The sequence below is a fragment of the Glaciimonas soli genome (assembly GCF_009497155.1).
Taxonomy (GTDB): Bacteria; Pseudomonadota; Gammaproteobacteria; order Burkholderiales; family Burkholderiaceae_D; genus Glaciimonas; species Glaciimonas soli.
This window is the reverse complement of the sequence record NZ_WINI01000009.1, coordinates 57,672-173,014: the sequence shown is the minus strand read 5'-3', so window position 1 is coordinate 173,014 and position 115,343 is coordinate 57,672. Positions and strand designations below refer to the sequence as shown.

The window sequence follows — 115,343 nt, the reverse complement described above, 5'->3', positions numbered from 1 at the left end:
CGCATGACGCCGGATATGATAGTGATTAATGGGAGGATTTTGAAAATGCAGAGTGATCATCCGACGATTACCGATTCGCAGGGAAGCAGTGTGAATGTACAAGGTTTTACCGCAGCTGGCGTATTCGACGAAACGTTCAGTGTGCGCAGTGTCAGTGGCGAGCCGATGGCAAACATGCCCTATGTGTTGCAACATAAAGATGATGGGCACAATGGTGAAACAGAGCATTTCGGTAGAAGCCCATCGGTGACGACACCAGAGGAGCAGTCACTGAAATTTGGAGTTCATTACGAAGAGCTGGAAGCGTATCGAGACGATGAACAAAACAACAAAGGAACATCCGCATGAGTAGCCAAGTCATTAGCAGAACCAGAACTTCCGTCACCGCCATGACTAATGCTACACCTGGTACTTGTGTGAGTTTGCAGTGTGACTGCGGCATGCACTGGTCAAGTGCTACCGAATTTTCTTATACGCGACTGAGCGACAAAAACCGGGAAACCGGAAAATATCGGCTATTAAAAGATTACAGTCCGCGCGCCCGTCGCATTGCTGCAACCTATGCGCGATTTTATCTGGAGATGGAAAAATTCAGTGATCCAAAGAAAAAGGGGCGTTTTTATTGGATGGCTCTAGGTGCTCTAGCTAGTAAAACAGTGGCTTGTGCACTGGAATCGTGGCAGATGGGAATGGCACCGGAGTCAGTGATCAATAGTTTTGGGAAAGGTAATTTTTGGTTATTTATGGACATAGCCGCCACCCACTGGTATTGGGCAAACGACCCAAAGAGTTTTAAAGAGTGCGCACCAGCACGCCCGAAAATGAACGAGTATGTGGATGAGGTAAAAAGAAGCCTACCGCACTTGCAATGGTATGACGAAGCGATGGGGAAACTCCATCATCTGAAAGTGACGCAAGAGATGTTTGATGCGTTTGACATGATTGGAGAGTTCGAAAGGGCGGAGAAAAAGAAAAAGCCAGATAGGCAATTTGATCACCTGATGCTGGTCGCCCAACATGAGCAGCACAATATCCTGCAACCACTAATCTACGACAATAATCCTGATTTAGCGTCAGCACTTAAAAAGCAGCGGTACGGACGAGCAGTGAGCCACCAGCCTGATCCTATGCAAGATGGGACAATGCCATACGATGATAGTGCAATGGGAGCTTCTGCCACGATCAATTTGGCGAAAGCCGTGGTGCCAGAACTGGAACTGGTGTTTACCAGTACTTGTACTGTTGATGATCCTCATTTGAAGTCGGTGGCACCACTGGATACGGTGGTGAATGATTTTAAAAGTCGGATGAAGTGGATTGGGGATGTAGCCAAACAATTCCATAGACTAATGCAAACACAAACTGCCTTCATGGAGGATGAATTAAGCACGATAGCTGCCTGGTATCAGGATACGGGAATGGAAGCACTCAAAAATCGGATGGCACAAAAATGATCAGGATGCTATTCAAGCACATTATTGCCGTCATCGTCATCGCCAGTCTGGTAGTGCTATCGTTTTTTATATGGTCGGCTAAGTCCGTTTCATCGGTAGGGCAATCACCGATGACCGCTACAACAAAATCAAATGAAAGTGATAATTTTATGAACCCTAAAGAAGTGACCATCCGTGTCGGTCAGCAAGGAAAAGAGTGGGTAGACATGTATCCGAACGCGGTACATGTCAATGATAAAAATGCGAATGGTGAAATCGTATTTTATAAGGTTGATTGGCCTGACCAAGGGCCTTTTGGAACCGTAAGTATTGATCATGGAGCTAACAGTTTTACCGTGCCGTATGTGATGGGGGTGATGGGTTCTGCATTACCATCTGATCATCCTGATGAAGGAATTGATGAATTTGATCTCAGTGTTTCTTTAACTCCCAGCCCGACTGAATCTCACCCAGAAGCCTTACACCAATTTTATGCCTTACTCAAAACTATCCAAAATGCGGGATGGAAAAGAGAGATAGGCGTTGAGCAACCACGTATCAGTGGGCGTGATGCACTAGTTTATTCTCAGGCATCCGGGAATAGTGGTTATTCAATTGATGCTAGTTATGTGCCGACACTAGATGAATGGATGAAAATAAAAGATATAGGTAGTCATTGGAATTTTTATGCCAATGATGTGTATTTGGATGTTAATTTTATGCGTGACTCAGACAAAATGAATCCCAATTTACCAGGTGCGTATCTGGTGTCACTCAATTTTAAAAGCGCCAATGTTGTAGAACGTACTTACTTTGATGAAAAAGACCGCCCGCGCTATAAAGAACTGTACCCCGCCGAGCGCAAGCGACTGGCAAAAAAGCGCGGGGAAGCTGAGCGAAAAATCGCCTCCCAATACCATATTGATGAAACGTATATTGATCCTGATGGTGAGACGTTAGCACCGGGATGGATTAGGCAGGGCGAGATAAATTAAGTAATCGTGACGCCAGTCTTTCGATTACCCATATCTTTCTGATGCGAGATTGAAACCAACCTGCATATCTACCAAGTGACGCATATCTGTCCGATCGACAACGATGCGTACATCGTGCAAGGTGTACTGGATGAGAAATTTACCGAAACCTGGCCCCCCTCTGCATCCAGAAGGGGGGCCGCGGGTGCACAACAATTAGAAAGCGTCAATAACTGAAATAGCATATCAGCGCCCAGTAGCAATACGCCACCGTGCAAAATTTTGGATCATCGACACAAACAATAAACGTGGGCGAAATTTGGGCGAAAATGGAGACCTTTCCAGACCACACCAGACCGAGTAGCTTTTGCAACATCTAGCATTTACGCGGTCTGGCGAGGTTTGGAGTAGTGTGTAATGGTGGAGGCGGCGGGAATCGAACCCGCGTCCTCACCTACGGTTGAGGCTAGCGAGCAAGCCTCCAATTTAGCAGCGGAAAACTATAACTTCCCAAGCTCATCTAGTTTTCTCTACCTCTTCTCAGAGAGGGCGTCCATTCCATTTGGTTCAATATTAGTTGCACCAAGGAAAACATCATATTCGGATTGCCGCTAAATTTATTTTTTTGGCATACGGGAAAATACTTTCTCATGCACCAAAGGATAGTCAGGATGCTGTTTAAACGCTGCACATTCTGGAGCGTTGAGTGAATAAGGCAAGCCGCCAAATCCGGTTTCGGCAGCAGCTTTCACTTTTATCATTGCCTCGTCAAGCATTCCCATTGCAGTTAAAGCCGCCAGATGTATCCCATGGATACTGCTATGCTTTTCAATGACTTCCAGCGCTCCTGCATGATCACCGCAACGTGCAAGTATGTAAGCAACACCCCTGGAAGTGAGGGTGTGCGCATAGCGGTTCTTTTCCACGAAATGACGTGCGGCGTGGGCGAGTTCCGGTTGCGGGTCCACCCAGGCTAAGGTAAAGAGCAGGATCACATAAGTCCAGGGACTGTTCGGATGCGCTGCATATGCGCTTCGTGCTTGCGCCAATACTTCGGCCGGATCCATGTTTGCGCAAGCGCAGGCGCGTACCAGCATGGTGGCGATGTTCGCGGAGAACGGATTGAGTTGAGCCGCGAAACGGAAAGCGTTAACTGCCTCTGATCCGGCATTAGTGTAGATCAGATGATAACCATAACGATAATAGGCGACGTCATCGTCCGGAGACATTTGCAAGGCCTGTTCGTGCGCGACTCTGGCCTCATCGAAATGCCACTTGCAATCAAGAAGGTAGCCTGTCACTGATTGCAGGCCTTGCAAATAGGGTTCGGCATCTTGAACTGATCTTAATTCGCCAAGAGCATCGTCGATTTGTGAACGCTGTATATTCCCATCGAAAAATGCCCGCTCGGCTATGTATTGTGCGAACAACAGTTTGGCCATCATATAGTTGGGGGCCTTGGAGATGACATTTTTGAGTATAGCTTCAGCTTGGGAAAAGGCATCCGGCGAACGACGTTCAAGTAATTGCCGAGCGTGAATGCAAGCCTCGACTAGTGCAGCATGCGGCTTTGCCACATCGGATTTCTGGGGGGAATGAACCATCGCCGGCACAGCGGACAATCGCCGCACTTTATCCGCTAAAATCGCCAAACGATAGCCTTGTCCATAAAAGGCATCAATCGCCACCACGCCAAGATTGGAGAGAGTTCGACGTAGTTGCGTAATACAGCGCGCCAGACTTTCATCTGACATGCGCCCAGCCCAGACATTTTTTGAAAAATCTTCTTTTGAAACGACTTTCGGCCAAGCATTTAGCAACAGACGGAAGGCCCCGCGTTCCTTGGGAGGCAAAAAAAGAAGTGAGTCTTTGTAAGAAACAAAACCATCCCGGTCTATAGTGAATCCGGCTGATACCGGATCTATATCGGCAAGTGCACCTGATGAGTTATGCATTTCAGTGGTCCAAAATATTCCATGCAATCTTTGCAATCATCGACAACAAATTTACATTATTTATATTCTATCGGCTATTCAATGCCGATTGTTACGTTGCCCTACGGAATTTGCATAATATCCATCAAGAGAGTTTCTTTGTGCGTGGTTAAAATAGTAGGTTTTATGGAGTAATTGACAATAAAGCAGGAATGACAGGGCGGGGGTGTAGCCCGTAGATCATAGCCTGGACTTGGCACCTCCCGAAACTGCGCCAATAGGGCGATATGCTACTTCAATCGGATTGGTATATAACGTACAAATCCTGTCCCTGCAACCACTGCAGGAAATCCAAAAGACCTACGGAAATGTTGGTCTTTTTATTTGCGTCGAGCTATCGTTTAGCTTCGGATTTTTCTACCGAAAAACTGCTCCGCAAAAATATTTAGAGTCGCATATTTATTGGGATGCAAGGCAGTAAAAATAGAGTATTTGCGGAGCGGAAATAGGCTGTAATACCGCGCCAGATATAGGAAACTAGATAAGCTTGGGAAGCTTTCATTCTGCCACTGAACTACACCCGCGATACCCGCATTTTACGCGGGTTTGAGCGGGGTTTGCAAATTTGAAAGGTGGTTGAGGGGATAGGGAATGTGATGGCTGATTTATCCGAAGTGTGATCGCATCGGATCACCGTCCGGTAAAAACCTGCATAAGACATCCCTCGATTCCGGATTGCGATCATCGCAATTCACGCAATTTTTGACTGTGATTCCCCTGCGAGAAATGCTGAAACCATCTGACCGCCGATATGGGGAATATCGGGTAACTTTCCGATCAGATGGTTTGCAGGCATCAAGTGTGTCTGGTATTGGTCAGATCTACGGCTTTGCGACTGGCATCGTTCGGTGCAAGGTGAGCATAGCGCGGTGTCATTTTGGGATCAGAATGCCCAAGCAGTACTGAAACCTCAAACAGACTGATGCCATTCTTGACCAGCTTGCTGGCATATGAGTGACGAAGTGTATGCATCGTAACCTTGCGCATTTTTTTGATGACATCAGGGGCATTGAGTGCGGCTCTATCTATCGCCTTTTGGATTGCCTGTGTCACATAGCCGCGTTCTTGCCCCGCGTTGTTCTCGAACACGTAACGCCCTTCTGGTCTATGTTCAGACTTGCGTCGTTGCATTACCTGTTTTCGATTTGAGATGCATTTCAAGCTGGCGCGCACCAATTTCATATGTAATTTTTTTGCAGCCACAACCGGTGATTTGTTAAAGATATCTACCAATTTCGGATGTCGATAAGGCCGTCACGTAGTATATTTTTTTGGAAAAAAGTATGTGCAGGCAATCAAATCAATGCTCCGATCTGTCACCTTTTATCCTCGCCAAAAATTACGAAAATCGCGCGAAATAAATTTACCTTAAAACCAGTTAGTTGGTTTATTATTACCGCGCAGCACTATTTGCATTTTGATCAAATGTGAATTTTTTTGCGATGCGTTAGCATTTGAAAAGTGCATTTATAAGTTGATGTTGTTGTCGCAGCCCATCACTGGGCTACCTATATCGTGAAAGCAAACTGCACTAAATAAGTCGGTACATTTGTAAGCTTCGAACAAGAATTTCTGATGCAAAAATATCCTGGATCGGCAGCCAACAGCCGGTTCATTTATGAAATGTCATTCTGAATCCGTTTGCAGGGAAAACAAATGCTCAGTTGCGACAATACATCAGGATTGGTGTCATCAGGCGACACTCTTCCGACGCGTGAACCCGCATTCATTTGCACGAGCTATCTGGCCCCAAAAGAATTGCTGCGATACGTAGTCATGATGCAGGTCGCCAGAAAACAAACGATATTTGACTGGACTTCGTCCGATCAGAAGGTTGCTACCGTAGCCCTTCTGGAGCCAATGACTTTTCATGATCGGAAGATACTTCCTGCCGGTTGTATCTGTATATGGATTTCTCGACCCGACACCTGCCCAGAGTGCGAAGAAGACCTGACTTTGCCGGACAATTTCCGGGTGGGGGAATTGGTCAACGTACTAGATCAGGCCGCCTTGCGATTACTTGAGCTTAAGGCCGTAAAAACCGACTCTGCCAGCGCCCATCAAATAGCAAATAAAAACTACCGCATCTCGAGGTGGATTAATTTACAGCAAAGTTTCTTCTCTATTCGTTTCCAAAAAATACTGGTAGTCATGACCAAAAAAGCTATCGGTTTTGACTGGCTTCTTTCTGATGGTGGTTTAAGCGAGCAAGAGGCATTTTCGTTTCTCGATGAGTTAAGAAAATATGGTGTCCTTGTCGAACAAATCGTGAAGGTCGATGATGGAAATGCGTCTTCTAAAGAAATTGTTGTTGAGCCACACGTGATCGGCGTGAACTCGCTTGTAAAGAAAATGAAACAATGGTTGAGCCGGGCTCGATCAGATGAATTGGAGAGATCACGATAATGAGTGGGCTTCGTATTGTATTGCTGGGACCGATGGGGATCGGGAAAACTACAGCTATCCGGTCCTTGTGCGGAAATGTGATGGTTGATTGCGATGTCCCCAATATGGATCCTTCGTCTTCCGCAAAGGCAAGCACCACGGTTGGTGCCGACTTCGGTGTGGTAGACCTGGGTAATGGTGAGCAGCTGCATATTTACGGTAGCCCCGGGCAGGATCGCTTCGATTTCATGCGCAACTGGCTGATATCCATCGCTATCGGGGTCATCGTGATGGTTGACGCAAACGAGCCAGATGCCGTCGACATGGCCGAACAATATGTTAGAACCGTCCTTTCTTTTTCCGAGGCGATGCCTTGCATGTTGCTACTGGCGCGGCCGGTCAGTGCCGAAATATCTAATCGATTTTCATCATTATTAGCGGACAAGCTAGGTGTCGCAGTACCTGTAATTACCGCAGATGTACGCGAAAAATTACAAATGCTTGATGCGTTGGATATATTTTCGCCGTTAATGCTCACTACCTAAAATTATTAAAAAATGAAAACCAATTTATCGTCGGCATCAATCGCAGCGAATCAAGTATTTGATCAAATAGAACTTCCGCTAAACGGCATAACCACAGCTGTCATAACGACTTTAGATGGCCAAGACGTCGCTATCTATGATCCGAAACGGCAATTCAGCGCAGTTCGTCTCTCGGCGATGACAAGTTCGCTCATCGCGATTGCGCGATCCGTTGGCAAGGAGGTCGGTTTCCATGGCTGTGATCGCCTGATGCTTGAAACGCCAACAGGAAGAATCATTTTCCGATCTCTAGACAAGAAATATCCCTATCTACTTTGCGTCGTTGCCAACCAAGATGCCAATCTCGGGCGCACGGCATGGATGGTGGACAAAATTGCCAAAAATTTTGAACACCAATTAGATATCAGTCACTAAATATCAGCCCCTAATACTGCTCCAGGCATCTCCGACGTTGGTTGGCCGGCGGTGATGTTTTCTATTAAACGCCACTAATTATTAAGCGAGGAAAGTATGAGTAATATTGATGTCGTCGTTGAAAATTTGTTGAGTATCGATGGTGGATTGGCTGCGGCTATTGTAGACAGCAGCAGCGGAATGATTTTGGGTTCCGGTGGAACAGGTGTGGACTTGGAACTGGCCGCTGCCGGCAACACTGAGGTAGTTCGCGCCAAGATGAAAACCATGAAAAGTCTCGGGCTCAAGGACAATATCGAAGATATTTTAATTACTCTTGGCAAGCAGTACCATATCCTGCGCCCGATAGAAAAAAATGAAGGTCTTTTTATCTATATGGTTCTGGATAAGACCAAATCCAATCTTGCTCTGGCACGCCGCAGAGTGCTGGAGTGCGAGCAATCGTTAGCGCTGTAAGCAGACCGGGCACTCGTTGATGTGATGAGTGACTCGTGCATAATTTGCTTAGCTTTATAGCTTGATGTATTCCAATAGATCGCTTGTCACCATCCTTGGTGAGAAAAACCAAGGATGGATCTGACTTGTCGACCGTTTTTTCTACTGATGGGCAAGGTGGAGTTTTTGTGAATGAAGAGTGGGGAAAATTCAAAGCAGCGATTCCCCGGCTAAAATACCGATGCCATCTTCACTGGTACTGAGCGATTAGATAAGACACGTAGTTCCAGACCTTCTCGAACGGAGGTGCGATGCGAAACATGCTCAGTCCTATCGTTGGCTAATATAAAAGTGCCGACTGTCGCTGCGACTAACGGCCAAGCTTGAATACCGTCAATGCCTGTACCAGCTTCATTGTCTGATCCTGCAAGCTACCCGCAGCCGCCGCTGCCTGTTCCACCAGCGCAGCATTTTTGTGGGTCACTTCATCCATCTGCGCCACTGCAACATTAACCTGCGCAATGCCAGAATTTTGTTCCCGCGAAGCGGTCGCGATATCGCCCATGATGTTGCTCACTCTTTGCACTGAATGAATGATTTCGCGCATAGTGACGCCGGCGTGCTCGGCCAATACAGTACCTGCTTCGACTTTTTCTACCGAGACGTCAATCAGATGCTTGATTTCCTTCGCTGCTGTCGCGCTACGCTGGGCCAGGTTCCTGACTTCGGCGGCTACCACGGCAAATCCGCGTCCTTGCTCACCAGCGCGCGCTGCCTCAACAGCTGCATTTAGCGCCAGGATGTTGGTCTGGAAAGCTATGCTTTCAATGATGCTGATGATACTGACTATCTCTTTTGATGAACTGCGGATATCGCCCATCGTGGTCACCACTTGCGACACGATGTCACCGCCTTTGCCTGCGACTTGTGAAGCACCATCGGCCATTTCATTGGCTTGTGTGGCGTTGTTGCTGTTTTGCGCTACCGTGGATGCCAGTTGTTCCATGCTGGAAGCGGTTTCTTCCAGCGCTGTGGCCTGTGATTCCGTACGTCTGGACAGATCAGCGTTGCCGACTGCGATTTCTTCGGTGGCGATGCCGATTTGTTCGAAATTGCTGCGTACATCACCGACTATCGAATTCAGGTTAACCCGGAGTTGTCGCAACGATCGCAGCAATTGGCCGATATCATCTTTGCGAACCGTGTTTATATCGCACGTCAAATCGCCTCCCGCCATTACCTGGCTGACTCTGACAGCTTGTTTCAACGGCACTATGACGGCACTGTAAAGCGAATACCAAAAATAGGAGGCGCTGACAATGGCAATCGCCGCCAACGCCGTTAGCCAGCCGCGTGCCGTTTGCTGCATGGACTCCGGCCAGAGAAAATTATTCGTCGCGAAAACGACCAGCACGCAGATCAGGAAGCCCAGGTTCCATGCTACGCGCTTACCAAGCGAGATATTTCTGAGCGAGACTAGCCTGGCCAATATACCGCTCTTGTTAGCAGTACCCTGGTCAATGACGATCTTGTCGCGATTGCCGTCCTTCATCTTTTTATATAGCGCTGCGGCTTTCTCCACCTGTTTGCGGCCAGGCTTGGTGCGTACCGACATGTAGCCGACTGGGCGGCCGTTTTCTATTACCGGCGTGACATTGGCTTGTACCCAATAAAAATCGCCATTCTTGCAGCGGTTCTTGACGATACCGGTCCATGACTGACCATTCTTGATGGTCCGCCACATGTCGGCAAACGCTTCCGCCGGCATATCTGGATGACGCAGAATATTTTGCGGTGCGCCTAGTAATTCCTGTTCAGTAAATCCGCTTACGTGGATGAAGTACGGATTGGCGTAAGTGATGTTTCCCTGTGTGTCGGTTGTCGATACGATGGTTTGCGTATCATTGAGTTCATACTCGACATTGCTGACAGGCATATTAAGACGCATGATTTTCTTTCACCATAAATGGGGCATTCGACAGGTCCGTGAAAAGCGTCAGTTACGAACAACGAATGAAAGCAGTTGCTTTTCACAGCATGGGAAAATCTTGTGTCGTGTTTTTGATAAAGACTTCCTTTTATGCGTAACGACAGAAGTCATGAAATCTTTAGCGCGTCGGGTATTTTCCGCTGGCAGGCAGCATGCAGGCCGCTATTTCTGAGTTAATTAGCAATGATTGCTATGCGTCATGTATTGCCATGAAGCATGTCCGAAGTCGACAAGGTTTTGTCGTAAATGCCAAGGCTATTAATTCTATTATCTAGTTATCTGTTAGCGAAACCGCTGAACGATGTGACGCACTTTTTTCAAATATTTTTTGCTGACCGCCTGAAACTGCGCCAAAGAAAGAGGAGTTGTTATACAACAAACAAGCTAGCTACGGTTTTGATCAAGATGTTGTGGCTTAGGTCATTTGTATCTTTGCCGCGATCGGTATGGCGTTACTTGGACAAGTAAATATCCGAGTATGGAATCGAATTCTGCCAGTACTGAAGGGGAAAACATCCTATAACGATGCGCTTATCACCTAGCCTTTCTTTTAGGGGATGTTTATGTTTTCCATCCAAGAAGCGATCTTGCTGTGTATTTATTCGATCATATTGTTGCTCGTGGCGTATCAGCTTTTCCGTTTCCGTCTGGTGCTGATGGGATTGCCGGCCCCCGCCAGAAGAGCGATAAGTGCCTTGCCTCTTCTCGCCGTGCTGATGCCAGCCAACGGTGCATTTGAATTCGCCAGCGCGATACATCCGGCTCTATCAATTTTTTATGCGCTGCAACTGGCCAGCTTCATTGTTTTGGCATTTATCATTTTCAATCTGATCTGGCTGATTAGATTCATGTCAAAACCGCAAAAAAAATTGGTCGTGCTGGCTGTAGGCGCGCATCCGGATGATATCGAACTTGGCTGCGGAGCTGCATTGCTTCGCTACAAGGTAGAGGGCCATGAAACTCACGGCATTATATTTTCTGCTGGCGAAGTCGGTGTTATCAATCCCTTGGGAATAAAGGACAATCCGCGTAAAAAGGAGGCGGAGAAAGGCGGCCGGGTGATGAAACTCGACAGCCTGACGGTTCATGCGTTTCCCGATACCAAGCTCGGTAGTCGGCAAGACGATATCAAACATGTCATTGAAGAGGTCACGCGGCAACTGCACCCAGATGTCGTTTTTACACATAATCGCCATGATTTCCATTGCGATCATCACGCGGTATTCCTGGCAACAATGGAGGCAGCTCGCGGAGTGCCGACCATACTTTGCTATGAAAACCCAAATACTCCACCAGACTTTCAGCCCAATTGCTACATCGATGTTTCGCTATATCTGGAATACAAAATCAAAGCATTGAAATGTCATGTCAGTCAAACGGCGTACCGATCCTATCTGGAAGAGGACGTGATACACAGTCTGGCAAGAGTGCGTGGAGGGCAAGCGCGCATCCATGCTGCCGAGGCGTTCGAAGCCGTAAGATTTACTGTGTAACGACTTGAGCGGTTCAGGGAGACAGCAATGACGAAGTCCAAAAATGTTTTGGTGACTGGGGCCGGCGGGCCCTCTGGCAAGGCTGCGATGCAAGCGCTCAAGAATAAGGGTTTCCGCGTGATCGCAGTCGATATGGTTCCTGTCGATCATTGCGCAGATGTTTTTGTCCGAGTGCTGCCGGCACTCGATCCGGCATTCGCAGAGCAGTTAGATGAATTGTTCTGCACTTACGAAATAGCCTGGTTTTTCCCCACTGTACAAGAAGAGCTGGTCTTAGTTGCCGAGCGTGCGGCCATGTATCGCAGTCGTGGCATCGCCGTCTATATGGCTAGTCCGGCAGCAGTGGCAATTTGTAACGACAAATGGCTCACTGCGCAAAGTCTGATGGCGGCAGGTGTCGCCGTTCCCAACAGTGCTATCGGTGATCCTGGTTCGGCAGAAGTCATGCCCTTGGGTTTCCCTTGTATTTCCAAACCCAGGATAGGCCGCGGCGGGCGTCAGGTAGTCGTGCATGACGGGCCTCATACCGAATGTGTCGGCAACAATCTGGTGTGGCAAGAATTCATGCCGGGTACGGAATATGATGTATTACTGATGATTCAGCCGAATCAACCGATGAGGACTATGGTGGCCACCGTTTTCGAAAAAACATCGTTGCGCGAGGGGCGTACCGGCAACGCGCTGGAGGTGGTACGGGTAAGCGTTCCTGATGTGTGCGAGCTCGCGTTGTCTGCGGTCAAAGCGCTGAATCTTGTTGGCCCGCTGGATATGGATATCCGGCGCGATAGCAATGGTGTCGCCCATATCCTTGAGATTAACGCGCGCATAGGCGCCAATACGCAGAAGGCACCGGAAATTTTCGACGCTTTGGTAGAACTTTACGAAAAGGGAGATCTCGGCGGATGACGGACTTATTCCTTTCTCCTTTATTGCTGTTCGGTGCCGTCACTTTTTATTTCGGTTTGGTATCACTCGTTTATTTTCCTCTGGCATTTTCATATCCGCTCTGGGAGCGGCGGCTCATGAGCCGCGCCAACGCTGTTAAGTACGCACCGCGTGTAAGCGTATTGGTACCTGCTTATAACGAAGAGCGGACGATAGTTCTCAGTGTGCAGTCAATACTGGATTCCGATTACCCCGATTTTGAGGTAATCGTTGTCAACGATGGATCGACCGATGCAACGGCTAGTGAACTTCGCCCCTTCATTAGCGACGGAAAAATTCGCTATTGCGCCAAAAAAAATGGCGGTAAAGCTTCGGCGCTCAATGTAGGGATTGGGCTTGCCACCGGTGACATCATCCTGTTTTCGGATGCCGATTCCCTGTTTGAAAAAAACACGATCCGAAATGGTGTGGCGTACTTTGCCGACCCGAGGATAGGTGCACTCAGCGGCAATGACACACCACTGAATCCTAAGGGGTTGCTGCAAAAAATGCTGGTTGTGACTTCTCATATAGGAACTGGTTTCGTGCGCAGGGCGCTTTCCATGGCGCAGATATTGCCCATCATTCCTGGCAATCTAGGCATGGTACGAACCAAAATCCTGCGCGCAATCGGCGGCTTCCGTGAAGTATGGGGGGAAGACCTGGAAATCACTTTTCGGCTGCATCGTTACGGCGTTCGCATCGTGTATGGGGCTAGTACCAAGGTGCTGGCAGAATGCCCGCACACCCTGCGCGGTCTGTGGAAACAAAGAGTACGTTGGATCAGAAGCTATCTCGGCATCATGCGCATGCACCATGACATGATCGGGCGCCGGAAATTCGGTAGATTCGGCTGTTACCTGTTGTTTAACTTATTTAGCATGGTGGTTATTCCGTTACTGTTAGCGGTCAATCTGCCACTGTTGCCGATCGCATTGCACGCCGGCTTGATTCATGCGCAGAACATGGAATGGATCGCTTACCTTGGATTCGGGTCTTTGCTCACTGCAGCCGTGACCGCGATCTTGTTAGACAAGTCACCGCATGACTTGATTTATTTGCCGTATACCCTGGTTTTGCTCCCTTTGAGTTATTTTTACACCGCCGTGGTGATTTATTCGATTTGGGCAGAAACGCGCGCGCACTCACAAAACTGGAACAAACTGGAGCGAAGAAACCTGAACGCGCCCGATGCGCTGGACGATCCTTGGAGGCGCAGGTTGTTGTTGGGTAGCGCTACGGTAGCAGGCATCACGGTAGCGAGCGCCGTAATGCAAGTTGATGCAGGCGACTTTAGTGAGATCGGGGAATTGTTTGAGTCCGGAAAACCCGTCGGCGGCAACCTTACCGTTTCTATCCACTTTTCCGATTGGACCAGTTGGGACCAAGCGCTTCAGTCATTCCTCCAGCCGATCGAATCCAGGCACGTCAATCGGGTTGCCGTCTCCGCAGGGCGGCCCGATTGGACATTCTACAAATGGAAGGGACGGGAACAATGGTGGAGTCCCGATCAGCAAGAGGCCGACGCCGACATACTGGGAGAGACGATTGCGACGCTGACAGAGCGGGGGTACGAGACGATTGCGACGCTGGACGTGCTGGCACCCCGATACTTGCAATTAAACCCACATTTTGCAGCGCTTGATATCAACGGCAAACAGAGCAAAGAGGTGGTGTGCTCCACTTGTCTCGCAAACGGAGAATATGGCGAATTGCTCGACGCTGCATTCTACGCACTTGCCACTAAAATTGAGGTAGACTCGATTTGCATTACGGAAATGTTTTACGATGTTCAGTGCTATGACGATCGTTGCCTTGATTCGTTCAAAGAGGCGTCCGGGCGCAAAGATTGGCCGCGCCATTTCAACGGACGGATAGATCGTTGGCACCCCGCTATCGGCAATTGGCGCTCGGAACAAGTAGCCAGAACAATCGCCAGACTTTCCGGAATGGCACGAACCTATGGCAAGCATCTATTGATGGATGTCAGAGTGAGCCGTGATGAGATGGCGCGTAACAGTAGTGAAAATGGCCAGGATTATCGTTTGTTGCTACCGTTGGTAGATCAGCTCGTGGTGTGGGATTACTTTGCCGTTGACCGATTGTCGCCCAGGGTCGCAGGCAAGGTCGCCAAATACCTGAGCAACAATTTTGGCGCGAACCGCTATTGGCACTCAATCGGGTTGTGGAACGATAAGGGAGGATCTATCGACGCTGAGCAGATGACGCATGCCATACGTGCAGCCCGTAGAGGCGGCAGCGATAATATTTGGATTACACCGGGCATGTATCTTACCGCTTCGCACTGGCAGGCTTTGGCGAAGCTTAAGCTAGGAAAAGATTATTCAGATTCAATTTGACGTCGCTTCGAGTCGGTATTGTCAATGAGCGCCGTAGATGTCCATTCAGAATTCTTGTGGAATGTAAAGTTACCTTGACACAGTAGTTTCTTTGATAAAGGACGCATAAATGAGTCTCAAAGCAAAGGGGAATATGTTGTCTTGTGGCGCAATTCTGGCCTGCCTGGCAATATCCGCGTCAGCGTCGGAAATCGACGCTGCCTCACCGCCCAAGGAAATGACTTATGCAGAAAGGGCCGACCACGAAATTCAACTTTTCCACTGGAATAAGGCTCTGCAAATTTACCGCGACGAACTGACCAAGAACGAGAAAAATGCGGATGCATGGCGTGGTATTGGCCGGATACTTCGCTGGGAAGGACATCTCGAAGAATCGCGGCAAGCTTATGAAAAAGCGGCAGCATTGGAACCGGACGATCCTGATGCGGCCTTGGGAATCGTCAATACCTACCGCTTGAACCACGATTTCAAACAAGCTGCAGCCGGCTATGCCGATGCCCAGCAACGCTGGCCCAAAGATGGGGATGTGCAGCAGGCCGCCGATGAGTTTGCTGCCGAGAGCAGTCCGCGGGTTTTTGCCCAATATGAAAGAGATCTTGCCTTTCGCACCGAGACTTTCGGTGCTGGCACTCCGCTGTTATCGAATAATGACATTCAGGTGGTACACGTCAATGACGAAAGCCTGGGAGTGTATGTTCGAAAAGATGATGATGCCATCTTCACGCATTTTTTCGGTCTGAATAATTTTCTGGAGTTCAGGTATAGAAGATCCAACTACACCTATTCTGCTCCGGCGACGGATTTTTCGGACATCGACTGGTTCAACGAGTACCGTTTGCGGTACACGTTTCCCATCACTCCCGAGCAAGTGGGGACTGTGACCTACACCTACCGCCCGACCACTCTGCTGACGACCCAGCAAACCTATAACTCGACCAAACTGGAGCTAGAACTTCATTCACAGTGGACGCCGCGTTTTGCAACGTTGGTGGGCGCAGGGGAATTGCGGGATCTGAATGACAATCCCACGACGGTCAATGATCTTCGCACCACAAGCCTGGTGAAAGCAGGGGTAGAGTATATGGTGACGCAACGACTCCAGACAACTGCCACCTACATCACCAACCCCGATCTGGATAACTCCATCCACAGCAAAACCCTGTTTTTGTTGAGCTATCAATGGCGAGATGACTTGTCTTCTCTGTTCCGTTATCGTTACGACGACTACAAGGATGGCGTTAATCAACGGATTGCTTCTTTGGCGTTGCGTTATACGCCGACTCCGCACATTTGGGCCGAAGTGGGCATCCTGACCGCCAGTCGTGCGGGCCGCAGCGGAGTCTATCCGGAAGGCACGCTCATCTATAAGTTTTGATTGGGATGGCCAGACAGGGCACACTTTTCAATAATGTGCCCTGTCTGGCAGGACCGATTAAGGTGTCGACCTGCGTCGATAGAAAATTGCTTGGTCGTCGTAATGTCTAACGACGAATTTGATTTTATCGTTGGAAAAAATGGAGCATAGCCGCTGTAAACCAGCGTAGTCATCACGCCTTAGTCGGGATCTGCAGGCGAGATACCGATTTTTGACAACGCATCCAAACTGGGCACAAAATAGATCGCCGAGGAAAGCGCAGTCGCAAAGTCGAGCAGCTTGTCCGTTTTGGAAACGCCATCGGCACCTACGCCGTACATCTGTTTAAGCATTCCCATGGTGACTGTAATATCGTTGCAAAAACCGACAAACATGATGCCCGCTTCTTTTGCGTTGCCGTAATTGGCGTTTCTGCGCACGATATCTATTTCTTCGCCGTTACGTCTGAACTGATTTCTGCCAACGTGAGAATCTTCCGGCAACGGTGATAGTTGGTGGCTTCCGGCTTTGGTCCTGCCCCAAACGTTTTCGGCCTGATGAACCGACAAACTCCTTAATTTTTCAACATCCATGCGCCATTTCTGAATCATCACGGTCGATCCGCCCGCACCTTTTTCGCCGTCAGGAATAATAGCGACGCTGTTGGCACGAAACGGGTTTGGATTCGCAACGCCATCTGCAAAACCGTCAAATGTCACATTATTATGATAAGGAAAACAAATCTGTTCACTGACAAGATCAGCAAAAGGAAGCAGCAACGACACCACTTTGCTCATGCTGTCATAAAGTGTCGCCGCGTTTGACTGTGTGATCCAGACCCAAATATCCTGTTGGGTCGCCGGGGCGATCATACCGTTGGTGCCGACCACATCTTTATCGAAAGAGCACAGATTGTCCGGGGCGTTCGCAGGATAAACCTGCCGCCATAGCTCAGGCTTAAATCCCAGAACAATATTGGCAGAACCTCCTGTCAATTGGTGATGTTGGTTGAGTGCTGGATCTGCAATGCCGGTTATTTCCGACTCCCACAGTTTGCCTAACGTTTTGAAAAATTCCTTACTGTCGGCATGCTCTTTCAACGTAAACTGCAAATGCACTTCATCGCGCGCTACGACTGAAAGCATGGTCTGCGGGGTTGCCATATTCATTTGCTCCTGTCTCTATTTATTGTTAAGTAAATTGATACGGACGCACAGGCGTGATTTCTGCGGGAATTTCTCGGCCGCAAATTTCTAGAATCGAACGTTCAATTGTTCGGGTAAGTACGTCGAGTGCCAGGGCGTTTGGCGCCAGACTGAACGGTTCCGCAACTTCGTTCGCAATCGCCTCCAGCGCAATGAGCGTATAGGCGATGAAAACACAAACAAGCGGTGTAAAAATTTCTGTCGAGTCAACCAGGCCAAACGGAAGCAACATGCAATAGGCGTATACCGTACGATGCAGCAACACACTGTACGAAAAAGGAATAGGTGTTGAAGCAATCCGCTCACAGCCGCCAACACTTCTTTCCAGATCGTTGATTTGCGTATCCAGCATCCAGCGTGTCATATCGGACTTTAGCGGCACGCCATTAGGGGCTGCCAGGTAACTACGCATGTCATTAAGAATCGCGATGGGTTTATAGACTTTGTGAGCGAGTTCCTTCGCCCGTTGTTCCCCGAGAAGGCGTACCAGATCCTCGGTTGCATCGGTTTCGCGCAATTGATGCTTGAGTGCATAGATGGACGCAATCAGCGTATTGGCGACATGAGCACGCCCCATCTCATCGACACTTTCGGGCAAGTAGCTCAGTACTTGCGACATTAGCGTACGCGAAGAAACCAGCATATTTCCCCACAGAAGTCGTCCCTCTGTGAACCGAGCATAGCTGGCATTGTTTCGAAATACGAGGAAAATGGCCAGAGTCAGGCCGAATAACGTGAAAGGCGCCGCGCTTAGCGGAATTTTTTCTCCAAAAACACGGCCATGCGTCAGCACCGCCAAACTGCTCAACACTCCCATGAAAATCAGTTGGGGGATGATAGATTGCAGCACTGAACCATTCCATACAAAAAGCATACGGAACCAGCTTTGCATTGGTCTTACAATCATAATGTTCAAATACCTAAAGTTGTCTCTCTTCGAGAACGTGAAATTTTACCTTGGAATATGCGGTATTGCATGGCGAAGTAGGGAAATCTGACTAGCTATCACACAAATTAATCAGTTGCTTCCACCGGGAAAAGTGGGCTAGAACGGAAGATGGAAATCGAATGGAACCCGTAACAGTCAGGCGCATTGCGGGATAATTTCATTTAGGTTGCGCTGTATGCAGCATGAAGTTATGCATACTCCTCCGAATATCTTTCCTTCAAATTGGCAGCCAGAATTTGGCGCAATTGGCGCTCTATTGCCGGATATTTATTGGGGAGCCAAACGTGAAATTTTCCGTCGCTGCTCTGAATCGTCAGCGAGTAAGCTTTGCGCCAAATATTCAGCATCGGCGATAGCGTAACCTTTGCAATATTTGGGAACAGAAATTCCCTTTTCTGCCATGGAAAATAACCATAACAAGTCCAGATATCGCCTTCAATTTTCATGAGCGGTGTTCTCTTTTGGTAGAGCACAAGAAAAATCAATGCCATGTAAAAAATGCCGATGATGATCCAAATCCAAACGGTGCCATCTTTGTCGTGCAGCGAAACAAATTGCATTAAAAAAATTGATATTATGAGTAGCGGCGAGAGCGGGGTTTTCGTTCTTCTTGGGATATCTATTTTCAGCAAATCAGTGTTTTTCTTGATGTTCAATAGCTGATCCGATATGACATCTGCCTGTTCTCTGGAAATCAACTCTCACTCCTGTTTGCGATAGGTGAGTGCAAGTTTATCAAATATTTTATTGCAATTGCGCAATTAATCATTCGATCAGATAGCCTCGATGCCGTGGCAATAAGTGCATGTGCAAGGACGCCCCGGATACTTTCCGGGGCAACAGCAAAGTAACATTTATCGCCGTATCCTGATTTGGCTATGCAAGAATTTTTCAATGATCGTTGCAAAATACGGTGGGCATTCCTGCATCGGATAGTGGCCGCAATTTGGAATCGTCAGTAATTCAGCGTTCGGATACCAGGCGAGGAATGTGTTCTTCATCGCATCCTCGTCGAGTCCAGGATCTCTCTCCGCGATAACGATAAGATAAGGCATTTCCAATCCCCGAACATCATTCACAAAGTTGGTCTTTGTGAGCATATTCAGATACCCCAAACGGCATGCGGGAGCCACGGTTTCCCGATTCTGACGCAACTTCGCGTTGGCCCACTGATCAGAAAGTCCACCGCTAACATACTTGATCAGCCGACGAAAGTTATCGTCGCTTTCGCCTGTGCTGGCAAAAAAGTTCAACGCTTCGTCGTTCATTTGATTTCCTGCGGCCGAAATCGGGCAAACCGCGACGACACTCTTGATGCGAGAGGGCGCATCTGCCGCGATGCGTTGCACCGCCATGCCAGTCATCGAGTGACCCATCAAGTGAAAGTGTTGCCATCCCAGACTGTCAGCCAGCTTCAGGCAATCGGCGGCAATTTCCTGAACGGTGTAATTGCCGGTGATATGAAAGGATTTTCCATATCCACGAAGATCTGCAAACACATAGGTAAACATCGCGCCGTCGAGATAGGGGATCACGGAGTCATAGCTAGTATGGTCGCCGAGCCAGTCGTGCAAGACCAGTACGCATTCAGGCCCAGTTCCGTGTTGGGTATAACCGAGCCCTTCAATTACAGGCTGGATGGAAGCATTGTTTGGGTTCATTTTAAGAGTTCCTTTTTGAAGTGGGAAAACCAAAAAGAAACGCCCTTGCGGCGAACCGCAAGGGCGTTTTAAGAACGTTTTGATAGTATCGGGGCAGATGCCGATTGTCAACGCAAAGCTGATTGTGATTGTTCTATGGTGATAGGCTACTACAGCTACTTTGGCTAACGATAGCCCTTTACTAATTCCAGGGGACGGGACCGATTCCGTTATTTCGGCCATTTAACGTAGCCTTGTTTAGCCTGGATTTCGGTTAAATCGCCATCCTCTGGCATCAGAACCACCAGTGATGTACGCTATAACCGTTGCCATGTATTGCCTATGGCTATTCACAGGTAAGCAATATGGAAAAGACAGCTTTTGTATTCGCCGGTGGTGGCAGTCTTGGTGCAATTGAAGCCGGCATGTTGCGTGAGTTGATTATTTCCGGCGTGCGCGCGGATTTTCTGGTTGGCGCATCTGCCGGAGCGATTAATAGCGTGTTTTTCGCCTATCAGCCGGATGCGACCGGGTCGTTACGTCTGGAGTCCTTGTGGCGCGGCATTCGTCGTCCGCAAATATTGCCCTGGTCGATAATGTCGCTCTTTGGTGCATTTCGAGGCAATGGTAATCACCTGGTCAGTTCCGTAAAATTGCGCGCACTTCTTTTCGAACACTTTGGCAGCCGCACTCTGGAAGAAGTCGATCTCCCTGTATATGTGGTGGCGACTGAAATGAAAACCGGCAACGAGATTGTCATTTCTTCCGGTTCAGCGGTCGAGGCAGTATTGGCCAGCACGGCCATCCCTGGTGTTTTCCCACCTGTCTCTTTGGACGGAAATATGTTGATTGATGGCGGTGTTGCCAATAACACGCCTATCTCTACCGCGATACGACTTGGTGCAACACGCGTCATCGTGCTTGCCACCGGTTATACCTGTGCTGAACGACGTCAACCCAAAGGGGCGCTTGAGCACGCCATGAGCGCACTCAACTTGCTGGTTGCGCGTCAATTGATATCCGATCTGGAGCGCTGGTCAGCGCATGCTGCGATAGCTGTGGTCACACCGTTATGTCCGCTGGATGTGTCGCCCTATGACTATAGTCAGTGCGGTATGCTGATAGATCGTGCTGCGGCAGAAACGCGCCGTTGGCTGGATGCCGGCTGTCTGAATGATCGTCATATCCCAACTGCACTGAGACCACATTCACACCGAGGTGGGTATTCGATTGGGTCGACGGACGGCGATATGATGTAGAGTCAGCGTGATCGGACGCTGACCAAAGTTGTAGACATTCATTCAATAAAAGCCGAGCCGAACCGCGGCACTAACCATACTGATTTTGCTGAGCAATACACCAGTGCAATTGACTGGCGGTTGTAGCAATATTTCCGCCCATCCAGGCATCTGATCCTGGCGTTTTGAAGGCACTTAAATTCACAATCATCATTAATAGTAATGATGGCGAACATACTCTTCATAGATTTCATCGGCGATCCAGACTGCGATGATTGAGAACGGAATCAGTAGAAGAAGTATTGTTACTATTTCCATAAAATTAAAACACCCTTCGATGAGTCCTCATTTCAATGAACCCACGTTCAGTCTAGGAAGTTCTACCGGGATTACAAGCAAATATTTGTATCTTTTATTCGTATGCGCGAGATGATTTTTTCATAATGATTATTTGCGTCACAACACATGCCCAAGGAACAGTAACGCATAACCTAACGCTGCTGCGATACCAAGAGACGGGATTGCATAAAGATGAAAACTTAACCAGGCTTTACGGTCGCCAGTCATGCGTAATGCAATCAAGTTTGCCAGCGAGCCGATCATGAACCCGAATCCACCGACGTTCACGCCGTAGGCAATTACGCGCCAATTGTCTGAGTATTCGGCCAGCGCAATCGCTGCTGGCACATTGCTGATGATCTGTGATGCGGCGATTCCGGTCAGATATAAATGGCTGGCTTGTTCGAGCCCCAAACTATGCATGCATTCACGCACAAAGTTCAGGCTTGCGAACAGCCGCAAGTCAATGAACATCAATATGAAGATCAACAGCAGACCCCAGTCGAGTTGCAGTAACACGGGCGGTCGCAGGACAAGAAGAATAGCTAGCACCACAATTACTGCCCAGTCTGCATGATGCATGTTGGTAGCAAGTAAAAACGGCAGGTAGAGGGCGAGTGACACGAAGAGCAGGGTGCGATCCAGCGGGGCTTGCTGTTCCTGGTCGCTGACCTGAATCGGTTGTTTGCGGAACACGCATACCGTCAGTACTAACAGAGCGATCATCAGCATCGCCACGAGTGGCAGCATGTGTACAACAAACTCGCCAAACGACACCTTAGCGAGCTGCCATAGAAACAGATTTTGTGGATTGCCAATTGGCGTTAACGCAGATCCTGCATTCACGGCCAGAGCCTCGAATACGATCAAGCGCGTGGCGGGCATGTTCGCGATACGACACACGCCCAGAGTAAGCGGCACCACGACGAATAATGCAACGTCGTTAGTCAGCACCGTGGATAGCAGTGCGGCAGTCATCACCAGGCACAGCGCGGTAGAGCGCTCGGTTGCCATGAAACCGATCAACTGGTGACCAAGCCGGTGCATGATACCGCTGACTTCAAGTCCTTTAGTCAGTGCCAGCAGGCCAGTCAATGCCGCAATCGTCGGCCAGTCGACTAATGTTGGATAGCTGCCGATTTTTCCCGGCGCGATGAAACTAAGCAGCACTAGAGCGGCGAGCAATATCAAGAAAAAGCTATCCTTGCGCAAGCCATGTAGTAACGTAATCAGTGGATGCGGGGTACGATGTGCTGATGAAGTAATGTTGTCGATTGTATTTGCGCCGGTAAATTTAAGTTCGTCGTATTGCAGCATTAATTTTATCTTCACCGGCGCTTTAAGTTCAATGTTTTATTTCTTCCGCAGCGGAATATCTTCATACATCCAAGCCAGTGCAAACGCCAATGCGATCATGCACCCGGCGACCAGATACACGGCATGAAGCGCTCCGCCGAACGCCTGCAGATAGTCATCTCGCAACACGTCAGGTAATTGATGCACTATCGCGGGGCTGAATCCGTGTGGCAGTTCTGTGCCCGGTTGTATCAGTGCTTCCAGTCGGGCGTGGAATCCTTGCGTGAACATTGCGCCAAATGCAGCGACGCCGACTGAGCCACCAATTGAACGGAACATCGTCGCGCCCGATGTGGCGACGCCCATGTGTTTGAACTCCACACTGTTTTGCACCGCGAGTATCAACACTTGCATCACCATCCCGAGCCCGGCGCCGAGCAGTCCCATATACAAATACATCACGTGAATTGGTGAGGAATTCTGCAAAGTGGAAAGCAAGAACATCGCGATACAGGCGAGCAAAGTACCCAAAATCGGGAAGAAGCGATATTTTCCAATTTTGCTGATGATGCGGCCGCTGATGATAGATGTGACTAACAAACCACCCATCATCGGCAGCAATTGCATACCGGCTTCTGATGGCGTCGAATTTTTGACGACCTGAAGATAGAGCGGTAGGAACGTCATTGATCCGAACAGCGACACGCCGATGATGAAACCAATCAGGCAACTCAGCAAAAAGGTACGTTGTTTAAACAGATGGAGCGGGATGATAGGTTCGGCTGCCTGACGTTCTTCATAAATAAAGCCGCAGATCGACACCAGGCCGATCGCCAGCGTGAACCAAAGCTGTGGCGACGACCACGGCAGAACAGTGCCGCCCTGGCTGGTAAACAGAATGATGCAGGTCAGCGCCGATGCGAGAAAAGCCGCGCCCATATAATCGATTTCATGTTTCACGCGCACGACGTGCGGTTTGAACACTGCGCCGATCACCAATAATGCAGCGATGCCAAGCGGCAGGTTGATGTAGAAAATCCAGCGCCAGGACAAATGTTCAACCATAAAGCCGCCGATCAGTGGGCCGACCACCGTTGCCAGGCCGAACACGCCGCCAAACATACCTTGATAGCGACCACGCTCAGCAGGCGGAATAATATCGCCGATAGCCGCCATTGTGACTACCAGCAGACCGCCGCCGCCGAGTCCCTGTAGCGCGCGCAATGCAACGAGTTGCGTCATATTCTGTGCCATGCCGCACAAAGCCGATCCCAGCAAAAACAGCACGATTGCCGTTTGCAGCACAATCTTGCGACCGAACAGATCGCCGAATTTTCCATACAATGGCACCACGATGGTCGATGCCAGCAGATAGGCTGTTACCACCCATGACAAACTTTCCAGACCGCCGAGGTCGCTGACGATGGTTGGCAAGGCGGTTGAAACGATGGTCTGGTCAAGTGCGGCCAGTAACATCACGAGCAGCAGCGCCGAGAATATCAGGCGAATCGGCGGGCGAGTTTGCGCCTGATCATGCGATTCATGCGAATGTGCATGCGCGGTGTCGGCATCTGCAATGCGTGCAGAAATACCTGGGGAAGTGTCAGCGGTCATAAGATGTAATGGGCGAACTTAAGAAAATAGGTGGTTGTTCTCCGTTTGCCCTCAGACAAGTTTAGCGCGAGCGGAGTTGTGTTTTGTGTAATTTCGGCGGGTTGAAATTAATTAAACGATCGTTTAATATATGTGAAATCCCTTGAGTAGTCAAATGGTCAAACCAAAGATGGCAAAGAGTAAATCTGTTGTACCCACGGCGTTAGTTTTGAAGAAGACAACGGCGGCGTCACGTTCGACCGCTAAGCGGCCAGGACGTCCGACGGGCAGCGCACGCGGTCCCGAACAGCGCAACCTGCTTCTCGATACGGCCTTAGTTTTGTTCGCGCGGCAAGGAATCGCAGACACCACGATGGCCGCTATTGCGCGCGAAGCGAAGGTAACGCCGGCAATGGTTAACTATTACTTTAAGAGCCGTGATCAGTTGATCGACGATCTGATCGAGGAACGTTTTCTGCCGGTGCGGGCAGCGATGGGCGGCGTGTTCGAAGCGCATGCAGATGATCCGATGGCAGCCATCACCGAATTGGCGCAACGCTTCGTCGATGTAGCGACAGCCTATCCGTGGTTTGCACCGCTATGGGTGCGTGGAGTTATTACGCATGACAACATACTCAAACAGCGGATGCATGAACGCGTCGGCGATAAGCATCATAAGGCCGTGTTGATATGCATCAGGCAATGGCAACGAAAAGGGCTGATGAATGCTGAGTTGGAGCCGTCGCTATTATTTATGTCGTTGCTTGGACTGACAATATTACCGCTCGCTACCATCATGACGCGACAAATTGGCTCAAAGGATCATCCAGTGGATGCCAAAGTAATTGCACGGCATGCGATTGCTTTACTAGTGCATGGGGTGGGGCCGCAAAAATAAAATGGAATTACTCAATGATGACGGCGTGCTCCATCTGTTCCCATTCTTGCCAGTTGATCGTTCGTCCGGGGAATGCCGTCGCTTTGAATGGCCATGCTTTTTGTAGCCAATCCTGAATATTTACCAAAATTAGTTGATCGAGATTTCCAGTATTCTCTATTGAGCTCACCCAGAAAAACACCTGCGCATCGTATAAAGATTTACGCAGATCATTTTCTATTCTCGACTTTATGGGCTTTATGTAGACGCATCCTAAATAGCGCTCTCCATCCAAGCTACGGATTGCATACGCAAAGGCTTTGCGATCCACAAATTCTTTTTCATGTCGTGTTACGTCAGCCAGATTCTCAGTGAGCGTCATTTGCGGGCTCGGCCATGCATTGTTTGGTCCAAATACATAGCGAATGTCGTTTGGGCTTGCTACTACTGCAGCGAAGTCTTGATCGGTGAATTTTGGCGATAAAACTTCTAAGACGAATTGGTCGAAGTGTTGTACTGACGGCGCTGCAAAGTCATCGGGAATAAAGGGCATTTGATGATCACAATAAAAAATAATGGAACGCTAAAAATATGTCGTGCAACTCTGCTTGTTATGGTTTCGTCTTCTTTCTGAGAGAGCCAAAATTTAGGTAAATTGCTCGCTGCGGACATCACTTGGCTATTGTCTTTTCTCATCCATGCATCTTACGGTCGGAATCAGCAATTGCAAAAGATTTCGAATAGTTTTTAAAAAATACTGGCATGTTGATTTGCTTAATGTGTCCATGCGCCGGCAATACGGTGTGGCGCAGAGTTTGATCATTAGATAGTTTGAGTTGCGTAACAAGCTGTGTTTTGTGGAAAATTAATCGTCGCAATAGTTGATTTTTGTAACTAGTCACCTATACTCGCTCTTGTTGGCGAGTAGTATTAAACGGAGCAACAATGGGGCGAGGCGCAATGCATGCCGGACGTACATTGACTCTGATTGAATCGGATAGCTCGCTTTGTTTTCTCTCTCCCGTAGGAGTGCAGCATTATTCTGTAGTCTTTGAAATGGTTATTTAGGTCTTGAACCTATCAGCAATGCACAACCCTGCCTTGAACACTGAACCTCTGACAACATGAATGATTTAACGCCGCTAAAGCCAATTCCTTCCTTGATATCAGTCGCTATTGGGCTGATCATTTGGTTTGTCATTCCTGTTCCTGAAGGCGTCACGCCGTATGCATGGCATCTGTTGGCGCTGTTTGTGGCGACCATTGCTGCGATTATCGGTAAAGCTATGCCGATTGGTGCAGTGTCCATTATTGCTATTGCTCTGGTGGCGATAACTCAGGTAACCAATCCGGGCAACCCTGCCGCTGCGCTGGATGATGCGCTCAGTGGATTTTCCAACCAGCTCATTTGGCTGATAGGGATTTCCATTATGATTTCGCTGAGCCTGACGAAGACCGGGCTGGGCGCGCGTATTGGCTATTATTTCATTTCCGTGTTTGGCAAGAAGACGCTGGGTATTGCCTACGCGCTGGCGCTGGCTGAAGTTACGCTGGCGCCCGTCACGCCAAGTAACACCGCACGTGGGGGCGGGATTATTCATCCCATTATGAAATCGATCGCCAACAGTTTTGACTCCAAGCCGGAGCCGGGATCAACGGAGAAAATTGGTCGATATTTAGCATTGGTGACGTATAACGTTAATCCGATAACGTCGGCGATGTTTATTACCGCTACAGCCCCTAATCCGCTGATTGTTAATCTGCTGCTTCAAGGTACCAACTCTACCTTTCGATTGACGTGGGCGATGTGGGCGACTGCAGCATTGGTGCCGGGTATTGTTTCGCTGTTAGTGATGCCGCTTGTCATCTTCAAGCTTTATCCTCCTACTATCAAAAATACGCCGGATGCGCCTCAGTTTGCCAAAAACAAACTGCAGGAACTGGGCGCTATATCGCTGGCAGAGAAAATCACGTTGGCAGTATTTGTCTTGCTACTTTTTCTGTGGGCAGGCATTCCTGCTTTCATTTTTGGCAGTGCATGGGAAGTTAATCCAACCACGGCCGCTTTCATTGGGCTGGCCATTTTGCTAGCAAGTGGCGTGCTCAGTTGGGATGATATTCTCAAACATAAAGGTGCATGGGACACGGTGGTATGGTTTGCCGCATTGGTGATGATGGCAGCCTATTTGGGGAAACTCGGGTTGGTTAGCTGGCTGTCACAGACCGTTGGTAATTCTATTGATCATCTTGGTATAGGCTGGGTCGGCGGAATGATCCTGCTGACGTTGGTGTATGTCTATTCGCACTATTTATTTGCCAGCACTACCGCACATATCACCGCAATGTTTGCTGCTTTCTACTCGGCGGGTCTGGTTTTAGGCGCACCTCCGGATCTGTTTGGCCTGGTGTTGGCATTTGCCTCGTCATTGATGATGTCGTTGACGCACTATGCGACTGGCACCGCACCAATTGTTTTTGGCTCTGGCTACACCACGCTGGGCGAATGGTGGAAAACCGGTTTGATCATTAGCATGGTGAACCTGCTGATCTGGAGTCTGGTCGGAGGCTTGTGGTGGAAGTACCTCGGATATTGGTGATTAACCTAAAAAAATGGAGCGCTCAAAGAACGCTCCGTACCGCAAAAATATCTGAATATTCTTAATATTTAATTTATTAAATCAGTTGTGAGTTCAACTCTTATTACCTCAACACGCGACACTGCCCATTATCACAACGCATGGCAATCGCATCACCGTTATCGCAAGAAACCGTATAAGACTCCAATCCCGGGCCTTTATTGGTGAGAATGGCTTGCGGTGTGCTTGCACAGGATTTGGCTTCAGGCAGGTGCTCGGCTTGATAAGAGTATTGGCCGATTTGTTCAGGTGGTAGCTTAGCGATGATCGCAGCTGGAATTTGTATCGTCGGTGGGGGCGCAGTAGCCGCCGCTACAGTAGTTGGAGTAGCGGTTACAGGCATTGCAGCAATCGGCGCTTGAGGAGCAAGCGCTGGCGCATGCTGGACATCGTCAAGCTGACCGTTGTAGACAATGGAGTCATCAACTAAATACAAAGTGCAATCAAGATTGGTATGTTTTTTGCAGTTGGCAATGGCCACTTCTTTGAGGTCGGTAGCGCCTCTGGCCGTAGCAAGAGATACGTATCCGCAATGTCCATCCTTTGATATGGCAAAGGCACGGGGTTTAGGCTGAGATCGTATGAACTCATACGATGATTGGCATGAGTTCGAGGAAAATGGGACTCTATCTGCCAGGTTTTGACCATTAGATAGTTGCGAAGCGATGTTTCCATTCATTAAAACCACAATATGGTCTGGATAGTCGTAAGCGGCGCCAGAACCCGTATCAACAGCGACGCCAACTAGGCCGCCGATCAAAATATTTCCGAACGCCATTGCTTTAGTGGTTGATTTCACCACTGCCGAGCCCGGTTTTACATTTGGCTTTTCACATGACACCGACAGATCGCCATAGGCTCTGTGAACCGTCACAGTTCCTGGCGTCGTTACATAAAAAACACCTTTGTCATTTTGTAGCTTGCAGCTGGCACCAATTACTTTTGCACCGCTATCACTGGCTTCAACCGACACAATCTGACTGGTGCCATTGACGATAGATGCACATCCCGAAAGAAGTGAAGAAACAATAATTACCGCAGCGATGAATGTTCTCTTTAAAAAAAGCTGACTCATTTACTTCTTTCATGGTGTAAGGGCGTTATCGGGGGAAAGCATGGACTTCGATCTGTTGCGCTAATGCAAACAATCGACGCAATTGGATAGGTCATTCTGCATGCGCAAACTCACAAAAATTGCCGAGGAAACAATGCAGTTTTCAAAACAGCAAGCAGTTTGCATTAGGCAACTTTTAAATGTAAAAAAAGTTTCAGGATGTTACTGATAGTTACAAATGTCGTTGCTATTAAGCATCGAAATTTGTTTAAAACAAATATTGATTTGTTTTTTTGAGGTATTTTGGCGAGCACAAATAACGACGGTAGGCCGCCGCTTGGTCGTGATTTGTATTGTGTTGAGTAATTAGTCTGCTGATCGCAGTTCAAGTCTGGCTTGAATCGCTTTTGACACTGAGCAGAAGGTAGGACGGCAACTGCTGACGTTGAATTGCCGCTTTCTTAAAGCCGCGCTTTTGTTGCCGAGTTATTGATCCCGCAATGCATGCAGATCAAGTTCACCCAGATTTTTAACTTGAATCGGTTGCGAAGGGCTGGCGATATTTTGTAATACCCAATTGTGGTGCGCAATAATCTGCTCAGCTTGCAAAAACGGCCTGTCTTTTGTCGTATGTGCATCTGCTACCAATATCGTCTCAAAGCCAAGAGACGCTGCGCGACGGACGGTAGTGTCAACACAGAACTCGGTGGCGTAACCTGTGATCAGCAAGCGCTTGATCTGCAGCTTTTCAAGAGACGACAGGAGCGGTGTTTCGTGAAATGCATCACTGGCAGTTTTCCGAATAATCTGATCACTATCGCAACGATGCACATCAGGATGCAATTGCCATCCCTCTGAGAACGGTTCAACGATAGTCCCGATTGCACTGTCGTGCTGGATAAAAATCACAGGAAAACCGTGATCCCGTGCGCTGCCCAATAACGCATTGATATTCTGTCTAACCTCTTGCCACCGATATGCTTCCGGCGGTGTGCTAATAAGTCCGAATTGAACGTCGATGACCAGAACAGCGGTGTTATTCATATTGATTCCAGTGTTGGTGTGCTTGACTGTGGATGTCATGATCCTACTCTACAAGCAGTATAAAAATCTAAATAGCAGAAGGATAAGGAAGCGAAAAGTCGACAGCATCCACCGATTTAATTGCGCTATTATTCTGCAACGCAAGCATCAAGACAGTCAGTTTTGAGATTTCATTTTATCTAATTAGTAAAAAAGCAGGAGACCGCATGTCGTACCCACCCAAAGTCGCCACCGCACTGGCCTTATTGGAAACCACAGGCATTTGGCGCAGCAACTACGCACCACTTTTGCATCGCCTGTTCTGGCGCGCCGGGATCACGATTCCACCACCGCATTTTGCCAGTTTCAAATTCAACTTTATATTTTTGGGGATCTGGTTTGGTGTTGTGTGCGGTCTGATGATGTGGTTTATGTTTTGGTCGAATCACGACAAATCCAGCTCCGAGTCCGCAGCCATTATTGGGACATCGCTGGCAGGTGTTTTATATGGCATGTTTATGGCGTTGTATTACCGTATCGGTGCACGTAAGCATGGTTTGCCATCGTGGTCTTCCATCAAAGCCGCATCATGAATCCGAACAAGGTTGATCGCAATCATCTTAACAAGCTGACCGATCTTCCAAATGTCGGTAAAGCCGGTGCTGAAGATTTACGGCTGATTGGTATTCATGAACCAAGCGACCTCGTAGGAAAAAATTCTTATGAGATGTATGAGAAGTTGTGCGAAAAAACAGGGATGCGTCACGATCCCTGTGTGCTGGATGTTTTTATATCGGTGACACGCTTCATGGCCGGAGAAGATGCGCGGCCCTGGTGGGCGTATACGGAAGAGCGACAACAAGTACTCAAACAGAAAGCAACGGGAAAATGAAAAACGAAATGAAATTCGGATACACCATTGTTTATGTCTCGTCAGTGCCAGCTACGCTCGCGTTTTATAAAGAAGCGTTTGGATTTGAAACACGTTTTCTGCACGACTCAAACGACTATGGAGAGCTTGAAACCGGTGCCACCGTGCTGGCTTTTGGTTCTCATACCATGGGTGACATGAATCTCAACGGACAGTATCAGAAAGTTAATCCCAACGCGGCACCGTTGGGTGTTGAGTTGGCATTCGTCACTGATGACGTCGCATCAGCTTATGCCAAAGCAGTCGCCGCCGGCGCGGAGCCTATCAATGAACCCGCTGACAAACCTTGGGGGCAAGTTGTGGCTTATGTCCGAGATAAGGATGGTTCGCTCATTGAGTTGTGTTCTCCTATGGGCGCATAACATGGTGACGTTACTTTTGATGTCTATTTATCGTTAGAACAACCACGCATATGGCATCATTTGTCGGTCAAAGAATATTGCTGCGTCCGCTACTCGCATCAGATGCAATTGCTCTGGTCGAAGCGGCTTCCGATGGTGAACTGTGGAATTTGCCTTTCACGGTAGTTCCGTCATCTGAAACTATTGATCGATACATCGGCACTGCGTTGGACGGTCAATCCGCCGGCACTGTGATGCCGTTTGTAATCGTAATTAGAGAGACCAGTCAGGTCGTCGGCTCTACTCGCTTTTGGAAAATCGACCGTCAAAACAGGAAACTGGAAATTGGCGGAACCTGGCTATCTGCTGCGTGGCAGGGCACTTATGTCAATACCGGGGCCAAGCTCCTCATGCTGCGCTACGCGTTTGAAGCACTCAATTGTGTGCGCGTACAACTCACAACCGACGAGACCAACCAGAAATCCCGCAACGCCATACTTCGTCTGGGAGCCAAGCAGGAGGGTATTGTGCGTAATGAACGCATTATGCCGGATGGTCGAAAGAGGAACTCTGTGCGCTTCAGTATCATTGATGATGAATGGCCTGATGTTCGCAGAAACCTTGAAGAGAAGCTTGTTAAATACGTGTGACGTACTTGCGCTGCATGACAATCAGCTTCACTTTACTCAAAAGGAATAGATGTGTCGAATGGCGATTTCGTCAGAAATGACAGGATAGATTTTCTGCGTGGAGGCGCTATTTCCTGCGTACTGATTTTGCACGCTATTGCATCTATCTTTGTTGAATGAGATAGTTTTTACGAAAGGGAACTGACACACGGATTCTATTGGTGAAACTACGAAATGCGAAATAATTTATATTAAAATTTTTCACGATTTTTTAGCTTTAATTCTCGTAATACCTCTTGCAAGCTTAATAGTCCGTCCGGATTCGAATTGTTTTTTTACGCGTTGCGTTTTATTAATCAATCTCCACAATCAGGAACCTCCATGAGCACACCATTAGTTGTACTAGCTCATCACTGCAAAACCGAAACACACACATCAAGTGTCTGAAGCCATCAACGCAGCGATAGCGCCTACACGTGCGGAGAGCGGATGCGATCGTTATGATCTTCTGTTGGATAACAACAATGACCATAGGTTTGTGCTGCACGCAGAATGGCAGAACAAAGCAGCGCTTGATGCGCATTTCACTACCGATCATTTCAATACATTGATTAAGCACCTTACGTGAGCTGGTTGAATTAAATAAAGTGGCTTGATGTTAGCCCGCAATTTTGCACGTTGCCAGTCATCGTGCATGGGAATTGAATCAGTGAGTAATCTCTTTTTATGATGAGTTGCGTTATGCAACTCGCTCACGATTGATGTTTAAGCCACTAAGGGGGTATGCAGTGCGTATGCCTGTTAACGAAAGCGACATCATCACAAGCCCAGAATAATCATAATGCCGACATTGCGTATGGGCTGGCGCACTGGGAATCGACGTAGAATTTGAAACTTATTTCCTGGATTTTGTTCATCCTCTTGAATAAGTAACAGATTGACGCCTCAGATCGTGCGACTCATCGCAATCGATCCGAGGAATCACCTTTACCGTATCAACACGACATCAAAAACTGACCGCCGATTTAATCGACTGAAGTGCTGCGCTATTTAAGGAAATATAGAAATTCTGTGGGGTTGTAGTACCCAAGGCATATATTTGGAGCGGTGTTCCATCTTTCGTTAATACCCCGCTATAAATTGCACCATTATTCTGATAGTAAACACGGTACTCGGTTGTAGCCGTATTCAAAACAGCGGTAGCGACCCATGCGCGAACGCCAGCCAATGTCACGATCTGGCCATCAGTTTGCTGATATGTTTTGCCGTCAGTGGCACTGGTGTGGGGAAAGAATCCTTCAAGCGTTCCAATGGCGCTCGAACAAGGCGTAATACTTGGTCCCGTTGTTGCTGGCGCAATGCAATCACCAACTTCAAGTGTGTCGCCAACGACTTGTCTTACCGCTTTTATATAGGCAGCCCCGGTTTGCCAATTCGCCTGGCGGTTGTATAGGGAATTACCGTTGATGGTGTTGGTTATAACGCCAAGGCCGCTATTGTCAAAAAGCTCAGGTGGCGAACTTGCAATTAATCCGGATAAGTTGCTCACTGTGTAGCTGGTGCCGAGTGTGGAATGGATGATGGTGACGCCATCCGTTGCAAAGTAATCTTCCTGAACATTATTGCCTTTGTAACTAATTTGCGCCTGTGCAGGCATTCCTAAAGAATAGATAGTTCCATTGACCATATATCTTGCAGCGGCCAATACTGGCAAAGGCAGTGTCTGTGCTGCCGTGGAGTTTGTCATTGTGAGTGGCTGTGTGCCATTGAGTGCAGATTGCGCGATGCTTGAATTTTGTGTGAAGAAAAAACTACTTGGAGTGATCGTAATCGCCCCGGTTGATGAAGAAGTAAAACTTAAACTATCGTCCAAATAGTGCAAGCCGCCATTTGCTGACAACGCCATACCTTCGTAATTTTTTTGCGCGGTACTCAAATTCGAAGCACTTGCATTTGCACCGGCAGCTGGAGTGCTACTGCTGCCACTACTGCCACCACCACAACCTGATAAAGCAAGGGCCAAAAAAGTAACTGCCAACGGATATTTTTTCACAAACAATCTTTCTTTTAATTATTAATATTGATGTAGGGGTTTTAAACAATAAAACAGCAAAGCATTGTATTTCTGTGTGGAAATTAGAGAGTGGGATTTTTGTTTCCGCCCTGATACATAACAAGCGATGTAGTGTTAAATCTAATGTATGTCTCAAATTGGAATTTTTCGAGCGAAAAAATGGCCGCGTGTACGGTAATCTTTCTTGAAAATTTTCAGGAAAGATTAATGCGGTGCATGCGTATTTGAGTGTATCGATGATGGATAACCAAGCGCACTTGTCGCTCGATTATCCCAAGTGCAGTTCCGGTTAGATCATTGCTCGGCCAGCTTGAACGACTCCAGCTCTGACGTATAACGTTCATTGCGAACGCCGCCATTTCCATAATATTCTTCGACCGACTTGACCCATCGTTTGATCTCCGGGACATACCAGAATGCTTTATAAGTACGGCCAGTTATTGGCGTGGCGCCAGTTTTTTGTATTTGTGTGACCATTGCGGTACTGCCTTGCATTACTTGTGCTCCCTGAACAACGTTTTGTGCAGGTTCCAATTCGGCATTCCATTTTCCTTCGGATTCGACTTTGAGCGCCTTAAATTTCCCTGCCGGCACTTCAATGGTTTCGTAGCCGACAACGGTGAATTTGTTGTCCCATTGTTCAAACCGATGCGCTTTATTGGGATGTTGCTCGGTAAATTGAAGATCCCAGGTTTTCCCTACGTTTAATGGAAATGCTAATGGTTTGTTGACCACTGTTTCCTTGCCATTGACATCGCGACGTCGGCTCCAGTCAGCGCCGACCACCACTTCAGATGGGGTTTGGGTTGAGCCGCTTTGTTTTACTGTGTAGTAAATGCTGGTGGGAGATGCATGCGAAACGGTGATTTCAGCATGGTTTTCTACCCATCCCGTTGGTCCTTTTTCAGTTGTGTTTTTATATACCCAACTATCGCCGGATTTCACTGACGGAGCGTCAACCGATTGCGCAAAGCTAGATAAGGAAAAGACTGCGCCAACTAGGGCAAAAGCGATATTTTTCACGGGGAAACATTTCTTTATGGTAATTTTTCATTTTATCCATTTTTATCAGATGCGTCACCTGGATGATTTACGAGTGTATGTTTTTGGATATGTGGCAATTTGGTTTATGCCTGGTGTGTTGGACGCGATAGCCTGTAGCGTTAAAGTATTGAAATAAAACGTTAAGAGCGAACTAAGAGCGAACTAAGAGCGAAGCTGAGAACGTGAAATGAAAACAATAGAAATGATGCCAATAAATTGGCAACACTTGAGACAGTATTTAATTTTCGTATGCATCTTCACGCTTTCACTTTTTGCGCGCGCAAACATCATTGAAGTGCAAAACCATGATGCGATGGAGATGCCTCATGCGCCTATGCATGAAAAGGTGCTCAATATTACCGGCGACCCTGATCGTCCAGTGACGCTGCAAGTGACTGAATTTACACCGCCCGGGCCCGGCCCTTTTCCGTTAGCTGTGTTGAATCATGGCGCTATCGGTGACACCAGCCCAGAATCGCAACCACGTTTTCGGATTACGTACGCAGCTGACTATTTCTTGTCTCGCGGTTATGCGGTAATTCTCCCCATGATGCGTGGTTATGCCGGTTCCGATGGTGCAGTAACTGCGCATGGATGTAATGCCGAAGCGATGGGCCTCAGTGACGCTAAAGATATTCGCGCGGTGATTTCCTATTTTGTAAAGCAACCGAATATCGATGCACAACGCATCGTCGTAGCTGGTCAAAGTTTTGGCGGTTGGAACACTTTGGCGTTCGGTACGCTGGACTATCCGAATGTCAAAGGCTTGATTAATTTTGCAGGCGGTGTTATCGCATCGAGTTGCTGGTCATCGAAATCATCGTTGGAAAACGGTGCAGAAGATTTTGGTGCGCAAACGCATATTCCATCGATTTGGTTCTACGGCGATAACGACAAACTTTTTTCGGTTGCTACCTGGCGCGCCATGCATGATCGCTATAACGCTGCAGGTGGCGATGCGGAATTGGTTGCCTACGGCAGCTTTATGGAAAATTCACACGTCATGCTTAATTACCCGGAAGCGCATAGCATTTGGGTACCAAAGCTTGATGCATTTTTGGAGAAAGTTGGATTGCCAAACAGGCCGATTTATCCTGAGTACATGCCAACCGTATTTCCTGCGCCTATACCGCAGTCCGCACAGTACGCGGCGATTGATGATGTCAACGCGGTGCCGTATCTGAATGATCAGGGACGCGCACTTTATCAGCATTTTCTGACGACTAAGCAATTCCCACGTGTTTTTGCCATTGGAAAAAACGGTGCGGCCAGTGCACAAAGCGGCGGCTTCGATCCTATCGCACAGGCACTAACAAATTGCCAGAAATCGGGGAGACAATGTCAGATCTATGCCATCGATAATGATGTGGTCTGGAACCAACCGGCTGCGCGTCCATTAGCTCCAGTCCCAGCGGCTACGCATTTTGCTGCGCTCGAAGATCCGACTGCGATACCGTATATCAATGACGCAGGACGACAAGGCTATTCGAAATTTTTGACTTTCAAGAAACCCCGCGCTTTCGTCATCTCACCAAGCGGCCATTTTAGTGGTGCATCGCGAGGTGACGATCCGGTTGCGCAAGCTTTAGCATTGTGTAAAAAAACCAGCCAGGGATGTCAGCTTTATGCCGTTGATGATGCAGTGGTTTGGCCGGAAGAAGCGCAGAAATAAATCTGAAAAATTGAAAAGAATATTGTTCTGTGATGCCAGTTGTACCGAAGTGAAAAATAAGAGAGAAGTTATTTTTAAAAACAATTCGAGGAACACCATGAAAAAAATATTGGGTTTAATTGCATTGTCATTGGTACTAACGCAATCTGCCTACGCAGATTTTGAGACTGCCAATGCGGCATTACAAAAACAAGATTTTGCAATCGCCTATCCATTGATGAAAGAAGCAGCTGAAGCCGGTGATCATCAGGCGTGGCTGGCAGTCGGAAAAATGTTGTTGGTCGGTACAGGGACAGAAAAAAATCCGACAGCAGCATTGCCGTGGTTAGAAAAGGCAGCCAATGCCGGCGACGCCGATGCGATGAACATGTTGGCGCAACTTTATTTTTCTGGGGACCAGGTGCCGAAAAATACTGATGCTGCTACATCATGGGCACATCGTTCTGCTGCGACAGGGGATATGGTTGGTCAGTATTTAGTAGCGCAAGTGGATTTGTATGATCCCTCCTTAAGTTTTCTGGATGCCAGCGGTAAGCCCAGTATGGAAAAATACGATGCGTTGGCTAAGCGACCAGCGACGGAAAGGGCTTTGGATCAAGAAGAATTTACGATGCTGTCAAAATCAGCGGAGCAAGGCTATGGACCGGCAAAAAATATGGCGATCGCTGCTTTAATGGATAAAGTTGGCCCAACCAATCGCGCACGATTACTGGAGCTGGCAGCGGCTACGACTAACATTCCTGATCCATTACGCCACAGAGTCGCCATCGTCACGGTATTGCAAAAACTGGGTGAAAGCCATGCCAGCTTCACCTTGTTTATGGATACTGAACAAACCGCAGCGCAGAGTGCCGAATTGCGCGCAAAATCGGACGGCATTACTGAATCAGAGCAATGCAAGATAGCGCAAATGAAACTCGCCAAAACCGAAATCTCACGCCCGTTAGAAAATGCTATCTATCTGCCGACGGAGGCGAAATTGCTCGACAATTTTTATTTGATTAGCGGCCAATGGCAAGAGACCTGGACTTACAACGTTTGCGGCAAAATGGTTGCTGTTCCGATTGAGTTTCAGGCCGATGGATTGGGTGGGGCGTATTTTCAGACTAAGTTGAACTGACAGCCTTAATACAACGAAATTTTATTCAACCGAAATTGCCAGTATATTTTTACGCAATACGGCACAAGAATTATGGGCCGCGGTTTTTGGAGTGTGTTTAAAAAATCCAGGTTTCACCATCTGCGATACGAAATTTTCTGGTCATGAGATGGATGATATTGGTTCATCTCGACTAGACAGATCGCTTACTGCACCGATCGATCGTGCGCCGCGCTTGCGCAAGACATGCCGGAGACGGATGACAGGGCGCTCCACCAGCTGGTAAGAGATGCCAGCCAGGGCAATCGAGCTGGCAATGAGGGCATATACATACCACCATGAATCGCCACTGATGCCAATGCTTTGGAATAGCCAGATGAGTAAGAAATGATTCAGGAAGACGCCATAGCTGAGATTGCCCGCCAGCTCTTCCAGCCGCCCAAAGCTCAGCTTGGATAATCCCCATACTACCGGCACACCAAATACCAGGCCTGCCAGTACCTCAAAAGTGAATGGCAGTTGCCAGGCAGGATGAATGACGAGCCCGATTAGCATTGCGCAAATGACCAGATAGATGGCATACAAAGCGGCCCGGCTGGGAGTGCGATAAATATAGCTGCCCAGAATGAACATGAACAGGGTTCCCGGCAACATACGATAGCCCCAGGTATCCGCATTCAGGATACCAAGATAAGCCAACAGGAAAAAGGCCAGCGATGCCACCAACACCGGGCCACGAGCCTTGCAGATGATCACTAGCGGAATGACTAGATAGAACTGAGATTCCAGGCCGAGCGACCATGCCTGAGGAATGATCTGGCAGTTAATAAAATACTGAAAGAAGTTCAGCGGCAGCATGGTCACGTTCAGCAAGATTTTCGGCAGCGTAACATCACCGATAAAAAACGACGACGGATGGGCGAGTCCGATCAATAGCAATGTCAGGAAAAAATAGAACAGGAATTGCGGAAACAGCCGCATCGCGCGATCCTGGTAAAACCTGCCGACACGAGAAAATTCCATATAGTGACGGTCCACCAAAGCAGTCATGACATACCCGCTCAGGATGAAGAACGAGATTACTGCGAACACACCGATATTGTGGCCATAAATTGTAATGCCAAGGTGCGAAAGCAAGACGGCGATGGCAAGCAGCAACCGGTAGATTCCCATGTCAGATTCCTAAAATGATGGTGGCTAGTTCAGTGTATGGTCATTGATACGATGCCCAGCCCTAAAGTCCGCATATCCTTGCTTTCCCTTGCCTGCAAAGGTGAGATTGGCGTAGCAACGGTAAATACGAGCAGCAATTCATCGTGATTCTTTGCGATCAATGCGGCCGGAATTCGCAAGCTCTGCACGCTTTGATTGGCAGTGTGCGTGTAACGCAATTCGCCTATGGATTGTCCGTTGGCAGACACTTGCACGGTCTGCTGTGGGTATTGGGCGGTAACGTAAGAATGACCGTTTATTTCAAGTGTCAGATCCGCGGAGATTTGCGCAGGAATGCTGAGTTGTATGCCTGCCAGATTGGTAATGGACCAGCGCCCCCAGTCTTCTTGGTCGTACCAGCCGCCTGCGAGATAAGGGGCGCCATTGCCGCCGCTACGAAAATCGATTGTCGTGCCGAGCACATATTCTGGCGGCGGTACATGTGGTGCCGGGGCAGCTTTGATATTGAGGTGCTGACATTCATTGCAATTTTTCCATCCCGGTACCAGCACTCTGTAATCATCGAATACAGCGAAAAAATCCCCCGCACCAGCAGTAAGCTTTGCCTGCTCCCACAATGCAACCGACAATGGATCTTTATAGAACACATACAGTGTGTGCGGGTCGTAATTGCCAGTAAATATGGTTGCACTGGTTTGACGCTGCAGTAACTGCAGTTTGTTCGTATCCATGCGAGCGAAATAACCATGGTTGATCGACATTCCATGTTCCGACGCAAACAGCGCGACCGGAAAATAATCGTATGAGTAAGAAGACGGCATCACGACGGCAATCCGTCGGTAGGTCGCAGGAAGCTGCTTCCAGAAAGCCGATTGCAGTGGGGATTGCCATTGATAGTCACGCAAGCTTTTCCGAAGATACTGGGTGGCGTTATTACCATCGATCAGTTGGAACAGTAGCAGCGCAGCCAGCAGGCAAGCCAGCCATTTTCTGCCTACCAGTTTGAATGCGAGGCAAAATATGCCGACATAAATCAGGTAAAACACTGGCCAGAACATGCGACCGGCAACCCTGAACACTCCGAAGTAGCGTTGCACAACTGGTGGTACGCTGTACACGAATATGTTGTGCTCACCCCAGCCGATATAAGTGGTGAGGGCTTGCAAAGTCAGGATCACGGCGATTGCAAGCAAAGGCAGCAATGTCCACCAGCGCCACGTCAGGGTTGCCCGTCGCTTGCTGGAGAAAAACAGGATTGGCACGAGGATGATCAGCAACGCTAATATGCCGCTGCCCAGATAGCTCTGACCTTCATACTCGCCGCCGCTTTTTTGCTGATCAGGCAGAATCGTCGACCACCACGACGCCGGATCAAACAGTCCTAGCAAGCTCATGCGAAAATAGCTGCCGACCGGAGTGCTCAGGCCATCGTGCAGCATGAAATAACCAGTAGCCCACATGACCAGGGCCAGCATCACTGCTGCGACTAACCCGTGGATCGCAATCGTCAAGAATGACAGCTGCTTTTTCAGGGCACGTTGCAATAGATTGGCAGCCCAGATTGCGAGCACCATGGCGAGCAGATAAGCATGTGTCAACGACGCAACGCAAAGCAACACCAACCAGCCGCGCTGGCGAAATTGTTCGTTGAAGTACAGATACAGAGCGGCCAGGATTAGCCAATGTGCTGACAAGGCATCCGATTCGAGATAAATTCGCCACCAAAATGGCGGAGCAATGACGAAAAATGCTGTCGCCAGCAGTACAGTCAGACGATCCGTTGAGAACAGGGATAGCAGCTTGTAAGCAAAAACTCCTTGCAACATGACGGTCAGTGCCAGCCAGATGCCGATATATTGGAATGGCTCCGGCAACAACGCTGCGATAGGTTTGAAAATGAATGCAAACAACGGCGTCGAATCGGTGAAGACAATCGAGCTGCCCAAGGTCTCGCCATATTGCCCATTAGCGCCAAGCGGAAATTGCAGCATCGGCGTGTGGCGGAAAAAATTCCAGCCGAGGAAGTGCTGGCCGAAATCGCCCCGCATTAGCCATTCGGTATAGGTCGGCCGGAGGATAGTGCCACCGCCGGTGTAGAACAGAAAGGCAGCGATACCTATTAAAGCCGCCCATATGACAGGAGGGATTTTTTTAATCGTCATGCTGTGTAGGTTTGAATGGAGGGTCTACATGCGGATGTTTAGCTGCGAACGTCCACAATGCGTTGGTGGAATAGGTTAGCGCCAGTACTGCGGCCGACGACAGTATCTGTGCTGCGATGTAATTGAGTGCCAGCGGCACTGTCAGCAGATGCATCAGCCCGGTATTCAGAGCGATGCCGGCAACGGCGATCACGGCGAAGCGGCTGGCGGTTCGCAGATGACCGGCCTGGCTTTGGAAAGTGATCCAATAGTTGAGGCTGTAGTTGACGATGGCACCGACCAAGGCACCGATTGCCGAGGCTGGCACCGGATTGGCCAGAGCGTTCTGCACCAGCAGGATCAGGATGATGTACTGACATGCAGTGCCCGTCGCACCGACCGCAGCATAGATCAGAAACCGCTTGTAGTGATGCATAGTCATCAAACTGTTAATCTTCGGCTTGCTGGTAACGGCGGCGAATCAGGTAGATAGGGCGCCCTTTTGACTCCAGGTAAGTTCGACCCAGATATTCGCCCAGAACGCCAATTCCGATCAGCTGTATTCCGCCGAGGAACAGTACTACCGTCAAGATTGATGCATAGCCTGGCATGTCGATGCCGTAAATCAGCGTTTTGAAAATGATTATCAAGCCGTAAATAAAGGCGAATAATGAAATTGCCAAACCGCAGTAAGTCCACCAGCGCAAAGGCACGGTGCTGAAGCTGGTGATACCCTCCAATGCAAAGTTCCACAGGCGCCAGCCGGAAAATTTTGACTCACCTGCGCTGCGTGCTTCGCGCGCATATTCTACAGTGGCGGTCTTGAAGCCTACCCAGGCAAACAGACCTTTCATGAAACGGCGGTTTTCCGGCAACTGCTTAAGTGACTCCAGCACTTGGCGGTCGATCAGGCGGAAATCGCCGACGTTTTCCGGTAACTTGATGTCCGACACTGCATTGTAGAGCCGGTAAAACAAGGCGGCGGTCTTACGCTTCATATAGGAGTCGCTGTCGCGGTTGACACGCTTGGCCAATACGACTTCGTAACCGCTCTGCCATTCTGCGATCAGGCGCGGAATCAGTTCAGGCGGGTCCTGCAGATCAGCATCAATGGGAATGACTGCATCGCCTTGCGCTTCGTTGAGGCCAGCGGTCAGTGCTGCTTCCTTGCCGAAATTACGTGACAAATCAATCACCCTGACACGGCTGTCCTGGCTGGAGATGGCTACCAGTTGCGCCAAAGTATCGTCGGCACTGCCGTCGTTGACGCACACGATTTCGCAATCGAAGCGCTCCAGAGCCGCTAAGATCGGATTGATGCGATGGAAGAAATGTGCAACGGCCTGACTCTCGTTGTAGAAAGGAACTACTAGCGATAATAGTGGCTTTCCGGGCGTATGGTCGAATGAATTCACAGGGATTGCATAAGTGTATGTGTATAAGTTTACCGCTGGTGCGTCTTTCATCTTAGCATGATTCTAAATAGAAACATTTAGAGACTGTTGTTGCTGCTATAAGAAAATGATGTTCTCCGAATGACGCAAAGACCTCTGAAATTCCAGCGCCCAAACTTTGTCACTCAACTTGGCCAATTACCGGCCAGCGCAAGAATTAGTTGCATTTGGAATACATATTAGTTGCAATATAGAAATTAATGTGCCAATGTTGTCTCCCACACAAATGTGTGTAATTTAACTTGGAGATGACATGACAATTAGCATTGAATCGCTACAACTTAGTATTCAAGAAAAACACAAGTTATTAACAAATCATGCAGTGTTTTCAGCTATTCGTACAAAAAGCGAATTGCGCGTGTTTATGGAGTGGCACGTTTTTGCGGTGTGGGATTTTATGTCGTTAGTCAAACGGCTGCAAATTGATTTGACCACGGTAACGCTACCGTGGACTCCCCCAGCAAATCCTAATGCTGCGCGTTTGATCAATGAAATTGTCCTGGGTGAAGAGTCAGATATGACTTCGCATGGCCCTATGACACATTTTGATCTTTACTTATTGGCGATGGAAGAGATCGGTGCATCGACACGACAGATCAAACAATTTTTGAAGCATATCAAGAGCGGAGAGTCTCTTTCAACAGCACTCAATCGGGCAGAAGTCCCGCCCGCGGTTCAACGCTTTACGATGGCAACGATAGACACCTGTAAAAACGGTCGGACACATCAAGTGATGGGCAGTTTTTTTTATGGTCGCGAAAATGTCATTCCTGCGATGTTCCAAACGTTACTGGATACATGGCAGATCGATCCTGCAACCGTACCGGAGCTCAATTTCTATCTGGAAAGACATATCGAAGTCGATTCCGGTGAGCATGGCCCGGCAGCCGAACGCATGATCAGTGAGATTACGGATAACGATCCGGCACAGCTGAAGGAAGTGTTGGAAGCGGGGATTAGTGCCATCAACGAGCGTCATCAATTATGGGATAGTCTTTTGGCCGCTATGCGTTGATGATCATTGTTAAGGAAGCACCGGGTCGCTGAACCCAGGTCTATTGCATCGTTAATAGGCCGTCCGTTGCCTCAGTAGTCAGCTCAACCGAACCGACTACTTGGGCCTGTTGACATATGGTTTGCGTGGAGTCCGATGCATTTCACCGTTCATCCTGTCACGACATGGAATGCCTATGTTTTCATTCGCAAATCATATGTCAGCAGACCCTAAAACAGACGATAAGTTGTTTTGTTTTAAATACTGATTTTATAGGAGGTAAGGGGGTAAAAATATTTGCCTGGTAACATCCAGAAACATATTACTCGCAAGAAATTAATGTATTATCATTACCAAAATGGTGTATCTGCAAACGTATCATGCAAGAAATGCGAATCCAATTGGCTAACTGATAAGGTGAAATATGTGGCTGAAGTCTATTTTCGGTAAAAAAGCAATTAGCGACCAAGATGAAGAAGAAATCGAGGTTGTTAAAAGACCGGTTAATCCGCAACCGCCGGCTCCACGTCCTCAAGTAGCACCTGTAGTGGAACGGGCACAAGCGCCGGCCGCAAAAGTGAGCACTGCCAGCGGTGGTAATCAGATTCACTTCGACGACAAACTGATTTCACAATTAAAAGCTGATCATGCAACCTTGCTGACCATGTACACAACGGTTGCTAATAGAATCGCTACCGACAAATGGGACACCATTCCAGGGGCATTGCGGGAAATGCGCACGACGATGTACGGTCATTTGTTGACCGAAGGCGTCAAGCTGTATTCGTATATGCGACACAATCTGGAAGATGAGCCAACCTTAATGGAAGTTTACCGCTCCTATAAAAAGGAAATGGATGGAATCGGACGTGTAGCGTTTACTTTCCTTGATAAATACCAAAGCAATGAGTGGATTTTTTCGGCGGAGTTGCGGGGTATTTTCAAAAGCGAATTTGACAACCTCGGTAAGGTTTTGGTCGATCGTATTACCCGTGAAGAGAATATTCTTTATCCGCTCTATATGCCTTAAAGCATTGCTTGTAGATAAAAAATGCAGGCTTTGAGCCTGCTTTTTTTTTGTTAAATTTCACTAATCGTGTCGATATTTGCAATAGCGATACGTGGAAACGAGCAAGCAATGGGAGCCGCAGATATACGGCGAGGTGTAAAGCTGAGCAAATCAAATTATTGCCATCAATTAATACAAGTGCAGTTCATCGTAATGCTGTGTCGGATGGTTTGTGTCCAACTACGTCAATATTTTGTCGTGCTGAGACATACGGTCAAGCCCATCAAAAAATCGCATATACACTCGCACAAAATTACAAAAGCAATACTCGTTTGATAATAAAAAATCAGGGGTAAATTTGCCATGTAAAGCTAATTTCTACGATGAATCGCTTCCATTTGTTGCGACGCAATTGATTAGTAATCCTATTTGTAACATTTTCTATGCAACAACATTTAACAATGCAGCAATAATTATTGCTGTCATTGACTGTTACAATATTTATGCTGTAATACACTTGCTTCTTGCTGAACTTTACGGATTGTTCCAACGGCTTGTATCAATTTACCTAATTTTTTTACAAAAAATGTACTTAAGCATCAAATTTAGGGAGCTGGTGGTTTTTTAGTTTTCTTTAGGAATCTTCCTCTCAGCAAGCTGGTGGGGAAATATCTGCTCTCCGAGCAAATATTTTTGCCGAGACCAAGGCTCGTAAAGAAGTCCGCTATCAAGATATGACAAGCAATTGAACCGGGAGAACACTGGTGGCCATATTCGAATGTACTTTCACACATAAAAAAATATATTTGCGTTCACCGCATATTTTTGGCCGAAGCGCCAATTCGGATACGCATTTAGAAGGAAAAGATATATCCCAACTTCATGCATCAGTGAAATGGAATGGCGTTGTTTGGGAAATTTTTGATCACAGTCGCAACGGAACCATGATTGACGGGGCGTTGTTGTTGTGTGAAAAAAAAGCATTACTTAATGTTGGCACCAGTATTTGTTTTGGTCGATCAAAACAATCAAATTGGACGGTGGAAAAGTTGACGCCGCCGTGCAGCATGTTGCTCTCTTTAAGTGGTGATGAAAAGTATATTGAACTGCAAAATTTCAACTTGATTCCGAACGAAATCGCGCCTGAATTTTCCATCTATCGCTCTGAAACAGGGCAGTGGGTGTGGGAATGCAACGAGGAAGTACGTCTGCTCAGAGATGGCGATCAGGTCAGTATCGCTGGGACACAATGGAAGTTTTTTAACGCGGGTGAGATAGAAGCGACGAGCAGCAATACGCTTGCTCCGACTTTCACCGGACCGAATATTTTTTTGCATTTTCATGACAGTTGGAATGGAGAACGTGTCTCCTTAAAGATGACCGTGATGGATCAGATCATTGATTTGGGGGAGCGCGTTCATCACTATTGTTTGATCAAGCTAGCCAGGAAGCGCTTGGAAGACGCTAAATTAGGGGTTGATTCAGGCAGTCAGGGATGGATGGATCTGCAATTGTTTGCGGCAATGCTCGGACTAGACGTCTCGTACGTCAATACACACATATTTCGGATACGTAATCAGCTGGCGCAGGCTTTGCCGGATGGTATTACGTTACCAAATATTATTGAACGACGACGTGATGAAGTGCGTCTCGGTTCTGTTGGATTTGAAATCATCAATGGTTCCGTCAAGGAGGGGATAGCGAGCCCAACTGAAAATGTCAGTACGCGGACTCAAGCTATTCTCGCTAATGAAAAATGAGAACGCCAAAACAAAAAAGCGGCACCCTTGGGTGCCGCTAAAATCGACTATTTTTGGAGACAGTCGAGGACGTCCGAAAACTAGCTAGTTCTTAAATCGCCCAACCGCCAGCATAGAAAGCTACCAGTGCCGCTGCAATAGCGACTGTACCCACGTTCAGCTTGCGGAAATCACCAGAAACAATGCGGCCGATTACCAGAGTGCTGAAACCGAGCATGATGCCGGTAACAATGTTGCAAGTCAGGACAATGAATACTGCACAAACCAGACCGGCCATCGCATCAACAGTGTCATCCATATGCATGCGGCTGATGCTGCTTAGCATGAGCAAACCAACATACATCAACGCCGGAGCCGTCGCGTAAGAAGGTACCAGGCCAGCCAATGGTGAGAAGAACATAACGACTAAAAACAACAAGCCAACGACAACAGCAGTCAAACCGGTTTTAGCGCCGGCAGCAGTACCAACTGATGATTCGATGTAAGCAGCAGCAGGTGCACCGCCAACCAGACCAGCAAAAATTGAGCTCAGTGAATCAGCTGTCAACGCTTTGCCGCCATTGTTAATAGTACCCTTGTCATCAACCAATCCGGCTTGACCAGCAACGGCACGGATCGTACCGGTAGCGTCGAACACCGCAGTCATTACCAGCGCCAACACGCTTGGAATTACAGCCATACTCAATGCGCCTTTAATATCCATCGCACCGATTAGCGAAGCATGACCAGGTTTGCTTAATGCAGGCAAAGCAAAGATGCCTGTGAATTTAACGGCTGGATCAAAGATCAAACCAATAATAGAAATAGCGATGACGACCAGCAGAATGCCGCCCGGTACTTTGCGACGCTCAAGACCAAAAATAGCGGCCAGACCGATGACGCTCATGACTACCGGGAACGCCGTGATGTGACCCAGCGCTACTGGCAGACCAGGACCTGCATTTTTCACTACCAGACCGACATCGTTCGATGCGATCAACAGCAGGAACAGGCCGATACCAACGCCAGTGCCATGCGCAACGCCGGCTGGCAGGTTACGTAAGATCCATGAGCGTACGCCAGTCACTGAAATACCAGTGAAAATAAGACCCATCAGGAATACCGCGCCTAACGCTACGGATGGGGATAAACCTTTGCCTAATACTAGTCCGAAGGCAGTGAAGGCGGTCAGCGAAATTGCGCAACCTATCGCGATTGGCAAACGTGCCCAAAAACCCATTATCAACGAACCAAAAGCAGTGGTTAAACATACTGCAACAAATACCGCACTGACATCAAAGCCAGCTTGACCCAACATACCGGGCACTACGAAAACGGAATACACCATCGCCAGGAAGGTAGTGATACCAGCGATAATTTCACGTCGTTGTGTACTGCCACGTTCGGTGATCTGGAAGTATTGGTCGATTTTACTTTCGCTGACGGCGATAGTATCTCCCAGACCCGAAGTGGGCTGGATTTGCTGATCAATCATGATTGCGCTGCTCCTATGTATATCCACTGAAACGGACGTCAATGCTTTGCGGCCGGCTGTCAGGGTGTCTCGTGTGTATTTTTTGTTTGAATAATCAGTTACCAAAATGGGGATATTTGGTCGCTGAACTGTCGCCTATTTATATAAATTAAATATCGATATATGAACCCAGCGATCACAGCTTATGACATTGGAAGTAGAGAGCCCATCACGAGTAAACAATAGGCGACATTTCTCTTTCCATATAGAAATAAAGTTAAGTAAAGCGGTTTGTTGCAGGGCGCAGAGTGTAGCGTATTGAGCTGTATATGGTAAGTGGGGCTTACGCATAACCTGTGGACTGGGCATATTTTTGCCAGTGCGACATGCGCTCAACGTTGTTTATAGCAGTGTTATGTTCAATTTTATAAGGTGATTATTTTCATTTTGATGTTTTCAGTACAACAAAGAATGCGCAAATTAACTCCGAGACTTTGATTTTCGTATCTGATATTCGGAGGGACACGTGATTTCACAACGCATCGCGCCCTTACCGGCTGTGATTGCATAACATCCATACAAAAATAGACTCAACGCGTTGCACGCACCAACAAAAACCATGGCCGATGGCGTTCTTTCGCCCACTCAGGTCGCGCGTTGACCTGTTCCTTACTTGGACTCCATTCTTCCACATGGTTAATACTGAATCCTGCAGCAATCAGCAGATTGAAATAACTGGCGATGGTGCGATGTTGTTTGATGACGCCATCGGCTAGCCAATTGGTTGAGCGCGATCCCTCTTCCAGATAATTATCCAGCGGCCAGACGACACGGCCATCCGCTTGCGTAATCCAATTCTGATTGCCGGGGGCGGTCATCACAGGATGTTCTGCCGAAAATACAAAACTGCCACCGGGAGTGAGCGTGTTATAAATTTGCACCAGCAGCTTGTCCAGATTGGCGAGATAATGCAGCGTCAAAGAGCAATAGACAAAGTCGTATGCTGCGACCGGCAACGTGATGTTATCCAGATCTGCTCTGTCGTAAGTGATGGCTGGATTGAGCGTACTGGTTTTGGCACGTGCCAGCATTTTTTCTGAGACATCCAGGCCAAGGACCGAAGCTGCACCATTCTCGCTTGCCCAGCGACAGAACCAGCCGTAACCACATCCCAGATCAAGTACTTTGCGTCCGCGCAGATCAGGAATCATGGCGCGTATTACCGGCCATTCCGGCGCACCATCCAAGCCAGAGATGGAGCGTTCCAGCTGGCTATAACCATTAAAAAAAGCATCGTTGTCGTATATGTTTTGTGTCATGGTTATCTTTTAAATTAATCTGTGTAAAAAAGTTTTTTGTTTGTGCGTTATAGTCCGTTTTGCTTGTTCTTCGGCCATACAATATTGAGGGAATTTTTAAATGCAAAAAGATAGTGTTGTCATAAAAGGTTATCACGCGCATGTCTACTTCGACAGCCGTGAATTGCCAGCTGCGTTGCAGCTTCGCGAGGAGATCGCTAACGTTTTTTCAGTGGATTTAGGTCGCGTGCGCGATCAAGCATACGGCCCTCATCCCAAAGGTGCTTATCAAATAGCTTTTTCAAATGAACAATTTAGCGATGTGGTTCAGTGGCTGATGTTGCATCGCCAACGATTGGATATTTTGGTGCATCCTCTTACCGACGATGATTTGAGAGACCATAAAGAATTTCCGCTTTGGCTTGGGAATAGTTTGCCGTTGAATCTGGAAATTTTTAAAAAAGCACACTGAAGTGTCTATATCAAGCTCATTGAGCCGGCATGGTCACACCTAGTTTCGCCGCAATCAGCAGCGCAGTACAGAGTACGACCGTTTCAAGCAGCAAGACGATTCTGAACATGCGCACGTCGTGAATAACTTGATCATTGCTTGTATGTTCTAAGTCCAGACGTGGTAACCAGTACCAGCGATTCCATGCGCCCAATCCTGCGGCGATGATTATCACCGCAAGTTTTGCGAGCAAGATCCAGGTGTAAGCATAGTCCCATGGATGCTGCGCGTTGCCGAGTGTCCGAACGATATTTAACAAGCCGCTACTGACGACGATTACAAATGCAAGCGTGGCGATTTCTGATACGCGGTGTGCAAACAGCCGTCGTTGCGATGCCGGCCAGTGCTGCCAACGCGATGTCAGCAGCACACCAACGCCAACTGAGCCAACCCAGGTCGCAGCGGCTAGCAAATGTACGGTGTGAACCAACATTGCCAGACTGACCCAGCCATGATCTGCTGCATGCCCGGTTGCTGCTCGTGAATAGGCAAATCCGCATACGCTCACTAGCAATAAACCGCGCTGCGACGAGATTGATACAGGAAGCGTCAACGCCGCGATTAACAGTAAGCTGGCAACCAATCCACACCAGATCATTGCACCAAAATGCGACTGTGTGACTACTAGCCATAACGACGCAGGAAGATCAATGAGGCCAGTATCGGTCATCGCTACCGTACCAGCGCAACTGTAAGCCAACAACGCGATGGCTAGCAGTGTGCATGCATAACGATAGATGCGGGTAATTTGACATGGTAATGCTGTAGTCGCTGTTTCTTGCAGTATCGGCTGTAGCAATGCCGCGCCGATGATAGCGGCCAAAGCCACACTCATCAACACCGCACAAAGTGGCTGCAACCAATCGCCTATCATCAGTACTACTTCACCGTGAATTTGTAACTGCCTTGTGTACGATGCCCGTCGTCAGCGACGGCAACCCATTTAACCAGATAGATCCCGGCAACTAATTTCGATAAAGCTACGCGCAGTGTTTTGTGCGTCGTTGTATCTACTTCGGCTTTGTTAATGGTGATGGCCTTGCCTTGTGCATCAGTGACAGCCAACTTGCTGAACGCAGGTTCCAATGCTTCATCGTAAGTAATGCTTACTTCGGAAGGCGCGTTACCGATGCTGTAAGCGGAATCGGCAGCAGGAGTTTGCGTGACAGGATGTGCATGCGCGTGCGCAAAATTTGCGATGAACAGGCTGATGACCAGACTGAGCAAGAGGACGAATGCGCGCGGAAATGTCATAGTAAACATGTGATCTTTCTTTATTGAGGCGGATATATATACAACGTAGGATGGGTATCTACTTTTAATGCAAACTGCATTATTTACCTAGCCTGTTATCGTAACAAAGGCGTAACAATTCTTTCTAAACGTTCGGAGGTCCAAACCGGTTCCTTATCGTCCCAGCCGTTGTCGACCAGAATGCCATTACGGTCGATGGTGAAATTCACCGGAATATGCCAGATGCGTCCATAGTCGCCAGCCCAGGGACTGCCAAGCAGTCCCACCGGAAAGCTCAAGCTGGCAGCGACTTTGCGCACCTCCGGTAAATCACCCGGGCTATCCAAACTGAAGCCCAATACTTCGAGACCTTGTTTTGCATGCTTCGCCGCATAGGCCGACAACAGCGGCAGCTCTTCTCGGCAAGGTCCGCACCAGCTAGCCCAGAAAGTCAGGATAACCACTTTGCCGCGCAAATCGCTGCTGGAGATATTGCGTCCGTCTAAAGTGTGCAGCACTAACGGTGGAGCCGGTTTGCCGACAGTTAACGTAGTCGCATTTGCACTGCTTGACCAGCTGAAAATGCTGATCAACAAAGAGCATATCAGCGCTGCACGTAACCAAAATGATGGTTTTAGCGGATTAGAATGCATAGCTCACTCCGGCGGAAGCGGTCCAGCGCGGGAACACCTGATAGCCTTCAAGGTGACTATAGATAGAGCGCTGTACGAAGCCATAAACATTCACGTTTTTCATCACATTAACACTGATGCCTGGACTCAAATAAGCAACCGTGCCAGCCGTATCTGTAGTATCGGCCAGCGCTCCCTGATCAGCACTCTTGCGGGAAATATTGATCTGGATTTGCGGTACCACCGTTGGATTAGCTTCATAACGCAAACCAAAACTCATGGTGCTGATGTTGCCTGGACGGTAATCGGCGCCGGTTTGATCTAGCTTCTCCATAAAGGCCGCCTGAAATTGGCCGTTAATGAAGGCGTCAAAATTCTGGCTGATCGGTTGATAGTAATACGCGCCGATGATGAGGTCAGTACTGCCGGTGCCCGGTTGCAGACTGGTATCTAACGCTTGGCCAGAGCTGGCATTGGGGCCAGACGAAAAGAACGTCGGATTGCGGCCGACGGTGGCACCGGTGAGCACGTTTTGTCCGCCGTAATTTCCGGTCGGGAGTTTGATGCCGAACTGCACACCCAAATTATGGGTTGGTAAAAATCCCTGATAGTTTCCTATTAATTTGATATCGCCCAAACCGGTACTGCTCACACCGCTGATGTTGTCGGCTGTGAGCTGGTCAGTGGTGGCATTGCCGTAAGTGGTATGACTGCGATCGATATAAGGGATGATCGCGCTGAAATTCCAGTTAGCGTTCGGCGCGTAGTTAATGCCAAGGTTGAAATAGCGATTGATGGTTTGTTTTTCCACCTCTTGGCTGCCGCCGGCATCATTGATGCTGGCGGGCTGTGAGCCCGGTACGGCGCTTGAGCCGGAGCGCAATTGGTTTTGATTAATGAAGCTGTAACCCAAATTGATACTCCAGCCAGGCTCGGCGGAATAACCCATCGCCGCATCAGTGCTCAAAGAGCAGCCGCAAGTGGCACATGCGTATGCGGCGACAGGTAAAAACATACTTGCTGCAAATGGAAGCGCAAATCGATATAAAGGATGCAAGGTTTTTTTATTGAAATTCATGGTGCGCTATCTGTGAAATTGGGGTGATTTACTGATGTTACGCAAACACCTCTGTCATTCCTCGTACGCGGGAATCCATGTAACTTAGCTTAATCAATACCAGAGGGACGGCGGTATATACCGTGCCTCGCGTGTTGTTCAACATAATGTCAACGCAGCTTTGTATTTGGCAGCATGGATTCCCGCGTTAGCGGGAATGACGACGGTTAGATTGTGGTTATGCGTAACACCGCTTGTTTATTTCAAGCGATAGCTGGTGGTGGTTGCGCACGGTTGGCGTGGGCAACGGTGTACGGTTGGAAGGCAGCGGAAAGGGCGGCTACATAGCTGCCGTTGATGGTGGTAGCGGCATCGAGTTGCGCGAATGCCGTGGTGAGAAATGGTTGATGCGCCAGCAAGCTGCAGTAACCGCAGGCTTCCATGCCGTCATGATCTGTGCTGTGGTCTGCGTCGTGGTTTGAGCTGTAGTTTGAGCTCAGATTCGGATCGTGATCAGCGTGGGATTGTTGCGCACGTTGAGATGCATCATGCGTGGTGCAAAACGTTGCATCGGCAATCATCGTCATCAATGCTGCCTGATGCGCGTTCTCGTTATTTTTTTGAGCGAGTGTATGCGAAATCAACGGCGCGAACACATTCATCAGGATGGCGAATGTCGCTATCCATATGACGTTTTTCATCTTTCGCATTGTGTGGAACCGTCGCACGCGCTGGGTCTTCCTGTGGCTTATTTCTAGTGGGGCAGCTCAAAATTATCTCATAGGATTTATTAATTGGGCCGCTTTCTTTCTGTTATGCAGATGTTTATCAGCACTGTCGTTATTCTATCCATAAAACATTGCATTTGAGATATAAGTTGCTATCCAGAAAATTAAAATTTAGAATTCCTTTCAATGTAGCTGAATTGTTACAAAAAGTAAGTTGTAAAAATCAATACAGCTTTCTGCAATATGACGAAATTTTGGCATCTAAAAATGCAACTGCAGAATGTAACTATGGCAAAAAACCATGGCCTTGAGAAGGGGTGATGAAATATGGAGTATGCGTTTGCAAGGCGAGTAATTCCTTTACCCCAGCTTTTTTTAGGTATAAAAAAATTAGCAAAAAAAAATCTGCAGCACAACGATAATTTCAAAAAGCCAAAACCTCCGTTTTATTCTGCATTTCAAATACTACATAAACCCAGTGTTTCCGTTGCAACCGTTGTTGCAAAATCCATTGCAATATTCTTCAGTGTCAGTTGCGTGTTATTTAGTAACGCAGCTTTGGCGCAATCGGTCGATGTCAATAAATCATTCGATCCGGTACAAATACAAGACAGTGCGCCGTTCAATAAAAGCCGCCTGACTATTTCAATTAGCAATACCGACCCACTGACGTCGTTGTCGCAACTGAATCTGACCGATAATTTGCCGACCGGCGTCATCATCGCTACGCCGCCTAACACCAGTACTTCTTGTGGCGCGACGGTCAATGCGACGGCTGGTGCAAGCTCTCTACGCATTAGTGAGGGGACGATTATCACTGGTAACTTTTGTAGTTTTCAGGTTGATGTCGTCAGTACCAGCGCCAGTGTGTACACCAATACGATCCCGGCGGGAGCGCCGTTAGCTATAGGTCAGGTCGTCAGGGAAAATGCCAGTGCTTCATTGACGGTGATTCGTCGCAACGCGACGCCCCCGCAAGTAAGTGGCAAAGCCTTTAGCCCAAATACGATCGTCTCGGGTCAGACTTCGCAGATGACGATTACACTGAACAACGCCAATCTTCTGCCGCTGACCAATACCAATATGACCGACAACCTGCCTGCAGGTATGGTGTTGGCAAATCCTCCAAATGCATCTACCACATGTACCGGCACGATAGCCGCGACGGCAGGTGGATCTTCCTTGGGAATGACGGGCGCCACCATTCCCGGCGGTGCCAACTGTACGGTGACGGCAACCGTCGTGGGCACGGCGACGGTGAATCTAATAAATTCCATGGGCCCGGGGAGCGTTACTTCACTAAACGGACAAGTTACCCCGCCGTTGGCAAGCACCGGCACCACGAATGGCACTTTGTCAGTGACACCCGTGCCGAGCAATGTATTGACCAAAGCGTTTTCAACCGGATCACCCTATGTCGGTCAATCGTTCAGCATGACATGGACGATTTATAACAATACAGGGGGGCCATGGAATGGCATGGCAGTAACCGACAACCTGCCTGCCGGTTTAAATGTCTACACCACGGCACCTAATGCATCTACTACTTGCGGTGGTTCGGTTACTGCGCCGAATAGCAGCACCGTCAAACTATCCGGGGCAACTTTGGCAGCGGGGCGTTCTTGTACGGTGACGATCAATGTCGTGGCACCGACTGGAACCACAGGCCAAGTGTTGGTCAATACCATTCCTGCAAATAGCTTAACCGCTACTAATACGGCGATTACACAGGCTACGGCTAGTGCTCAGGTGTCGTTGATCGCGCCGGGGCCAGGTACCGGACCGACCTTGAGTAGCATGACGAAAACCTATATTCAACTGGTCACTGAAGCATCATTGTCGCTGCCAACTGGTCATGCGCCTGCCACGGTGACGGGTGGTGCGATTGATATGTCCATACAGTTGAATAAATCCGTCCCTACCGGCGGTGTCAATATGGATTTGACGCCTATCCATATGGTCGATAGCTGGGCGGCGACTGCACCAAATTTTCACTATTCCGCTTTGGTGAGTAACACGTGCGGGGGAACCGTAACAGCCCCGGCTAATGGTCAGACATTGACCATAGATAACGGGTTAATCCCACAGGCTTCCACCAGTTGTACCATCAGAGTTCGTCTGATCGCGGACTCTATTATTACTCCGGCACCACCAGCGAACGGCACGCCAGAGAATAATCAGGCCGCTGCTTGTGTCAGTGCTGTTACCGGTAATACGGCTTGTTCGGGTGGCGTCATCAGTAACGTCGCAGCGGCTTTGGTGGTAGGCAATCAACCGCTATATCCTGCCAAATCATTTAATCCGACATCGATCCCGCTGAACGGTACCAGCGCGGCGACTATCACGATCATTAATCCAGCTTCGGTGCCGCGCTATAACGTTTCTGCAGCCGATACGTTGCCAGCGCAACTGGTTTTTGCTGCGCCATTAAATCCGGTTTTTGCCTGTTCTAATTCTGCCGGAGCCGTGACTACCTATCAGGTCAGTGGCCAAACCATCACTTTCCAGATTTCCAGGCTCAACGCCTTCACCACCAGCGCAACACCGCCGCAATGTACGATGACATTCAATGTGGCTGCCGCTCCTGGCGTACCGGCCAATAGCGTTGCCACCAATTCAATTTTAGCCAATGCGGTAACAGCCACTGATGTGAATAGCAATCCTGATCCATCGGCTACCAATATCAAACCGGCAGATGCCAATCTCACCATCAGCAATCCGTTGACGGCGCCTCAGGTATCCAAAAGTTTTAACCCGGTGACAGTGTTTCAATATCCGGGAAGCGGTCCGGTTAGCAGCAATTTCCAAGGCACCGGTGTCGGTCAGATGAGCACCTTGACCATCCAGGTCATTAACAGTAATACGCTCGCCAATAGTAATTTTACCGGCACCAACCTGACCGATAATTTGCCAAATGGTGTTGTCATTGCACCGACCCCGAATATCACTAAAAGCAATTGCGGTTCACCAACCGTCACTGCAGCAGCAGGTGCTACTTCGGTCGTCATCACCAATGCCACCGTTACCAGTGGCAGCAGTTGCGTAGTGACAGTCAATGTCGTCGGCACCGTCAAAGGTAATCAGACCAATATAATTCCGGCTGGCGCAGTGCAGACTGCACAAACCGTGACCAACTCTTTACCGGCCAACTCCACGTTGACAGTACTGACTACCACCCCGATTCATGCTTTGTTTAAAGATGTGATGTTAACCGGCACCACGACATCGCTGGTAGGTCAGGCGATTCCACCGGGCGCTAACCTGACGTATTTATTGAGGCTAACTAATCCCGGTTATTTACCGGTGAGTCTGGCCAATGATGTGCAGTTTGTGAAAGATGCATTACCTGCTGGTGTCACTTTTGTTTCGGCAGCTAATGGCGGGGTGTTGAACGGTAATACTGTGCAATGGAGTTTCGCCGGTTCGACTCAGACGTTGACTGCGGGGCAAGACTTAAGCCTGACTTTTAGTGTGAAAGTGAATAATCCTGTCACAGCGCCGGTCATCAATATTGCCAATACGGCGACGGTTTCTGATTGCTCACCCCAAAACGGTCTTAACTGTGCATTAAATCCGCCGGTTGCTAATTGTACGATGCCCGCCGATCCACTCAATGAATCTGCTGCAGAATTGGCCAATCCGGCAATTTGTAATCCGGTTGCCTTGCCGATCGTGCCGAACTTGAAGCTGGTGAAAAGCCACACGGGTACTTTCACTGTAGGGCAACCTGCAAGCTATAACCTCGCCATTACCAATAACGGTGGTAGTGCTACGCGCGGCACGTTGCAGTTATCCGATTTGCTGCCAACCGGCTTAATTTTGGCAACCACCAATCCGTTTACCAGCCCCAACGGTACTGTGACTAACGTCGTCACTAGCACGACCGCCAACGGTGTGTTGGTGACATTTGATTTCACGCCAGCGCCGGCGATTGCTGTCGGTACTACTGTCAACATCACGGTCAACGGTAGTTTCAGTGCGGCGGCAGTGCCTTCTGGCACCTCCGCGACGCTCACCAACTATGCCAGTGTCAGCGGCGGTAATGATCCATTTCCACCGACACCGCCGGGAACCAATTGCGTTGACGTCTCCCATTGCAGCAACGATCCTGCGCTGATAAAAACCACTGCTGATGTGACGATTGCAAAAGCACTGACTAGTGTTAATGGTGCGGCCGTGGTGCAGGGGCAAACCTTGAAAGCAGGGGATGTCCTTCTGTACACCATCACGATGAGTAATGCCGGTGGCACCGATGCCACCGCTTACGCTTTGACGGATGCGACGCCAACGGCCACCAGTTATGTCAGCAGTAGTGATAGTGGTGTGTCGACCGGCGTTGCCGTTAACTGGACCGGCCTTACTGTACCGGCAGGTAGTACCAAAGCGGTCACCGTCACTTTTAAGGCTGCGACACCGCTGCCGCCAGGTACGCTGAGTATTGCCAACGTCGCTTACCAGACAGGCTCGCCACCGCCAGCTTGTCCTTCGCTCAATCCCGCCTGCGTGGTCTATCCGCCGCGGGCGTCGAACTTGAAAATCGTCAAGAGTCACACCGGTTATTTCGTCGTTGGTCAGCCAGCAAGCTACACGTTGACGGTGACGAATAACGGTGCGGGTTTCACAGAAGGCGTGGTGAGAATATCTGATCTGCTACCAAACGGAATGACTCTGGCAGCAACCAGTCCGATCACTAGCGCAAACGGCGTCGCTGACAACATCATCACCAACGGACAATTAGTGACCTTTGACTTTACGCCCGCACCAGCGATTGCTGCCGGAGGCGGCATTGCCACGCTGACGCTCAACGTTACTGTAGCGGCATCAGCAGTAGGGACAGCAACTAATTACGCCAGCGTCAGCGATGGCGGTGATCCGTTCACACCGATGGTACCGGGAACCGGTTGTAGCGATGCCAATCATTGCACCAGCGACCCGACGCTGATAAAACCGCCGGGCGTGGTGACCATTGCCAAGGCATTGACTAGCGTGAATGGCGTTGCGCCGGTTGCAGGCCAAACGCTGAAGGCGAGCGATACGCTGCTGTACACCATCACCTTAAGCAATGCTACCGGTACCACAGTGACCGGTTATGCATTGACCGATGCCACACCCACTGCCACCAGCTATATCAGTAGCAGTGATGCGGGTAGTCTGACCGGCAGTGCGGTTAATTGGATTGGCCTCACGGTGCCTGCGGGTAGCAGCAAAGCAGTTACCGTCAGCTTTCAAGCAGCATCACCATTACCACCTAACGTTGTCAGCATCAGCAATGTCGCTTTCCCTACAGGAGCGACGCCGCCAACTTGTCCTTCTGTTGATCCAGCCTGTGTGACATATCCGCCAACAACGATTCTGAAAGTCGTTAAAACCCATACCGGCAATTTCAACGTAGGTGCCGTCGGCGTTTACAACCTGGCAATTAGCGATGTTAGTGGGCAACCAAGCACCAATTTAATAAATATCACCGATGTTCTGCCGACCGGCATGAGTTTGATCGGCACCAATCCAATTACTAGCAATGATGGCAGTATTAGTAACCTGGTTATTACTGGCCAGCAGGTGACATTCGGATTTACACCGACCACAGCGCTCACGGCAAGCCACGGCGCGAACATTACGATCAGCGTCAATCAGAGCGCCGCAGCCAAGGGCACTGCCGTCAACTATGTCAGCATCAGCGGTGGTGGCGATCCGTTCGCACGCGTTCCGCCAGGAGTTGCTTGCAGTGATGTTAATCATTGCAGTAAAGATTCGGTGGTGGTCGCAGGAGAACCAACGCTGTCATTGATCAAAACCGGCCCAGCCACATTGGTCGTAGGCGGGACTGGCGTATATCAGCTGACGATTAACAATACAGGAACCGGTACGACCAACGGTGCGTTGACACTGGTCGACAATTTGCCAGTGGGCTTTAGCTTAAATGGCACGATGACCAGTGGTCAGGGAACCATCAGCAATGTGGTGACGACGGGTACGGCCGCGACCGGTTTTGTACTCAATTTTAACTTTACGCCAACCACACCACTGGCAGCAACCAACGGTACCGCCAGTATTGCTGTACCAGTGACAGTCGGTGTTCCCGCCGCAGCCGGAAGTATCACAAACTATGCGTCCGTTGGCGGCGGTGGAGATCTCAGCAACGGTGGCAATCCGCCAGCGCCGGGGACAAATTGTTCGGATGTGCATTGTGGCAAAGCAGTGACCATGCTTACAGCGAATAATGCTTTGCTGTCGATAGTGAAAACCGTCAACAAATCAGAAGCGGAGCTCGGCGACAGTCTGGTCTACACCCTCAACATCACCAATATTGGCGCCAACGTCGTTACCGGGCCGCAGATTGTTGACACCTTGCCGCGCGGTTTCCGTCTGGTTGATAACAGCAGTTATGTGACTGGTGCAAAAATTACGGCAACCACTGGCGCGCCGGGTCCGGCGGTGACTTATACGCTCGACACCATCGCCCCCGGTGTTTCTGTTGTGCTCAGTTACCGCGTCAGAGTTGGGGTAGGTGCGGCACAAAGTGATGGTATTAACCGCGCCATTGCGCATTGCCCACACAACAATAATCAAAATTGCTCGAATCAGGCACAGGCGAAAGTGAAGATTGGCGGCGGCGTCTTCAGCACCGCTGCTTGCGTGGCCGGTATGATTTACGTTGATTGCAACGGCAATCAAATCAAAGATCCAGAAGAACTCGGTATTCCTGGCGTACGTATGTATCTGGAAGACGGTACATTCTTGATCAGCGACATTGAAGGTAAATACAGCTATTGTGGTTTAACTCCTCAAACCCATGTCTTGAAAGTCGATCAAACCACGTTGCCGCGCGGTAGTCGCTTGGTCAGCAGCAGTAACCGCAATGTCGGTGATGCTAATAGTATTTTCCTTGACCTGAAAAATGGTGAGCTGGAACGGGCTGATTTCATCGAAGGTTCTTGCTCGAATACGGTGATGGAACAAGTCAAAGCACGTCGCACGCAAGGTGAACTTCCCGGCCCGGACACCGAGAAAAAACACGGCGTGCCGCTGAAATTTGAAGGCAAAGCGCCAGACTATCCGCAAGAAGGCACCGACAGCGCCAATCAAATCATTGTCAAACCGCGGATAAATTCACCGGACGACGTGTCGCGAGCGCAGCAAGCGCCAATCAACAATAGTGAGCGCGATACGCCGTTGCAGCAGTTGGAGCTGAATCAGCAAAACAGTCAGCAAAACAGTCAGCAGAATAATCAAGCGCCGAATCAAGTGGTGCCTGCACAGGGAGATAGCCATGCGCAATAATCTATCTCGCTACACGACGTTGACGCTGGCACTAGCTGCTAGTTTTTCTGCATGGGGACAAGGCACCGTCAATGGCCCCGTTGGCGATCTGAGTCTGCCCGTCAGCACCTTTAATGGCGCTAACGATCAGTCCTATAAAGACGGTATCGTCTTACCGCCGCTCGATACCGGCAATAGCAATCTGCCGCCGGTTTCACCTCACGTTTTCGCTGATAAGATTCAGGGCGCGGATTACCGTTTGAATGCGATCGTCGGCAAAATTTCAGTTAGTGTCGATAGCGATAGCATTCCGGCCGATGGCCAGACGCCGGCACATTTGAGCATCTCAGTATTCGACTATAAAGGTCAGCCCGTCAAGGATGCAGTGGTGACGGTAGAAACCTCCGGTGGGCGTTTACAAATCCCCGGTGCGCCGACGCCTGAATTCGGACCCGGTAGCAAAGACCTGGATCACATCACGCCCGGGATGCAAGTCAAAGTGGTCGATGGCAAAGCCGAGATATTGTTGTTGGCGCCGTATCAGCCGCAGGACGTTACCGTGCGCGTGACAGCCGGTAAGGCGCAAGCCAAAGGCGTCATCAGTTTTATCCCTGAATTGCGCGAAATGCTGGCGGTGGGTTTGGTCGAAGGGATTATCCACTTTGACGGCAAGTCACCCGTGAGCTTGAGCACAGCCTCAACCGGCGACGGTTTTGATCAGGAAATTCAAAGCTTTTCCCGCAGTGGCGATAACGGCAAACTGTATGGCGGTATGCGTACTGCGTTCTTCCTGAAAGGGAAAATCAAAGGCGATGCTTTGCTGACCATGGCTTACGACTCTGATAAAGACCTGCAAGGACGTTTGTTCCGTGATGTCAATCCCGACGATTATTACGCGGTGTACGGGGATTCCTCAATCAAAGGTTTTGATGCGCAGTCGAAGTCGAAACTATATGTACGTATCGATAAAGATAAATCCTACATTCTGTACGGTGACTTCCAGACCGGCGACGGTTTTAGTCAAGTGACTGGGGGCGGTAGTGTCGCCAGCATCAAAAAACGTGATCTGGGAAATTACAGCCGCTCTATGAACGGTGCGCGTGGTCATTACGATGCTAACGGTGTGTTGGTAAACGCTTTTGCCACTAAAGATAGTCTGGTGCAGCTGATCCAGGAATTTCCGGGGCAAGGTTTGTCTGGACCGTTTGCAGTATCTGCACAAGATGCGCAAGCCGGTAGCGAAACGGTGGAAATCCTTACGCGCGATCGTAATCAACCGGCGGTGATTTTATCGACCGTGCCTTTGCAACGTTATGTTGACTATAGTTTTGAGCCATTTTCCGGCCACATTTTATTAACTCGGCCATTGCCTTCGGTGGATGCCAATGGCAATCCGGAATCGTTGCGCGTAACGTATGAAGTCGATTCTGGCGGCCCCAGCTTTTGGGTGACTGGTGTCGATGCGCAAGTCAAGCTCGGCCAGCATCTGGAAGTTGGTGGAAGTTTTGTCAAAGATAAAAATCCGTATGCGCCTTACACGCTCAGTAGTGGCAACGCCAGCATACAACTTGGTCCGCATACCACCATCGTGGCCGAATATGCACGCAGCCAAAGTATGCTGGGCGATGGTACGGGTTTGGGAGCAAGCACCAACGGCAGTCCTTACAGTTTGCAGCCGACCGTAGATCAGCCATCGCCAGTGGGCGGCGTGTTTCAGGAAGTGACTGGTGCGGCCTACCGCGTGGAAATGCTGCATCAGGATGACGATCTTCAGGCACGCGCATATTACGGTCACAGCGATCCTTACTTCAACAATCCGGCGGCGTCGTTGTCGCAAGGTCGAGATGAGGGGGCGCTCAAAGTCACTAAAAAACTCGATGAAAAGTGGAGCGTCTACGCCGAAGGCACGCACAGCGAAGATGAAGTAGCGCAGGCCAAGCGGGACGCAGAATCGGCTGGCGTTGCCTATAAAATCAATCCACTGTGGGATGTGGATGTAGGGGTAACGCATACCAATGAAGTCGCCGGTGACTATGGGACGTCAACCATTAGTCTGGGATCGGGTTTGCTGGTCAATCCGCAATCCAATGGCTTTGGCGCGAATACTGGATTTGGCGTTGGTTCGAGTTTGTTGAATCCGCAGACTGGTTACGGCCTCAATGGCAGCAGCTATGGCTTGGCCGGTATCACTTACCACAGCACTGGTTTGCGTGTGCGCACCACGTATAAGCTGACGGAAAAAGTCGATTTGACCGGGGAGTATGAACATGGTGTGGGTGACGATGATTACCATCGCGCATCCATCGGTGCGGCTTATCACTTTGCCGAAATGGCGAGGCTCTATGCCAAATACGAATGGGTAAGCGGTTTATCTTCTCCCGATGCAACCAATGGTTTGTATGACAGCAGTGCTTTCGTTTTAGGTATCGACAACGAATACATGAAGGATCAACGCGTGTTCTCTGAATACGCTATGCGTGACGCGATTGATGGCGATCAGCTGACCTGGGCCAGTGGTTTGCGCAATATGTGGAATGTCAGCGATACCGTCAAGGTCACCACTTCAGAAGAATATTTGCGCGCGTATCACGGCAATACTCAGGGTGCTTATGCAGTGACCGGCGGAATCGAATGGCGACCTAGTCCTCTATGGTTGTTGAGTAGTCGTCTGGAGTGGCGACATACTAAGGATATCGAGGCCGAAGAATACAATGCCAGCGAACCAACAGCACCGCCGACGCCGACCTTTATGCCGGGTAATGATACTTACTTGTCAACCATTTCAGCGGCGCGCAAGATCAATCGTGACTGGACTTTCCTCGGTAAAAATTATTTGCTGTACACCGACAATCGCGGTTATGTCGGCAATCTGTGGGAGGACAAAGTCCAGGCCGGTATCGCCTATCGTGATACCGATACCAATCGCTTGAACGTATTGGCTCGCTATGAGTATTGGGTGCAGCGCGATCAGAGCGGATTGAATACGTTGCCGCCGCCAGAAACCACCGATGATTTGAATGGCGATCCGAATATCAGTCAAGGATTTGAAAAGCACATCATTTCAATCAATGCCGATTACCACCCAAGTCGGCCATGGTGGTTGGATGGCAGGGCTGCGGCGAAATGGGAAAACGATCTTTACAGCGGTGGCCACGATAAATACAGCGCCTATCTGCTTAGCGGTCGCGTCACTTACGACATCAGCAAACGTTGGGATATCGGGGTCTTGGGTTCAGTCATGTACAGTCCGCAAGGCGCCAGTAAGCAATACGCTTTTGGGCCGGAAGTCGGTTATCAATTACAGGACAATCTGTGGTTGTCTGCCGGCTGGAACGTACGCGGCTTCAACGACAGGGATTTGACCGGTTCTGATTACACCAATCAAGGCGTGTATCTACGCATACGATTTAAATTTGATGAAGATTTGTTTGGTAAACGTAATCCTGATGTGAATCCGGCATTAACAAGATAAGCGATAAGTGGTTTGCTTCCGCCTCCCACTTGCGGGAGAGGGACGATACGATGACGAAAAATTCTGAAGTGGCGCTAAGAGAAAGAGACCCAACATGAAACAACCGCAACTGACCACACTATTTTTAGCGATGACCCTGGCCTCAACATTAACATTGAGCGCTTGCACCACTGCCAATCCGAATCCGCCAGCAGATCAACTGGCGCAGCAACAGGACAGGATTGCCGATAACGTCATCCATCGCGATTATGGTGTTTATCGCGATACGCAAGAGCGCATCAAAGTCTTGAATGATGGTGGCCGCCGCGTTGCCGATTATCAGCTCTCGAAAGCGCAATGCTGGTTAGATGTTTCGTTCCACGAATATAGCCGCAATGACCGCGGTGGTTTCCCACAAGCGGCATTGGGCGAAAGTCAGCGAATTTTGACTGCTCTGGAAAACAAACAAGATCCGGGTTGGGAAACACCATTGGTCAACGGGGCAGAAAAATTACGTCCCGATTTATGGGCCAGATATGACGCTTTGAAGCACCATTCCGGTTTCCGCTGCGCTGCGCAGCAAACGGCTTGCGGTGAAGTTGAACTGGTACATGCAGGGAATGAAATTCACGATGCTGGCTGGCGTCATGCCAAACCGTATATTCAGATTGCAGAAGACTTGGCCGGCCGCGCTGAACAGTCTGCCGAAAGTTGTAATCCGCCACCGGTACCCGTGCCGACGACAGAGAAAATCACGCTGTCTGCTGATGCGCTATTCCATTTCGATAAATCTGGAAGTGGTGATTTATTGCCGAAGGGGCGTCAAGAGCTTGATGAAATGGCGCAAAAAATCAGCAGCGGTTATGTCAGTGTCACCGGCTTGACCGTGACCGGTTACACCGACCGCCTGGGCAGCGTCGCCTACAACCAGCGTCTCAGTCTGGCACGTGCCAACACGGTCAAAACCTATCTGCAAGCGCATGGTGTAACTGCACCGATTACCACTGAAGGGCGCGGTAAACAAGATCAGGTTGAAGCCTGTACCGGTGTCAAGCCATCGGCGGCGCTGATCGCTTGTTTGCAACCGAATCGCCGGGTGGAAATCGTAGTGCAGGGGATGAAATAATTTAAATAGAAACGGTAGTATTGTGTGGCGCCGTAGAAGCCCTTTCCCCACTCGTTGGAGAAGGGCTTTTCACTTTCGACTCAGAAATGGAATAGTTTTCATGAGCAATATGGAGGCAGCTTGGGAAAAGCAAATCGCCGACCTATGGTTAACGATCGATGATGTCAATTCAGAGGAGTTCATCAATCGGATTAATAATTTAGCTTCTGAATTACCAGCTGGGAGCGCAATCGGCCTATTCGAACGCGCTGCCGCACAAGACTCCACCGGTCATTCCGATAAAGCGGTCCCGCTGTACCGTGCGGCGCTTGAAGCCGGTTTGACCGGTCTGCGCCGCCGCCGCGCTACTATTCAAATGGCCAGCTCGCTCCGCAATCTTGGCAATGCGGCCGAGGCCGTTTCACTGTTAACGGCTGAGCTGCATGCTGCCGATGATGAACTGAATGGCGCAGTGCGTGCTTTCTTGGCACTGGCTTTGGTGGATGTAGGACGCGAACGTGAAGCTGTCGACATCAGTCTTATCGCACTTACACAATATTTACCTCGTTACAATCGATCGCTTGTGCGCTATGCACAGTTACTCACCATTTGAGTTACTAATCCCTGGCTTTTACTGTTATCTTACCGCTCAGCTTTTCACAGGGAGTGGAATGCTTAGTAACTTGTCTTTTCTGTCGTTAAAAATAAAATTAAAGGAAGAGTATTGTGAACACGGTAGATCCTGCAGCACCATCATTGAACACAGCACCAGATGTGTCGTGGCCGCAATTAGAGCGGTTCACTTTCACAGGGCGAGGTAGTGAATATTTTCGTATCTGGATAGTCAATCTGTTATTGAGCATTGTTACACTCGGTATTTATTCCGCCTGGGCCAAGGTGCGTCGCACTCGCTATTTCTATGACAATACACACGTTGCAGGTGCCAGTTTTGAATATCACGGAAACCCAAAAGCGATTTTAAAAGGACGCGTGATTGCTCTGGTTGGCATCATTGCCTATAAAGTGGCGTTCAGAGTTTCACCGACGGTGGGATTCATCACATTCGCAGTGCTAGCGGCGCTTTTTCCTTGGTTAATCTGGAAAAGCTATCAGTTCAAATTGTATAACTCAAGCTATCGCGGCATTCGTTTTGGCTTTCGCGGAAATCTGGGACAGGTTTATAAAACGTATTTATTGTGGCCGGTACTTTGCCTCTTTACATTTTATACATTGGTGCCATTCGCGTATCAGCGCATCAAAAAATTTCTGCACAGTGAAAGCCGATATGGCACTACCCATTTTTCTTTTGATGCAACGGTAGGCGCTTATTATCGGACTTACTTGATTGGTTTTGTGGTTACCGCAATTGTTTATGTGGTGATGTTCAAGCTATTTGGCGGTCCTTTCTTTGCCTCAATGAAGCATGCCAAAACTGCAGCTCCCCGTTTTGCAGACATCCTCCCATTTATACTTATCTTGTACGTGGGGATATTCCTAGTGGCGCCACTATTTCTGACCATGCTGCAAAATCTTGAATGGAATGGCACCAGACTTGGTGAACATGAATTTCAGAGTGAATTGAAATTGCCAAATATGTACTTCATTTTGATCACCAATTTGCTGGGGATCATCGTTACGTGTGGCTTGTTCATTCCTTTCGCCCAAATACGTTTGATGAAGTATCGGATTGAAGCCATGGCACTCAATACCTATTCTTCAATGGATGAATTCTGCGCCGACAATGAGCCAACCGGATCCGCTGTTGGTGAAGGTGTATCGGACTTGCTGGATTTTGATTTGTCGCTCTGATGCTACGCAGAGCCACAACCTAATCACCGTCATTCCCGCGAACGCGGGAATCCATTTTGCGAAAAGCAAAGCGACGTTTACATGAGTTGCGCTAATTAACATGGATTCTCGCGTTCGCGGGAATGACGGTGAGGTGCGCGTAATATAAATTCTCACTATTAAATTTTTTGATTAAACGCCATGGCCATTTCTGCTTTTTATTTCGACGGCAAAACATCACGGAAGCATGTGGTAACTTTGCGTGTCGAAGACGATGTGGCCATTGTTGACGGCATTAGTAGCGTTGCCGGAGTAGTTGAAAGGAAATGTCCGCTCAATGACTTGCGTGTCTCCGAACGTGTTGCTTCAACCTCTCGCAAAGTTACTTTTCCGGATGGAGCATTTCTGGAAATTACGGATAATGACGCATTTAATACTTTGCTTGCCAATACCGGTCATCAGGATTCAATGGTGGTACGAATGCAGCAAAGCTGGAGCGCCACAGTCAAAGTGACCATCGCATTAATTCTGATATTAGTGCTGGGCTATGTTTATGTTTTGCCAGCGGCATCTCGTATCATTGCCAACGCATTGCCTGAGTCGATAGAACACAGCATAGGCAGCGGCGCATTGGCTTTTATGGATAAACAGGTTCTATTACCTAGCCAATTGCCGCAACAACGACGCGATGCCATCGTTACGCGGTTTAAGTCGCTGACCACGATTCAGAATGCGGATGGCGAGGCTGTGCCCGATTACCAGATTGTTTTCCGTAAAAGTCGTATCGGCCCCAATGCTTTTGCCTTACCTTCGGGACAAATTGTCGTGACCGATGAGATCGTCACTTTGCTTAATGATGACGATGCGCTGATGGGCGTACTGGCGCATGAACTTGGTCATCTGCATCAACATCATCTGATGCGGCGTCTGGTGCAAACCTCAACCATCGCTGCGGTCAGTACGGTCTTGTTTGGCGACGTATCGGCTTTGGTGGCGAATATCCCAACTGTCATGCTGGATTTAAAGTATTCCCGCGATACTGAAGAGGAAGCGGATGACTATGCAGTGAAGATGTTTAAAGCGAATGGGCTGAGCATGCAGTCATTGGCATCCGTGTTTGAGAAGCTTGGTAATGCGTCGAAAGAGTTTTCAAGCTACTTATCGACGCATCCGGCTAGTCATGATCGGATAGTCAGAATTTTGAAAGCGGAGTGAAATTCGGCGTGGAGCTGAAGGTCACGTCATTTGGATAATTTAAGAGCCACTCCAGCCCCATTTTTTGAATATCTGGGCAGCTTTTGGCGTATGTAAAAATTCCACGAACGCCTTGGCGACTGGCTTGCCTGTGCCTTGCACAGTCAGGCCGACACCGGTATCGCGATAGATGGCGTAGTCGGGTTCAATTGGTATTACATCGGCCAGAGTAGGGTTGGCTACTTGCCAGATATTCCAGATTAACCAAACATCAATCTCCGGGTGGTCTATCCACGTCTGTTTAGCGATGGCACTATTGCCTGCATAACTGACAATGTGACTGCGCATGTTACGAACGGTGTTGATATCACCTTTGCGGCCAGCCATATCTTCCCAGACGCCGTTTTGACCGGCACCGTTGACCACCAGAATTTTTACGCCCGGCTTGAGCAAATCGTTGACACCGGAAATGTGTTTGGGATTGTTTTTGCGTACCAAGATGGCTAAAGGTCTGAGATACAGTGGTTCTATCGTTTGTTCGACTATGCGGCCGTCCATTGCGACTGTGAAATCAGTCATCATGGTTTCTGATCCGCTGTAAATGACATCTGCGTTTTGCTTGGCTTTAGCTATCCATGTCGGGGTAGGCCCGGCGACGACTTCGACTTTAGTGTCGTGTAGTTTTTCAAAAACGGCTGCGGCTTCTTTCATTGCCGGCGCAGGACCGCCCGGGCCATATACATATAAAATTTCTTGCGCGACGGCGGCGTTGCTTAGTAATAAACCCAATACGCTGATAGCCGTTATTGTTAGCGCACGTGCATGGCTATTCAGGCGACGCTTAGGTTGATCGGCGCAGTAATTTTTTTTGTTAATTTTCATTTTTTCTTTCCAGTTTTTCTATGAGCCTTTATTGTTCAGCGCTATGCAAGAGCATTACGCGCCAATCCAGGGCAACCCCGCTTTACACCAGCCACTGACATTTTTTCGATGACCTTGCGCGTCTTTGTCTCCTTCAAATCCTTCCAGAATATCGAAGCAATTCGCATAACCATTTTCGGTGGCGAGCTTGGCCGCATGGCGTGAGCGGACGCCTGAACGGCAGAGAAATAACAAGATGCTGTCTTTGAGTGCACCTTGTGCCAGCTGCTGCAGAAAGTCGGAATTAGGCACGCCACCGGGATAGAGATTCCATTGCACTGTTTGATGCTGCGCTTCATTGATGGCGACTTTGCCGACCCAGTCGCGCTCTGCATTGGTGCGTACGTCAACCAGAATGGCGTTGGGATGTGCTTGCAGGATGTTCAGCGCTTCCGTGGGGGTGCATGCACCTGCGTAGGGCAGTTTTTCATCAAGTCCGCGTTGGCGGAGAGTGGATAATAAATCAGTCTCATTGTTCATGGCATTGCCTCCAAAAGGGTCTTGAAAATCGTCAATTAATTATTTTAGCGCGTATAGCAATGTGCTAATGTTCTACTCCTAAAAATTCATTTGGGAGTTGTAATGCGAATGCGTGTTTTGTTGGTAGCGCTGTTGGTACCAGCCATGAGTATGGCAGCTGAAGGAATGTGGACATTAGATAATTTGCCGAAGGCGAAAATGCAAGCCGAATACGGCTTTACGCCAAGCGAAGCCTGGATTAAGCGCGCCATGCTGGGATCGGTGCGTATTGCCGGTGGTTGCTCGGCATCGTTTGTATCGAAAGACGGATTGGTCATGACCAATCATCATTGTGCTTCTGAATGTCTGGAACAATTATCGACCGCTAAGAAGAATTTGATTAAAGACGGCTTTCTGGCCAAGCGGCGTGAAGAAGAGTTGAGCTGCCCGGAGATTGAGTTGAATCGGTTGGAGCAAATCACCGATGTCACCGCACAGGTAAAGAGTGCGACTACTGGTCTCGACGGTGAGGCTTTCAAAAAAGCACAGAATGCGATCAAGGCTAAACTGTCGTCGGCCTGTGTTGGCAACGACAAAGAAACCGTGCGTTGCGACGTCGTCGATTTGTATCACGGCGGCCAATACGAAGTTTATAAATACCACCGTTTCCAGGATACCCGTCTGGTATGGGCACCGGAAAAAGCGGCGGCATTCTTCGGCGGCGATCCGGATAACTTCAACTTCCCACGCTATGACCTCGACATTGCCGTGTTGCGCGCCTACGAAGGTGGCAAGCCAGCTAAGATCGAAAGCTATTTCCCATTTAGTAAAAACGGCGCGGCAGCAGGTGAAATGGTGTTCGTGACCGGTCAACCTGGTTCTACCCAACGCCAGTTGACAGTCGCGCAATTGACGACTTTGCGCGATGTTACGCTGGTCAATTCGGTCATTAGTTTGTCCGAATTGCGCGGCGTACTGGAGCAGTACAGCAAGACTAGCCCGGAGGCAGCGCGTACCGCGGAACATATGTTGTTCGGAGTGGAAAATGGTTTCAAGGTACGCAGGGGACAACTTACTGCCTTGCTGGATCCTGCGCTGATGAAGCAAAAACAGGATGATGAAACCGCTTTGCGCCATTACGTTGCACAAAATCCGGCATTGCAAGCCAAGGTCGGCGGTGCCTGGGATGCGATTGCTGCGGCACAGCAAACGTATCGTCAAATTGAAGCGCCATTCGGCATGATTGAATGGGGTCGCGGTTTCAATAGCAAATATGCCAGTTACGCACGAACTTTAGTACGTGGAGCAGAAGAGCGCGCCAAGCCGAACGGTGAACGTTTGCCGGAATATGCCGACGCCAAACTACCCGAAGTGGAGCAAGATTTGTTTTCTACTGCGCCGGTTTATCCTGAGTTTGAAAAAGTGACACTGGGACTTTCTCTCACCAAGATGCGTGAAATGTTGGGCACGGATGATGCCTTCGTCAAGCAGGTGCTTGGCAAGCAATCGCCGGATCAATTAAGTGCAGCGTTAGTCGATCACACCACGTTAGGCGATCCGGCAGTGCGCAAGGCATTGTGGCAGGGCGGTAAAGAGGCGATCTTGAAATCGAATGATCCGTTTATCAAATTGGAATTAGCGATTGATCCGGCGGCGCGTGCGATTCGTACACGTTATGAAAAAGAAGTCGAATCGGTACAGCAAAAAAATTCTGAATTGATCGCGCAAGCACGCTTCAGCCAGCAAGGCACCAGCGCCTATCCCGATGCTACTTTCACGTTGCGTATGTCATACGGTGAAGTGAAAGGGTGGAAGGAAGGCGATCGTCAGATTCCACCGTTCACCACCATCGGTGGTGCATTTGCACGCGATACCGGTGCCGATCCGTTTGCTTTACCAGCGTCGTGGCATGCCGCCAGAAACAAACTCAATGTAGAGCAGCACTACGATTTGGTCAGCACTAACGACATCATCGGCGGCAATTCCGGTAGCCCGATGATCAATCGCAATGGCGAAATCGTCGGTTTGATTTTCGATGGCAATATCCATTCGTTAGGCGGTGCATTCTGGTACGACCCAGTCTTGAACCGTGCGGTTGCGGTTGATAGCGGTGCGATTCTGGAAACGCTGGACAAGGTATATGGCGGCAGCGAGTTGAAGAAAGAGATGCTGGGGCAGTAAATTTGTTGATGCCCCTTCTCCAGTCTGCGGGAGAAGGGGGTAAAGCTAATGAAGGGGAAACTGTCACTACTTGGTAGTCCAGCGTATACTGCACGACCACAACAAATGAATACCAACCAGGATAGCAATAATGAAAAAGACCGGAATGGCAAAGAGCGACGCCAAGAAGCTGATGGGTAAAATGCCCGCCCCTGGCGGCGCCAATTTTGGCAACAGTGCCGTACCAGTAATCGATAAACGTGAGCAGCGCAGGCTTGATCAGGCTGCAGGGCTGGTGCCGTTTGCAGTCAAACTCAACGGCGCCTTGGTGCAGCAGCTACAAACATTGGCGAAAGAGCGCGAATTAGACCTCAACCAGTTGGTTGCTGATTTGCTGAATAAAGGCCTGGAAGCTTGATAGAAAATTATTGTTAATATTGCATTTTTCATTAATGCACCAAAAACGAGCAAAGCATCATTTTAGGAAATGCACCTAAATGATGCTTTATTTTTTTATGCACTTTATCGGTGCATAAATGGCGATTGAAATAGGGTCGAGTTGGCATTGATATTGATCGGTTCCGCTCTCCGTTCAGTTAATAATGCGGGAAATCATTGCGAAAACAGGCTCAGCTCAGGCTTGAGATGCTGCTGGCGGATGGTGGCATGGATTCTGCTATCATCCAAGGTTGAGCATAAGCAGTATGATTTTTCGGTACAGATTTTTAATGCGGTATTGGGCAGTATACTTATCTGCAATTTTTTGAACACTTAGGAGATCCACATGGCAATGACGGCCGTAGAAGTTTTGAAGATGGTGAAAGACAATGAAGTGAAGTTTGTCGATTTTCGTTTTGCCGATACCAAGGGTAAAGAACAGCACGTGACTGTCCCTGTTTCGCATTTCGATATCGATAAATTTGAATCCGGTCATGCTTTTGATGGTTCTTCTATCGCTGGTTGGAAGGGTATTGAAGCGTCGGACATGATCTTGATGCCAGATCCAAACACTGCCAATATCGATCCGTTCATGGAAGAAACCACATTGTTCATGCAATGTGATGTAATCGAGCCATCAGACGGTAAAGGTTACGACCGTGACCCACGTTCTATCGCTAAACGCGCTGAAGCGTATCTGAAAGCATCCGGTTTGGGCGATACTGCTTACTTCGGTCCAGAGCCAGAATTCTTTATTTTCGACGATGTACGCTGGGGCGAAGATATGGCCGGCTGCTTCGTCAAGATCGGTTCACAAGAAGGTCCTTGGAGCAGCGCTGCCAAGATTGAAGGCGGCAATTCTGGGCATCGTCCACGCGTCAAAGGCGGCTATTTCCCAGTACCACCAGTGGATAGCTTCCAGGACATGCGTTCGGAAATGTGCTTGATCCTGGAATCGCTAGGCATTCCAGTTGAAGTGCATCATCATGAAGTTGCTGGCGCCGGTCAAAATGAAATCGGCACGAAATTCTCGACGTTGGTTGAGCGTGCTGACTGGACGCAAAACATGAAGTATGTGATCTGGAACGTTGCGCACACATACGGCAAGACAGCTACTTTCATGCCTAAGCCAATTTTCGGCGATAACGGTTCGGGTATGCACGTGCATCAATCAGTATGGAAAGACGGTAAAAACTTGTTCGCTGGCGACGGCTATGCAGGCTTGTCTGATTTCGCTCTGTACTACATCGGCGGTATCATCAAGCACGCTAAAGCATTGAACGCGATTACCAACCCAGGTACTAACTCGTACAAGCGTCTGGTTCCAGGCTATGAAGCACCAGTTAAACTGGCGTATTCAGCACGTAACCGTTCGGCATCTATCCGTATTCCGCACGTGCCGAATCCAAAAGGTCGTCGTATCGAAACGCGTTTCCCAGATCCACTGGCAAATCCGTACCTGTGTTTCGCTGCGTTGTTGATGGCAGGTCTGGACGGCGTACAAAACAAGATTCATCCGGGCGAAGCAGCATCGAAAGATCTGTACCACTTGCCACCAGAAGAAGACAAGTTGATCCCAACTGTGTGTTCATCGCTGGAAGAAGCGTTGGATGCATTGAACAAAGATCGCGAATTCTTGACACGCGGCGGCGTTTTCAGCGACAGCATGATTGATGCTTATCTGGAATTGAAGCAACAAGAAGTACAACGTATGCGCATGGTTCCGCATCCTATCGAATTTGATATGTACTATTCGGTATAAGCAGAAAAGCGACTACATGATGATTTTTTCGTAAGTGAAAATCATCTATTTGAAAGGGCAGAAAATTGTTTTTCTGCCCTTTTTTTATGGTTATTTAGGCGTCTGTTGATAGCAATATTAAATTTCCACAAAGAAACTATCATTTTTGCAGTATGGGTTTGTCAATGCCATAGGATTTGGCATAAACTGCTGTTTTGATTTACCCCTATGAATAAGAAGAGAGTCTATGAAAGAGCTTATGAAGCGTTTGCTCCCGATTTTAATCGCATTAAATGCATGTTTTTTGGTTAATAGTGCGGCGCATGCTCAAAGTACAGTTTATGTGTGCGAGAGTAACGGCGTTAAAGAATACAAAAACACCGGCGACACCAAAGGCTGTAAAAAAGCGGATTTGCCGGCACTGACAATCACGCATGATAAAGCACCATCTTCTGGCGATAATACCGCGCGCAGAGCAGCATCGGCCACGCCGGCGACACCGAGTGACTTCCCTAAAGTTGATGGCGGGACGCAAAAGAAACGTGATGATGACCGTCGTCAGATTTTGCAGGATGAATTAGCTGCAAAACAGAAAAAAATGGCAGATTTGCAAAGTGTGTACAACAACGGCGCGCCTGAGCGTCAAGGCAACGAACATAATTACGCTAAATATCAAGAACGCGTGGCAACCATGAAAGATGACATCAATCGCACGCAGCAAGATATTGATGCTTTGAATCGCGAGTTAGCGAAATAGAAATGGAAATAGCATTTCCGCAAAATCGTAAGTAAATAATGTTCAAGCATGGTATCAACCTTGCTTAGTATAAAAGGCCGCTGATGCGGCCTTTGTTTTTTGGCTACACTAGAAGCTGCGCTATATTCGTATCTTCCCCAGCCTGTGGATACGGGCTTAATTCCTCTCAAAGATTCCATGCCTACAAAACCCGCCGGCTTGTCCTCAACATTAATGGCAACAGATGGCCTTGAATTATTAGCCTCGGCGGTGCTGTTGTTAGATCCGCAAGGACGTATCGTCTATGTCAATCCGGCGGCAGAGAATTTACTGGAGAGCTCCTGCAAAATTCTGATCGGCCAAAAGCTGGAGGAATTGTTTTCGAACGGGGAATTATTAGCCGCATTATTCCAACAAGCATTGGCGCACCAGTTTGATGATGTGCGTCAGGATTTGATACTTGAGCGCTTCGGACGCGAATCCCTGTGGGTCGATAGCATCACTACCGCACTCGATCATGCCGCAACGCCGGTGTTGATAGAGCTGCGTGAAAATGTGCAGCAGTTGAAGCTGGAGCGTGAAGAACGCTTGATGGATCAGAGTCAGGTCAATAAAGAGTTGATACGCAATCTTGCGCATGAAATCAAAAACCCATTGGGTGGTATCCGTGGCGCGGCACAATTGCTGGAGTTGGAATTGCCGGAGCGGCATCTCAAAGAATTACGCGAATATACGCAAGTGATTATCAAAGAGGCTGATCGACTGCAAACCTTGGTGGATCGCTTGCTGGCGCCGCACCGTCTGGCGCACATTGTTGGTGATGTGAATATTCATGAAGTGTGCGAGCGTGTGCGCAGTTTGATCGTGGCAGAGTTCCCGGTTGGGTTGACCATCAAGCGTGATTACGATTTGTCGATCCCGCAATTTCGGGGCGATAAAGAACAACTGATACAAGCTGTGCTCAACATCGCGCACAACGCAGCGCAAGCCTTATCTGAGCGGATACAAGCTGGCGATGCAGAGCTCATTTTTCAAACCAGAGTGCTGCGCCAAGTCACGCTCAGCAAGGTGCGCTACCGGCTGGCACTAGACTTGCATATCATTGACAATGGACCGGGCATCCCTGTCGATATTCAGGAGAGAATCTTTTATCCCCTGGTATCGGGGCGTGAAGGTGGCAGCGGTTTGGGGCTGACTTTGGCGCAGACGTTTGTGCAGCAGCATATGGGTGTGATCGAATGCGAAAGCCAACCGGGTTGTACCGATTTTCGGGTGTTGATACCGTTGCCGTAAATATTTGTTTAGTCCCCTCTCTCGCAGACGGGAGAGGGCTAGGGTGAGGGGCGTTGCTGACCGCGGTTTTACCAAAACTGCGGATCGCATGAACCTCCATCCCAACCCTTCTCCGGCTTGCGGGAGAAGGACTTAAAAGCATGAAATTTGCAGGGAAAATATGAAACCAATCTGGATCGTGGACGACGATGAATCAATCCGCTGGGTGTTGGAAAAAGCCTTGGCACGCGAGAATCTGGTCACTAAAAGCTTTTCTAATGCACGCGATGCAATGGAAGCTTTGCAAGTCAGCACACCACAAGTATTGGTATCCGATATTCGCATGCCGGGCGCATCGGGTCTGGAATTATTGCAGACTATTAAAGCCAAACATCCAGGCGTGCCAGTGATTATCATCACCGCTTTTTCTGATCTGGATTCGGCTGTTGCAGCGTTCCAAGGTGGTGCATTTGAATATCTGGCGAAACCTTTTGACTTGGATAAAGCCGTAGAGTTAATCCGTCGTGCATTGACTGAAAGCCTGCGCGAAATAAATGTCGAGCAAGATGCTACGCAAACGCCGGAAATTTTGGGGCAAGCACCAGCCATGCAAGATGTGTTTCGCGCCATTGGACGGCTATCGCAATCGAATGTAACCGTGCTCATTACTGGTGAGTCCGGTACCGGGAAAGAACTGGTTGCGCGCGCTTTGCACAAACATAGTCCACGCGCATCGCAACCGTTTATCGCGTTGAATACAGCTGCAATTCCCAAAGATTTACTGGAGTCGGAATTGTTTGGCCATGAGCGTGGTGCCTTCACTGGCGCTCAAGCATCGCGCCGTGGTCGCTTTGAACAGGCTGAAGGTGGCACACTGTTTTTGGATGAAATTGGCGACATGCCATTTGATTTGCAAACACGATTATTGCGCGTGTTATCCGACGGCCATTTTTATCGTGTCGGCGGCCATCAATCACTTAAAGCCAATGTAAGGGTCATCGCGGCAACCCATCAAAATCTGGAAACCCGCGTGCGCGAAGGCTTGTTCCGCGAAGACTTGTATCATCGCCTCAATGTGATACGCCTGCGTCTGCCTAGCTTGCGTGAACGACGTGAAGATATTCCGATTCTGACGCGTTATTTCCTCAGCCAAAGTGCCAAGCAACTTGGTGGCGAAAGTAAGCGGATGTCAGATAATGCCATGCATTTCATGAGCAGCCTGGAATTGCCCGGTAATGTGCGTCAGCTGGAAAATCTGTGTAACTGGATCACAGTGATGGCGCCCGGACAGACTGTAGAAATCAAGGATTTGCCGCAAGATTTGTTGACGCAAAATACGCAGTCATCTGAGCCATTTACGACAGAAATAGATCATCGCGATCAGCCATCAGAGAACACACTTTCTGCAACTATACCTGGTCCCGTTGTACAAGCGATATCAGCCCCAACGGAAAATCATGGCAATTGGCTGCAACTGTTGGAGTTCGAAGCGGCAACGATGCTGGCACGCGGTGATGCCGATGTCATGGATGCTTTGGGACGGCAATTTGAATCGACATTGATCAAGATTGCGCTGAAACATACGCATGGTCGTAAAAATGATGCGGCGGTACGTTTAGGAATAGGGCGCAATACGATTACGCGCAAGATTGCTGAGTTGGGGATTGCTGGCGCAAAGGACGAGTGATAAGCAAAAATAAAGCAGGTCGGAAAGCCGTCGCGCTTTCCGACTTACTCTTCACTTTCCACCACGTCCGAACGACGCTTACGCGGTCTGACCAATGCGGGATCGCAGCCGAGATGTTCCAGGACGCAGGCGGCAACCTGGTCCCTGTCATTGTCGACGCAAATCATGTGATAACTGTTTTCCAGCACCACCAATTTGGCGTGTTGAGCACCAATTTCTTTAAGCAAAAACTCAGAGGAACGCAAACTGGTCAGTTCATCTTCGCGCGCATGGACTAGCAACGTCGGGCAGCTAATATTGTTGAGACCTTCCTTTACCCATTTACGTAAGCGATCAACTTGCTGTACGCAATACAGCGGTATCCATTGATAATGAAAATTATCGCCGCGGGCAAATTTAGCTTTGATGATGGAGCGTACCAATTCATTTTTGACGCCGAATGGTTCTTCTTCTTCCACTTTCATGGTACGGGTCGTATTTGGCATGAAGCGATAAACAAAATAGCGCAGAAAGCGATACCAAGGGGTGGACCAGCCATCCAGATATAACGGTGGTGCTAATGCAATCAGGCGACCTTTAGTGTGACGCTCTTGCTTGACCACTTCGATTGCCAGCAGTGCGCCCATGCACATGCCCATCACATGCAAAGTGTCGTACTGTGGTAACAGCTCACGATATTTTGCGCGCACCTCTTCCACCCAGTCTTCAGCAGTGACGCCTAATAAATCTTCGGGCTGTCCTGCGTGTCCTGGCAAGGTGAGCGTATGCGTATCCATACCCGCACGCTTAAGTATTTTCCCCATCATGCCTAAATCATATTGGGTGCCGCCTAGTCCGTGGACCAGCAGAATACCGACCGAGCTAGTGGTAACTTCCATGTTCTATTTTTTCCCTTAACCTTTCGGCTGTTGGGGGAGGACAAAGGCAGGCGTTTCTTCGCGGGACAGCAGCCCTTCTACCTTATAAATCTGGCCATCGAAATCAATGATAGGTGCGCCGCTGGCGACGATCGTTTGATAGTGCCCATCTTTGCCTTTAAAACGGAAACGAGCGTGATGAGTGACGATATCTTCTTCAGCAAATTCGACGGACAAGTCAGCCAGACCGACATGCTCTGTGACGATCTGACGGTCTTCTGGATGAACATGTTGAAGAAAATCCTGCAACGACTCCAGCTCTTCAGACGGCATGCCCAGCAAGTTTTGGACATCACCACCCCAACTGATTTTTTCATCGCGCGGATCTAATTCATACATCAGATGGCGACTTGATAACAGCGCTGCCTCAAAACGGGTTTTCCATGCGGAAGCTTGTTGCAGCGAGCGTTGATGATTACTGCTCAGTGCAGCCATTAACAACGCTAGTAATCCGGCTGCAGCAATGTAACCTTGTGCATCTAGCAATGCCTCTCCATTGAAGCTTTGGGTCAGCCAGAATGGGCCGATCTGAAATAATGAGCAACTACCTACGATCAATGCGAACGGGACCAGAACCAGCGTTGCGCCACGTTGTTCCCATACCATCGCCACTAAAACGACAAATAGTAGCGGTATGTAGGTCACTTCATCCAGCGTTGTTCCGAATAATGCAACGCTGAACGGCCCATAAAACACGACTGTGGTACTGATGATGGCAAATAGGAAAAATGCGCCTCCCAAACCAAGATCTTGCCAACTCGGGCCGCCAGAGCGTTTGATGCGAAAATCCGACCACGCTAATACTAACGGTGCGCCGATTAAACAGCCGAGCGCGTTAGATAAGGCCCAGGTTAGCCAGAGAGAAAGATGAACATGATGATGGCCTACAACTTGGAGGAAAATGGTGGCGAAGGCACCGCCGAGTACGCTGACGACTAACACCAAACCAACAAACCAAAGCAAACTGACAGGATGAGTAAGGGTATTTTGACGTGCTGTTTGTCGTTGCCAAATGTAGGCGATGACAGCCATAGAAATGATATTCGTCAGTACAAATATGACGGTCACGAACGTTGCATGGTCACTAAAAAACAAGCCGGAAAGAAAATGTAAGGCCGCTGCCAGCACCAGCCAATAACCCCAGCGAGGTATCGGGCTGATCATTAAGGTGCCGAGTAAAATGCCACCAGCTGGCCAATATACGCTTGCCAGCATTTTTACGTCTCGCACCCCTGTGCAGAGAAAAGCCAGACCGCCGTATATCAGAATGAACAACAATAAATGGAATAGGGAAGGTCTTTTCATGGGGGCTTTGACTATTAATTTAAGGAATTGTTCTGAGCTGGGACTCTATTTAATGCTATTTGACAATACTTATCTAGTCATAAATGACGACTTTAGCATTAATGCGTTCCGCTATAACCCATTCCCAGCGACAAATCGCGCGCGCGTTGTACCACCAGCGTGATGTAGGTCTGCAGATTTTCTGTTGTGATCCGGCTAGCCGGTCCGGAAATGCCCAATGCGGCAATGACATTGCCACTGGCATCGCGGATGGGCGCGGCGATGGCTACTGCATCGGTGGACATTTCGCCGAATGAAGTGCTGTAACCTACGGTGCTGATCTCTTTGATTTGCTGCGCCAATTGGCTGGAATCAGTGATGGTGTGGTTGGTGAAGTGTTGCAGAGGCTGATTTAATACCGCTTCTTGCACGGCCGCTGGTGCATAGGCCAATAATATTTTGGATGAGGCGCCAGCATACAGTGGCCGACGGTTACCTACCTCACCATGGACACGCACAGCATGGGTCGATTCCCAGCGAGCGACACAGACGCTCTCCAGACCATCGCGCACTCGTAGCTGGACATTTTCGTTACACACGCCGCCAATGTCACGCAAGTGGCTGCGTGCGATACGTACCAAACCAACTTGTTCTTGTGCTGCGACCCCGAGATACAGTGCTTTGTGACCTAAATGGTAGGTAGGCACAATACCATCGCGGTGTAGCAGCCCACGTTGCTCCAAGGTATACAACAAACGAAACGTGCGAGCTTTGGTATTGCCGGACTTGATGGCTAATTCCGTCACACCCAATCCAGGCGCTTGTGCAACCAATAAAAGTAGTGATATCGCTTCGTCTACTGCTGCAACGGTGTAATCGGTCATGGGATGAGAACAGAGGTTTAATTTGCTTGCAGTTTATCCCTTATATAGCGCGCCAACAATCCGCACAGTGTGGTCAAATTTTGCTGCAGCACAGGAAAACCAGCATTATAGGCCAGTGTTTTTTCATCCATGTATAAAGCGCGATTGATTTCGATTTGTATGCTGTAACGGCCCTGTTGCGGATTGCTATAGGCACGAACCAGTTCTGCGCCGCGATAAGGGTTATTGATGTTGACGATATAACCCATCGCGCGCAATTGTTCGGCAATCCACAAAACGAAGGACGGATCGGCGGAGCTGCCATCGCGATCACCTAATACAAAATCCGGTCGTGCTGCGCCATTATCGATATTCATTGCATTGCCGACGGATTTCATCGAGTGACAATCGATATGCCATACCTGACCAAAACGCGCATGGGCATGATGGATCAGATCTTGTAACTGCTGATGATACGGATCGTAGTACTGGGTCAAGCGATGCTGGACTTCTGCGATACTGAGTTTGCGGTCATACATGGCCACACCGGGTAGAGCATAGCGACGGATTAAACCCATGCCAGCCTTGCTTTTTTCTGATACCTGTATCGCTTCCGGCCACGCATCATCGAGTAATTCCGGGTCAATATCAAGGCGACTGCGGTTCAGATCAATATAAGAGCGATGGTTTTGCGCAGCTAATAAAGTCGCGCCATGTTTTACCGCACCGCTCCACAATTGATCAACGTAAGCATCCCATCCGCTGTCGATGGCGGCCTGCGGCGCAATCGCTTGCATATCTTCCGGGCAGTGGCGACTGGAGTGAGGGGAATCGAAAATGAGCGGGATTTCGGCGACATCCGGTTGTGGGACTATCAGTGTGTATGGTGTTTGCATAAACTTCCTAAAATATTCAGTAGCCAGTCTCAACCGCAATCGCCATGATGACTATCGAGCAAACAGTCAAGATGGCAAACAGCGGCAAGATGAAGCGCAGCCAGGCGGTGTAGTTGACACGACCAGTGGCAAGATAAGCTAGCAACATGCCGGAGGTTGGGGTAATCATGTTCGTGAGGCCATTGCCAAACAAAAATGCCAGCACCACGCTCTGGCCGCTGACGCCAGACAGATGGCCAATCGGTCCCAGTATTGGCATGCTGATTGCTGCTTTGCCGGAAGTGGACGGGATCAGCACGTCGAGCACCATTTGTATAAAGACCATACCTTCAGCAGCAAAGATGCGGCTGCGGCCTTCAACGATGCCTGCCAGATGATTAATCACGGTGTCCAACACCAGACTGTCATGCAAAATGATTTCGACTGCTTTCGCCAGGCCAATCAGCAGCGCAGCTAACATCATGCCTTTCATGCCATCGACAAAAGCCTCGCATGCAATGCGCATAGACATGCGTGCGACGCAGGCGATCAGCATGCCTTCAAAAATATAGAATGCGCCTAATTGGGTATCGCCCCAATGCCATACGCTGGTGCCAATGATCAGCATGACAATGCTGATAGCGACAATTGCCAATACCATGAGGTGTTGTGCGGATAAGCGGGTTTCCCGATTCAGTTCGGTCGGCAGTGTGTAGCCGGTGCGTTTGACATACAGCAAAAGGTAGGCAATACCGATGACCAGATATAAGACAAAAATGATCAGGCGCAGCCCTGCGCCGCTGAGCAATGGCACACCGACTATCGGTTGCGCAATCACTAACGCTAATGGGTTGGTGACCGATGCCAGATAGCCGATTTTAGCGGCAATGGCGACTAACGCCGTGGCAAATAATGGCCCCAGATTTAAGCGTTTTGCCAGTATCAGCATCATGGGAATGATCACCAGATATTCAGAAACCAAACCTAGAAAAGTACTGCCGCAAGCAATCGCCAGCATCAGCACAGGTGTCAGGATATAGACATTGCCTTTAGTTAAATTCAGTAGCCGGTCGATGCCCGCATCGAGTGCGCCACTTTTACGCAGCACGCCAAACATGCCGCCGATGAACATCACCATAAACACTAGCTGTGCACTTTTTGTCAGGCCAACCGGGATGCTGGAAACGGCAGAAAAAATGCTGGCAGGATAGGCATGTTCAGCGGTGCTTTTGGGAGGGTTCGGATTAACTAAAGCGCTGAGGTCGCGATCTTTGTCTATCAAATGAAAGGTGCCGGGAACGACTAATTTTTCATGTCGCTGGAACTCACCGGAATCTAAAACATAGGTTAAGCCGATAGCAATCAGGATAATGAGCAACATCATCGCAACCGGATGCAGCATGCGACTTGTGCCGTGAGATGGTTGATCGTTGGAAGGGGCGGCGGTGGATGTTGCCATTGGAACTCCATGCGGTTTAGCCTCTGTGAAAAAGCATCGTGCAGGCCAGAAAAATGTTGCATTTTTGGCCCGCACGATGGCTATTCGACAGAAGTTTTAATAACAATTACTTAGAATTTATGGCGTATACCAAGCGTGATAGCGTTTTGTGTATTTGCTACGCCTGATGCGCCGCCTACGATACCTGGATTGTACATATTGCTGGCACGCAGATTGGCGTAATAGCTGTAGATATCGGTGCGTTTTGACAGTGCGTAATCTGCTCCGAGATTGATCTGCGTCAAACGTCCTTTGGTGTCGGTGCCAACGAAGCTATAGCGTGATTGCAATACGCTGGTTATCAATTTCCATGTACCGGTGAGTTGGTAGTCTAGACCTAAATCGAATACGTTAGTGCTGTTGTTGTTCGCGCCAGCGGCAGAGAAATAGGAGGTCGGCGCACCAATGGTGCCGGGGGTAAATTTGGTGTCGAAAGATGCTGTGTTACCACCGAAAGTCGCCAGCGGCTGCATGGTTTTCGACCAGGCGCCATAGATTCTAAATGGTCCGGTTTTATAGCTGGAACCTAACATCCATGTTTTGATGCAAGTATCACCAACCTTGCCATGACCAGCTACGCAGGCACCCTGATCGCTAGAAGGATAGGCGGTGCTGCCCAACTTCGATTGCCAATAACCAAAGCCGATACCAAATGGCCCATTGTCGTAATTTGCTCCTAAGCCTATAGATTGACCGCTAGATGTGGAGCCCGCTGCTTCGCCGAAGCCATAAGTAGCGTTGGCAGTGAAACCCGCGATATTTTTTGTGTCATAGCGAATTTGATTATTGGCGCGATTCCCACCTACGCGGTCAAGATTGTTGTCATGTACGCCATTAATGAACAAGCCAAAATCGTAGACACTAGAATAGTAGGTAGCGATTTCGTCGATGAAATCTTTTCTGCGCCCGAGTTGTACCGTACCGTACCCGCCTGACAATCCGACGACGGAAGTACGCCCAAACAGCAAGCCGCCTTGTGTTGAGGCGCCCGTGGTACCAGAGAAGCCGCCTTCCAGAATAAACAGCGCTTTCATGCCGCCGCCTAAATCTTCCACGCCTTTAAAACCGAAGCGCGATTGTTGTAAATCACCGGAGTCGACTCCCAATTTGCTGCCAGTAGCACGCGGAGCGTCAGCACTGGGCGTGGCAATTTTGTTGTTATAACTAATACTGGTGTCGATCAAACCATAAATGGTCACACTGGATTGCGCTTGCGCGATATTCGTTGTTGTGATGGCACAAGCGCCAAGTACGGAAAGTGCTATTAAAGATTTTTTCAAAATGGATATCCCCTCGTTATCAACCTATGGAATGCAGCTAGCGCAAAGGCGTCTATTGTCGAGATCGCCCAGCCGGTTAGTGCAATGTAAGATGGTCTTTGTTTTATCTAATGAAACAAAGTATTGTTGTTTGAAACAATGATAGATTTGAAGAGGGGAATGTGTCAACCGATTTACGTAAGTCATGCAATAAAAAAGCCACTTCCTTTGAAGTGGCTTTTTGGTTTTTGCTGAAACTACTTCGTCAAACTCAACGCTGGCGTTGACTAAATCAAGTAGCTTACTTTGCAACAGTTCCTGCGGTTTTAGTGTTGGGTTTCACCACCACTGTACAAGTCATCCCCGCTGCAAGAGTAATACCATCCGGTACTTTATCAATATGAATGCGCACTGGTACGCGTTGTGCCAGGCGTACCCAGTTAAAGCTAGGATTGACGTTGGCCAGGCCGTTACTGCTGGGGGCGTTGTCACGATCGGTGATACCACGCGCGATGCTGTCGATGTGACCGTTGATGATTTTATCGTTCCCTAACAACTGGATTTCTGCCGGGTCACCGGCTTTCATCAATGGTATTTTATTTTCCTCAAAATAGCCGTAAACCCAGAATGAGCTGGCATCGATCACCGTCATTTTTGGCGCACCGGCTTGCGCATAATCGCCGGGATAGACATTCAGATTAGCGATCCAGCCATCGGCTGGCGCACGGACTTCAGTGCGCGCCAGATTGACTTTGGCGAGGTCGCGTGCGGCTAATGCGGCTTGATAAGTGGCTTGTGCGGAAGAGGCATCTGCGCTGAAATTTTCACGTACCTCGCTGGAAATCACATCGACGTCCAGCGCCGCGCGGCGCGCTGCATCGCGTTGTTTGGCGGAGAGTGCGATTTTATGCTGGGCGACCACCGCTTCAGCTTGTGCCAGCGCATAAGTGTAATTTGCCGGGTCTATTTTCATCAACAGATCGCCTTTATGAACAAAGGCATTGTCGCGTACAGGCACTTCTAACACACGACCGGCAACATCAGAGGCAACCGTGATCACATCGGCACGGACCCGGCCATCGCGGGTCCAGGGTGAGTTCATATAGTGATCCCACAGTTTTTGCGTGAGGATAAAAGCGATGACGACCACGATTAGCGTGATCGCAGCCTTGATAATAATTTTGATGAAGTCAGATAATTTCATAATGAATCCGTTGGAATCTTTGGAGTTTTAGTTTTAAACGGCGTGTAATAACAACCCGCAACTGCTGAAAATACAAAAAAATAAAGCGACCCGAAATAAACCCGGATGCCATACGTAGCGGTACAGATGCAAATGGGACATCAACCAGTCAATGCCGATTTGTACAATGAAGGCGACGATCAACACCAACATTAAAGTCGGCATCAATGCCCCGAAGACGGTAATTTCACGTGGCATGCTGTTCCCCTGATGTGGTGTCGGTGATGATCGTTGATTCCAGTGCATGCGCCAATAAGGCCGTGCGAATCAGATGTAGATTGGCTAAGGTTGGTGCAGTACTTGGCGTGCAGGCGCGAATGGATGTCAGTACTGCGTCCAGCGCAGTATGCAATCGCTCGGCATTAGGACTATCACACAATGCAGCGATGCTTTTCAGGCTGGTTTGCAAGCTGCTCTCTAGCGCAGGCGGAAGAGCAGAGTCGGCAATTTGTTCGCGTAAATGAATCACGGCGCGGCCGATTTCAAATACCGACAATAACCATGCCATTACTTTGCGATCATCTGGATTGGTACTGGAGTGCATAACTGCAAAGCGTCCAACCAGATCGCGTGTGCTGCTTTCAAAATGTGCCAGCAATCCGGGTAGTGGATTTCTGCAGGCATCGACTACCTGTCGTCGCAAGGCGCGTCCTAAACGTAATTTTTCCCAACGGCTGCCAGCCGGGTCGATGATCATATACATGGCGACGGCAATGGTACAGCCAATTAAACCGCCAGTCAGGCCATTCACAAAACCTATAAAGTCATACGAGTAATTATTGTCCACCGACGCATACGTCAGGAAAAACATCAGCATGCCGGCTCCCATGCCAGCATATTGGAGTCGCGTGGTAAGCCAGGTGCCAAACAAAATAAACGGTGCCAAGGCAAAACACAGCATGGTGAAACTGTCTGCATGCGACTCAATAAAATAGGAGCAGATAAAGCCGAGTATCCCACCTAACGCAGCGCCCTTCATAAAGCCGAATACCGTTTTAGTCGGCTCAGGAGATGCAGCAAATAAGGCACTGGCGACAGTAGCAAAAACCACCGCATCCAATCCCGATGGCCAGCCACTGAATATCCAAAAGCAGGAAGAAACGGCAAAGCCGATGCCGGCGCGTAAAGCGGACATCATGACCAGCACGGGGTCGGTGCGATTGACATAATGGGACGGAATTTCCGGCACTGCTTCAAGAGCAAGGTCTATCGTAGTTTGCGCGTCATCAGCGGTACTACTGAAATGCAGAACCGCATTGTGCAGACGCGTATAGATACTTAATTCATCGCTAAAGCGCTGTAGCAATTCACTGGCAGAGTCGAAATCCAATAAAGTATCCGGTTCATGCTCAACCAGTACAAGCGCACGTCTCAATGCCATCAATCGCTGTCCTTGTTGCTGGCGTGATTGCTGCAGAAGTGCCGGGATGCGCGCTTTATCGTTATCCATAATGCGAGTGATCGCGTGGTACTCCATCAACAGGGCATTGAGCATCGTGACATCGCCGTTGTTTTGCAGGCGCTGAAATAATTCGTCGAGCGAATGAAATGTGGTTGAAACGGTCATGAAAGCCGTGTTCAATTGACGCATTCTGTTGTTTTGCAATGGCACCGTAGCGCTTTCAAACGCGGATGACATGCGCAGATTTTCCAGTGCGATGACATCGCCTATCAGCTTGAGCACTACACTACTTTTATCGGTGGTGGGCTCTTTACGCTGTATCAAAACGGAGAAATGGGCAAAACGTTTGCGGAAAGTAGCCAGCACAATTTCGGTTAAATGCTGGGGGAAAATCACGTCACTCACCACGCCTGCGCATAACAAACCTAACATGACTTCAGACAGGCGCGTGGTGGCGATATCGAAAGTCAGATCCGGGTTTAAGGTCGCTGGCAAACCTACGATCACCAAGGTATATCCGGCCAATACAAATGCGTATGACTGGAAATTACGGAAAGTGATGGAACCAGCTGTACACAACGCCATCCAGCAAGCGCCAGCGGTCAAAAACAATACTGGCTCTTGCGGAAATAAAGCGACTAATAAAATCGACACTGCGACACCGATCAGACTACCCAGAAAGCGATAAAAGCCTTTCGCCAGCACTAAGCCGCTGCGCGGTTGCATGACGATGGTGACGGTGATCATTGCCGTGCCGGGCTTGGATAAATCGAACAGCATCGACAAACCCATGGCGAGAAAAATCGCCACCAGCATTTTGAACATATGCAGCAAGGCTGGGATTTGCGCGAGCAGCGCGGCACCGACAGTATTTTTTAGACGATGGTACCAGCCGTCGCGGGGTATCGCGCTGTCCATCATGGCGCCGGTTTAGCGATAGCAGCACTGGCTACTGTTGGCAAATCATCGCCTAAACCGCCACCTAATGCCTGCATTAATTGCGCCCACGCAGCGAGATAGGCAGCGCGTGCCTGTGCGACATGCTGTTGCTCCTGCAAGAGTGTGATCTGGGCGTGAATGACATCGAGGTAGGGAGTCAGGCCCGCTTTAAATCCGCGTTGTGCCAGGTCAAACGTTTTTTGCGCTAAACCTAAAGCCTGTTCAGATTGTTCGCGCTGTAGTTGCAGCGATTTTAATTTAACGCATTGATCGGCGACGCTTTGCAAGGCCTGCAATAGCGCGCCGTTATAACCCTCAATTGCTGCATCGAGTTGCGCGGTTTGCGAACTGAGATTGGCGCGTAGACGGCCACCATCAAAAATTGGTAATGAAATCGCCGGTCCGGCACCGCGCACGGCAGAGACGCTATTGATAAATTGGCTTAAGCCGATAGATTCAAAACCGATGAAGGCAGACAAATTAATATTCGGGTAAAACGCCGCTTTAGCGACATCGATCTGCTTACCCAACGCCTCAACCCGCCAGCGCTGAGCAATCACGTCAGGGCGACGGCCGATTAATTCTGCTGGGATGTTGCTTGGCAAACTAATGGGCAATGACGTATTTTGTCCAGTCGCCGCGATCTTCACGGCCAATGATGGCCGTTTTATCGCATCACCTGCAGAGGGACCTTGGCCAGTTAACGTGGCGAGCTGGTTGCGCAACAACGCGATAGATTCATCGACTTTTTCAATAGTGCTGCGTGCTGACGGCAGGTTGGTTTCTGCTTGGCTTACTTCCAGATTGGTACCGATGCCTGCTTTCAACCGGCGATGCGCAATGCTGGCGATGGCTTGTTGTTGTTCCAATGCTGCCGTGGCGAGGTCACGCATCACATACTGGGTAGCAAGCTGTAAATAGGCATTGACGATGGTCGATTCCAGGCTCAATTGTGCGGCGCGTGCTTCGGCACTGCCGACGTGAACGGTATCGAGCGCCGCTTCCAGAGTATTGCGGTCTTTGTCCCAGAGATCCAGATCGTAGCTGGCTCTGATGTAAGCCCCGTTACTGGTATTGTAGGTGCCCCCTAATGGCGGTGGATATAAACCGTCGCTGGTAAATAATTCACGGGTAACGGATGCTTCCGCACCGACTTTTGGCAAGGTCGCGGATTTGGCGATATCGGTCATAGCAGTGGCTTGCCGGATACGCGCCTGGGCGACTTTTAGCGTAGGACTGTTAGCAATCGCTTCGGAAATCAGGTGATCTAGTTGCGGGTCGCGATAAGCTTGCCACCATGTAGCGGTTGGCCAGACAGCATCAATCCTGGCGGCCTTCATGGCGGCGCTGCTTTCCAGAGCACGGCCATCTATGCTATGACCGTCGCTCATTGTGGACTGTGGATTGATGCCAGAAAAACTGGCACATCCGCCCAATATCAGCGCACAAATCAGCGCGCCGGCGCGCTCCACAGTTAAGCGGGATACAGAAACGCGATGATGCGTGGCTGAAGGGAAAACCTGCATAGAAAACCTTTGTTGAAGACGCATTGTTGTCTGTTTATATGATAGGCGTACAAACTGAAAAAAACCAACTGCCTTCCAAATTATTGGATTCAGTTGGTTTCTGATGAAAGCCCGGCAGTATTATGGACTATTCGACCACAAATCTTTGCGGTCGTAAGTTAAACCCGTCTTATTCGCCGTGATTAACTGGTGCTGTTTTGTTGCTGTTTTCTTCTGCAATCTGCGCTTTCGTGAGCTTCGATGTCGTTTCCAGGATTGGATAGACAGTATCAACCTGGTTAAGCAGGCCGGCTTTTTGTGCCTGTACTACTTCGGCACGAACTTCGGCGCGTGTTTTGGTCGATTTGAAAGGTACGTTAGGTGGGTAAGGCATTTCAGCGAAAGCGCTGCCTGCAAAGGACAAAACCACTAAACTGGCAAGTAATTGTTTGGTAAATTTGGTATTCATGAGTTATTTCTCCGCAAAATGAGGATGGTGTGCGGGCTAGTCAGATATCGCAAAATGCGCCCGTCGGATCCTGCTCTGATGCGCAAAAGTGAGTTTTCCGCATTGACGAAGAGAAGTTTAATGCACTGCACCATCATCAATAAACAGTACGAATAACAATTGATTATTGCTTAAACAGGAATAATCAATGGAAAACCTACAAATTTATCGCGAAAATTTCAGGTAATAGTATTCGCCAGGCGAGTGCGGCGCTGACGTTGAAAATGGCTGTAAGCCAGTATCAGCGACGCCAATTGCAAGAGTGCACAGAAGTAAAACGGTGCCCCTATGCGCCAATCGCCCTTCGGCAAGTGCGAGACGACCCCTAATAAAGGCGCGCCTATCATAGGAGCCATAATTGCCATCATGCTATTCAGTGAGCTGACAGCGCCCAATGTTTTACCTTGGCTATGAGAATCGGCAGCGCTTGAAATAATACTTTGTATCGATGAGGTAACAGTCAGGCCAAACACATTAACGAAAATGATGGCATACATCATCCAGCCTTGACTCGCTGCACCCCACAATGCAAATGCAATTGACGACGAGATCAGCCCGATGACGGCCAATCGTTGTGGAGAAAAGCGCTTGAGCAGGCGTCCCAACAGCACACCTTGTACCAACACGGACATGACACCAACCGCCGCCAGCGACCAGCCATTTTGCTGAGGTCCCCAGCCAAATTTGAAGGTTGTGTATAGCACCCAGCTGCTTTGCAATACAAATTGCGCCAGCCCACTACAGGCAATCACAGCGACTAAAGGACCGACAGTTTTCAGTTGCGACAGCGCCTTCAAGGAGGCGAAAGGATTGATGTTTTTCCATACGAACGGACGGCGACGGTCTGCCGGCAACGATTCAGGAAGTACGAAATAGCCGTACAACAGATTAATCAAAGACATGCAGCCGGCTGCATAAAAGGGCAAACGCAAATTGATGCCACCCAATAATCCGCCCATGATGGGACCGATAATGAAACCTAAACCGAACATCGCGCCCAGCATGCCAAAGCGCTTGGCACGATCTTCAGGCGCGGTGATATCGGCCACATAGGCGTTGGCTACGGCGACATTGGCTTGCATCGCACCGCCCACCAAACGCACCACGAGCAGCATCCACAACGCTGTGGAAAGAGCCGTCGCAAAGAAGTTCAAGCCTAGACCGCAAAAACCGATCAGTAATACCGGGCGACGGCCATAAGCATCGGACAGTGCGCCAAGTATCGGCGACCCAAAAAAATTGGCAATACCGAAAGTAAAAGCGACTACGCCATACCAAAACGCCTGATCCGCTTGTGAACCAGTGAAATTGCCAACCAGTACCGGCAGCACTGGAATAATCAAACCAATGGAGATCATGTCGATTAATACAGTCAACATGATGAAGCGCATGGCAGCGGTGCGACCTTGCTTGATGCTGGAGGAGGGATTCGTCACGTGCGTTATTCTTTTGATTAGATAGGATTTACGTGGGTACAAAGTACGGTTAGCACTGCATTCATGGTGAGCTGCTTAACATAAATACTATAGGTTAATGGGGAGTAAGAAGGTTGAGAGATTTTAATCGAGAGTAGAATTTCTTATCGCTTATCCGGCATATTTTTGTTATTGTAGTTTGCAGATGGTATCTCAACCACTAGGAGACATAAATGGAAATGAATTTGATAGAAAAATTTGACGTTAAACTTAAAAACACGTCTGAGACATTTCCTCATCAGGTAGAAGTGTATGAAGAACTGATAGAGGCTGCAGATCCGTCCATAACGGCATTGTTGGCCAGCCAGCATCTGGGACCACGTCAATATCGTCTTTCTGATGGGCGCAAATTAAAGCCGCTCTCCGATACAAAATTTATCATTGAGTCAACAGGTGAAGAGCTTCATCAACTTTAATTGGTATAAATTAAATCTTCATTAAAAAAGCGTGGACATAATGTTTGTGTCCACGCTTTTTTGATTTTACGTATTTCCATTCGTATTTCCATTCATTATCAACTTATTCCAGTCGCCAGACATACTGCATTTTGGTCCACGATTCTTGTGGTTTACCATCAACAGTCCCTGGTTTGAATGAACATTGGGAGAGCGCACTCAGCGCGGCTCTGTCCAGAGCATGAGAACCGCTGGAGTGATCGACGCGCGATTCAATTACCTTGCCTTGTGCACTGACCAGAAATGCCAGCGTTACCGTGCCTTGCTCTTCATCTTGCAATGATTGTCGTGGGTATTCCGGTTTCACGCAGGTACTCGATACGGCCGTTGCCGGGGTCGCGGCTTTATGCGCTTCTTCTGGCTTGGCGTTAGCCACCGGTTGATCATTTGATGGTGGTGGCAAGTCGTGGGTAGGAGGTGCGTCGTGCGTTACCGCAGAAATGACATCCTTTTGTGGTTGTACCTGCACTTTGACTTCCGGCGGCGGCACATACGGCGGCGGTGGCGCTTTTGTCTTAGGCTCTACGGTTTTCTCCACCTTCGGTTTGGGTGGTGGTGGAGGCTTGGGGGGGATCACTTCCGGGACTATGGTGGCGATGACCGGTTGTTGGATTACCTCAACGACCTTGCGCGCCAATCCAGTCAGCAGCGCGTAAATAATCAGCACATGCAATAGAATGACCGCGACGATTCCGGTAATATTTCGTGAGGGGCTCTCCCCATTTTCCGCGAAGTCCATACAACGCCTCCTGTAAATTCACCTGACATTTCTGACATTAGGGCAACTTAAAGTACGGTGATGATGTGCGTGGATACTCTTATTATGGCTTCATTTTGCCTTATTTTTGCGCAAATTTATTCCTTTGAGGGAAATATTTTTTCCGAATATTTTGATCAGATACTTAAAATTGCGGAGTGGGAGGAACCGTTCAATGGGCTCATTAAACGCAACGCGTCATTCCCGCGAACGCGGGAATCCATGTTGAGATCGCAACTTGGATCTCCGCGTTCGCGAGGATAACGGATTCCTCAATATTGAGCGTTGAACGATTCATCCGCGGAATCAATTGCCAGATGACTCGATAATTCCACCACCCAGACAAACATCGCCGTCATACAGCACGGCAGATTGCCCAGGCGTCACTGCCCATTGCGCGGCATCGAAATTGAGCGAGAAATTGCCTGCCTCTGCATTAAACTGACAAGCCATATCGGCTTGTCGATAACGTGTTTTGGCAGATAATTGCCCCGGCTCCGGATGGATGCCAGCAACCCAGCTGGTTTGTCCGGCTTGTAAGTTGGATGACAGTAACCAGGGATGATCATGGCCTTGCACGATGTACAAAGTATTGTTGGCGACGTCTTTTCTGGCGACGTACCAGGGATCGCTATCACCATCGCTGTTTTTGTGCGACTTCATACCGCCTATGCCAATACCTTTGCGTTGCCCCAATGTGTAAAAACTCAAGCCCACGTGTTCGCCGACGATATCGCCGCTATCGGTTTTCATCGGTCCAGGTTGATACGATAAATAGCGATTCAAAAATTCACGGAAAGGGCGTTCGCCGATAAAACAAATGCCGGTAGAGTCTTTTTTCTTCGCGTTTGGCAACTGTATCTGCTCAGCGATTTTGCGTACTTCGGTTTTGGGGATTTCACCCAATGGGAATAAGGTTTTGGATAACTGCGCCTGATTCAGGCGATGTAAAAAATAACTTTGATCTTTGCTGGCATCGACCGCTTTCAATAACTCAAAATTGCCTGCGGCCGCTTGCCGTACGCGTGCGTAATGGCCGGTCGCGATAAGATCTGCGCCTAAATGCATGGCATGATCGAGAAAAGCTTTGAATTTAATTTCCGCATTGCACAACACATCGGGGTTCGGAGTGCGACCAGCCTGATATTCGCGCAAAAATTCGGCAAATACACGATCTTTATATTCCGATGCGAAATTGACAGCTTCGATATCAACACCAATGACATCGGCGACACTGACTGCATCGATCCAGTCCTGACGGGTGGAGCAATATTCGTCGTCGTCATCGTCTTCCCAGTTTTTCATGAACAGGCCGATGACTTCATAACCTTGTTGTTTAAGTAACCAGGCTGAGACCGATGAATCAACGCCGCCGGACATGCCGATCACTACGCGTTTTTTAGACATGGTGTCCCCCGACCACGCTGGGATCTGTTTTTAAAAATGACAGCGGCACACGATGGTCGCGCAAATAGTCATCGATACATTCTAATACTTGCGGACTGCGCAGATTCGGGCAGCATGCCACTTCATCGCGTGACATCCACAGCACGCGCAGGATGCCATGATCAAGCGCCTGATCATATTTTTTACCCAGTTCGCCACAAAATGCAAAGCGCAAATACGTCACGGTTTTGCCAGTGCGTTTAGACACGTAGCGCGCCATGTAGGTACCTACTAATGCTTTAGGAATGAATTCAAAAGCGGTTTCTTCCAAAGTTTCACGTATCACGGCTTGCACTAACGATTCCAGTGGCTCCAGATGTCCCGCCGGTTGATTGATACGGATGCCATCACTGGTTTCTTCTTCGATCAGTAAAAAACGTCCGTCGCGTTCAATAATGGCCGCGACTGTGACGGAAGGTTTCCATACGTCGGTCATACATTCCTCAGATACTTGAAAAGGCTGCACAGATGAAGCACACAACGGCAGCCGAATCCGCTATTTTAACTTGCCTCGGGAATTTCGCTCACTGTCAGTTGTGACGGGATGCCAATGTTGTTATTGAGCCATGTTTCATCGCTAGACACTATTACCTAAATTACTACGCATCGGTGCCAGATGCGCTGCGATATCAAATTTTCCGTGTAATATTCCACAAACTTTTATTTCCCCAGCATTGCTACGTATTCTTTTCCATATATAAAAAACGGGAGAATCATCATGAAAATCGGCATTCCCGCCGAAACGCGCTCTGGCGAAACCCGGGTTGCGGCGACACCAGAGACGGTCAAAAAACTGGTCAGTGCCAAACATCAAGTCGTGGTGCAGGCTGGCGCAGGCATTTTATCCAGCATTACTGACGAAGCCTATAGTGCAGCAGGAGCGCAGATCGTCGATGCTGCCACGGCGTTTGGGGCCGAAACGGTACTCAAGGTGCGGGCACCGAATGCCGATGAGCGTTCATTGATGAAAGTAGGTACAGTTGTCATCGGGATATTGAATCCTTTTGATGCGGATAATATTGCATTAATGGCAAATCATGGTTTGACCGCATTTGCTTTAGAGGCGGCGCCACGTACCACCCGAGCGCAATCTATGGACGTATTGTCATCGCAAGCCAATATTGCCGGTTACAAGGCGGTATTAATGGCGGCCAATACCTACCAACGTTTTATGCCGATGTTGATGACCGCCGCTGGGACTGTAAAAGCTGCGCGGATGTTGATCATGGGTGCAGGGGTTGCGGGTTTGCAGGCCATTGCGACTGCAAAACGACTGGGTGCCGTGATTGAAGCTTCAGATGTGCGTCCTGCGGTGAAAGAGCAAATCGAATCGCTGGGTGCGAAATTTCTCGATGTACCTTTTATCACCGATGAAGAAAAAGAGATCGCGCAAGGCGTTGGTGGCTATGCGCGGCCTATGCCAGCCGATTGGATGCGACGTCAGGCTGAATTGGTGCATGAACGTGCCAAACAAGCGGATATTATTATTACCACCGCATTGATACCTGGCCGTAAAGCGCCGGTGTTGATTAGTGAAGAAACCGTGAAAGCGATGAAACCGGGTTCCGTCATTTTGGATATGGCGGTTGATCAGGGCGGAAATTGCCCATTGTCCGAAGCCGGCAAGACCGTTATCAAACACGGCGTACACATTATTGGCGAAGGTAATCTGGCGGCGCTGGTGGCTGCCGATGCCTCAGCATTATATTCACGCAACGTACTCGACTTTCTCAAACTGATCGTGAATGCAGACGGTGGGTTGGTGATTAATCGTGACGACGATATTGTTGCTGCTACCTTGCTATGCAGTGGCGGCGAAGTACTACGTAAATAAGTAAGCTCAGTAAGTTGCGCAAAGAAGTTACATCATTGAGTGATGAAATTAAGTGACGAAACTTCGTTGCGCAAATAAAGATTTAATTTAATTTCAAGCAGGAGAAAAAATATGCAACGCATCATGTTACGCGCCAAAATCCATCGTGCCACCGTTACGCAAGCCGATCTGCACTACGAAGGTTCATGCGGTATCGATGAAGATTTATTGGATGCTGCTGATATTCGTGAGTTTGAAAAAATCGAACTCTACAACGTTAACAATGGTCAGCGTTTTTCAACCTATGCCATTCGCGGTAAACGCGGTAGCGGTGAAATTTCCCTCAACGGCGCAGCAGCGCGTTGTGCACATCTGGGCGATTTGCTGATCATCTGTACATACGCGCCATTGACAGATGAAGAAGCCAAATCCTATGTGCCGAAAGTGGTGTTTGTGGATGACAACAATCACATCACCGGCATGAAGACCATCTAAGCAGTTTTCTATACTTCGCCGTTTCATTCCTCTCCCGCAGGCGGAAAGGGTTAGGTGAGGGTAGTTGCAGACCACGGTTTTATTGGTATTTATTGATACCTCAGGACTTGATAATCACATTCATACCGACCCTTCTTCCATCTACGGAAGAAGGGTTAAAGCGAAGGTTTTCTCATAAGGGGAAATGTATGGAAGTAACGCACACCATCACCAATCTGATCATTTTCGTATTGGCCATTTACGTCGGTTACCACGTCGTCTGGACTGTGACACCAGCGTTGCACACACCATTGATGGCGGTGACGAATGCGATCTCGGCCATTATCATCATCGGAGCGATGCTGGCAGCCGGATTGACTGAAGGTATTGTCGGCCAAGTAGCTGGCACGTTGGCTGTGGCACTGGCGGCGGTCAATGTTTTCGGTGGCTTCCTGGTGACCCAACGTATGTTGGAAATGTTTAAGAAAAAAGAGCCTAAAGTCAAAGCAGATGCGGCGAATGGTAATAACAAAGGAGTGCACTGATGAGTATGAATACAGTGACACTGTTATATCTGATTGCTTCGGTCTGTTTTATTCAAGCCTTAAAAGGGCTTTCGCATCCTTCTACTGCACGTCGTGGTAACACCTTCGGTATGGCCGGTATGGCACTGGCCGTGGTGACGACAATCGCGCTGATATTCAAGTTGAAAGCCGAGTCGCACGGTGCAGGATTGGGTTTCTGGTTGGTGGCAGCTGGTGTAATCGTTGGTGGCAGCATTGGCGCATTATTAGCCAAGCGGGTCGAGATGACCAAGATGCCGGAACTGGTCGCAGCGATGCATTCCTTGATTGGTTTGGCAGCGGTGTGTATCGCAGTCGCTGCAGTGTCTGAGCCTTGGGCATTTGGTATCGCAGCGCATGGCGAAGCACTGCCATTTGGTAATCGTATCGAACTATTTATCGGCACTTTTGTTGGTGCAATTACTTTTTCCGGCTCGGTGATAGCGTTCGGAAAACTGTCTGGGAAATATAAATTCCGCTTGTTTCAGGGCGCGCCAGTCAGCTTCAAAGGACAGCACTTTATTAACCTGGTGCTCGCCGTTGCGATGATAGGTTTCGGTATTATTTTCGTTCTGACACAATCGTGGTTGCCATTTATTTTGATGGCTATCATCGCGTTTGTATTGGGTGTGTTGATCATCATTCCAATCGGCGGTGCGGATATGCCGGTAGTGGTATCAATGCTCAATAGTTATTCCGGGTGGGCGGCAGCCGGGATTGGTTTTTCACTGAATAATGCCATGTTGATTATTGCCGGTTCACTGGTCGGATCAAGCGGTGCGATTCTGTCTTACATCATGTGCAAGGCTATGAACCGTTCGTTCTTCAACGTGATACTGGGCGGTTTTGGTGGTGATCCTGCCGCGGCGACTGCGGGTGGAGCGAAAGATCAACGACCTGTGAAATCTGGCTCTGCCGATGATGCCGCATTCCTGATGGGGAATGCGGAAACCGTCATCATCGTTCCAGGCTATGGTCTGGCTGTGGCGCGCGCACAGCATGCTTTGAAAGAGTTGACCGAGAAACTGACGCACAAAGGCATCACCGTCAAATACGCGATTCACCCGGTCGCCGGTCGTATGCCGGGTCATATGAACGTGTTACTGGCCGAAGCGGAAGTGCCATACGATCAAGTATTTGAGATGGAAGATATCAATAGTGAATTCGGTCAGGCCGATGTGGTGTTGGTGTTGGGTGCGAATGACGTAGTCAATCCAGCGGCCAAAGATCCGAAATCGTCCATCGCCGGAATGCCGATTCTGGAAGCCTATAAAGCCAAAACGGTGATCGTCAACAAACGTTCCATGGCAGCCGGTTATGCGGGCCTGGATAACGAATTGTTCTACATGGATAAAACCATGATGGTCTTTGGTGATGCGAAGAAGGTGATTGAAGATATGGTCAAGGCAGTCGAATAAGCCGATATTTTTCGGGGCCTCACCAAAAAAAAGCGTGCCGAATAAAATCGGCACGCTTTTTTGTTTGAGCGATACGAAATTATTGTCGTTGATAAGTACTTTCCTTATCGGGCGCACCACTGAAATCACTCCCGATCGCATACAGAGAAAGCATCATGCGATTTGCATCATAGCTTCTGGATAGGACAATACGACTGACAGGGACATCATTAATGACGCATTTGCTGCGCCGATCGAGTTGTAGCTCGATGATATTGTCATTGCTCGATACTACTGTGTGATTGACATGTCGACAGCCAGAAGCGTCTATGGTTTTGGCAGCAATCGAAATGGCCTCTCCAGGCGCTGCAATATATTCAGCATCCGGTGATTCCAAAGCGGTGTCCGCTTCCCATTTTCCTTGTCCCCAATCGGGCATGGAAAAACCAGAGAGTGTCACAGAAGATACCGGGGATGCGAGCAAACTAGGGAAAACATCGCGCGCCATTTTTCTGGTCAGGCTAATTTTCAGATGGTTGGAGTTCAGAGCGGAACGTACCGTGGTGGCGTGAATCGCTTTGCCGTCCAGGATGATGGACAATTCTTGGTTCGATGTGTCATCACTAATCTCCGTCAGACGCTTTTGTGCTTCGGGTGTCAGTGTGACATCCAGGATCACAAAGTCGCGACCAACATACGCCTGATCTTTGATATTGAGATTGATTTCGTCAAAATCACGTTGCGATGAAAAGTGTATTTCGGCTGCATGCAGTGTGGTTACGGCTAATGCGCCACATAAACAAAACAGCGAACATCCCCATACTTTCCATCTTGCCAACATCATCATCCCCTTGTAATACATAAAATAAACGACACATCTTTGCAATTATTTCGATATTACACAAGAGGTATTAATTCTTTGGATTTCCACTAAAGAGTTAAAAGGGCAGAGGTATATAATAATTGCTTTATTTAACACAAAATCACATAAGTTTTGTTTGCCTTGTATTGCGTAGTTCGTAATGAATTTACGCCAATTGTTAATTCATATTGTTCTACAATGCCGCAGGAGACATTACGAATTATTAAAAAGGACGTGATATATGAGCCTGGCAGCCACGCAATCTACAACAAGCAGCATTGATCCGCATGACACACGCAAAAGGATTTTTGCGATTGTCGGGGCATCATCCGGAAATCTAGTGGAATGGTTTGACTTTTACGTTTATTCTTTTTGTGCGATTTATTTCGCCCCCGCTTTTTTCCCGCATCAAAATCCCACCGTACAACTTTTGCAAACCGCTGGCGTGTTCGCTGCTGGTTTTCTGATGCGACCTATTGGCGGTTGGTTATTCGGTCGAATTGCCGATCGTCGCGGCCGTAAAACGGCGATGATGATTTCGGTGTTGATGATGTGCGGCGGCTCATTGCTGATCGCATGTTTGCCTACCTATGCAATGATTGGTGTGGCTGCCCCCTTACTATTATTACTGGCGCGCTTGCTACAAGGTCTATCGGTGGGCGGCGAATACGGCACCAGCGCGACTTACATGAGTGAAGTGGCGTTGAAAGGTCGACGTGGATTTTTCGCTTCTTTTCAATATGTGACGTTGATCGGTGGTCAATTATTAGCAGTGTTGGTGCTGGTGATTCTGGAGCAACTTCTGACGACCGAGCAGTTGAAAGAATGGGGCTGGCGTATTCCGTTTGTGCTTGGTGCATGCACGGCGCTGATTGCCTTGTATTTACGTCGTTCTTTGAATGAAACATTGAGTGCTGATGCGCGCAAAAACAAAGAGGCAGGGACGCTGGCCGGGCTGCTGAAGCACAAGGGAGCATTTTTGACGGTGGTCGGATTTACCGCGGGTGGATCGCTGATGTTTTATACCTTCACCACGTACATGCAAAAATACTTGATCAATACCGCTGGCATGCCCGCTAAAACAGCCAGTGTGGTGATGACCTGTGCTTTATTTGTCTACATGGTTATCCAACCCTTATTCGGCGCGTTATCAGACAAAATTGGCCGTCGTCATTCGATGATCATCTTCGGCATTTTCGCCACACTCTGCACTATGCCCGTCTTGCACACTTTGGCGGAAACCCAGAATCCTTATGCCGCTTTTGGCTTGATTATGCTGATGCTGGTCATCGTCAGTTTTTATACATCGATAGGCGGGTTGATCAAGGCAGAAATGTTTCCGGCCGAAGTACGCGCTTTAGGTGTCGGCTTATCGTACGCGATCGGTAATGCCATCTTCGGTGGTTCAGCGGAATTCGTTGCATTGACATTGAAATCCAAAGGGATGGAATCTAGTTTTTATTGGTATGTCACAGTGTTGGCAGCGATTGCTTTACTGGTTTCAATTTATATGCGCGATCCGAGCAAAGAAGGTTATTTGCGGGACGAGCCATGATGCGCTAAATGCACCTTATTGCTTGAGTTTACATGTGTAAATAAAAAGGGCTTACATTTCTGTAAGCCCTTTTTTGCATGACAACTTGGCGACTTCGGCTGGAGTACGCCGAATAACTCTTAGTGCCAACCTTTATGCCAACCGTATTGTGGATGATGCCATCCCCAACCGTAGTGAGGATGGTAGGCCCAAACATAACCTGGACCAGGTATAGCGTAAGTTGGCGCCACATACACCACACCCGGAGGCGCTGAGTAGAGCGGATGTACAGCAGGTGGTGTCACCACGCAGCCACCCAGAGAAGAAAGCGCCAGGATGGCGGCTGGGATAAATATTGCAATTTTCATGATGTTATGGGTCCTCATGGGTGAGTATTTCAATTCAATTTCAAGTAAAAACTCAAAATAAACAGAAAAACACTAGTTAATCGTCTTTGCTATGCACTTAACGCAGTGGGGCGCCGGAATGATGACAGAGAAGTTGTATGTTTCTGTAACGTAAGTAATTATTTTTTTCTGGAGCAGATCAAAAAATGATGAATTGGATAGTTAGCCGGGCCTGAGCGCTGTTTCGGTCTCTTGATTGAAAAGGCTTTGATGTCCCAATCTCAGTTTGGACATCAAGCTTAGAGTTGTCAGTGCGAAATGAGATTTGCACAACAAAGTCGCTTCGAACTACCTGCGTACCAATATTTGTGTCAACGTCAACCGCACGCATCAATTCATGCAAAGCCCGCATGAATAAAATAAGAGTGCGCATTGGACGAAGAAGAACTGGGACACTTATAGTGCTATTCGATGCCAGCGGACGCTCTGCCGAACTTGGTTTTTGCCGAGGATATATTCTAGACGGAGTCTTTCTGGCAACTATTTGCGTAATGATCGATATTCAAAGAGATACGAGCTAAATTAGAATCTGGTATTTCGATCGACGATATAACGATCGTCATTTTGGAAGAGTGAAGACGCAGTTATCGCAGTGACGATGTGTATGATTTCTTAAAAGGGTTAAAGCTAATGTCGAAATATCCGAATCTACTTGCTCCATTGGACCTTGGGTTCACTACGCTGCGGAACCGAGTGTTGATGGGTTCCATGCATGTGGGTCTTGAAGAAGAGGAGAACGGCTTCGAACGAATGGCTGCCTTTTACGCCGAGCGCGCTAAGGGAGAGGTGGGCCTGATCGTCACCGGAGGTGTCGCGCCGAACGAAGCGGGCCGTCCGTTCCCGATTGGTGCCAAGTTGAATACCGAGGAAGAAGTCGCCCAACATCGCCTGATAACGGAAGCGGTACATGCGGAGGATGGGAAGATTGCGTTGCAAATCCTGCATTTTGGCAGATATGCATATCACCCCGATCTGGTTGCGCCAAGCGCATTGCATGCACCGATTTCGCCATTCCTTCCACGAGAACTATCGCACGCAGATATTTTGGAAACAATTGAGGACTACGTTCGCTGTGCATGTCTGGCACAAAAAGCCGGTTATGACGGTGTAGAAATCATGGGATCGGAAGGCTATCTGATCAACGAATTTATCGCGGCTTGCACCAACAAGCGTACCGATCAATGGGGCGGGAGCTATGCTAACCGAATCAAATTTCCTATCGAAATCATTCGGCGAGTACGCGAAGGAGTTGGCAAAAATTTCATTATCATCTATCGCCTTTCCATGCTTGATCTGGTCAACGAAGGATCTACCCTGGATGAAGTAATTGAATTGGCCAAGGAAATTGAAAAGGCTGGCGCGACGATCATCAATACCGGCATCGGCTGGCATGAAGCGCGTATCCCGACGATTGCCACTTCGGTACCGCGCGCTGCGTACGCATGGGTCACACAACGACTAAAAGGTGCGGTATCGATTCCGCTGGTGGCAACGAACCGAATCAATACGCCAGAGGTCGCAGAGCGGGTATTGGCTGAAGGTTGTTCAGACATGATATCGATGGCGAGGCCATTCCTGGCTGACCCCTTGTTTGTCAAGAAGGCGGCAGAGGGGCGTGCCGATGAAATCAATACCTGCATCGGTTGCAATCAGGCTTGCCTGGACCATGTTTTCGGCGGGAAGATAACGTCTTGTCTTGTCAATCCGCGTGCTTGCCACGAAACGGAACTGAATTATCTGCCAGCTTCAACGATTAAGAAAATTGCTGTGGTAGGTGCCGGTCCGGCAGGACTCAGTTTTGCCACAGTAGCTGCAGGGCGTGGACATAAGGTGACCTTGTTCGACGCGGCCAGCGAAATCGGTGGACAATTCAACATCGCGAAGCAGATACCAGGCAAAGAGGAATTTTACGAAACGATACGCTATTTCAAAAAACAAATCGATATTTCCGGCGTAACTTTGAAATTGAACCATCGCGCTTCGGCGGACCAATTGGCAGCAGACGGTTTCGACATGGTTATCTTGGCGACAGGTATCGTACCGCGGACGCCGCCGATTCCGGGGATCGACAATCCGAAGGTGTTGAGTTATCTGGATGTGCTGCGCGACAAAAAGCCGGTTGGTAAATCGGTTGCTATTATTGGCGCTGGCGGCATCGGTTTTGATACAGCGGAATATCTGACCAGCGAGGGCGTGAGTCCGAGTGTCGATGTTCGCAAATTCCTCGATGAATGGGGTATTGATGAAACGATCAGTAACCCTGGCGGTATCAAAAAGGCCCATGTCGGCGCATCACCGCGCAAGGTCTATCTGTTACAACGGAAAACCAGCAAAGTTGGCGATGGCCTGGCAAAGACCACAGGCTGGATACGCCGGACAGTGTTGAAACATAAACGCGTCGAAATGATCTCCGGCGCTACCTACGAACGTATCGACGACATCGGCCTGCATATTTCCATAGGTGGAGTACCGATGGTTCTTGAAGTAGACAATATTGTGATTTGCGCAGGCCAGGATTCTCAGCGGGCTCTACAGCAGCAACTGGCGTCTTTGGATATCAATTCGCATTTGATCGGCGGAGCGGACAAAGCGTTGGAATTGGATGCGAAGAGGGCAATTGATCAAGGAGCGCGATTGGCTGCGACTGTTTAGTTGATCTGAAACATTGACGAAGACCGGAAAAGTCCTCGATCAATTGATGCAGGGCAGAGCGATGAGTAGATATCAACTCATGGCTCTGTCCCGTTAAGCGCATTACGCGGCGTTCTAACGCATCGACGTGTTGAATATTAAGAGACTGGTATTGAACTCATGCGCATGATTTACATAGGATCGCCAAGATAGAAAATATCGATGCGATGTTTTTTGTCGATTAATTTTATGCGTAGTCAGGGCAAATTAGCCCAGTTGAGCGACGGATGCACGCCCAGCTAAAAATTTGAATTCCCCTCGTTGACGAAACAAAAACGTTTGACAACGTATTCGTATGAAATGCAATTTCGACATGGTTTTTCGTACAGTTTATCAGCCTCAAATCGACTGAAATTTGACCATCTGGCACTCTGCCGAAAAAACTGTTCTCCATCGAAAGCTGCACCAATGCTCATTCTCAATACGCATTGGATAAATTCCGCCGGTTTGTACCTGAGTCCCCATCAAGAAAAATCGACAGATGCGCTGGACTGCAGCGGACGATTGTGGGAGTATCCTCAAACAAAAAAAATATCCGAGACAAGCATGTGTTCGCCACAGGTGTTGACACCATGCTACCCATCTATACGACCGTCAACGCGGTTGTCCAGCGAACATGATTAACATCAATCACATCTACGCGTTTCTCGAATTAGTGGAGCAATGTAATTTCAACTCGGCTGCCGAGAAACTGCATATTACGCAATCGGGGCTGTCGCGCAAAATTAGTGCAATCGAGGAACGCGTCAACCAGCGACTCTTCGAACGCACCACGCGTTTCGTGCGTCCCACTTGGGCCGCGCTGACGCTGGCGCGGCACTGGCGTGAAGCGATCTCGCACTACCAGGCCGGACTTGCTGAGATCGGCGCTTCTGACTCTGACCTTGCCGGACCGTTCGTGATTGGCGTGAGCGCCACCTCGCGGCACGGCGAGTGGCAGCAATTGAGTGACATATTCAGCAAAACGTTCCCCAACGTGCATGCCCGTATCGAATCGATGCCGTCGCAAGACGTGATGTTTTACGTCCGTAACGGCGATCTGGATGTGGGATTCTGTGGTGGCCCTATCGCCGAAGATAGTCTGGGAGTGATTCCCATCGAACAGATCCGATATCGGGCCTTGTTGTCGGACAAGCATCCACTGGCGTCGCGCGGTTCGCTGACAATGGCAGACCTGCGTGGTGCGTCGTTGAGCCTCGTCAGTGCCGGAACTTGGCCAATCGTGCGCGAGAACCTTAATGCATTTCTGGGGCAGCAAGGGATGCTCGATGCCGTTGCGTATGAAACCAACTTCATCGACCTGATCCTCAAGGACATCCTCGACAGCGACCACATCGGTATCCACCCCCTGGCGAAGAATCACTTGCTACCAAGAGGCGTGACGCTATGCGATATCGACGACTTGCTGTTAACCCTGGAGAACGTATTCATCTGGCGGAAATCCACTACATCACCCATCATCCGGAGTATGGTCAGCATGGTGAGGCGGCACCTCAGTGACGCAGTACCGGCGCTTTGAACGCCGGCTCCGGAAGCGGGCTCTAATCATTGTACATTTTAGCTGTAGCGTGTATGCCTTTGCTAATCAGCCTTTCAAGCTTCAGAGGCTCTTCCGGTTCCAATGGGACGACGTATTTTTCCATCGCCCATTGGCACCAAGATGACTCGCTACGGGAAGTGAGAGTTCAGTGAAGCCTACGCCAAAGCATTGCGCGCGGAGCGAGTTTCCGCTAGTTCCGACTGCGAACGCCGCATCATGAAGATGAGCGACATAAGGGCATAAGCCCCTATCGGTAAGGCAAGGTAGACACCCAGAAGCGCGCCGTGAGTGGCGGGATCAGTTGCGTTGGCAGGCTTGAATCCCAACCATCCCAGCATTAAGAAGGCGAACAGTACGGCAATGGAGCTACCTATTTTTTCAGCGAAAACACCGGTTGAAAACAGTATCCCTTGCAGGTCGGTGCCTTGTTCGTTCGCTTTGTATTGCCCGATGCGGCCAAGCAGCGAACGCAGCAGGAATGGTGCCGCGCCGAAGTGTGCTCCCAGCAATGCGAAGTGCAGGAACAGCATCCAGGTAGAACCAAAATACAAGGGTAACAGGACAGAAAGCTGGGCCGCGATGGCGGTCAGGGTGGAAACCCGTAAGGTTCCCCATTCGCCAAAGCGCTTACCCATCCGCAACCACAAGAAGATCGAAGCCATGGCGGCGATGAAATACACACCCTGCATTTGCGCAACGAGATTGGGCTTGCCGAACACACCTGAAACCAGAAATGACATCATCGATGCGGTACCGACGAGGGCGAAGAACGCCAGCATGAACAGAATCACGATCTTGATCACGGTTGGGTCGCGTAGAACCCGCCCCACTCCGGCCAGCGTAACGCGATGGGAATGCGCAGCCTCGTGCTGCTGTCCAGGCAAGTTTTGTTCATCTTTCCCGCGTACTGCCCACAAGCTAATCACACCAGTGATAGCAATCCCTATCAGTAGTGCATAACCGATGACGTGCACCTTGGTTTCGAAATCGGCGTGATAGACATGCTCGGCCACGGCGGGCGTCAGAAAAATGGCCAAAATTCCGAAGATGACGGCAATCTCCCGGTACCCGAATATGGCAACCCGCTCGTCACTGCTCCGGGATAAGGCACTTGACCACGCCTGATGCGCAATCGATACAAACGAAAAACCCAGGTAGAGCAATCCTCCCCCAAGGAAGGCGAGCGGCACGCTCACCCATTGCCGCGGCGGCATATATAACAACCACACGCCCACTAGCAATGCCAGCAATCCCAATACGAGCCAAGGCCGGTATTTTCCCCCAGCAAATGGACGACGGTCTATCAGCACACCAGCCAGTACATCGAAGAAAAAATCGAGCGCGCGCATCGAGAAGAAAAGAAACCCCACACTCGCTAGAGAGAGGCCGAGATGCTCGCTGTAAAACGCCGGCAGATAGCTTGCAATCGGTGCCGTAGCGGCCGTAACCGGCCCCGCCAATGCAACGAATCCGACGAGCTTGGTCCGGGATATTTTTGTGGAAGGAGTTGTCATGATCACCCTCAGGCGAGATGCAGTTTAGTGGTGTTGGCTCGGGCTTGGGTAAAGATTTTGCTCTTCATCTCAGCACTGGCCTCATGATATTCGACTTCAAGTTTCGCGATGATATCGGCGACGCGCTCACTGCCGTGGATGGAACCGCAGCCATGGCCGCAACCGCGGATATCTTTCCAGATTTTTATGTCGCCATTATCCGTGCTGCGGTATTTTCTCGTTTCTTCGCTGTATGGTGGAAGATTGTCCGGATCAAGATTTGCCTTGATCAGACTAGGCCGCAGGTAATTGCCATAGATGCCGGTGAAGCTATTCGTATAGATAATATCCGATGCCACGCTCTCGATGATTTCCTCTTTGTGGGAATCGCTAGCTCCCGATTCTCGCGAAGCGAGGAAGCGCGTTCCCATGTAGGCGAGATCCGCGCCCATGGCCTGTGCGGCCAACACATCGCGCCCGGTGGAAAGGGCGCCGGCGAGCAGAATAACGCCATCGAAGAACTGCCGCACTTCGTTGATCAACGCAAATGGACTGCGGTCCCCACCTTGTCCGCCAGCACCAGCGCACACGAGGATCAGGCCATCTACGCCCATTGATGCGGCTTTCCGGGCATGTCGCACGCTCGTCACGTCGTGAAAGACCAACCCGCCATAGGAATGCACTTCCTGGATAATTTCCGGCGGCGGAGCTCGCAGGCTGGTGATGATGATGGGCGCTTTCTGCTGAATGATGGTGGTGAGATCTGCCTCCCATCGTGTGTTGAGTGGACTCATTACCTGATTAATGGCGAAGGGTGCAACCTTGCGTTCAGGGTTCGCCAGCTGTGCCGCCGTCAGGCGTTCGCGAATCTCTGCGATCCAGTCTACAAGTTGTGCCTGCGGACGAGCGTTGATCGCTGGAAAAGAGCCGACGATGCCGTTAATGCATTGTTCCACCACCAGCTCAATGCCGGAACTGATAAACATCGGCGAGCCGATGATCGGAAGACGAAGTGCTTGCTTGAGGACTGATGGAATAGCCATGGATTTTCCTTGATAGATGAAAAAACTGCGCAATGTAGCGACAATCTGAAAAGCCGCTTCGTGGTGCACATCCGCATGTGTCGAATAGCCACTATATGTGCCGTGCTTCAGCTTCGTCCAATGCGTGTTTTTGATTTATTAATGCGGACCTTGCATGAATTGGTGCGTCTCAGTTTGCGTTGCTGCCCAGTTCGTGACCTTGATTTTTCATCTATAGAATCTGTTGCCGACGAGCCGCGTTGTGCTTGTTGCCCACGCGGGAAATAGTCGAGTCGTCCAAAAAAACGCACCATTCTACGACAGGCATTCTCCGCCCGACTATTTGTATTCCAACAATCAGCCGGATTTTATTCTGCACTGAAGACGACGACCGCATTTATTCCATTCATACATCAATATGCTCCAACCCGTCATTGGACGCCGCCACAACGATATGAAATAGTGATCCGAAGGGCATCTCACCGGCCGCATGTCTGCCAGGTCCAACACAAATGAAAGGATTTTATGTACCACATGAGTAATGTTTCGAAAGCTACCCCGGAAAAGATCGCGGCTATCTTTTTGCCGAGCGAGCAAACGCTTTCCTACGGCGAACTCGAAGCCTCAGCGAATCAGGTTGCCAATGCTCTGCACGCTCAAGGGGTGCGACGAGGCGATTGCATCGGCATCTGTGTGGGGAATTCGCCAGCGCTGTTGTCATTGATATGCGGGGCGCAACGCATCGGCGTCTACTACACGTTAATGTCCACCAAACTATCTGCTGATGATTTCTCGTACATTCTGCAGGACGCAGGGGCGACTGTAGCCATTATTTCTGCCGATGCGCATCCGGCACCAGCGGTCGCCACCATGGAACTCATCACCAAAGCCGGTCAGCCCATCAATCTCTTCGGCATTGACATGCGCGATGGCGCGCTGAGAGACTGGGATGCAATCTGTACGGCTGCCTCGACGATGTTGCCTGCAGCGCCGTCACCTGGCCGCGAGATGCTGTATTCGTCCGGTACCACCGGTCGCCCAAAGGGTGTGCGCGAACCGTTGTTCGAAGGACCGTACGATGTCATCGATGCACGCAACGCTGGCGTCGCCCAAGTTTATGGGGTCACGGCGTCATCGGTATTTCTTTCCCCGTGCCCGCTCTACCACAGTGGACCTAACCGCTTTCTATCGGCGGCCTTGAACTACGGAGCGACCTGCGTGATTTTCGAGAGCTTTGATGCGGCGCGCGCACTGGCAGCCATCGGGGATTACAAATGTACGCACAGTCTCTGGGTGCCGACCATGTTCCACCGTTTGCTACAACTTCCGGCCGAACAGCGCGAGGCAGGTCGGATTGAATCACTACGCTATGCCATCCATGGTGCGGCACCTTGCCCTGTGCATCTGAAGCGTCGCATGATCGACTGGTGGGGACCCATTGTCGACGAATACTATTCCGGTACCGAGGGTATTGGTTCGACTCACATTTCAGCCGCAGAGTGGTTGGCCCACGAAGGCTCCGTCGGTCGACCTGTCGGTTGTGCCGTCCATATCCTTGGAGATGATGGTGAAGAGGTGCAAATTGGCGATATCGGAGATGTGTATTTCGCGAGTACCACCGAATTTGAGTATTGGAACGATACGCAAAAAACCGCGCGAATTTGTAGCCGGCAGGGGTGGCGCACCTTCGGCGACATTGGCTATGTGGATGCGGATGGTTACCTTTATCTGACTGGACGGAAGGATTTCACCATCATCTCGGGTGGGGTAAACATCTACCCGCAGGAAATCGAAGATGCCATTCTGGAGGACGCCCGCGTAATGGATGTCGCCGTGTTCGGGGTGCCAAACGAAGAATTCGGCGAAGAGGTGAAAGCCGTTGTGCAGCTTCTCAATCCTGCTGATGCCAGCCCGTCACTTGCGGCAGCGCTGACGCAACATGTGCGCCAGCGTCTGGGGCCGATCAAAGTACCGCGGTCTGTCGATTTCGTGACCTCGCTGCCAAGACATCAGACCGGCAAGCTCTATAAGAAACTGCTGATCGACCAACATCGGCAAGGTTCATAGCGGGCGGTCCGCAAACAAACAGATTAGCAATTTTTCAAACAGGCATGCCTGCAATCCGGGACGGGCGCATCGGCTCATCTCAAATCACTGAAGGAAGGAAAATAAACTCGTAGCTTTTCAATGTTCTTACAAAAATCATATAAAAATATTTGGAGACTGTTTCATGAAAAAAACACTACTGGCACTTGCCGTATGGGGCGTATTTTCCACTACGGCATATGCGCAATCGAGCGTCACAATCTATGGTGTGATCGATACCGCCATCCGCTATACAACCAACCAAGTGGTGCCAAATGGCACCTTAGGGAGCCAAACGGCCATGATGGGAGGAGGTTTTCAAGGTTCACGCGTGGGATTCAAAGGATCGGAAGACCTGGGCGGTGGGACATCTGCCGTGTTCCAGTTGGAAAACGGTTTTCTGAGTAACAATGGCGGGTTTGATCAGCAAGGTCAGCTCTTCGGTCGTCAGGCATATGTTGGTCTTAAGGATACGAGTTGGGGCGAACTCGACATCGGACGCCAATACGGTATCGCAGCTGACATACTCAGCAGCTATGATCCTCTGTGGATGGGTAACTTTATCGAAAACGAATGGCCCGCTGCTGTTTATGGTATCCGTTTTGACAATTCGCTGAGGTACACCAAGAGCTTTGGCCCATTCACGGCTAAAGTGCAATACTCGATCGGCGGCAAAGCAGGGGAAACCGGCATTGGCGCAACAAGCGGTGGCGCACTGACATATACACAAGGTGCGGTTAGCATCGGTGGCGTTTATCAGCAATCCAAGGATGCCAACTCTGCGCGGATGAAGCTAGCCGGTCTGGGCGGCGTGTATATGACGGGTCCTATGACGCTGTTTCTGCAATATTTCAACGCCAGGCGTGATCCTGGTTTCGCAACCGCGTTTCCCAATAGTGGCGGGGCGCTTGCCAACACCAGCATGATCTGGAACTACGGCAATACACTCAAGCGTACCGACGGTGTGTGGACCGCAGGTTTTATATATCAGATGACGCCGACTGTCGGCCTCACTGTCGGCTATATGAACGACACAATTAAAAACGTCTCATCCGCGGGTGACAGTGGCAGAGTGTCGACTCTCTATGCGATCGCAGATTATCACCTATCAAAACGTACCGACATTTATATTGAAGTCGACCGTACTACGCTGGCCGGCGGTGAAATTCAGGACCTCAACGGGATAATGGTAGCTGCCGGTGCCAGCCTCGGAGCGGGCATGCCCAATGCCGCCTCCAGCCGCAACGGAGTAGGCATCGGGTTACGAACCAAATTTTAAGCTGACAGCGACAGGGCGACGGAAACGAATGGAAACTTTCATTTCTGTCGCGCTAGCGAGGACAAGTCAGATTTTTAGCTGAAGCGTGCATCTGTCTTCAAATTGGGCGAAATTGTCCTGGCAATGCATAAGATGCTCCTCAAAAGACATCTCATCCATGCGTTCCACCGTGAGCTGTTCTTTGCACATCATGTGCATGATTCCAATGCCGGTCTTTCATATTCTGCACATCGACCTTGCCCTTTTTTCATAACGAGAAGCCTAATCGATGCGTTGGGACTGGCCTTAACGCGACAGAATTCCAAAATAACGATAGCTCCAGTTTCATCACTGAGTTTTCTCTCATATTCGAAGGACCATCATCGGAAAAGTTAATTTTGCGCATGACGCGATTGTTCATCAGGCGCTCCATATTGCAAGCCACTCGGGTTTAGAAGCGCTGTCCATGGGTTCGCTTGCCGAGGCAATGAAAATGAGCAAGAGTGGCGTCTTCTCGCACTTCGGATCGCAGCTCAACTTGCAATTAGCCGTGCTGAAAAAGTATCACTGCGAGTTTGACAAGCAAGTCTTTCAACCATCAATGTTTGTAAGGCCCGGTTTGTCGCGGTTAAGGTCGTTGTTTTCCTACAGCGTGCAGGCAGTCGTTTTTGGCAAATTTGCCGGCTGTTTTTATATTAGCTGTGCCGCTGAGTATGACAACGGTCCGGGGCCAATACGCAATGAACTCGTCAACGGCGTACTGAGGTGGCGTCGAGCCATGGAGCTTTGCGTGTGGCAGGCAATCGATCTGGATCAGCTACAAGCGGATACAGATCCGGAGCAGTTGGTCTTTGATATATACGCGCTGATTCTGGCTCTTCAACATGACACGTGTTTACTCGAAAAAACGAACAGCATCACTCGGGCAAAAGAGGCGTTCGAGCGAATACTTGAACAGCATTGCCCCGAGAAGGTATGCACGTCAGTCCCCTGAGCATTCTCAAGAAATTCGATAACTTAATTCGTTAATTCAATTAAATCTAGGTTGATCTTCCGCTGAACTATTCCAGTATGTTCAAAGAAAAAAGGGTTACGAAAAAATCGTAACCCTTTTTTTACTACTAATTCCTGGTGGCCCCCCGCAGAGTCGAACTGCGCACCAACGGATTATGAGTCGACGCAATGCTTCGCATCGCTGGCTGCTCTCCTATGGAGTTGGCTTGGGGACTGCCTAGAATTTGTCCCATTATTGCAGCTCAATGGGTCAAGAAATGGGTCATGAATTAAGACCGTACAAATTACGGTTTGGATAGTATATCACCGGCTTAAATCACGCAAATATCTGGCTATTTTTGATGGGTATCAATTCTGAAGCTAACGTTGTGCCGAGGTCGCCACTAGGGAAGCTAACTGACTCACTACCATTTGCGGATAGTGAACATGAGGGGTTTCACTAATATTATTCAAGCTCACCCTTTAACATTTCATCACAGGAACAAGACTGCTTAAATTTATTGAAGTAAGTACGCTGCCAAGTGCACCAACCAATAAATAATAAGTGACAGCCCTAAAGACATTAATGCCCACACGATGACTTTGACAAGAAGCGAGGGTGACGCAAAGGGAATTGTCTTAATTATTTTAGCGTAGCCTTCATCTGCCTTAACATACGAATTAATTTGACTCCAAATCACAGGCGGGAAATACAGATATGAAATCGTAATCTGTTCTTTTGGAACGAGAGTAGGGAAAACTATTTCAGCGCCGCCGTCTGGATTACGCTCAACTGTATATTGAATTGAAGTTGGGACAACTGTTACGGATTCAGGCAATAAATTGTGTCCAATACGTAGATTATGTGCAGCCTTGCGCCCCGTGTTGTGCACAATCACATTATGTGTGTGAACATCAAACGGTTTATCTCCCCTAGATTTATTTGTAGAAGTGTGGCCTAGATAGGAAACGATGCGAACACGCCCCTCTAAAAAATACCTCACTGTCCCCACAACAAATGCTGTGATTAAAGGTGCTAGTATTTTTGCAGTCACATCAATATCAATGCTCATGTATAACCCTATCTAATTTTTGTAACTGAATCATATATCTTTTTCCAAAAAACAACTATTACAGACCTCCCGTCACAGCGCAGAGCTTTATGATGTAGCTATTGAACAGTCCATTAGTGATGCCTTTGGTGGCGTTGTAGGCGGTTCTAGCTGGTCTAGTACCGGGTTATTAAACTATAACTACTCCTCAAATTTACATTTTCGCTTTTATCACCTAAAAGGGGCTTATATGGACTTATTTGTGAATGCTCTTTTATCTTTGGTATTCGGATTGATAGGAGGTAGCCTCACCACCTTTATCAGGGAAAAATCTAAGAATTTTGCAACTCGTCAAGATATCGGGAAAATTACTGCGGAGGTTGAAAAGGTTAAGACCGAGTATGCATCACAACTCAAGGTGCTAGAACATCGCCATTCTGTATTGCTTGACGAACTACAAGGGAAACAGCAACTCCGAATGGCTGCGCTCGAAAAACGTCTACAAGTTCATCAAGAGGCATTTACATTGTGGCGGAAATTGATTTCAAAAATTAACGAGCGGCAAGATGTCAAAGATGTCCTGGAGGAGTGCAACAGATGGTGGGACAGTAACTGTTTGTATCTCAGTGCGAATGCGCGTAAAGCGTTCGCCGAAGCGCTGTTTTCTGCCGCAATACACGGTGACCTAATACAGGATGTGAATATTACCAAAGACTGGAAACCGGCTATGGAAAACGCGAAGGTAATTAACAAAGCTGGGGCTGAATTAATCGCTGCGGTGGAATTGCCATCTCTAGTAGAGCGTGAATACGGAGTAGAGACGACGTACATGAAGTAAGAAGAAAATTCGTATATGAATTTAACGGTGAATCGAGCTAGAAGCCTTATGTACTATGGTTCTAGCTCATTTTTTATCGTCTAAACCCCCACTAACGCAGTAGGCTGAGAGTTGGCACCTATAGTGGATATCTAGTGGTGTACTAGTAGTGGTCTAGTAGCTGTCATGTGATAGCATTTTGGATTACTCATGATTGTACTGAGGTGGTACGTAACTATGCTTACCACCGTACATAACCACACTACAATCAGTGTCTCAGATACCAGATATTGCTTAGCAAAACTATGGAAATTGCATCGACTGAAAAAGCAGGTAAGAGCAAAGAGGGCTATTGGGCTATATTGGCCATTGCCGGTTTTACTCTGTTGTTCACGTTGCCAATAACGTTAACTCATATATTACGTGAGCCAGAAAAAGAGAATATCTGCCCCGTATCCGAATCTGGTGAAATGGTTGCTAGTAAAACAATTGAGGGCACCCTTGTTCACTCTGGCCCCTCTATATTATTGCGGCAGTTTGACGGAGCAAAATATAAACTGACGCACATAGCCGGATGCGGTGGAAAAGGAGGCGGGTGTGACGGACCATTTCAACAGCTTAGAAATCACATAGAGGAATCTGCCCAAGCTGATTATTGTGGCACTAGTCTGATTCGTATGAAGGTGTCAGGGCGCTTAGTTTACGCTTCAGCTCCACCAACTCAGGAGTTTCTAAATAAAGCAAACGCAAGAGAAAGAATAAAGATGTATGGTTGCGTCCTTGTTCTCTTGGTGGCGATAGTGTGGGCGGTGGCGGGGATACGGCGTAAACCCAAAGTGGCCTAAGTCACGCTACGTTCGCACATCCGTCTAAACTTTATTGGGAGCGTTTAATGACGCTTTTCACGTAACGCTTATCCGTTTTTGTGAAACGATCAAGCTGGTCAATGATAAGTTGGCATCGTGATTGAATAGATAGGAAGCAAAGATTCACTTCGTCATAGTTGATTCCAAGTTCATGCAAAAACTGTACTGCTGTTTCATTGCCATTTTGTGCAACGATGTACAGGCTTTCACGTTGCCCGTGCAATAGCCACAGCCCGCCATCTTTCATAAGGTAATAAATCCTCTTATTGTTCAGGTCAAAGGTGAGGCCGGGCCTCTCACTTAAAAGGATAGGTAGCATCTTGGAGACGTGGCCGTATTCCTTCTCGTTTTTTTGTGTCGCAACTTCAATTTTTTGCCGATTTTTAGTTGCATAGAATGTTTCTTTTTCAATTTTCTTCTGTTCGTATTCGATTTTTTGTAACGCCACTTGTTC

Annotated in this window: 98 protein-coding genes (2 of these 98 cut by a window edge); 50 read left to right on the top strand and 48 right to left on the bottom strand. The window is 49.0% G+C overall.

Annotation, left to right across the window (positions count from 1 at the left end):
* The 3 genes from GEV47_RS17535 to GEV47_RS17525 all read left to right on the top strand — a co-directional run.
* A protein-coding gene (locus tag GEV47_RS17535; protein WP_153236086.1) for a type VI secretion system Vgr family protein crosses the window boundary here: on the top strand, positions 1–348 show its final stretch. It extends 2,361 nt beyond the left edge of the window; the window shows 348 of its 2,709 coding nt (coding positions 2,362–2,709); the start codon falls outside the window, past its left edge; it ends in the stop codon at positions 346–348.
* Positions 345–1,454, top strand: a complete 1,110-nt coding sequence (locus GEV47_RS17530) for a DUF2515 family protein (protein WP_228124782.1) — start codon at positions 345–347, stop codon at positions 1,452–1,454. The genes GEV47_RS17535 and GEV47_RS17530 overlap by 4 nt, the downstream gene beginning before the upstream one ends.
* 110 nt (positions 1,455–1,564) lie before the next feature.
* Positions 1,565–2,428, top strand: coding sequence for a hypothetical protein (locus GEV47_RS17525; protein WP_153236085.1), 864 nt, complete (start codon positions 1,565–1,567; stop codon positions 2,426–2,428).
* A gap of 596 nt (positions 2,429–3,024) precedes the next feature.
* On the opposite strand, the gene GEV47_RS17520 is transcribed toward GEV47_RS17525, so the two are convergent.
* Positions 3,025–4,362: a winged helix-turn-helix domain-containing protein gene (locus GEV47_RS17520; protein WP_153236084.1), complete on the bottom strand. Its 1,338-nt coding sequence runs from the start codon at positions 4,360–4,362 to the stop codon at positions 3,025–3,027.
* An 834-nt stretch (positions 4,363–5,196) separates the two neighbouring features.
* A complete protein-coding gene (locus tag GEV47_RS17515) occupies positions 5,197–5,583 on the bottom strand; it encodes a tyrosine-type recombinase/integrase (protein ID WP_153236083.1) in 387 nt (128 codons plus the stop codon).
* A gap of 474 nt (positions 5,584–6,057) precedes the next feature.
* On the opposite strand from GEV47_RS17515, the gene GEV47_RS17510 reads away from it, so the two are divergent.
* The 4 genes from GEV47_RS17510 (at position 6,058) to GEV47_RS17495 (ending at position 8,201) form a co-directional block, all read left to right on the top strand.
* On the top strand, positions 6,058–6,807 hold the full coding sequence (locus tag GEV47_RS17510) for a hypothetical protein (RefSeq protein ID WP_153236082.1): 750 nt from the start codon (positions 6,058–6,060) through the stop codon (positions 6,805–6,807).
* Positions 6,807–7,331: a GTP-binding protein gene (locus GEV47_RS17505; protein ID WP_153236081.1), complete on the top strand. Its 525-nt coding sequence runs from the start codon at positions 6,807–6,809 to the stop codon at positions 7,329–7,331. Before GEV47_RS17510 ends, GEV47_RS17505 begins: the two co-directional genes overlap by 1 nt.
* A gap of 12 nt (positions 7,332–7,343) precedes the next feature.
* Positions 7,344–7,745, top strand: a complete 402-nt coding sequence (locus GEV47_RS17500; protein WP_153236080.1) for a roadblock/LC7 domain-containing protein — start codon at positions 7,344–7,346, stop codon at positions 7,743–7,745.
* A gap of 96 nt (positions 7,746–7,841) precedes the next feature.
* Positions 7,842–8,201 (top strand): hypothetical protein, encoded by a 360-nt coding sequence (locus tag GEV47_RS17495; RefSeq protein WP_153236079.1) that lies wholly within the window; start codon positions 7,842–7,844, stop codon positions 8,199–8,201.
* 349 nt (positions 8,202–8,550) lie between these two features.
* On the opposite strand, the gene GEV47_RS17490 is transcribed toward GEV47_RS17495, so the two are convergent.
* On the bottom strand, positions 8,551–10,128 hold the full coding sequence (locus tag GEV47_RS17490; RefSeq protein WP_153236078.1) for a methyl-accepting chemotaxis protein: 1,578 nt from the start codon (positions 10,126–10,128) through the stop codon (positions 8,551–8,553).
* A 605-nt stretch (positions 10,129–10,733) separates the two neighbouring features.
* Between GEV47_RS17490 and GEV47_RS17485 the strand changes: the two genes are divergently transcribed.
* From GEV47_RS17485 to GEV47_RS17470, 4 genes are all read left to right on the top strand, one after another.
* Complete coding sequence (locus tag GEV47_RS17485; RefSeq protein WP_194270704.1) at positions 10,734–11,663, top strand: PIG-L deacetylase family protein; 930 nt, start codon at positions 10,734–10,736, stop codon at positions 11,661–11,663.
* A 27-nt stretch (positions 11,664–11,690) separates the two neighbouring features.
* The gene (locus tag GEV47_RS17480; RefSeq protein WP_153236076.1) at positions 11,691–12,569 is read left to right on the top strand and encodes an ATP-grasp domain-containing protein; all 879 of its coding nucleotides are present in this window, start codon (positions 11,691–11,693) and stop codon (positions 12,567–12,569) included.
* The gene (locus GEV47_RS17475; RefSeq protein WP_153236075.1) at positions 12,566–14,947 is read left to right on the top strand and encodes a glycosyltransferase; all 2,382 of its coding nucleotides are present in this window, start codon (positions 12,566–12,568) and stop codon (positions 14,945–14,947) included. Before GEV47_RS17480 ends, GEV47_RS17475 begins: the two co-directional genes overlap by 4 nt.
* Positions 14,948–15,056: 109 nt before the next feature.
* Positions 15,057–16,322, top strand: a complete 1,266-nt coding sequence (locus tag GEV47_RS17470) for a tetratricopeptide repeat protein (protein ID WP_153236074.1) — start codon at positions 15,057–15,059, stop codon at positions 16,320–16,322.
* Positions 16,323–16,501: 179 nt separating this feature from the next.
* Here the strand turns inward: GEV47_RS17470 and GEV47_RS17465 are convergent, their stop codons facing one another.
* From GEV47_RS17465 to GEV47_RS17450, 4 genes are all read right to left on the bottom strand, one after another.
* On the bottom strand, positions 16,502–17,470 hold the full coding sequence (locus tag GEV47_RS17465; RefSeq protein ID WP_153236073.1) for a Dyp-type peroxidase: 969 nt from the start codon (positions 17,468–17,470) through the stop codon (positions 16,502–16,504).
* 22 nt (positions 17,471–17,492) lie between these two features.
* Positions 17,493–18,413 (bottom strand): bestrophin family protein, encoded by a 921-nt coding sequence (locus tag GEV47_RS17460; RefSeq protein WP_153236072.1) that lies wholly within the window; start codon positions 18,411–18,413, stop codon positions 17,493–17,495.
* 230 nt (positions 18,414–18,643) lie between these two features.
* Positions 18,644–19,153, bottom strand: coding sequence for a hypothetical protein (locus GEV47_RS17455; RefSeq protein ID WP_153236071.1), 510 nt, complete (start codon positions 19,151–19,153; stop codon positions 18,644–18,646).
* Between the two features lie 156 nt (positions 19,154–19,309).
* Entirely contained in the window at positions 19,310–20,338 is a 1,029-nt protein-coding gene (locus tag GEV47_RS17450) for an alpha/beta fold hydrolase (RefSeq protein ID WP_228124780.1), read from the bottom strand.
* 122 nt (positions 20,339–20,460) lie between these two features.
* Here GEV47_RS17450 and GEV47_RS17445 point away from each other — a divergent pair, with 122 nt between their 5' ends.
* On the top strand, positions 20,461–21,354 hold the full coding sequence (locus GEV47_RS17445; RefSeq protein WP_153236070.1) for a patatin-like phospholipase family protein: 894 nt from the start codon (positions 20,461–20,463) through the stop codon (positions 21,352–21,354).
* Positions 21,355–21,789: 435 nt separating this feature from the next.
* On the opposite strand, the gene GEV47_RS17440 is transcribed toward GEV47_RS17445, so the two are convergent.
* A complete protein-coding gene (locus GEV47_RS17440; protein WP_153236069.1) occupies positions 21,790–22,989 on the bottom strand; it encodes an SLC13 family permease in 1,200 nt (399 codons plus the stop codon).
* Between the two features lie 36 nt (positions 22,990–23,025).
* Complete coding sequence (locus GEV47_RS17435; RefSeq protein WP_153236068.1) at positions 23,026–24,582, bottom strand: MDR family MFS transporter; 1,557 nt, start codon at positions 24,580–24,582, stop codon at positions 23,026–23,028.
* A 208-nt stretch (positions 24,583–24,790) separates the two neighbouring features.
* On the opposite strand from GEV47_RS17435, the gene GEV47_RS17430 reads away from it, so the two are divergent.
* Positions 24,791–25,459: a TetR/AcrR family transcriptional regulator gene (locus GEV47_RS17430; RefSeq protein ID WP_228124779.1), complete on the top strand. Its 669-nt coding sequence runs from the start codon at positions 24,791–24,793 to the stop codon at positions 25,457–25,459.
* Between the two features lie 7 nt (positions 25,460–25,466).
* Here GEV47_RS17430 and GEV47_RS17425 read toward each other — a convergent pair whose 3' ends face one another.
* Positions 25,467–25,991, bottom strand: coding sequence for a hypothetical protein (locus GEV47_RS17425; RefSeq protein ID WP_153236067.1), 525 nt, complete (start codon positions 25,989–25,991; stop codon positions 25,467–25,469).
* 571 nt (positions 25,992–26,562) lie between these two features.
* On the opposite strand from GEV47_RS17425, the gene GEV47_RS17420 reads away from it, so the two are divergent.
* Positions 26,563–28,035, top strand: a complete 1,473-nt coding sequence (locus GEV47_RS17420) for a DASS family sodium-coupled anion symporter (RefSeq protein ID WP_153236066.1) — start codon at positions 26,563–26,565, stop codon at positions 28,033–28,035.
* 103 nt (positions 28,036–28,138) lie between these two features.
* Here the strand turns inward: GEV47_RS17420 and GEV47_RS19415 are convergent, their stop codons facing one another.
* Together GEV47_RS19415 and GEV47_RS17410 are read right to left on the bottom strand one after the other, a co-directional pair.
* A complete protein-coding gene (locus GEV47_RS19415) occupies positions 28,139–29,149 on the bottom strand; it encodes a hypothetical protein (protein WP_194270702.1) in 1,011 nt (336 codons plus the stop codon).
* A 465-nt stretch (positions 29,150–29,614) separates the two neighbouring features.
* The gene (locus tag GEV47_RS17410; RefSeq protein WP_153236065.1) at positions 29,615–30,211 is read right to left on the bottom strand and encodes a cysteine hydrolase family protein; all 597 of its coding nucleotides are present in this window, start codon (positions 30,209–30,211) and stop codon (positions 29,615–29,617) included.
* 167 nt (positions 30,212–30,378) lie between these two features.
* Between GEV47_RS17410 and GEV47_RS17405 the strand changes: the two genes are divergently transcribed.
* From GEV47_RS17405 to GEV47_RS19880, 5 genes are all read left to right on the top strand, one after another.
* On the top strand, positions 30,379–30,744 hold the full coding sequence (locus GEV47_RS17405; RefSeq protein ID WP_153236064.1) for a DUF6404 family protein: 366 nt from the start codon (positions 30,379–30,381) through the stop codon (positions 30,742–30,744).
* Positions 30,741–31,043 carry a helix-hairpin-helix domain-containing protein gene (locus GEV47_RS17400; RefSeq protein ID WP_153236063.1) on the top strand — a complete coding sequence of 101 codons (303 nt, stop codon included), beginning with the start codon at positions 30,741–30,743 and terminating at the stop codon, positions 31,041–31,043. The genes GEV47_RS17405 and GEV47_RS17400 overlap by 4 nt, the downstream gene beginning before the upstream one ends.
* On the top strand, positions 31,040–31,444 hold the full coding sequence (locus tag GEV47_RS17395) for a VOC family protein (protein ID WP_322741691.1): 405 nt from the start codon (positions 31,040–31,042) through the stop codon (positions 31,442–31,444). The genes GEV47_RS17400 and GEV47_RS17395 overlap by 4 nt, the downstream gene beginning before the upstream one ends.
* 50 nt (positions 31,445–31,494) lie before the next feature.
* Positions 31,495–32,073 (top strand): GNAT family N-acetyltransferase, encoded by a 579-nt coding sequence (locus tag GEV47_RS17390; RefSeq protein ID WP_153236062.1) that lies wholly within the window; start codon positions 31,495–31,497, stop codon positions 32,071–32,073.
* A gap of 388 nt (positions 32,074–32,461) precedes the next feature.
* A complete protein-coding gene (locus tag GEV47_RS19880; protein WP_407646292.1) occupies positions 32,462–32,680 on the top strand; it encodes a putative quinol monooxygenase in 219 nt (72 codons plus the stop codon).
* Positions 32,681–33,058: 378 nt separating this feature from the next.
* Here GEV47_RS19880 and GEV47_RS17380 read toward each other — a convergent pair whose 3' ends face one another.
* The gene (locus GEV47_RS17380; protein ID WP_322741690.1) at positions 33,059–34,105 is read right to left on the bottom strand and encodes a hypothetical protein; all 1,047 of its coding nucleotides are present in this window, start codon (positions 34,103–34,105) and stop codon (positions 33,059–33,061) included.
* A 315-nt stretch (positions 34,106–34,420) separates the two neighbouring features.
* The gene (locus GEV47_RS17375) at positions 34,421–35,149 is read right to left on the bottom strand and encodes a DUF3108 domain-containing protein (protein ID WP_194270701.1); all 729 of its coding nucleotides are present in this window, start codon (positions 35,147–35,149) and stop codon (positions 34,421–34,423) included.
* Between the two features lie 316 nt (positions 35,150–35,465).
* On the opposite strand from GEV47_RS17375, the gene GEV47_RS17370 reads away from it, so the two are divergent.
* Positions 35,466–36,842 carry a dienelactone hydrolase family protein gene (locus GEV47_RS17370; RefSeq protein WP_322741689.1) on the top strand — a complete coding sequence of 459 codons (1,377 nt, stop codon included), beginning with the start codon at positions 35,466–35,468 and terminating at the stop codon, positions 36,840–36,842.
* 97 nt (positions 36,843–36,939) lie between these two features.
* Positions 36,940–37,962, top strand: a complete 1,023-nt coding sequence (locus GEV47_RS17365) for a tetratricopeptide repeat protein (RefSeq protein ID WP_194270700.1) — start codon at positions 36,940–36,942, stop codon at positions 37,960–37,962.
* A gap of 141 nt (positions 37,963–38,103) precedes the next feature.
* Here GEV47_RS17365 and GEV47_RS17360 read toward each other — a convergent pair whose 3' ends face one another.
* The 4 genes from GEV47_RS17360 to GEV47_RS17345 are packed head-to-tail and all read right to left on the bottom strand — an operon-like array spanning position 38,104 to position 42,670.
* Positions 38,104–39,114, bottom strand: a complete 1,011-nt coding sequence (locus GEV47_RS17360) for an acyltransferase family protein (protein ID WP_153236059.1) — start codon at positions 39,112–39,114, stop codon at positions 38,104–38,106.
* A 29-nt stretch (positions 39,115–39,143) separates the two neighbouring features.
* Complete coding sequence (locus GEV47_RS17355) at positions 39,144–41,276, bottom strand: DUF6311 domain-containing protein (RefSeq protein WP_153236058.1); 2,133 nt, start codon at positions 41,274–41,276, stop codon at positions 39,144–39,146.
* Positions 41,266–41,697 (bottom strand): GtrA family protein, encoded by a 432-nt coding sequence (locus GEV47_RS17350; RefSeq protein WP_153236057.1) that lies wholly within the window; start codon positions 41,695–41,697, stop codon positions 41,266–41,268. Before GEV47_RS17350 ends, GEV47_RS17355 begins: the two co-directional genes overlap by 11 nt.
* Positions 41,698–41,704: 7 nt before the next feature.
* Positions 41,705–42,670, bottom strand: a complete 966-nt coding sequence (locus GEV47_RS17345; protein ID WP_322741687.1) for a glycosyltransferase family 2 protein — start codon at positions 42,668–42,670, stop codon at positions 41,705–41,707.
* Positions 42,671–42,962: 292 nt separating this feature from the next.
* Here GEV47_RS17345 and GEV47_RS17340 point away from each other — a divergent pair, with 292 nt between their 5' ends.
* From GEV47_RS17340 to GEV47_RS17330, 3 genes are all read left to right on the top strand, one after another.
* On the top strand, positions 42,963–43,724 hold the full coding sequence (locus GEV47_RS17340) for a DUF3050 domain-containing protein (RefSeq protein ID WP_153236055.1): 762 nt from the start codon (positions 42,963–42,965) through the stop codon (positions 43,722–43,724).
* A 403-nt stretch (positions 43,725–44,127) separates the two neighbouring features.
* The gene (locus tag GEV47_RS17335; protein ID WP_153236054.1) at positions 44,128–44,733 is read left to right on the top strand and encodes a hemerythrin domain-containing protein; all 606 of its coding nucleotides are present in this window, start codon (positions 44,128–44,130) and stop codon (positions 44,731–44,733) included.
* Between the two features lie 743 nt (positions 44,734–45,476).
* Positions 45,477–46,472, top strand: a complete 996-nt coding sequence (locus GEV47_RS17330) for an FHA domain-containing protein (protein ID WP_194270699.1) — start codon at positions 45,477–45,479, stop codon at positions 46,470–46,472.
* A 91-nt stretch (positions 46,473–46,563) separates the two neighbouring features.
* Here GEV47_RS17330 and GEV47_RS17325 read toward each other — a convergent pair whose 3' ends face one another.
* Both GEV47_RS17325 and GEV47_RS17320 read right to left on the bottom strand, forming a co-directional pair.
* On the bottom strand, positions 46,564–47,946 hold the full coding sequence (locus GEV47_RS17325) for an NCS2 family permease (protein ID WP_153236052.1): 1,383 nt from the start codon (positions 47,944–47,946) through the stop codon (positions 46,564–46,566).
* A gap of 569 nt (positions 47,947–48,515) precedes the next feature.
* Positions 48,516–49,244, bottom strand: coding sequence for a class I SAM-dependent methyltransferase (locus GEV47_RS17320; RefSeq protein ID WP_153236051.1), 729 nt, complete (start codon positions 49,242–49,244; stop codon positions 48,516–48,518).
* 100 nt (positions 49,245–49,344) lie between these two features.
* Here GEV47_RS17320 and GEV47_RS17315 point away from each other — a divergent pair, with 100 nt between their 5' ends.
* Positions 49,345–49,695: a DOPA 4,5-dioxygenase family protein gene (locus tag GEV47_RS17315; protein ID WP_153236050.1), complete on the top strand. Its 351-nt coding sequence runs from the start codon at positions 49,345–49,347 to the stop codon at positions 49,693–49,695.
* Between the two features lie 16 nt (positions 49,696–49,711).
* Here GEV47_RS17315 and GEV47_RS17310 read toward each other — a convergent pair whose 3' ends face one another.
* The 5 genes from GEV47_RS17310 to GEV47_RS17290 form a co-directional block, all read right to left on the bottom strand.
* Complete coding sequence (locus GEV47_RS17310) at positions 49,712–50,608, bottom strand: copper resistance D family protein (protein WP_153236049.1); 897 nt, start codon at positions 50,606–50,608, stop codon at positions 49,712–49,714.
* A 5-nt stretch (positions 50,609–50,613) separates the two neighbouring features.
* Complete coding sequence (locus GEV47_RS17305; RefSeq protein WP_153236174.1) at positions 50,614–50,988, bottom strand: copper resistance protein CopC; 375 nt, start codon at positions 50,986–50,988, stop codon at positions 50,614–50,616.
* A 95-nt stretch (positions 50,989–51,083) separates the two neighbouring features.
* Positions 51,084–51,620 carry a peroxiredoxin family protein gene (locus tag GEV47_RS17300; protein ID WP_153236048.1) on the bottom strand — a complete coding sequence of 179 codons (537 nt, stop codon included), beginning with the start codon at positions 51,618–51,620 and terminating at the stop codon, positions 51,084–51,086.
* The gene (locus tag GEV47_RS17295) at positions 51,610–52,677 is read right to left on the bottom strand and encodes a transporter family protein (protein WP_407646281.1); all 1,068 of its coding nucleotides are present in this window, start codon (positions 52,675–52,677) and stop codon (positions 51,610–51,612) included. The genes GEV47_RS17300 and GEV47_RS17295 overlap by 11 nt, the downstream gene beginning before the upstream one ends.
* 242 nt (positions 52,678–52,919) lie before the next feature.
* Complete coding sequence (locus tag GEV47_RS17290; RefSeq protein ID WP_194270697.1) at positions 52,920–53,357, bottom strand: DUF2946 domain-containing protein; 438 nt, start codon at positions 53,355–53,357, stop codon at positions 52,920–52,922.
* Between the two features lie 564 nt (positions 53,358–53,921).
* Here GEV47_RS17290 and GEV47_RS17285 point away from each other — a divergent pair.
* From GEV47_RS17285 to GEV47_RS17260, 6 genes are all read left to right on the top strand, one after another.
* On the top strand, positions 53,922–60,665 hold the full coding sequence (locus GEV47_RS17285; protein ID WP_194270696.1) for a DUF7933 domain-containing protein: 6,744 nt from the start codon (positions 53,922–53,924) through the stop codon (positions 60,663–60,665).
* Positions 60,655–64,116 (top strand): hypothetical protein, encoded by a 3,462-nt coding sequence (locus tag GEV47_RS17280; RefSeq protein WP_153236045.1) that lies wholly within the window; start codon positions 60,655–60,657, stop codon positions 64,114–64,116. The genes GEV47_RS17285 and GEV47_RS17280 overlap by 11 nt, the downstream gene beginning before the upstream one ends.
* A gap of 94 nt (positions 64,117–64,210) precedes the next feature.
* Positions 64,211–65,221, top strand: coding sequence for an OmpA family protein (locus GEV47_RS17275; protein WP_153236044.1), 1,011 nt, complete (start codon positions 64,211–64,213; stop codon positions 65,219–65,221).
* A gap of 100 nt (positions 65,222–65,321) precedes the next feature.
* The gene (locus GEV47_RS17270) at positions 65,322–65,813 is read left to right on the top strand and encodes a tetratricopeptide repeat protein (protein WP_153236043.1); all 492 of its coding nucleotides are present in this window, start codon (positions 65,322–65,324) and stop codon (positions 65,811–65,813) included.
* A gap of 113 nt (positions 65,814–65,926) precedes the next feature.
* A complete protein-coding gene (locus GEV47_RS17265) occupies positions 65,927–67,009 on the top strand; it encodes a YjgN family protein (protein WP_322741686.1) in 1,083 nt (360 codons plus the stop codon).
* A 180-nt stretch (positions 67,010–67,189) separates the two neighbouring features.
* Complete coding sequence (locus tag GEV47_RS17260) at positions 67,190–68,203, top strand: M48 family metallopeptidase (protein WP_153236042.1); 1,014 nt, start codon at positions 67,190–67,192, stop codon at positions 68,201–68,203.
* 39 nt (positions 68,204–68,242) lie between these two features.
* Here the strand turns inward: GEV47_RS17260 and GEV47_RS17255 are convergent, their stop codons facing one another.
* Complete coding sequence (locus tag GEV47_RS17255; RefSeq protein ID WP_153236041.1) at positions 68,243–69,064, bottom strand: substrate-binding domain-containing protein; 822 nt, start codon at positions 69,062–69,064, stop codon at positions 68,243–68,245.
* Between the two features lie 54 nt (positions 69,065–69,118).
* Entirely contained in the window at positions 69,119–69,583 is a 465-nt protein-coding gene (locus GEV47_RS17250) for a rhodanese-like domain-containing protein (RefSeq protein ID WP_153236040.1), read from the bottom strand.
* Between the two features lie 102 nt (positions 69,584–69,685).
* Here GEV47_RS17250 and GEV47_RS17245 point away from each other — a divergent pair, with 102 nt between their 5' ends.
* From GEV47_RS17245 to ntrC, 6 genes are all read left to right on the top strand, one after another.
* On the top strand, positions 69,686–71,743 hold the full coding sequence (locus GEV47_RS17245) for a S46 family peptidase (protein WP_153236039.1): 2,058 nt from the start codon (positions 69,686–69,688) through the stop codon (positions 71,741–71,743).
* Positions 71,744–71,873: 130 nt separating this feature from the next.
* Complete coding sequence (locus GEV47_RS17240) at positions 71,874–72,140, top strand: hypothetical protein (RefSeq protein WP_153236038.1); 267 nt, start codon at positions 71,874–71,876, stop codon at positions 72,138–72,140.
* 366 nt (positions 72,141–72,506) lie between these two features.
* A complete protein-coding gene (gene glnA, locus GEV47_RS17235) occupies positions 72,507–73,922 on the top strand; it encodes a type I glutamate--ammonia ligase (protein ID WP_153236037.1) in 1,416 nt (471 codons plus the stop codon).
* Positions 73,923–74,160: 238 nt separating this feature from the next.
* Positions 74,161–74,658, top strand: coding sequence for a DUF4124 domain-containing protein (locus GEV47_RS17230; RefSeq protein WP_153236171.1), 498 nt, complete (start codon positions 74,161–74,163; stop codon positions 74,656–74,658).
* A gap of 177 nt (positions 74,659–74,835) precedes the next feature.
* On the top strand, positions 74,836–75,930 hold the full coding sequence (glnL, locus tag GEV47_RS17225; RefSeq protein WP_194270695.1) for a nitrogen regulation protein NR(II): 1,095 nt from the start codon (positions 74,836–74,838) through the stop codon (positions 75,928–75,930).
* A gap of 160 nt (positions 75,931–76,090) precedes the next feature.
* Entirely contained in the window at positions 76,091–77,596 is a 1,506-nt protein-coding gene (gene ntrC, locus GEV47_RS17220; protein ID WP_153236036.1) for a nitrogen regulation protein NR(I), read from the top strand.
* A 44-nt stretch (positions 77,597–77,640) separates the two neighbouring features.
* Here the strand turns inward: ntrC and GEV47_RS17215 are convergent, their stop codons facing one another.
* From GEV47_RS17215 to GEV47_RS17160, 12 genes are all read right to left on the bottom strand, one after another.
* Positions 77,641–78,474, bottom strand: coding sequence for an alpha/beta hydrolase (locus GEV47_RS17215; protein ID WP_153236035.1), 834 nt, complete (start codon positions 78,472–78,474; stop codon positions 77,641–77,643).
* 15 nt (positions 78,475–78,489) lie between these two features.
* On the bottom strand, positions 78,490–79,818 hold the full coding sequence (locus GEV47_RS17210; protein WP_153236034.1) for an MASE1 domain-containing protein: 1,329 nt from the start codon (positions 79,816–79,818) through the stop codon (positions 78,490–78,492).
* Positions 79,819–79,916: 98 nt separating this feature from the next.
* Positions 79,917–80,681: an IclR family transcriptional regulator gene (locus GEV47_RS17205; protein ID WP_153236033.1), complete on the bottom strand. Its 765-nt coding sequence runs from the start codon at positions 80,679–80,681 to the stop codon at positions 79,917–79,919.
* A 17-nt stretch (positions 80,682–80,698) separates the two neighbouring features.
* Positions 80,699–81,556 (bottom strand): N-formylglutamate amidohydrolase, encoded by an 858-nt coding sequence (locus tag GEV47_RS17200; protein ID WP_153236032.1) that lies wholly within the window; start codon positions 81,554–81,556, stop codon positions 80,699–80,701.
* Positions 81,557–81,572: 16 nt separating this feature from the next.
* Positions 81,573–82,994, bottom strand: a complete 1,422-nt coding sequence (locus GEV47_RS17195) for a YfcC family protein (protein WP_153236031.1) — start codon at positions 82,992–82,994, stop codon at positions 81,573–81,575.
* A 110-nt stretch (positions 82,995–83,104) separates the two neighbouring features.
* Complete coding sequence (locus GEV47_RS17190) at positions 83,105–84,313, bottom strand: porin (protein WP_153236030.1); 1,209 nt, start codon at positions 84,311–84,313, stop codon at positions 83,105–83,107.
* Between the two features lie 280 nt (positions 84,314–84,593).
* The gene (locus GEV47_RS17185; RefSeq protein WP_153236029.1) at positions 84,594–85,496 is read right to left on the bottom strand and encodes an efflux RND transporter periplasmic adaptor subunit; all 903 of its coding nucleotides are present in this window, start codon (positions 85,494–85,496) and stop codon (positions 84,594–84,596) included.
* Between the two features lie 33 nt (positions 85,497–85,529).
* Positions 85,530–85,733, bottom strand: coding sequence for a DUF1656 domain-containing protein (locus GEV47_RS17180; RefSeq protein WP_153236028.1), 204 nt, complete (start codon positions 85,731–85,733; stop codon positions 85,530–85,532).
* Positions 85,723–87,858, bottom strand: a complete 2,136-nt coding sequence (locus tag GEV47_RS17175) for an FUSC family protein (RefSeq protein ID WP_153236027.1) — start codon at positions 87,856–87,858, stop codon at positions 85,723–85,725. Before GEV47_RS17175 ends, GEV47_RS17180 begins: the two co-directional genes overlap by 11 nt.
* Positions 87,855–89,402 (bottom strand): efflux transporter outer membrane subunit, encoded by a 1,548-nt coding sequence (locus tag GEV47_RS17170; RefSeq protein WP_228124778.1) that lies wholly within the window; start codon positions 89,400–89,402, stop codon positions 87,855–87,857. Before GEV47_RS17170 ends, GEV47_RS17175 begins: the two co-directional genes overlap by 4 nt.
* A gap of 169 nt (positions 89,403–89,571) precedes the next feature.
* On the bottom strand, positions 89,572–89,850 hold the full coding sequence (locus tag GEV47_RS17165) for a DUF4148 domain-containing protein (RefSeq protein ID WP_153236025.1): 279 nt from the start codon (positions 89,848–89,850) through the stop codon (positions 89,572–89,574).
* A 218-nt stretch (positions 89,851–90,068) separates the two neighbouring features.
* A complete protein-coding gene (locus GEV47_RS17160) occupies positions 90,069–91,325 on the bottom strand; it encodes a TCR/Tet family MFS transporter (protein ID WP_322741685.1) in 1,257 nt (418 codons plus the stop codon).
* Positions 91,326–91,537: 212 nt separating this feature from the next.
* On the opposite strand from GEV47_RS17160, the gene GEV47_RS17155 reads away from it, so the two are divergent.
* Complete coding sequence (locus GEV47_RS17155; RefSeq protein WP_153236024.1) at positions 91,538–91,780, top strand: hypothetical protein; 243 nt, start codon at positions 91,538–91,540, stop codon at positions 91,778–91,780.
* A gap of 103 nt (positions 91,781–91,883) precedes the next feature.
* Here GEV47_RS17155 and GEV47_RS17150 read toward each other — a convergent pair whose 3' ends face one another.
* From GEV47_RS17150 to GEV47_RS17140, 3 genes are all read right to left on the bottom strand, one after another.
* The gene (locus GEV47_RS17150; RefSeq protein ID WP_153236023.1) at positions 91,884–92,558 is read right to left on the bottom strand and encodes an energy transducer TonB; all 675 of its coding nucleotides are present in this window, start codon (positions 92,556–92,558) and stop codon (positions 91,884–91,886) included.
* 324 nt (positions 92,559–92,882) lie between these two features.
* Positions 92,883–93,983: a tRNA 2-thiouridine(34) synthase MnmA gene (mnmA, locus tag GEV47_RS17145; protein WP_153236022.1), complete on the bottom strand. Its 1,101-nt coding sequence runs from the start codon at positions 93,981–93,983 to the stop codon at positions 92,883–92,885.
* Positions 93,976–94,458: an NUDIX hydrolase gene (locus GEV47_RS17140; protein ID WP_153236021.1), complete on the bottom strand. Its 483-nt coding sequence runs from the start codon at positions 94,456–94,458 to the stop codon at positions 93,976–93,978. The genes mnmA and GEV47_RS17140 overlap by 8 nt, the downstream gene beginning before the upstream one ends.
* A 282-nt stretch (positions 94,459–94,740) precedes the next feature.
* Between GEV47_RS17140 and GEV47_RS17135 the strand changes: the two genes are divergently transcribed.
* From GEV47_RS17135 to GEV47_RS17120, 4 genes are all read left to right on the top strand, one after another.
* On the top strand, positions 94,741–95,856 hold the full coding sequence (locus GEV47_RS17135; RefSeq protein WP_153236020.1) for a Re/Si-specific NAD(P)(+) transhydrogenase subunit alpha: 1,116 nt from the start codon (positions 94,741–94,743) through the stop codon (positions 95,854–95,856).
* A gap of 111 nt (positions 95,857–95,967) precedes the next feature.
* The gene (panD, locus tag GEV47_RS17130) at positions 95,968–96,330 is read left to right on the top strand and encodes an aspartate 1-decarboxylase (protein WP_153236019.1); all 363 of its coding nucleotides are present in this window, start codon (positions 95,968–95,970) and stop codon (positions 96,328–96,330) included.
* Between the two features lie 188 nt (positions 96,331–96,518).
* Positions 96,519–96,854: an NAD(P) transhydrogenase subunit alpha gene (locus GEV47_RS17125; protein WP_153236018.1), complete on the top strand. Its 336-nt coding sequence runs from the start codon at positions 96,519–96,521 to the stop codon at positions 96,852–96,854.
* Positions 96,854–98,290: an NAD(P)(+) transhydrogenase (Re/Si-specific) subunit beta gene (locus GEV47_RS17120; RefSeq protein ID WP_153236017.1), complete on the top strand. Its 1,437-nt coding sequence runs from the start codon at positions 96,854–96,856 to the stop codon at positions 98,288–98,290. The genes GEV47_RS17125 and GEV47_RS17120 overlap by 1 nt, the downstream gene beginning before the upstream one ends.
* Positions 98,291–98,369: 79 nt before the next feature.
* Here GEV47_RS17120 and GEV47_RS17115 read toward each other — a convergent pair whose 3' ends face one another.
* A complete protein-coding gene (locus GEV47_RS17115) occupies positions 98,370–99,110 on the bottom strand; it encodes a hypothetical protein (RefSeq protein ID WP_194270694.1) in 741 nt (246 codons plus the stop codon).
* Between the two features lie 262 nt (positions 99,111–99,372).
* Here GEV47_RS17115 and GEV47_RS17110 point away from each other — a divergent pair, with 262 nt between their 5' ends.
* Positions 99,373–100,686, top strand: a complete 1,314-nt coding sequence (locus tag GEV47_RS17110) for an MFS family transporter (RefSeq protein WP_153236015.1) — start codon at positions 99,373–99,375, stop codon at positions 100,684–100,686.
* Positions 100,687–100,805: 119 nt separating this feature from the next.
* On the opposite strand, the gene GEV47_RS17105 is transcribed toward GEV47_RS17110, so the two are convergent.
* A complete protein-coding gene (locus tag GEV47_RS17105; protein WP_153236014.1) occupies positions 100,806–101,033 on the bottom strand; it encodes a hypothetical protein in 228 nt (75 codons plus the stop codon).
* A 669-nt stretch (positions 101,034–101,702) separates the two neighbouring features.
* Between GEV47_RS17105 and GEV47_RS17100 the strand changes: the two genes are divergently transcribed.
* Positions 101,703–103,724: an NADPH-dependent 2,4-dienoyl-CoA reductase gene (locus GEV47_RS17100; protein WP_153236013.1), complete on the top strand. Its 2,022-nt coding sequence runs from the start codon at positions 101,703–101,705 to the stop codon at positions 103,722–103,724.
* A gap of 655 nt (positions 103,725–104,379) precedes the next feature.
* Positions 104,380–105,282: a LysR family transcriptional regulator gene (locus tag GEV47_RS17095; RefSeq protein WP_153236012.1), complete on the top strand. Its 903-nt coding sequence runs from the start codon at positions 104,380–104,382 to the stop codon at positions 105,280–105,282.
* 176 nt (positions 105,283–105,458) lie between these two features.
* Here the strand turns inward: GEV47_RS17095 and GEV47_RS17090 are convergent, their stop codons facing one another.
* Both GEV47_RS17090 and GEV47_RS17085 read right to left on the bottom strand, forming a co-directional pair.
* Positions 105,459–106,817, bottom strand: a complete 1,359-nt coding sequence (locus GEV47_RS17090; protein WP_153236011.1) for an MFS transporter — start codon at positions 106,815–106,817, stop codon at positions 105,459–105,461.
* A gap of 8 nt (positions 106,818–106,825) precedes the next feature.
* Positions 106,826–107,839: an NAD(P)H-dependent flavin oxidoreductase gene (locus GEV47_RS17085; RefSeq protein WP_153236010.1), complete on the bottom strand. Its 1,014-nt coding sequence runs from the start codon at positions 107,837–107,839 to the stop codon at positions 106,826–106,828.
* A gap of 513 nt (positions 107,840–108,352) precedes the next feature.
* Here GEV47_RS17085 and GEV47_RS17080 point away from each other — a divergent pair.
* The 3 genes from GEV47_RS17080 (at position 108,353) to GEV47_RS17070 (ending at position 112,155) form a co-directional block, all read left to right on the top strand.
* Positions 108,353–109,885 carry an AMP-binding protein gene (locus GEV47_RS17080; RefSeq protein WP_228124777.1) on the top strand — a complete coding sequence of 511 codons (1,533 nt, stop codon included), beginning with the start codon at positions 108,353–108,355 and terminating at the stop codon, positions 109,883–109,885.
* 163 nt (positions 109,886–110,048) lie between these two features.
* On the top strand, positions 110,049–111,182 hold the full coding sequence (locus tag GEV47_RS17075) for a porin (protein ID WP_153236008.1): 1,134 nt from the start codon (positions 110,049–110,051) through the stop codon (positions 111,180–111,182).
* Positions 111,183–111,627: 445 nt separating this feature from the next.
* A complete protein-coding gene (locus GEV47_RS17070; RefSeq protein WP_322741684.1) occupies positions 111,628–112,155 on the top strand; it encodes a TetR/AcrR family transcriptional regulator in 528 nt (175 codons plus the stop codon).
* 517 nt (positions 112,156–112,672) lie between these two features.
* On the opposite strand, the gene GEV47_RS17065 is transcribed toward GEV47_RS17070, so the two are convergent.
* Positions 112,673–113,227 (bottom strand): hypothetical protein, encoded by a 555-nt coding sequence (locus GEV47_RS17065; protein ID WP_153236007.1) that lies wholly within the window; start codon positions 113,225–113,227, stop codon positions 112,673–112,675.
* A gap of 229 nt (positions 113,228–113,456) precedes the next feature.
* Here GEV47_RS17065 and GEV47_RS17060 point away from each other — a divergent pair, with 229 nt between their 5' ends.
* Both GEV47_RS17060 and GEV47_RS17055 read left to right on the top strand, forming a co-directional pair.
* Positions 113,457–114,044 carry a hypothetical protein gene (locus tag GEV47_RS17060; RefSeq protein ID WP_153236006.1) on the top strand — a complete coding sequence of 196 codons (588 nt, stop codon included), beginning with the start codon at positions 113,457–113,459 and terminating at the stop codon, positions 114,042–114,044.
* A gap of 284 nt (positions 114,045–114,328) precedes the next feature.
* On the top strand, positions 114,329–114,868 hold the full coding sequence (locus tag GEV47_RS17055; RefSeq protein WP_153236005.1) for a hypothetical protein: 540 nt from the start codon (positions 114,329–114,331) through the stop codon (positions 114,866–114,868).
* A 31-nt stretch (positions 114,869–114,899) separates the two neighbouring features.
* On the opposite strand, the gene GEV47_RS17050 is transcribed toward GEV47_RS17055, so the two are convergent.
* Positions 114,900–115,343 carry the final stretch of a competence protein CoiA family protein gene (locus GEV47_RS17050; protein ID WP_153236004.1) on the bottom strand. It continues 678 nt past the right edge of the window, so only the last 444 of its 1,122 coding nucleotides appear in the window; its start codon lies beyond the right edge, outside the window — the gene reads right to left on this strand; it ends in the stop codon at positions 114,900–114,902.

Coding starts and splice junctions, on each gene's coding strand:
- GEV47_RS17165 (WP_153236025.1), bottom strand. CDS start 89,850: ATGAATACCAAATTTACCAAACAATTACTTGCCAGTTTAGTGGTTTTG.
- GEV47_RS17080 (WP_228124777.1), top strand. CDS start 108,353: ATGAGTAATGTTTCGAAAGCTACCCCGGAAAAGATCGCGGCTATCTTT.
- GEV47_RS17105 (WP_153236014.1), bottom strand. CDS start 101,033: ATGAAAATTGCAATATTTATCCCAGCCGCCATCCTGGCGCTTTCTTCT.
- GEV47_RS17310 (WP_153236049.1), bottom strand. CDS start 50,608: ATGATAGGCGATTGGTTGCAGCCACTTTGTGCGGTGTTGATGAGTGTG.
- GEV47_RS17395 (WP_322741691.1), top strand. CDS start 31,040: ATGAAAAACGAAATGAAATTCGGATACACCATTGTTTATGTCTCGTCA.
- GEV47_RS17150 (WP_153236023.1), bottom strand. CDS start 92,558: ATGGACTTCGCGGAAAATGGGGAGAGCCCCTCACGAAATATTACCGGA.
- GEV47_RS17280 (WP_153236045.1), top strand. CDS start 60,655: ATGCGCAATAATCTATCTCGCTACACGACGTTGACGCTGGCACTAGCT.
- GEV47_RS17240 (WP_153236038.1), top strand. CDS start 71,874: ATGAAAAAGACCGGAATGGCAAAGAGCGACGCCAAGAAGCTGATGGGT.
- GEV47_RS17175 (WP_153236027.1), bottom strand. CDS start 87,858: ATGATGGACAGCGCGATACCCCGCGACGGCTGGTACCATCGTCTAAAA.
- GEV47_RS19415 (WP_194270702.1), bottom strand. CDS start 29,149: ATGAGTCAGCTTTTTTTAAAGAGAACATTCATCGCTGCGGTAATTATT.
- GEV47_RS17140 (WP_153236021.1), bottom strand. CDS start 94,458: ATGACCGACGTATGGAAACCTTCCGTCACAGTCGCGGCCATTATTGAA.
- GEV47_RS17060 (WP_153236006.1), top strand. CDS start 113,457: ATGGACTTATTTGTGAATGCTCTTTTATCTTTGGTATTCGGATTGATA.
- glnA (WP_153236037.1), top strand. CDS start 72,507: ATGGCAATGACGGCCGTAGAAGTTTTGAAGATGGTGAAAGACAATGAA.
- GEV47_RS17325 (WP_153236052.1), bottom strand. CDS start 47,946: ATGATTGATCAGCAAATCCAGCCCACTTCGGGTCTGGGAGATACTATC.
- ntrC (WP_153236036.1), top strand. CDS start 76,091: ATGAAACCAATCTGGATCGTGGACGACGATGAATCAATCCGCTGGGTG.
- GEV47_RS17090 (WP_153236011.1), bottom strand. CDS start 106,817: ATGACAACTCCTTCCACAAAAATATCCCGGACCAAGCTCGTCGGATTC.
- GEV47_RS17520 (WP_153236084.1), bottom strand. CDS start 4,362: ATGCATAACTCATCAGGTGCACTTGCCGATATAGATCCGGTATCAGCC.
- GEV47_RS17400 (WP_153236063.1), top strand. CDS start 30,741: ATGAATCCGAACAAGGTTGATCGCAATCATCTTAACAAGCTGACCGAT.
- GEV47_RS17180 (WP_153236028.1), bottom strand. CDS start 85,733: ATGCCACGTGAAATTACCGTCTTCGGGGCATTGATGCCGACTTTAATG.
- GEV47_RS17195 (WP_153236031.1), bottom strand. CDS start 82,994: ATGGCAACATCCACCGCCGCCCCTTCCAACGATCAACCATCTCACGGC.
- mnmA (WP_153236022.1), bottom strand. CDS start 93,983: ATGTCTAAAAAACGCGTAGTGATCGGCATGTCCGGCGGCGTTGATTCA.
- GEV47_RS17245 (WP_153236039.1), top strand. CDS start 69,686: ATGCGAATGCGTGTTTTGTTGGTAGCGCTGTTGGTACCAGCCATGAGT.
- GEV47_RS17120 (WP_153236017.1), top strand. CDS start 96,854: ATGAGTATGAATACAGTGACACTGTTATATCTGATTGCTTCGGTCTGT.
- GEV47_RS17360 (WP_153236059.1), bottom strand. CDS start 39,114: ATGGGAATCTACCGGTTGCTGCTTGCCATCGCCGTCTTGCTTTCGCAC.
- GEV47_RS17355 (WP_153236058.1), bottom strand. CDS start 41,276: ATGACGATTAAAAAAATCCCTCCTGTCATATGGGCGGCTTTAATAGGT.
- GEV47_RS17335 (WP_153236054.1), top strand. CDS start 44,128: ATGTGGCTGAAGTCTATTTTCGGTAAAAAAGCAATTAGCGACCAAGAT.
- GEV47_RS17445 (WP_153236070.1), top strand. CDS start 20,461: ATGGAAAAGACAGCTTTTGTATTCGCCGGTGGTGGCAGTCTTGGTGCA.
- GEV47_RS17250 (WP_153236040.1), bottom strand. CDS start 69,583: ATGAACAATGAGACTGATTTATTATCCACTCTCCGCCAACGCGGACTT.
- GEV47_RS17100 (WP_153236013.1), top strand. CDS start 101,703: ATGTCGAAATATCCGAATCTACTTGCTCCATTGGACCTTGGGTTCACT.
- GEV47_RS17460 (WP_153236072.1), bottom strand. CDS start 18,413: ATGATTGTAAGACCAATGCAAAGCTGGTTCCGTATGCTTTTTGTATGG.
- GEV47_RS17115 (WP_194270694.1), bottom strand. CDS start 99,110: ATGTTGGCAAGATGGAAAGTATGGGGATGTTCGCTGTTTTGTTTATGT.
- GEV47_RS17110 (WP_153236015.1), top strand. CDS start 99,373: ATGAGCCTGGCAGCCACGCAATCTACAACAAGCAGCATTGATCCGCAT.
- GEV47_RS17185 (WP_153236029.1), bottom strand. CDS start 85,496: ATGAAATTATCTGACTTCATCAAAATTATTATCAAGGCTGCGATCACG.
- GEV47_RS17405 (WP_153236064.1), top strand. CDS start 30,379: ATGTCGTACCCACCCAAAGTCGCCACCGCACTGGCCTTATTGGAAACC.
- GEV47_RS17295 (WP_407646281.1), bottom strand. CDS start 52,677: ATGAATTTCAATAAAAAAACCTTGCATCCTTTATATCGATTTGCGCTT.
- GEV47_RS17210 (WP_153236034.1), bottom strand. CDS start 79,818: ATGAAAAGACCTTCCCTATTCCATTTATTGTTGTTCATTCTGATATAC.
- GEV47_RS17305 (WP_153236174.1), bottom strand. CDS start 50,988: ATGACATTTCCGCGCGCATTCGTCCTCTTGCTCAGTCTGGTCATCAGC.
- GEV47_RS17425 (WP_153236067.1), bottom strand. CDS start 25,991: ATGCCCTTTATTCCCGATGACTTTGCAGCGCCGTCAGTACAACACTTC.
- GEV47_RS17070 (WP_322741684.1), top strand. CDS start 111,628: ATGGGTTCGCTTGCCGAGGCAATGAAAATGAGCAAGAGTGGCGTCTTC.
- GEV47_RS17135 (WP_153236020.1), top strand. CDS start 94,741: ATGAAAATCGGCATTCCCGCCGAAACGCGCTCTGGCGAAACCCGGGTT.
- GEV47_RS17170 (WP_228124778.1), bottom strand. CDS start 89,402: ATGCAGGTTTTCCCTTCAGCCACGCATCATCGCGTTTCTGTATCCCGC.
- GEV47_RS17275 (WP_153236044.1), top strand. CDS start 64,211: ATGAAACAACCGCAACTGACCACACTATTTTTAGCGATGACCCTGGCC.
- GEV47_RS17365 (WP_194270700.1), top strand. CDS start 36,940: ATGAAAAAAATATTGGGTTTAATTGCATTGTCATTGGTACTAACGCAA.
- GEV47_RS17490 (WP_153236078.1), bottom strand. CDS start 10,128: ATGCGTCTTAATATGCCTGTCAGCAATGTCGAGTATGAACTCAATGAT.
- GEV47_RS17420 (WP_153236066.1), top strand. CDS start 26,563: ATGAATGATTTAACGCCGCTAAAGCCAATTCCTTCCTTGATATCAGTC.
- GEV47_RS17075 (WP_153236008.1), top strand. CDS start 110,049: ATGAAAAAAACACTACTGGCACTTGCCGTATGGGGCGTATTTTCCACT.
- GEV47_RS17515 (WP_153236083.1), bottom strand. CDS start 5,583: ATGAAATTGGTGCGCGCCAGCTTGAAATGCATCTCAAATCGAAAACAG.
- GEV47_RS17470 (WP_153236074.1), top strand. CDS start 15,057: ATGAGTCTCAAAGCAAAGGGGAATATGTTGTCTTGTGGCGCAATTCTG.
- GEV47_RS17200 (WP_153236032.1), bottom strand. CDS start 81,556: ATGCAAACACCATACACACTGATAGTCCCACAACCGGATGTCGCCGAA.
- GEV47_RS17300 (WP_153236048.1), bottom strand. CDS start 51,620: ATGCATTCTAATCCGCTAAAACCATCATTTTGGTTACGTGCAGCGCTG.
- GEV47_RS17095 (WP_153236012.1), top strand. CDS start 104,380: ATGATTAACATCAATCACATCTACGCGTTTCTCGAATTAGTGGAGCAA.
- GEV47_RS17475 (WP_153236075.1), top strand. CDS start 12,566: ATGACGGACTTATTCCTTTCTCCTTTATTGCTGTTCGGTGCCGTCACT.
- GEV47_RS17510 (WP_153236082.1), top strand. CDS start 6,058: ATGCTCAGTTGCGACAATACATCAGGATTGGTGTCATCAGGCGACACT.
- GEV47_RS17230 (WP_153236171.1), top strand. CDS start 74,161: ATGAAGCGTTTGCTCCCGATTTTAATCGCATTAAATGCATGTTTTTTG.
- GEV47_RS17215 (WP_153236035.1), bottom strand. CDS start 78,474: ATGGAAGTTACCACTAGCTCGGTCGGTATTCTGCTGGTCCACGGACTA.
- panD (WP_153236019.1), top strand. CDS start 95,968: ATGCAACGCATCATGTTACGCGCCAAAATCCATCGTGCCACCGTTACG.
- GEV47_RS17065 (WP_153236007.1), bottom strand. CDS start 113,227: ATGAGCATTGATATTGATGTGACTGCAAAAATACTAGCACCTTTAATC.
- GEV47_RS17350 (WP_153236057.1), bottom strand. CDS start 41,697: ATGACTATGCATCACTACAAGCGGTTTCTGATCTATGCTGCGGTCGGT.
- GEV47_RS17315 (WP_153236050.1), top strand. CDS start 49,345: ATGCAAAAAGATAGTGTTGTCATAAAAGGTTATCACGCGCATGTCTAC.
- GEV47_RS17525 (WP_153236085.1), top strand. CDS start 1,565: ATGACCGCTACAACAAAATCAAATGAAAGTGATAATTTTATGAACCCT.
- GEV47_RS17495 (WP_153236079.1), top strand. CDS start 7,842: ATGAGTAATATTGATGTCGTCGTTGAAAATTTGTTGAGTATCGATGGT.
- glnL (WP_194270695.1), top strand. CDS start 74,836: ATGCCTACAAAACCCGCCGGCTTGTCCTCAACATTAATGGCAACAGAT.
- GEV47_RS17485 (WP_194270704.1), top strand. CDS start 10,734: ATGTTTTCCATCCAAGAAGCGATCTTGCTGTGTATTTATTCGATCATA.
- GEV47_RS17465 (WP_153236073.1), bottom strand. CDS start 17,470: ATGAATATGGCAACCCCGCAGACCATGCTTTCAGTCGTAGCGCGCGAT.
- GEV47_RS17480 (WP_153236076.1), top strand. CDS start 11,691: ATGACGAAGTCCAAAAATGTTTTGGTGACTGGGGCCGGCGGGCCCTCT.
- GEV47_RS17270 (WP_153236043.1), top strand. CDS start 65,322: ATGAGCAATATGGAGGCAGCTTGGGAAAAGCAAATCGCCGACCTATGG.
- GEV47_RS17155 (WP_153236024.1), top strand. CDS start 91,538: ATGGAAATGAATTTGATAGAAAAATTTGACGTTAAACTTAAAAACACG.
- GEV47_RS17205 (WP_153236033.1), bottom strand. CDS start 80,681: ATGACCGATTACACCGTTGCAGCAGTAGACGAAGCGATATCACTACTT.
- GEV47_RS17290 (WP_194270697.1), bottom strand. CDS start 53,357: ATGAAAAACGTCATATGGATAGCGACATTCGCCATCCTGATGAATGTG.
- GEV47_RS17125 (WP_153236018.1), top strand. CDS start 96,519: ATGGAAGTAACGCACACCATCACCAATCTGATCATTTTCGTATTGGCC.
- GEV47_RS17530 (WP_228124782.1), top strand. CDS start 345: ATGAGTAGCCAAGTCATTAGCAGAACCAGAACTTCCGTCACCGCCATG.
- GEV47_RS17085 (WP_153236010.1), bottom strand. CDS start 107,839: ATGGCTATTCCATCAGTCCTCAAGCAAGCACTTCGTCTTCCGATCATC.
- GEV47_RS17505 (WP_153236081.1), top strand. CDS start 6,807: ATGAGTGGGCTTCGTATTGTATTGCTGGGACCGATGGGGATCGGGAAA.
- GEV47_RS17500 (WP_153236080.1), top strand. CDS start 7,344: ATGAAAACCAATTTATCGTCGGCATCAATCGCAGCGAATCAAGTATTT.
- GEV47_RS17055 (WP_153236005.1), top strand. CDS start 114,329: ATGGAAATTGCATCGACTGAAAAAGCAGGTAAGAGCAAAGAGGGCTAT.
- GEV47_RS17410 (WP_153236065.1), bottom strand. CDS start 30,211: ATGACATCCACAGTCAAGCACACCAACACTGGAATCAATATGAATAAC.
- GEV47_RS17440 (WP_153236069.1), bottom strand. CDS start 22,989: ATGCTGCAATACGACGAACTTAAATTTACCGGCGCAAATACAATCGAC.
- GEV47_RS17255 (WP_153236041.1), bottom strand. CDS start 69,064: ATGAAAATTAACAAAAAAAATTACTGCGCCGATCAACCTAAGCGTCGC.
- GEV47_RS17340 (WP_153236055.1), top strand. CDS start 42,963: ATGACAATTAGCATTGAATCGCTACAACTTAGTATTCAAGAAAAACAC.
- GEV47_RS17260 (WP_153236042.1), top strand. CDS start 67,190: ATGGCCATTTCTGCTTTTTATTTCGACGGCAAAACATCACGGAAGCAT.
- GEV47_RS17320 (WP_153236051.1), bottom strand. CDS start 49,244: ATGACACAAAACATATACGACAACGATGCTTTTTTTAATGGTTATAGC.
- GEV47_RS17390 (WP_153236062.1), top strand. CDS start 31,495: ATGGCATCATTTGTCGGTCAAAGAATATTGCTGCGTCCGCTACTCGCA.
- GEV47_RS17450 (WP_228124780.1), bottom strand. CDS start 20,338: ATGGCCGAAATAACGGAATCGGTCCCGTCCCCTGGAATTAGTAAAGGG.
- GEV47_RS17435 (WP_153236068.1), bottom strand. CDS start 24,582: ATGACCGCTGACACTTCCCCAGGTATTTCTGCACGCATTGCAGATGCC.